This is a genomic window from Sphingobium sp. B2D3A (genome assembly GCF_025961795.1).
Taxonomy (GTDB): Bacteria; Pseudomonadota; Alphaproteobacteria; order Sphingomonadales; family Sphingomonadaceae; genus Sphingobium.
Map to the genome: position 1 here is coordinate 2332284 of NZ_JAOQOI010000001.1, position 112954 is coordinate 2445237.

Consider the following 112954-nt stretch of genomic DNA (forward strand, 5'->3'; position numbering starts at 1 on the left):
GAGCCGGACGGCACGCAGATCACGATCTCGGGAAAACGGGGGAAGCGGCGATGGCCATGGACCTTGCTGATGAACCATTTGATCATCTGCTCGGCAATGTCGATGTCGGCGATCACGCCGTCGCGCAGCGGGCGGATGGCCTCGATGGATTCCGGTGTCTTGCCCATCATCAGCTTGGCGTCTTCACCGACAGCCTTGACGCGCTTCACGCCGTTGATCGTCTCCACCGCAACCACGGATGGTTCATTAAGGACAATGCCGTGACCGCGCACATAGACCACCGTGTTGGCCGTGCCGAGGTCGATCGCCATGTCCCTGGAAGTGAACTTGAACCAATTGGAGAAGAACGCCATTGACTGTCCTGTTCATGCCGGTCGCGCCGGTGAGGACGCGGCTTTCAGATGCTCCGGGGAATGCCCGCCCTGCCGACTCCAGCCACCGGAAAAACGGGTGGCTTTCGCTCGCGTAGGAGGCTCGCTTGGTCTAGTCGCAATCCAATGTCAATACGCCGCCTCCCCGAGTCCCTCGTTAATCGAATTGCCGCCGGAGAGGTGGTCGAGCGCCCTGCGAGCGCGCTCAAGGAGTTGTTGGAAAACGCGCTGGATGCGCAGGCCCGCTCCGTTGCGATCTCGCTGCAGCAGGGCGGCCTCGGTGGCCTGAGCGTCACCGATGATGGCCATGGCATGAGCCGCGACGATCTGCCCCTCGCGCTGGAGCGCCACGCCACATCCAAGCTGCCGGACGAGGCCATTGAGGCGGTCAGGACGCTCGGTTTTCGGGGTGAGGCGCTGCCCTCCATCGGCAGCGTCGCGCGCCTCAGCATCGCCAGCCGCCAGCGCGATGCGGATGGCTGGCGCCTGGTGTGCGACAATGGCGTGCTGGCCACCGCCGCCCCCTGCGCCATGGCGCCCGGCACGCGGGTGGAGATGGATGGGCTGTTCGAGCGCGTTCCGGCGCGCCGCAAGTTCCTGCGCTCGGCCCGGTCAGAATATGCCGCCTGCCTCGACATCGTCCGCCGCCTCGCCATGGCGCGCAACGATGTCGCCTTCGTGCTGGAGCATGACGGGCGCCGGGTGTTCTCGCTGCCGGGCGGCCAGACCCGCGAGGATCGCGTGGCCCAGCTCATCGATCGCGAGCTGGCCGACAATCACGTCATCGTGTCGCTGGAACGGGAGGCGGTGACGATCAGCGGCGTCGCCTCGCTGCCAACCTATCATCGCGGCTCGGCCGATCATCAATATCTCTTCGTCAACGGTCGCCCGGTGCGGGACCGCCTGCTGGTGGGCGCGGTGCGCGGCGCCTATGCCGATTTCATTGCGCGGGACCGGCATCCGGTGCTGGCCTTGTTCCTCAATGTGCCGATGCCGGACGTGGACGTGAACGTGCACCCCGCCAAGACCGAGGTGCGCTTTCGCGATCCCGCCTTCATGCGCGGGATGATCGTCAGCGGCCTGCGCCGGGCGCTCGATGATGCCGGGATGCGTGTCGCCAACCGGCCCGAGGCCAGCGCCGCCGATCTGTGGCAGCGCGAAGAGGCGCCCGCACAATCACCCGGGGCCGCGCCCCCCTGGCCAGCGCCCGCATCCGGGGGCGCTTATGGCGGCGTACCCCTGTTCGGAGACCGGCAAGCCCGCTTCACTGGTTTCGCACCGTCTGGCCGGGCGGAAGCGCCGGTCGCGCAGCCGCAGGCCGAGCATCGCGAGTTTCCGTTGGGCGTGGCGCGCGGGCAGGTGGCGCGGACTTACATCGTCGCGGAAGCGGAGGATGGGCTGGTGCTGGTCGATCAGCATGCCGCGCACGAACGCCTCGTGCTGGAGCGGATGCGGCGGGCTCTCGCAGACGGCGCCGTCGCGCGGCAGGCACTGCTACTGCCAGAAGTGGTCGAGCTGGATGAGCCGGCCTGCGACCGGATCGAAGCGCGCGCCGCCGAGCTGGCCGAACTCGGTCTGGAGGTCGAGCGATTCGGCCCGGCGGCGATCCTCGTCCGCGCTGCACCGGCGCTGCTCGGCACCAGCGACGTGCCCGGCCTCGTCCGCGATCTCGCCGACGATCTGGCCGCGCTGGGCGATGCCGCCTCGCTCAAGGCCCGGCTCGATCTTGTTGCGGCGACCATGGCCTGCCACGGCTCGGTGCGGGCAGGGCGGGTGCTCTCCGTGGCGGAAATGAACGCGCTGCTTCGCGAGATGGAGGTCACGCCGCATAGCGGGCAATGCAACCATGGCCGGCCGACATGGATCAAGCTGGCGCATGGCGACATCGAGAAGCTGTTCGGCCGGCATTGAGCCGGCGCGGCTTGTTCGCTCTGCTTATTCGCTCTTGCCGGCCGGGATGAACTCCCGCCGGAACACCGCCGAGCGGATGTTGGTGAAGACGTCGCCCACATATTCATACAGCGCGAAGCTGTTGATGTGGATGCGGTCGCCTTTCTTGAGCGGGCCGGAGGTGAAATCGGGCGCATCGACCGTGGCCAGAAACTCCGATTCCAGCTCGGCGACCAGCCGCTTGCCATCGGTGAAGACATTGCGAACCTGAATGATGCGCCGCGTCTGCTGGTTCACCTTCTTGTAGAAGGCGACGATGGCATCGTGCCCGATCAGCTCGGTGCCATTGCCGATGACGAGATGCACATCAGGCGCGTAATTCTTCACCAGTGCGGGCCAGTCCTGCGCATTGAACGAGGCGATATAGGCCCGGAAGCGATCTTCCTGTGTCATGCGCTGCGCCCCTTCTGCGGACTGAACCGGGCCGAGCGGACCCGCGTGAACCGGCCATCCTTGATGTCGTACATGACGAAGTTGACGCTCGAGCGCGTGTCGCCCGCCTTGAGCGCGCCGGTCGGCATGTCCGGCCAGTCGGTGTGCGCCACCAGCGTCGTGCGGAGCACCGCGAGGATATGCGCGCCGGACGGATCGCCCACATAGGTCAGCAGATCCACCTTCTCATGCAGATGCTTGCGCACGCCGCGATAGAAATCGATCACCGCCTGCCGGCCGGTCACCTGCGCGGCCTGGCCGAAGAACTGCACGTCATCGGCATAATAAGCGCTGAACACCGCTTCGTCGGCGCGGTTGAACGCGGCCAGATACGCCTCGAACCAGGGCTGCGACGGCACGGTGCCCTCCTGCGTTGCGGCTCTTGCAAGCGCGCTGGTGCTGCCGATGCCGAGTGCTGCCGCCCCGGCGATGAACGTGCGCCGCGATGGTGCGAGCGCTACCGGCACAGCCTTGTCATCCTTCATGATCCTCTCCTTGCCGCCCCCATGGCCGACGCGCGCAGGGTGCAGCAAGGATGTTGAGAGATCAATACATCTTGTGCAGCATTTGTCGCATCAGGCCTGCGGGCGGCGACGATGGAGCACGACGGAGACGAGGCTGAGCACTTCTTGATCGTCCTGATTGAGCAGGCGGGTGCGCCATTTGAGGATGCCCGTCTCCGGCCGGCTGCGCGATTCCAGCTTCTCGACCAGTTCGCTCGATCCGCGCAGCACGTCGCCGGGGAAGACCGGCCGGCGCCAGCGCAGTTCGTCCAGACCCATCGCGCCCAGGGCATTGGCCTGCCAACCGCCGCTTTTCTGTCGCGCCCGCACCATCGCGCCCATCATCATTGCGCAGGTCTGCCAGCCGCTCGCCGCGAGCCGGCCGAAATGGGTCTTTGCGGCCGCTTCCTCATCGAGGTGGAAGGGCTGCGGATCATAGCGCTCGGCAAAGGCGATCACTTCATCGCGATCCACTTCGAACGGGCCGAAATGCTCGGTGAGGCCGAGTTCCAGGTCTTCCCAATAATAGTCCATACGTGTGCCTTCGGTTCAGGGATCGGATGGCTGTTTGCCTAAGCGGGGCGGGCAAGAAGGGCAAGCGGCGCTCATCCGGCTTGAACAGGGTGCGAATATGTAACATAAGATGTTGCATGAGTCGCAACAGCAGCAAATTGTCCGGAGTCCTCCACGTCCTCCTCCACATGGCCGAGCAGCAGCGCCCGGTTACATCCGAGATGCTGGCCAGGATCATGCAGACCAATCCGGTGGTGATCCGCCGGGTCATGGCTGGCTTGCGGGACGCCGGTTATGTCCGCTCGGAAAAGGGCCATGGCGGGGGCTGGTCCATCGCCTGCGATCCGGCTGCCGTCACGCTGCTCGATATCTATCGGGCCATCGGCGCGCCGCCGCTCTTCGCCATCGGCAATCGCAGCGACAACCCCGGCTGCGCGGTCGAGCGGGCCGTCAACGCGGCGCTCGATGCACCGCTGCGGCAGGCCGAGACGTTGCTGCTCGACTCCTACGCCACCGTCACGCTCGCCAGTCTCAGCGCCGGCTTCCACCGTCTCTTGCCGCCCGATTATCCGGGCCAACATAGGATCGAAAATCCATGACCACGCACGACACCGCACCGGACGAGACAGTGGACCCGGACATGTTCATCAAGGCCTTCGACGATCCGGCGGCCACGGCGCGCTACTGGGACGGCCCGCGCCGCTTCGTGCCGGGGCTGGATGCGCTGCACCGGATGACCGGACTGCTGCTTGCCGAGCGCGCCCCATCGGAGGCTAGGGTGCTCGTGCTCGGCGCGGGCGGCGGCATGGAATTGAAGGCGCTTGCGGAGGCACAACCAGATTGGCGCTTCGTGGGCGTGGACCCGGCCGGCGAAATGCTGAAACTGGCTGAACGGCAGCTTGGGCCGCTGATGGAGCGCGTCAAGCTGGTGCACGGGCTGATCGATGACGCACCGGACGGGCCATTCGACGCGGCGGTCTGCCTCCTGACCCTGCATTTTCTCGATCCCACAGAGCGGACGCGCACCGTGCAGCAAATCCACCGCCGCCTGCGCGCAGGCGCGCCCTTCGTCGCTGCCCATAGCAGCTTCCCGCAGGATGCCGAGACCCGCGATGTCTGGCTGGACCGCTATGCCGCTTACCCCAAGGCGATGGGCGCGGACCCGGCCGACACCGCCAAAGCCCGCGCCGCCGTCGCCGCCAGCCTTCACTGCCTCTCGCCTGACGAAGACGAAGCCATTTTGAGAGCCGGCGGCTTTGTGGACGCAACGCTGTTCTACGCCGCGTTCACCTGGCGCGGTTGGGTCGGGCACGCGTAAAGGGTCACTTTGAGCCCCTCCTCTTTAGAGGAGGGGTTGGGGTGGTGCAGCTGCGCCATAGCCACGCAATCGCCTTGCGATGCTGGCGCATCGCCACCACCCCCGGCCCCTCCTCTAAAGAGGAGGGGAGTATGGTCTGAACGTATCAGCGCCCCAAGGAAAGGCGCGCGAACAGCGTGTAGCCCCAGGGATTATCCCCATAGACCGCATCCAGCGCCGCCGGCTTGGCGTAGAGATTGACGCTACCGCCAAGCGCAAGGTGGACCGGGCCGTCACCGATCGGGGTGTTCCACGCATAGCCAGCCTGCATCTTGGTGATGCGGAACGGCACGTCGTGGAGCGGATCGTCATGATCGGGGATCAGCTCATCATTGGCGACATTCTCGACCCGGCCGAACAGGCTGTGTCGCGGCGTCAGATCGTAATTGAGCTCGCCGAGCCAGGCGGTCAGCGTATCGCCGGGGTCGCGGTTCTTGGCGGAGAAGGCCGCGGTCGCCGAGAGGGCGCCGTCCGCATAATGGACGCTCGCCGTGCTACGATGCTCGTTCTGGTCGCCATGAAGCGTCTCGGGATTTTTGAGGAAGCCATGGCTGACCTGCGCGGCCCAGTTGGGCGTCGGCGTCCAGCTCAGTCGCACCGACCAGCTATCGAGCTTGGGCGTCTCGATCCCCCAGCGCTCCTCATCCGGCTCACGCCCCCGGAAGGCCGAGCCCTCGAGCTGCCATTGCGGCAAGGCGACGCCCGCAGTCACCACGCCATAAGTGATATGGGTGGAATCGAACCAGTGGTGCGTGATCGGCGGCTCGGGATTATAATGCGCGCTCGCCCGGTGCATGAAGGCCGATGGCCCGAGCGCCGGCTCGCCGACCGGTCCGCCATAGAGGAAGACGCTTGCGCCGGGCGCGATGTCCACGTCCAGCCGGGCGGCCAGCTCCATGAACAGATCGTGAGGATGCTGGCGGTCGACCAGCGCTGTGCCGCCCGCCGTCTCGCCCGTGGCAAAGAGATTGGGGTAGCCGCGCGCCGACATGGTCGGTTCAAGGCTGAGCATCGAGCGGAGCGCAAGCCGCGCACCGCCCAAATCCCGCTCCGCCGCCAGCATCAGCATGGAGGTGGCGTAGACCAGATCGTCGCCGCGCGGCCCCTTGTGATCGGTGTAATTGAGCTGGACATTGCCGTGCGCCATCAACATCCAGTCGCCGCTCATCGCATGAAGGCCGCTCATCGGGCCTTGCGCCGCCGGGAGCCGCGCCGTGCCGGAGCCATCGACATAAGGTTGGGCGGTGTCGGTGGGGTGGATGTGGTTCGGCGCCGAGGCGGGTGTTTCGCCATTGTGCTGGGCGTGATCCATCCCAGAATCCATGCCGGCATGATCCATCGCGCCATGATCCATGGTCGAATGGTCCATCGTCTCGCCGGCATTTTCGGCGGGCGGTGTCACCGGGTTGGCGCTCTGGTGTCCGGCATGGTCATGCCCGGCCATCGGCGCCTGCGCGAAGAGGGCAACGGGCGAGGCTGCCGCGAGCAGGCTCGCAGCCACGTTCAATCGAAAACTCATGATAGAAAAGTCCTGTCTGAAGCTGTTTGGAAAAAGCGTTCAGAGGACCTGTCGGGGCGGGGGCGTGTCGGGCGATCCCAGCCAGTCCGTCAGCCGGGCAGGGTTGGGGGACCAGTTCGCCTTGCCCGGCAGCAAGGACAGTCGATCGACCGGGCGGTAGCTCCGGCTGTCGATCGGGGCGACGCAGCCGATGCAATCATGATGCGCCACCGCCGGTTTGGAGCCATCCGGCAGAGACGGCGCATGGCCGCTATGGGCAGCGTGGTCGCCATGCGGCGTGGCAGTCTCAGCGCCCGCATGGTGCGCGACGCCCGTCCCCTCGCTCCCCGGCGCACATGCGCTGGCCTGCATCGCCGGCAAGGCCAGCAGCAGCGTCAGCAGCGCGCAGAGGAGTCGGCGGGGGAACGACATGATGGCGAGGTTATCGCACCGATCTAGCTGTGAAGGAAGTGCATCACGTCGCCGTCCTGCACCACATAGGCCTTGCCCTCGGCGCGCAGCTTGCCGGCCTCGCGCGCCTTCGCCTCGCCGCCAAGCGCGATGAAATCATCAAAGGCGACGGTTTCGGCACGGATGAAGCCCTTCTGGAAATCGCTGTGGATTTCGCCCGCTGCTTCCGGTGCGCTGGCGCCGCGATGGACCGTCCAGGCACGCGCTTCCTTGGGGCCGACGGTGAAGAAGGTGATGAGGTGCAGCAGATCGTAGCCGGCACGGATCACGCGCGCGAGGCCGGCTTCCTCCAGGCCCATGGCCTCCAGAAATTCGGCACGATCCTCGAGCGGCATCGTGACGAGATCGGCCTCGATCGCGGCTGATACGACCACCGCCTGCGCGCCCTCGGCCTTGGCCTTCTCGAACACGCGGGCGCTGAAGGCATTGCCCTCGGCCGCGCTCTCTTCCTCGACATTGCACACATAGAGCACGGGCTTGGAGGTCAGCAGTTGCGCCTGCTGGAAGATGCGCGCTTCCTCCTCGTCATTGATCTCGACGAGCCGCGCGGGCTTGCCCTCGCGCAGCAGATCGAGCGCACGACCGAGCACGGCGGCGGCAATCTTGGCTTCCTTGTCGCCGCCGGTCGCCTTCTTGGCGAAGGCCGGCACGCGCTTTTCGAGGCTTTCAAGGTCTGAGAGCATCAGCTCGGTCTCGACGGTCTCGGCATCGGCGATGGGATCGACGCGATTGTCGACATGCTGGATGTCGTCATTCTCGAAGCAGCGCAGCACATGCACGATGGCGTCCACTTCGCGGATGTTGCCGAGGAACTGGTTGCCCAAGCCCTCGCCCTTGGAGGCGCCGCGCACCAGGCCCGCGATATCCACAAAGGCCAGCTGGGTCGGGATGATCTTCTGGCTGCCGGCAATCGCCGCGAGCTTGTCGAGCCGCGCATCCGGCACCGAGACCTGGCCGACATTCGGCTCGATGGTGCAGAAGGGATAGTTGGCAGCCTGCGCGGCCTGCGTCTCGGTCAGCGCATTGAAGAGAGTCGACTTGCCGACATTGGGCAGGCCGACGATCCCGCATTTGAAACCCATGGAAATCTGTCCGTTCGATCTGGAAGCACGTGATGTGGCCCCTTAGCGCCCTGTCGCTGCCATGGCCAGCCGTCTCAACCGTAGCGCCCAACAAGAAACCGCCGCGCCGGGGTGGGCGCGGCGGCGATGCATGGTCGGATCGTGAACCGGTCAGGCGCCGACGGGCTTGCCGTCCGTCCGGGTGATGACCACGGTCGAGGAGCGGGGCTGCTCGCCGGCGATCGGCCAGTTGCCGGTCGGGTGCTGGATGTTCACGAAGAAGGTCTTGAGATCCGGCGTATAGGCAAGGCCGGTGATCTCGCAGCCCGTCGGGCCGACGAGGAAGCGTTTGCTCTTCTTGCTGGTCTGGTCGATATAGAACATCGCATTGTGGCCCACGACCTGCTCGATGGTGACGCCGCTCGCGCCCGAGGTGCCCGGCACGCTGTGGTCTGTCTGCACCCACAGGCGCCCCTGCGGATCGATGCGGATGCCATCGGGGCTGGAGAAGGTGTCGCCATTGATATTGCCGACCAGATTGGTGCCGCCGGCTGCATAACCGGGGTCGCCGGCCAGCAGGAACAGTTCCCAGGTGAAGCCGGTCGCCAGCGGAGAATCGCCACTCTCGCGGAACTTGAGGATATGGCCGTGGCGGTTGGTGACGCGCGGGTTCGCCGCATCCGTCACCTTGCGGCCGCTGTTGTTGGTCAGCGTCACGAAGATCGCCTTGCCATCGGGCGAGACCGTGATCCACTCCGGCCGATCCATCACGGTGCCACCAGCAACGCGCGCGGCCGAGGCGCAGTTGATCAGCACGTCGGCCTGGCTGTTGAAGCTCACCGGTGTCGGCGCAGGGGCCGTCGTGAACTGACTGACATCGCCGGGATCGGACGCATTGGCGACGAGGCCGTTCTGGCCCTGCACCAGCGCTTTCCACCCGCCCGAGCCGTCCGCATTGAACTTGGCGACATAGAGTGTGCCATAGTCGAGCAGGTTGCTGTTCGCCGCCCGGTTGGTCGTGCTGTAGGCCTGATCCGGCACAAACTTGTAGATGCAGCCCGGCGTCGAATCATCGCCCATGTAGAAGGCCACGCGGCGATCGCTGTTGGTGAGGTGAGCGACATTCTCGTGACTGAACCGGCCCATGGCGGTCCGCTTGGTCGCCGGAGCCAGCTCCTGCAGCGGGTCGATCTCGACCACCCAGCCATAATCCCGCTCGGGGCGCGTGGGGTCGAGATAATTGTCCGTCGTTTCCTCGCAGGTGAGGTAGGTGCCCCACGGCGTGCGGCCGCTCGAACAATTGTTGAGCATGCCCTTGATCGTGCCGGAGAGCAGCCCGGCGGCTGGGCCACCCGCGCGATAATTGGAGTTGCCGGTATAGCGCTTGTTATATTGCGAGCCGGCCTTCACCGCCCAGCTGCCATCACTGCCCTTGGCGACTTCCACCACGCCAATGCCTACGGCCGAGAGCGCAAGCGCCTTCTGGTCCGTGGTGGCGGTGGCGGCATCGTAATTGCCGTTCATCAGAATGTTGAAATCGGGATATTCGAAATTGATCGCCAGCAGGCCGCCCTTGTTGGGATCGACGCCCGACAGCTCGAAATATTCCATGCCGTCATGGTTGCCGCCGGCCCATTTCTCGGCCGTGGCAGGCGTCGGGAAGCTGCCGGCATAGCCGGTCACGCCGGCCTCGATCGCGTCGCCCGCCTTCAGCAGAACTTTCACGTCATAGCCCGCCGGCACGGTGACCTTGTCATCCTGATTGGCGGCCACCGACGTGAACTCGATGGCGTAGCTGACCGCAGGCGTGGGCGTGGGGGTCGGCGTCGGGCTGGGTGTCGGCGTGGGATTGGGAATGGTCACCATCTCGTCCTTGTCCTCCCCGCAGGCCGAGAGCATCGCCGCGACCGGGAAGATCGACAGGCCGAACAGCCCGTTCTTGATGATCGTGCGGCGCGAGGGATTGGCCTCGACAATGGCTTCCAGACTGTTGGGGTTGCCCTCGTCGGATATCGCGGTCCGGTAGGGCGCGCGGGCTTCGTCAGTAAGATGTGACATGATTTCCCCTGATTTGGTTCCGCCACGGCTCGCGGAAGGTGCATTCGCCGCTCAGGCGGGGCCTGATCGCAGAGGCGCATGACATGATGATTGCGAGGCGATGGCGAGGGGATGAAGATTGCAAGTCAGTTCTGTGACTTAGGTGAGGTGAGGGATGGGGCTGACCGGGAAGTCGATAGCTCAGAGGCACAAAACGCCGTCATTCCCGCGCACGCGGAAATCTAGGCCCACGCTTAGTGCTGCGTAGTCGAACCTGAGATAGAGACGATCCGCCCCTCTCATCTAACTAGGCCCAGCTGGTGCGGCGGGACTCAATTGTATTCTCGAATGGACTGCCTGATAACTATCTCATGAAAGCTATTTTCATCGTGCCTATGGTGTCGATTCTATTAGGCTGCCAGCAGCCTGATCCGGCGATGTCGGAGGCTGAGTTTGTTGCGTTCCGAAAGTCCTATCCGGGGATGGTTCAAAGGTGCCTAGATGAAGTTCGCTCTCTAGGCTTCCATGAATGGCGTCCTGAAGATCCAGAGTGCTATGAAATGCTTCCAGCTCAACGTTGGAAAGGCTTGTGGCAGCATGGCTGGGAATGGACCAATTTCTGTCCAGAGCCAGCGGGCACTTGCGACTGGATGGCTAAACGAGGGATATGGCTGACGTTCGCCAAGAACGTTGTACTGGAGGAAGATATACCGGAGGGCATTCACCGGATTGAATTTGTCGGCAGGCGGACGAAGTTGCCTGGAAACTTCGGCCATACCGACGCCTACGAGCATCTCATGGTTGTTGATCGGATTATCGCTCTCGAACCTTTGGACGCCAGTAGGTAGAAGCTCAGTTGAGCAACGGGCTATAAATGTCTGCGGCGTCGTCATGTCCGGAATATCTGCTTCGTGACGACAGTGCCCGATAGCCGACGTTGCGCGAAAGCAGCCAGCTTGTGCTCGCACCCTAGCTGACGACTCATCTCTTCACCGTGGCGGCGCAGTGGGTTAGGGGGAGAGGGATGCTTGCGATCCGCTCTTCCATGCCGCGCGCCTTGCCGGGGCGTTCTCTCTGGCTCGCTTTGCTTGTCGTGCCGGCCCTCGCCGGGTGCGCGGGCAGCACCAAGTTTCGACCGGTCAGCGATACACCAGTGCGCATTGGCCCGCCTTATGTGGTGCGCGGCGTCACCTATACGCCCGCCGATGATCGCACGCTGGACATGCTGGGCGATGCGAGCTGGTACGGCAGCGAATCCGGCAACCAGACCGCCAATGGCGAGCGCTTTGTAAAGCACGGCATTTCCGCCGCGCACACCACCTTGCCGCTGCCCAGCTATGTCGAGGTAACCGCGCTGGACACGGGCCGGACGATCCTCGTGCGCGTCAATGATCGCGGGCCCTTTGCCAGGAACCGGATCATCGATCTGTCGCAAGGGGCGGCAGAACTGCTCGGGATCAGGCAGCAGGGCACGGTGCAGGTGCGGGTGCGCCGGGTCGAGCCGCCCGAGGCCGATCGGGCGCGGCTGCGGGCGGGAAAACCGGCCATGGCCCGGCCGGATGTGCCGCAACAGACGCTGGCGCCCTGGCGTGCCCGTCTCGCGGCCTATCGCGCCGCGCAGGCGCAGGAAGGCGGCAGCCGCTAACGGGGGCGTGCCTGCCTTCAGTCCTGCAGGCGGCGCGCGACCTCGTTCATGAAGCGCACATCGTCGCCCGCAGCCAGCCATTCCGCTTCGCGCGACATGGCGCCGAGCAGGTCGGCCAGCGGATCGATCTCGATCTTGGCATAATTGCCGAGCACATGGCCGGTCACGCGGTCCTTGTCGCCGGGATGGCCGATGCCGATGCGCACGCGGCGAAAGTCCTTGCCCAGATGCGCGTCGGTGGAGCGCAGGCCATTATGACCGGCGGTGCCGCCGCCGCGCTTCACCTTCATCTTCATCGGCGCAAGATCGAGCTCGTCGTGGAAGACGGTGACGTCCTCGACACCGAGCTTGTAGAAATCACAGGCGGCGCGAATGGCGCGCCCGCTCTGGTTCATGAATGTCTGGGGTTTGAGCAGCAGCACCTTGTGCGGGCCGATGCGGCCTTCGGAAACGAGGCCCTGAAACTGCTTCTTCCACGGCGAAAAGCCGTAGTCTGCGGCGATGACGTCCAGCGCCATGAAGCCGACATTGTGGCGGTGGAGCGCATATTGCGATCCGGGATTGCCGAGGCCAACCCAGAGTTGCACAGATGCGCTCCCCCCGCGCGGAGAGGCTTACGCCTCGCCGGCCTCTTCGCCGTCCTTCGTCGTGTCGCCTTCGCTCGACTTGAGCGCGGACGGAGCAACGATGGTGGCAATGGTGAAATCGCGATCGGTGATCGCCGGCTCGGCGCCCTTGGGCAGCTTCACCGCGCTGATGTGGATCGAATCGCCCACATCGAAGCCGGTGAGGTCAACCGTGATGCTGTCCGGAATCTCGGCGGCATCCACGATCATTTCCAGCTCGTGACGGACGACGTTGAGCACGCCACCGCGCTTGAGACCGGGAGCGGCCTCTTCGTTCTCGAACACCACGGGCACATTCACATGCACCTGGGCGTGTTCGGAAACACGCAGGAAGTCGGCATGGAGCGGACGATCCGTCACCGGATGGAACGCCACGTCCTTGGGGAGCGTGCGGACCTTCTTGCCGCCCACTTCGACCATGACGACCGAATTGAAGAAATGGCCCGTGCCGAGCAGCTTGTTGAGAAGCTTTTCCTCAACGTGAATCGACTGCGGCTCTTCATTATTGCCATAAATGACGGCGGGAACGCGGCCCTCACGGCGGAGAGCGCGGGAGGCTCCCTTGCCTGCCCGATCGCGTGCCTCGGCCGACAGCGTAAGCGTATCGCTCATGTGCGTGTCTCCAGAAGCTTAGTGCTAGAATCTCCGTCACGCCTCCAGGGATGACCATGACGGAAGCCGGGGCGCTTAGCGGCAAATTGCGGGGAAAGCAAGCGAAGCGACCGAACGCGCGTTCATTGCACGCGGCCGATCCGCCATCCGCGCGCGGCAAGGCGGGCCTGCAGGCTGGCATCGCCGACCAGATGCCCGGCGCCGACCGCGACGAAAGCGGTGCCGGGTTGGGCCGTCATGGCCGCATCGAGATGCCGCGCCCAGCGCTCATTGCGCCCGTCGATCAGCCTTGCGCGCAGAGCCGGCGCGCGCGCGAACGGGGCGATGAACTCGCGCTCCAGCCGGGCCACGTCGCCGCTCGCCCAGGCGGTGAACAGGCTGCGGTAGAGGGCAGGGGCCTGCGCCGCATCCGTGAGGGACTGGCTGATCAGTAGCCGTTGCTCGCTCTCCGGCATCCTGTCGAACAGGCCCAACTGCTGGTCGATGGTCTCCAGCCCGAGAACCGGCCGCGAGGCCTTGTTGAAGCGTTGCTCCAGCACCGCTTCGCCCGCCTCTGCGGCGGTGAGCGAGAGTCCGGAGGCAGCCGCAGCGTTGAGGAGCAGGGCGGCGGCCCAGCTCTCATAGCCGTCCAGCTGATCGAGCGCGGCGCCATGGTTCGCCTGCAGCGCCCGATAGCGCTCGGCATCCTCCGGAGAGAGGCGCGCGGCGATAGGCGGCAGGCCAGAGCGCCGCCCCAGCCGCTCGAACACCGCCCGGCTTTTGCGCTCGCCTTCAAGCCCGGTGACCTCCAGATACAAGCGGTCGCTTTCGTCGGCCGCCGTGGCGATGGCCGGCGAGAGCCAGGCCTCGCCGCGCGGCACGGCATGGATGGTGCCGAACAGCCAGAGCCGCGCCTCGCCCTTGCTGGCCTGCCACAGCGCCGGGCGCGCCGTGACGGTGGCGGGATCGGGCTGCGTCGGCGCGCCGATCCGCCAGCCCAGCCACAGCAGGGCCGCCAGTGAGGCCAGCGCGAGCAGCAGCAGCGGCGCTAGGCGGCGCTTGTTCAAGGCTGGGTGCGGCGCACTCATCGATCAGCCCTTATGCTGCCCCGTCCATCACCGGGGCCATTTCACCCGCTTGGCGAACAGACCGTGCTTTTCCAGCATCGCCTGCACGCTCTTGTCTCCCGACAGATGACCCGCGCCCACCGCCATGAAGACCGTGCCGGGCTGCTTCATCCGCGCGGCGATCCACTCGGCCCAGCGGGCATTGCGGTCGGTGAGCAGGATGCGCTCGATCTCTTCGCTGCTCTCGGTCGTCTCGTTCATCAGCGCCGCGAGCCGCTCTTCGTCGCCAGCGCTCCACGCGGCGACCATGCCGTCGATGGTTTCGGCGAGCGTCGGCAGCTCCGCCAGCGTCTCCTTGAGCAGGGTCAGTTGCACACCCTCGGGCATCTGGTCGAAAAAGCCGATCTGCTCGCTGGAGGTCTCCAGCCCGACCAGCGACTTGCCCGCGTTGACCGCCGCAGTCTTTACCGCCTTGTCGACGCCGCTTTCCGGCGAATAGCCGAGTGCATCGAGCGGCAGCACGGTCAGGGTCGTGGCCGCGAACCAGGGCTTCACATGATCAAATAGCAGGGTGGAGACGCCATATTTCTCCAGCGCGGCGAAATAGGCGGTGCGCGTCGCTTCATCGAGCTTGTTGGAGAGCGGCAGGCCCGGCGCCACCGCGCGCTGCATGATTGCCTCCCGCGTGGCGCCCTGATCCTGATCGATGACCTCCAGCACGACGGTATCCGCCTTGTCGAACGCCTTGCGCACCGGTCCCTCGAACCAGCTGACGCCGGGCTTGAGCAGATGAATGGTGCCGAACAGGTAGATCGTCGTGTCCCTGTCCCGCACCACCCACAGGGCCGGCCGCGCGTGAACGGTGGGCGCCTCCGCAGTGGCAGCCGGTGTCGCCGGCGCCTTGGGCTGCTGGGCGAGCGCGGGGCCGGTGAGGGCCGGGGGCAGCAGCAGCGCCCAACCGAGGATCAATGTTTTCCAGTTCATGCACGCGCTCCTCAAATCACCGCCTGCATTGGGCAAGTTGGCGCGCGGACGCAACCCCGCCCGGCCCGGCGCCACCGCGCGGCTTGACCGCGTTAGCCCCATGGGCCAAAGCGCGCGCGTTCAGACGGGCGGCGCACAGCCGCTCAAGCTTAGACGTGAAACGGTTGAACCATGCAGGATAACGCCTCCAAACCGCTGAGCTTTCAGCAACTCATCCTGACGCTGCATGACTATTGGGCAGCGCAGGGGTGCGTGATCCTCCAGCCCTTCGACATGCGGGTCGGGGCGGGCACCTTCCACCCCGCGACCACGCTGCGCAGCCTTGGGCCGAACCCGTGGAACTGCGCCTATGTGCAGCCCTCGCGCCGGCCCACGGACGGCCGCTATGGCGAGAACCCCAACCGGCTGCAGCATTATTACCAGTATCAGGTCATCATGAAGCCCAGCCCGGCGGATCTGCAGGATCTGTATCTCGGCTCGCTCAAGGCCATCGGCATCGATCCGCTGCTGCACGATATCCGCTTCGTCGAGGACGATTGGGAAAGCCCGACGCTCGGTGCCTGGGGTCTGGGCTGGGAAGTGTGGTGCGACGGCATGGAGGTGACGCAGTTCACCTATTTCCAGCAGATGGGCGGGTTCGACTGCAAGCCGGTGGCGGGCGAGCTCACCTACGGGCTTGAGCGCCTCGCCATGTATATCCAGGGCGTCGACAGCGTGTACGACCTTGTGTTCAACGAGGCCGTGGGGGACCGGCCCGCCGTCACCTATGGCGACGTGTTCCTCGAAAATGAACGCCAGCTCTCCAAGTGGAACTTCGAGGTAGCCGATACGGACAAGCTGTTCCGCTGGTTCAAGGATTGCGAGGAAGAGTGCAAGGCGAGCATCGCGGCCGGCGTTCCGCTCGCGGCCTATGAGCAGGCCATCGAGGCGAGCCATGTCTTCAACCTGCTGCAGGCGCGCGGCGTGATCAGCGTGCAGGAGCGCGCCAGCTACATGGGCCGCGTGCGCGATCTCGCCAAGGGAAGCTGCGAGGCGTGGATGACGCATAACGGGTGGGCGGAATGATGGTCATGGAAGCGCCGATGACGAGCCTTACCTTCCCGTTCGTGTCGAGCCCTTCGACTGCCCGCAGGGCGGGCGCTCAGGATAAACTTCAGCCGAAGGCTGAAGTCGAGACACGTTCGGCAGCGCGGCAGAGATTCTCGACTTCGCCCGTCACGAACGGAGAGCATCAATGAGCGCTGACTTCCTTCTCGAGCTGCGGTGCGAGGAAATCCCGGCGCGCATGCAGGCCAAGGCCAGCGAGGATTTCGCCCGGCTGTTCAGCGACGCGATGGCGCAGGCCGGCCTCAAGCCCGAGGGCCTGACCGTCCATGTGACCCCGCGCCGTCTCGCCCTGATCGCGCGCGCTCTGCCGCTCTCCACACAGGCCGTCAGCGATGAATTCAAAGGCCCGCGCACCTCGGCCCCGCCGCAGGCGCTGGAGGGCTTCCTGCGTAAGACCGGCCTCACGCAGGAGCAGCTTGAGGATCGCGACGGTGTGTGGTTCGCCACGGTCGAGAAGCCTGGCCGCGCCACGGCCGATGTGCTGGCCGAGGCGATCCCGCAGGTGGTGCGCGCCTTCCCCTGGCCCAAGTCGATGCGCTGGGGCGATGCCAGCCTCTCCACTGAGAGCCTGCGCTGGGTGCGTCCGCTGCAGGGCATCATCGCGCTGCTCGGCAATGATGTGGTGCCCTTCGCCATCGAGGGGATTGAGACCGGGCGGACGACGCGCGGCCACCGCTTCCATTCCAGCGGCGCGATCACCATCGAGAGCGCCGCGACCTATGCCGAGCAATTGCGTGCGGCCTACGTCATCGTCGATCAGGATGAGCGCAAGGCGATCATCGACCGGCGCGCCAACGAGCTGGCGACGCAAGCCGGTCTGGAGCTGATCCCCGATGCCGGCCTCGTCGCCGAGAATGCCGGGCTGACCGAATGGCCGGTGCCGCTGCTCGGCCGCTTCGATGCCGCGTTTCTGGAGGTGCCGCCCGAGGTCATCCAGCTCACGCTGCGCATCAACCAGAAATATTTCGTGCTGCGGGACAGTGCTGGCAAGCTCGCCAACGCCTTCATCTGCACGGCGAACATCGAGGCCAGCGATGGTGGCACCGCGATTGTCGAGGGCAATGGCAAGGTGCTCGCCGCACGTCTCTCCGATGCCCGCTTCTTCTGGGAGCAGGACAAGAAGACGAAGCTTGAGGATCACGCGAAGAAGCTCTCGCGCATCACCTTCCACGAGAAGCTGGGCACCGTCGCGGACAAGGTGGACCGCGTAGCGAAGCTCGCCCGCTGGCTGGTGGAAGAAGGCATTGTCGGCGGCGATAACCAACCCCGTGTTCCTGCGAAGGCAGGAACCCAGAGCGATGTCGCCCAAGCTGGCCCTGGGCTCCTGCCTTCGCAGGAGCACAGCCAAGCGCAACTGGCCGACCTCGCCGAACAGGCCGCCCGCCTGTGCAAGGCCGATCTCGTCACCGAAATGGTCGGCGAGTTCCCCGAACTGCAGGGCCTGATGGGCGGCTATTACGCCCGCGCCGAAGGTCTGCCGGATGCGGTGGCCGATGCGATCCGCGATCATTACAAGCCGGTCGGGCAGGGGGATGAGGTTCCGACTGCGCCGGTGACGGTGGCGGTGTCGCTCGCGGATAAGCTGGATACGCTTGCTGGCTTCTTCGGGATTGAAGAGCGGCCGACAGGTTCTAAAGATCCGTTCGCCCTTCGCCGGGCAAGCCTCGCTATAGGGTCTCTTGCTTTCAGAGGCGAACTACGCTTCTCGTTGCTGGAGGTGATCAAGAACCAACCCATTCTGTCGCCATCGACAGACTCATTCCCGATCTTTGAGCGCATTTATGGACAAGGGTTTGGTGACGGCGTTGAAAGCCGCTCGGCCAGCATGGCTAGTGAGGCAAAGCTTGAAGAGCTTGCCAGCGAGATAATTGGCTTCATAGTCGACCGCCTCAAGGTCCAACAGCGCGAAGCCGGCGTCCGCCACGACCTCATCGACGCCGTGTTCGCGCTCGGTGGCGAGGATGATCTCGTTCGCCTGCTCGCCCGCGTCCATGCGCTGCAATCCTTTGTCAGCACCGAGGACGGCAAGAACCTCCTCGCCGGCTACAAGCGCGCGGCCAATATCCTCAAGAAGGAGCAGCCCGAGGGTGGTAAGCCCCAGAGTCAGCTTGGCGAGGAAGACCCCGGCGAAGCGCTGACCGATCCGGAAATGGCCGACGCCATGCGCGCGCATGATGCGCAGTTCGTGGCTGAGCCCGGATATGCGCTGGAGCCCGCCGAGGCGGCACTAGTGAGCGCGCTCGACGAGGCCGAGCCCCGCGCGCAGGCCGCGATCGAGGCGGAGGATTTCGAGAGCGCCATGGCCGCGCTGGCCACGCTTCGCGCGCCGATCGATGCGTTCTTCGAGACGGTGACGGTGAACGATGCCGATCCGGTCAAGCGCCAATCCCGGTTAAGTCTGTTGACCCGTATTCGCGCTGCGGTGCACAAAGTTGCCGACTTCTCGAAAATCGAAGGTTAGGTTCGCGAGCAATAATCGCGCGTCGGCGGCGAGATCATAACGGCTGCTTGCGCGCGCATTCCAATGCAGGTGGAGTGTCTGAATGACAAAATATGTGTACCGTTTCGGTGGTGGCGTCGATGATGGCGGCAAGGGCGACAAGAACCTGCTTGGCGGCAAGGGCGCCAATCTGGATGGCATGGCCGCCATCGGCCTGCCGGTGCCGCCGGGCTTCACCATCACCACCGAGATGTGCACGCGCTATTATCAGGATGGCGAGACCTATCCCGAGAGCCTGAATGCGGAAGTCGCGGGCGGCATCGCGCATATCGAGGGCGTGACCGGCAAGCGCTTTGGCGACAAGGCCGATCCGCTGCTCGTCTCCGTCCGCTCCGGCGCCCGCGTCTCCATGCCGGGCATGATGGATACGGTGCTCAACCTCGGCCTCAACGATGAGACCGTCGCAGGCCTCGCCACCGTCTCCGGCGATGCGCGCTTCGCGTGGGACAGCTATCGTCGCTTCATCCAGATGTATTCGGACGTCGTGCTCGGCCTCGATCACGGAAAGTTCGAGGAAGCGCTGGAGATCGCCAAGGAAGACAAGGGTGCCTTCCTGGATACGGAACTGAGCGCCGAGGACTGGCAGGCGCTGGTCGCCGAATATAAGGCGCTGGTGCAGCAGCTTTGGGGCAAGCCTTTCCCGCAGGATGTGCATGAGCAGCTCTGGGGTGCCGTGGGCGCCGTGTTCGGCAGCTGGCAGGCGGATCGCGCCAAGGTCTATCGCCGCCTCAACAATATTCCGGGCGATTGGGGCACGGCGGTCAACGTGCAGGCCATGGTGTTCGGCAATATGGGCGAGACGTCTGCCACCGGCGTCGCCTTCACGCGCGATCCCGCGACCGGCGAGAACGCTTATTATGGCGAATATCTCATCAATGCGCAGGGTGAGGATGTCGTCGCCGGCATCCGCACGCCGCAATATCTGACCCAGGCCGCGCGCGAGCGGGCCGGAGCCAAGCCGCTCAGCATGGAGGAATCCATGCCGGAGACCTATGCAGAACTGGCCAAGGTCTTCCAGATTCTCGAGACGCATTATCGCGACATGCAGGACATCGAGTTCACCGTGCAGCAGGGCAAGCTGTGGATGTTGCAGACCCGATCGGGCAAGCGCACCGCCAAGGCCGCGCTCAAGATCGCGGTGGACATGGCCCATGAAGGCCTGATCAGCAACGAGGAAGCCGTGGCGCGCGTCGATGCCGCCGCGCTCGACCAGCTGCTGCACCCGACGCTCGATCCGCAGGCGCCGCGCGATGTGTTGACCAAGGGCCTGCCGGCCTCGCCCGGGGCGGCCTCCGGTCAGGTGGTGTTCGATGCCGAGACCGCCGAGCGGCTGAATGAGCTGGGCGAGGCGGTCATCCTCGTGCGCATCGAGACCAGCCCCGAGGACATTCACGGCATGCACGCCGCCAAGGGCATCCTCACCGCCCGCGGTGGCATGACCAGCCACGCCGCCGTGGTGGCGCGCGGCATGGGGCGCCCCTGCGTCTCCGGCGCGGGCAGCATCTCCATCGATACCGCCGGCAAGCTGATGCGGATCGGCGACCGTCTGCTCAAGGAGCGGGAGATCATCACCATCGACGGCGCGACAGGCGAAGTGATGGCCGGCGAAGTGCCAACCGTGCAGCCCGAGCTGGCTGGCGATTTCGGCACGCTGATGGAATGGGCCGATCAGGTCCGCCGCCTCAAGGTGCGCGCCAATGCCGAGACGCCGCTGGATTGCCGCACCGCACGCGAGTTCGGCGCCGAAGGCGTGGGCCTGTGCCGCACCGAGCATATGTTCTTCGATGCCGCGCGGATCACCGCCGTGCGTCAGATGATCCTCGCCGAGACCGAGGCGGGCCGTCGCGAGGCGCTGGCCAAGCTGCTCCCCGAGCAGCGCGCCGACTTCACCGAGATCTTCACCGAGATGGCCGGCCTGCCGGTCACGATTCGCCTGCTCGATCCGCCGCTGCACGAGTTCCTGCCGCATGAGGATGTCGATTTCGCCGACGTGGCCGAGGCTGCCGGGGTGAGTGTCGATCTGCTCAAGCGTCGCGCGGCCGAACTGCACGAGTTCAACCCGATGCTCGGCCATCGCGGCTGTCGTCTGGGCGTCACCTATCCCGAGATCTACGAGATGCAGGCTCGCGCCATCTTCGAGGCGGCGCTGGATGTCGCCAAGGCCAGCGGTGACGCGCCGATCCCCGAGGTCATGATTCCCCTCGTCGCCACCAAGCGCGAGCTGGAGCTGATGAAGGACATCGTCGACAAGACCGCCAAGGCCGTGTTCGCCGAGCGCGGTGCCTCGGTCGAGTATCTGGTCGGCACCATGATTGAACTGCCGCGCGCCGCGCTCAAGGCCGGCGAGATCGCGGAGGCGGGCGAGTTCTTCTCCTTCGGCACCAACGATCTGACGCAGACGACCATCGGCATCAGCCGGGACGACGCCGGGCGCTTCCTCACCCAATATGTCGACAAGGGCATCTTCGCGCGCGATCCGTTCGTGAGCCTCGATGTCGAGGGCGTGGGTGAGCTGATCGAGATCGCCGTGGAGCGGGGCAGGGCGACGCGCCCGGCCATCAAGCTTGGCATTTGCGGCGAACATGGCGGCGATCCGGCCTCCATCGCCTTCTGCGAGAAGGCCGGTCTCGATTATGTCAGCGCCTCGCCCTACCGGGTGCCGATTGCCCGTCTGGCGGCCGCACAGGCGGCGCTCGCCGCGCGCGGTTGAAAGGACAAAAAGAATGCAAAAAAGGGGGTTGCCACGGACGGCGCCCCCGACTATCTGCGCCTCTCCCACGGCGGCCAACCGGCACCGTGAGATTGGCAAGCGCCCGTAGCTCAGCTGGATAGAGCATCAGACTACGAATCTGAGGGTCGGACGTTCGAATCGTTCCGGGCGCGCCATTTCTCCCCATCGCAAGCGTGATGACCCGCACGGCCCGGCCCCGACGGATGGGGTTAGAAGGCGGTCCAGACCACATAGCCGCCTACGCCGATCACCAACATCGCAAAGCCGCGTTCGAGCAGCTTCTTGTGCGCAGCAAGCGCCGTCCCCGCGCGCATCCCCAGCACCGAGCCCGCAGCACCGCCGGCGATCAGCAGCGCCGTCAGCGGCCAGTCGACATAGCCGGACAGCGCATAGGATGTCGCAGTGGTTAGTCCCAATGCCGTCACCACCACCAGCGAGGTACCGACGGCCGTGGCGAAGGGCATGGCCGTCGCCGTGATGAGCGCCGGGACGATCAGAAACCCGCCACCAATCCCGAAGAACCCCGCCGCCAGACCCACGCCGGCGCCCATGGGGATGAGCCGCGGCAGCAGCCGCCCGGCGGATTGGCGGGTAAGGCGCACGTCGGGATCGTCGGCGCCCTTGCGCCTGCGCAGCATCGCGATACCGACCCCGATCATCAGCAGGCCGAACAGCGCGAGCAGCCGCCGGCCGTCCACCGCCTTGCCGATCTCCGCCCCCAGCGCTGCCGCCACGACGCCCGACGCCGCGAACACCAGCGCGCAAGGCCATTTGACCCGCCCCGCCCGCGCATGGCCCGCAAGCCCCGTTGCCGCATTGGCCGCGACCGCCACGGCTGCCGTCGCAATCGCGGCATGCGTCGATCCTACCCCGACAACATAGACGAGCAGCGGCACGGCGAGGATCGACCCGCCGCCGCCCACCAGCCCGAGCACGATGCCGATGAGGCCGCCCGAGAGGAGCGCGAGGAGGATCTGCGCGGTCGTCATGGCGTCAGGCCGCCTTGCGACGGTTCCAGGGCATGCGCTGGAGCAGCGTCGCCATGCCGCACCAGCCGGTCGCCCCCGCGACCATCAGGCCCGCGCCGACAAAGGCGGAAAGGCCGAAGAATCCCGGCGCGACGAGGAAGCCGAGCAATACGCCGATGAGCACCAGCCCGCCGGCGGTCAGTTGCACCTGCCGCATGATCTCGAGCGGCTGCCCGCTGTCGATGTGCACATCCAGCCCGGCCTTGCGCCAGGCGTCGATGCCGCCCTCCAGAATGAAGCAGGGGGCATCGCTGGCTGCGGCCAGACGGTCGGCATTGGCCTGTGTCCGCATGCCCGAGCGGCAGTGAAACACGATGGCATTATTGCCGGCGTCGACCGTGTCGATGCGCTCCAGCGGCACGTTGACGGCACCCGGAATGCGCTCGCGGGCATGTTCGTCCGCCGCGCGGATATCGATGAGCTTGGCGCCGCCCTCAATGAGGCGCTTGGCGGCGGCGGGTGAGAGTGTCTGGATCGTCATGGGGTCAGTCCCCTGTGCAATAGAGTTGATAGAGCGTGGCGAGCAGGGTCTCGATCCGCGGATCGGCGATCCTGTACCAGATGGTCTGGCTCTCGCGGCGGGAGGTCACGAGGCCTTCCTCGCGGAGCCGGGCGAGATGTTGCGAGAGGGCCGATTGAGAGAGGCCGACATCATCCGCCAGATCGCCCACCATGCGCTCGCCATGTTCGACGAGCTTGCACAGCAGCATCAGGCGACGCCCGTTGCCCAACTCCTTCAGCACCTGCGCAACCTCTCCGGCGCGCGCCTCGAACGTGTCGAGATCCATGGCAGCTTTTAACATCAGTATCCTCTAAATTAGATATTGCTAATGTAGAAGGTGCTTCTATATTGTCAAGCATCGAATGGAGGCACTTATGACCCAACCCATCATTGAGGCATTTTTTGACGAGCCCACCAACACGGTGAGCTATCTGGTGGTCGATCCGCAGACGCACATCGCGGCGGTGATCGATCCGGTGCTGGATTTCGATCCGGCCAGTGGCGAGGTCGACACCGGCTCAGCCGAGCGCATTCTTGCCCGCGCCCAGGCGCAGAACTGGACGATTGCCATGGTGCTGGAAACCCACGCCCATGCCGATCATCTTTCCGCCGCGCCCTTCTTCAAAGCGAAGACGGGCGCGAAGATCGGCATTGGCGAGCACATCCGGGACGTTCAAAAGATCTTCCGCCCGGTCTTCGCGCTGGACGATTTGCAGACCAACGGCTCGGATTTCGATTGCCTGTTCGCCGATGGCGAGCGGTTCTCGATCGGGTCGCTGGAGGTCGAGGTGCTTCATCTTCCCGGTCACACCCCGGCGGACATCGCCTACCGGATCGGCGATGCAGTTTTCGTGGGTGATACGCTGTTCATGCCGGATTATGGCACCGCGCGGGCCGACTTCCCCGGCGGCGATGCGCGCACCCTCTACCGCTCGATCCGCCGCTTGCTGAGCCTGCCTGACGAGACCCGCCTGTTCATGTGCCATGATTACAAGGCGCCGGGGCGGGATGATTATCGCTGGGAGAGCACCGTCGGCCAGCAGCGGAAAAACAGCGTGCATGTGCGCGACGATGTCAGCGAGGAGGACTTTGTGAAGATGCGCACCAAGCGGGACGCCGGATTGTCCGCGCCGCGCCTGTTGCTGCCCTCGATCCAGGTCAACATCCGCGCTGGGCGCTTCCCAAAGGCGGAGGCCAATGGCGTGCGCTATCTGCGCCTTCCGGTGACGGTGAAGGGCGACGCTGCGATAGGTTGACGCCCGGGAGGGGAAGGGCCGTGCCCCCGCTCAGCCCAACGCTTCCAGCGCGGCGAGCAGCGCCTTCTCCTCGATCGTCAGGCGTTTCTGGAACTTGCGATTGCTCGCCTTCACCCGCTTCATCGCCTCGCGCTGCAGGGCTTCTCCCTGTGGGGTGAGCGTCAGACTCAGGGATCGCCCGTCAATGGGTGCATCGCTGATGAGGTCGCGCGCCTTCAGCCGGCCGATGAGCGGCGTCAGGTTGGCGCGCTTGATCGCCAGCGCCCGCCCGACATCGCTCTGCCGGCACCCGGGATTGTGTCCGACGAGAATCAGCAAGGATGCCTCGCCTACGCTCAGGTCAATGGCGCGCAGCGCGGCGATGACATCGCCCATCATCGCCATGGAAGCGCGGCGCAGCCGATAGCCGAGCGTCCCGTCGAGCGGGCTGGCGAGCGTATGGGCAACCGGGAGTTCAGCCGGTGAATCCAGCGCCTTGTCGCGTCCCTGCCTCTGGTCCCTTGCCATCATGCCCCCGGATGAAAACCAGTCTCCAGCCCCTTGTGAGCCATGGTCGATAATGCTATGGCGCATAGCATAAATTGCCTTGAAGGGAAATCAAATGGCTGAGGAAAATACGTCCGTCGAGCGGGAAGAGGATACCGTTCGGGTCGAGATCGAGAACAATATCGCATGGGTCTATTATAATCGCCCCGCCAAGCGGAACGCGCAGAGCCCCAAGCTGAACCGCCAGATGCTCAAGGTTCTGACGGATCTCGAGTTCCGGGACGATGTCGGCGTTGTGGTTCTGGGTGGCGAAGGTCCCGCCTGGTGCGCCGGCATGGACCTCAAGGAATATTTCCGCGAGACCGAGGCGCAGGGCCTGGCCGGCACGCGCAAGGCACAGCGTGAAGCCTATACCTGGTGGGAGCGTCTGCGCTGGTTCCAGAAGCCGACCATCGCCATGGTGCATGGCTGGTGCTTCGGCGGCGCCTACGGCCCGCTGTTCGCCTGCGATCTCGCCTTTGCGGCTGATGAAGCACAGTTCGGCCTGTCGGAAGTCAATTGGGGCATCCTCCCCGGCGGTGGCGCCACCAAGGTGGCCGTGGACCTGATGCCGATGCGCGTTGCCATGTATCACGCCATGATGGGCGAGAACCTCTCCGGTCAGGAAGCGGCCCGTTACAATCTCGTCAACGAGTCGATGCCGGTCGACCAGCTCAAGGCCCGCGTGAAGCAGGTCGCCGAGACGCTGATCGCCAAGAACTGGGCGACGGTGAAGTACACCAAGGACGCCGTGCGCCGGGTCAAGGAAATGACCTACGACAATGCGGAGGATTATCTGATCCGCCTGCAGGAAGGCCTCAACTGGTTCGACAAGTCGGATGGCCGCCATGTCGCGATGAAGCAGTTCCTCGACGACAAGACCTTCAAGCCGGGCCTGGGTCACTACGACAAGACCAAGACCGACGTCTGAGTTGCCGGAAGGGTGGCCCAAGCAGGGCCGCCCTTTCCTATGTGTTATCCTTCGCCCCGGCTGCATCCGCCTCCGGGGCGAAAGGCCTGATTGCCACGAGCTGGTTTCGCGAAGGAGAGTTGAGTTATGACGGTTGAGGCCGGAGAGCGCCCGCAGGCGGGAACGCGTGACATCAATCGGTTGCTGCGTCCGCGGTCCATCGCGATCGTCGGGGCGTCCGAAACGCCGGGTTCGCTCGGTGCCAGCGTTCTGGCCAATCTCGTTCGGAACGACTTTTCCGGTGACATCCATCTCGTCAATCCCAAGCGCGAAACGATCAGCGGTCGCCCTGCGGTGCCCAGCGTCGAGGCGCTGCCCGAGGGCGTGGACTGCGCGATCCTCGCCATTCCCCGCGTCGCCGTGCTGGATACGATGCGTCAGCTTGCTGCGCGCAAGGCCGGCGCCGCCATCATCTTTGCTGCAGGCTTTGCCGAGGGCGGCGAGCAGGGCATGGCCGACCAGCAGGAAATCGGGCGCATTGCGCGCGAGGCCGGCATCGTGGTCGAGGGGCCGAATTGCCTGGGTTCGGTGAACTATCTGGACCGCATTCCGCTCACCTTCATCGATACCGACATCAAGGCCCCGAGCCCCAGTGGCGTCGGCATCGTCTCGCAGAGCGGCGCCATGGCGGCCGTGCTCGCGGTGATGCTGGAGAGCCGCACGCTCGACCTCACTTACTCGGTCTCCACCGGCAATGAAGCTGGCAGCGGTGTCGAGGATTATGTCGAGTTCATGATCGCCGACGAGAAGACGCGCATCATTGCGATGATCGTCGAGCAGTTCCGCGATCCCGCCCGCTTCCTGGCGCTGATGGACAAGGCCCGCGCCGCCGGCAAGCTCGTTGCCTTGCTGCACCCCGGCAAGAGCAGCGCGGCGCGCGAATCCGCCGCCACGCACACCGGTGCCATGGCTGGCGACTACAAGCTGATGCGCGCCAAGGTGGAGCGGGCAGGGGTCGTCGTCGCCGAGACACTAGAAGAGCTGGGCGACATCACCGAGATCGCGGCGCGTTGCCCGGCGCTGCCGAGCGGCGGCACCGCCGTGCTCGGCGAATCCGGTGCGCTCAAGGCACTGACGCTGGATCTGGCTGAAGAGCTGGACCTGGCGCTCCCGACCCTCGATGACAGCAATGCACCTGCCTTGCGCGCGGCGCTCCCCGAGTTCGTCCCGGTCAGCAATCCGCTCGATCTGACCGCACAGGGCCTTGTCGATCCGGACATGTATTACCGCACACTCGCGGCGCTGTTCGAGGATGATCGCGTCGGCACCATCTTCGCCGGGATCATCCAGACCAACCCGGCGACGATCGGCATCAAGCTGCCGCCGTTCCTCAAGGCCGTTCGTGAGCTCAAGGCGACCAAGCCGGTGATCTTCGGTGGCGTGGATGAGGGCGCGCACGTGCCGGCCGACTGGATCGAGCAGCTTCGCGCCGAGGGTATTCCCTATTTCCCGACCACCGAGCGGGCGTTGCGCGCCATCAAGCGGCTCTCGGCCGCCGGTCAGCGCGATGCGACCAAGACGGACGCAGCGCCGGCAAGCGTGCCTGCGCTCGCCAGCGAGAAGGGCGTCGTGCCGGAATATAAGGCCAAGGCCTTGCTCGCGCCGCTCGGCATTCCCTTCCCCAAGGGTCAGTTTGCCGCGACCGTCGAAGAGGCGATTGCCGCGGCCGACGCTATTGGTGGCCCAGTGGTGATGAAGGCGCAGGCTGCCGCGCTTAGTCACAAGAGCGATGCCGGCGGCGTGGCGCTCAATCTGGTCGGCGCCGACGCGATCCGCGCGGCGTGGGACAAGATGTTCGCGGACGTTAAGCGCTATGACGCATCCATCATTCTCGACGGCGTGCTGATCGAGGCGATGGGCGCGCGCGGCATGGAGCTGATCGTCGGCGCCAAGAACGATCCGCAATGGGGTCCGGTCATTCTCGCCGGTTTCGGCGGCGTGACGGCGGAAATCTTGCAGGACGTGCGCCTGCTCTCGCCGGACATGACCAAGGCGGCCATCGTGGCGGAGCTGGGCAAGCTCAAGCAGGCTGCGCTGCTCAACGGCTATCGCGGCGCGCCCGCGCTGGACATCGGGGCGGTGGCCGATCTGATCGGCGGTATTGGTCGCCTGCTGCGCGGCGAGCCGCGCATCCAGGAGCTCGATCTCAATCCGGTGGTCGTCTATCCCAAGGGGCAGGGCGTGGTCGCACTCGACGCGCTGATGCTCGTCGACTGACACCAGCAGGTCCATTCGTCCCGCAAGGACACCGCCTTATAGTAGACCCTCCCGCGCCCGGCGTGGGAGGGTTGCTCGCATTGGGTGCCTGTGCATTCCTGACGTGCAGCAAAATTGCAGTCTCAACTCCGAATTGGTCTGGCCTTGCGCCACGTTTTCGGGTAGATGAAGTTTTCGTATATACGAACGATTGGAAGCGATGAACGACTCGCCCTCTCTGGCAGTGCCGGTCTTATTGTTGCCGGGCCTCATTTGCGATGCGCGCATCTGGGCGCCGCAGGTCGCCGCCTTGGGGCAGATCATGCCGATCACAGCCGTGGATGGATATGGCGAGGCGGACAGCCTCACCGCCATGGCCGATCAGGTGATCAAGTCAGCCCCCTCGCGCTTTGCTGTTGTCGGCCATTCAATGGGCGGCCGGGTCGCGCTCGAAATCTTCCGCAAGGTGCCCGAGCGGCTTGCCGGCATCGGCCTCATCAGTACCGGCGTTCATTTGCCCAAGCCTAACGAGGCGGACGGTCGCTTCGCGCTGCTTAACCGCGGCGTGGAAGAGGGCATGGACGCCCTGATCGATTCTTGGCTCCCGCCGATGGTATGGGAGCGCAACCGGCTCAAGCCGCAGTTGATGGACATGCTCTGGCAGATGTGCAGCGATGCCGGGATCGACATGTTCGAGCGGCAGATCCGCGCTTTGCTGGCGCGCCCCGAAGTCGAGAGCCTGTTGCCGCAAATTCATTGCCCTGCCTTGGTCGCAACCGGCGCGCACGACGCCTGGGCACCGCCTGTGCAGCATGAGCGGATTGCTGCAGCGATCCAGGGCGCGACCTATGCTGTCATCCCCGATTCAGGGCATATGCTGCCGGTCGAACAGCCCGATGCGATGTCCGCCCTGTTGCGCACCTGGCTTGACCGCGTCGCGCAGCAAGAGGCTGCGGCAACCGCGAACCCCTGACCAATTATAATTTCGTTTCCAACTTCAGTCCGAAGGAGAGTATCATGGCGAAGAATCTTCAAGACGTGCTGGATGGCGCCGGCAATGCCGTCGACTTCCTGCGCAACCAGCAGACCGGTCCGAACGTCTATCCGGGCGTGCCGGCGGAATATTCGAACTGGCGCAACGAGCAGCGCGCATGGGCCAAGACTGCCGTGCTGTTCAACCAGAGCTACCACATGGTCGAGCTGATGGTCGAAGGCCCCGACGCTTTCGAGTTCCTCAACTATCTCGGCATCAACAGCTTCAAGAACTTCAAGCCCGGCAAGGCCAAGCAGTGGGTCCCGGTGACGCCTGAGGGTTATGTCATTGGCGACGTGATCCTGTTCTATCTCGCCGAGAACCAGTTCAATCTCGTCGGCCGCGCGCCGGCCATCGAGTGGGCCGAGTTCCACGCCTCCACCGGCAAGTGGAACGTCACGCTGACTCGCGACGAGCGCACCGCGCTGCGCACGGACGGCAAGCGTCGCCACTATCGCTTCCAGCTGCAGGGCCCCAACGCCATGGCGATCCTGACGGACGCGATGGGCCAGGCTGCGCCGGACCTCAAGTTCTTCAACATGGCGGACGTCCAGATCGCCGGCAAGACTGTTGGCGCCCTGCGTCACGGCATGGCCGGTCAGCCGGGCTATGAGCTTTATGGTCCCTGGGCCGATTACGAAGCGGTGCACAGCGCGCTCGTCGCCGCCGGCAAGAAGCACGACCTCGCCCTTGTCGGCGGTCGCGCTTACTCGTCGAACACGCTGGAGTCGGGCTGGATCCCATCCCCGTTCCCGGGCTATCTGTTCGGCGAAGGCTCTGCGGACTTCCGCAAGTGGGCCGGCGAGAACAGCTATGGCGCCAAGTGCTCCGCGGGCGGTTCGTTCGTGCCCGAGACGCTCGAAGGCTACGGCCTGACGCCGTGGGATGTCGGCTATGGCATCATCGTCAAGTTCGACCATGACTTCATCGGCAAGGAAGCCCTTGAGAAGATGGCGAACGAGCCGCACCTGGAAAAGGTGACGCTGGCGCTCGACGACGAGGACATGCTGCGCGTGATGAGCAGCTACTTCGCCGAGTCCGGCCGCGCGAAGTATTTCGAGTTCCCGAGCGCAGTCTACTCGATGCACCCCTATGACTCGGTGATGGTCGACGGCAAGCACATCGGCGTCTCCACCTGGGTGGGTTACTCGTCGAACGAGGGCAAGATGCTCACCCTCGCCATGATCGACCCGAAGTACGCCAAGCCCGGCACGGAAGTCTCCCTGCTGTGGGGCGAGCCCAATGGCGGCACCTCCAAGCCGACCGTTGAGCCGCACGAGCAGACCGAGATCAAGGCGATCGTCGCGCCGGTGCCTTACTCGGCCGTGGCCCGCACCGGCTATGCCGACAGCTGGCGCACCAAGAAGGCCTGATGGGTCTCAAGAGTTCAAGAGCGGGGCTGCCGAAAGGCGGCCCCGTTTTTTATGGGCTGGACGACAGCTCAGTGAATAGCGATGAGTTTTGCGCGAGCGCCGGCCGTGGAATGACGCGGCCGGCAGGGCAGGCAGTGCGCGCAAGGGGCAAAGATGGTCGAAGACGAGAAACTCCCGCCATTCGAGCAATCGCTGGCTGCGATCCTGTTGAGCGCCAAGGAAGCGGTGATCGCCCCGATGCGCACCAAGTTGCGCGACTTCGACATCACCGAGCCGCAGTGGCGCGTGCTGCGGGTGATCAACGACCGGGGCACCACCGACGCAACCGACCTCGCTGAAGTTGCACTGCTCCACGCACCGAGCGTCACCCGCATCTTGCGCGAATTGGAAGGGCGCGCGTTGATCGTTCGCACGGCGGATCCCGATGATCGCAGGCGCTCCACTATTGCCCTCTCTCCGGCCGGCGCGCAGATCGTCACAGCGGTCTCCGCCCATGTCGCGGCCATGATGCGGGTCTATTCAGCCCGTTTCGGGGCGACACGCCTCGATGACCTCGCCGCTGAGTTGCGCGCATTGTGCGCAGCAATCGATGAGGAGTGAGCCCACGCGTCCCTCTTGCGGCAGTTGCGACGATATGCTTATCATGTTAAGTGATTTCGCATGATGCGCGCGATGGTCCTCCAGGGATCTTGTCGCGCGACCAGCATGATCCTTGGGAGATGAGTGTACGATGACCGGCTTTGCGCTTCGCGACCTGATCGACGACCGCCCGGAAGACGGCGTGTTCCGCGTCAACCGTGCCCTGTTCCGCGACCCCGATCTGTTCGATCTGGAGATGAAGCACATCTTCGAAGGCGGATGGGTGTTCATCGGGCTCGCCACGCAAGCCGAGAATCCCCACGATTATTTCACCGGCTTCATCGGGCGAGTACCGATCATTGTCAGTCGTGATGGCGAAGGGGTGCTGCATTGTTTCGTCAATGCCTGTCCGCACAAGGGCGTGCGCCTCATCCAGAAGCTGTGCGGCAATGCGCGCCGGCACGTTTGCCCCTATCATAGCTGGACGTTCGACAGCGCCGGCGCGAACAAGAACATCAAGTGGCAGAAGAGCGGCTGCTATGGCGCCGGGTTCGACGATGAGAACCACGATCTGGCACCCGTTGCAAAGTTCGGGGAGTATCGCGGCTTCCTGTTTGCCAGCCTGAATGCCGACGTGCCTAGCCTCGATGACCATCTGGGTGAGGCCCGCAAATTGCTGGATCTGGTGGTAGACAAGAGCCCGGAAGGCGTGGAGCTGGTTCCCGGCCGCGTCACCTTCACTTATGCTGCGAACTGGAAGATGCAGCTCGAAAACTGCTCGGACCAGTATCACTTCACCTCCACCCATCCGAGCTACATCCGCATTCTCGATCAGCGCGCCAAGGAGCAGGCGGAGGATGTCGTGCAGTCCTCGCTGGGCGCTTCCGACTTCTGGCAGGAGGAGGCCAGCGGCACCAGCGGCGGCACGATGAGCTTCGATCATGGCCATGTGCTCAATTGGGGCATCATGCCCGTCTCCTCGGCCATTCCGGAGTTTGAGCGGGCCGAACAGCTCGCCCGCGATCATGGCGAGGCCAAGCGCAACTGGATGTTCAACATGCGCAACCTCACGATCTTCCCCAATCTGCAGATCGCGGAGAATGCGTCGAGCCAGATGCGGGTCATCCGCCCGTTGGCCGCCGGCCTCACCGAGATGCAGACCTGGTGCATCGCTCCGCGCGGCGAAAGCGCGCAGGCGCGGACGTTCCGCATCCGGCAATATGAGGATTTCTTCAATCCCACCGGTATGGCGACACCGGACGACACCGTCTGCTATGAGGAGGCCCAGCTGGGCATGGCCGAGCAGGACCGTCCCTGGCTGCAAGGCCACGCCCGCGGCCTGACCGCCTCGAAAGAGGGCGGGAACATGTATGCCGACATGATCGACCTCAAGCCCGCGCGCAACGTCGTCGCCGATGCGCAGCTGTGCGACGAGAGCCTGTTTGCGAGCTATTATCGCGCCTGGGCGCAGCGCATGGCGGAGGTGATCGCATGAGCCAGCTGAGCCACGCCGACGCCGCGCAACTGCTTTATCGCGAGGCGCTGCTGCTCGACAGTCTCGATCTCGAGGCCTGGCTTGAGCTGTTCACCAAGGATTGCGTGTTCTGGATGCCCGCCTGGCGCGACGACGGCACGCAGACCGAAGACCCTGAGGCTGAACTCTCGCTGATCTACTATCGCGGTCGCCGCAACCTGGCGGACCGGATCCAGCGCATCCGCTCGGGCTTTTCGGTGGCGTCTGCGGTCATGCCGCGCGTGTCGCACATGATCGGCAATGTCATCGCCGAGGCAGCGGGCGAGGGGCTGTCGCGCGTGAATTCGACCTTCATCGTGAATGTGCACGATGTGCGCAGCAATCGCTCGCACGCCTATTTCGGGCGTTACGAGCATGAGCTGCGACACGAGGACGGCGCGTGGAAAATCTCCCGCAAGATCATCCGCCTGCTGAACGACCGGGTGCCGACGATGCTGGACGTCTACGGCATCTGATCGTCCTGCAGACGCCCGCTTACATCGCCCGGTAGAAGCGGATGCGGACGGCGCTCACCTTGCCGTCCGCCATCACCGGCTCCAGCGTGCCGAGAAACGCGCTCTGCCCCAGCCACTCATATTTGCCGAGCGGTGCCTCGAACACCGGGTGGGTGCGCCCGGGCCGGGGCTTGCCGTCCTTGTCGGGCCCGCACAACGTGCCCTTGTTGACGACGTTGATGATCACGCCATCATCGGTGCGGATCATATAATCGGCCTTGATGTCCGTGCAGCCATCGCTGCGCCGCAACTGCCAGTCCCATCCGCCGGGAATGATTGTGCCCTTGATGCCCGGCCCTTCAAACGTCCCGCCGGTGATCGGAATGATCAGGCGCTCGCCATAGGGCGTCTTCCCGGCCGGCATGGCCGGCGAGAGCGTGACCACCTCTTCAAAGGCGAACTCCAGGCTGGGCTTGCTGGGGTCAGCGTCGGCGGCATGAGCCGGGAGCGCCAACGCGGATATCAGCGCGACTGCGCCGAGGCTGCGGCTCATGGCTTTTCCTCCACGTCAGGTTGGGTGCAGGTGAAGCTGCTGGCCTTCGTGGCATCGCCGCCGGAATAGCGCGCATATCCCGGGAACGGGCAGAGCGGACGACTGGCCGATCCATCGCGCCGGCTCGCGGTCACGCCGTCCGGCACCTTGCCTTGCTCAACCCAGTCCACCACGGCGCCGAGCAGATCGAACTGGTCGAAGGCATTGCCGCCGCTGCAATGGGCCATGCCCGGGACCATGTAGAAGCGGCTTGCCTTGTCCCACGCCTCGCCATTGGTTTCGGACGCGCGCAGCCAGTAATCCCACGTATCCCAGGCCGAGAACCAGGGATCGCTCACGCCGTGGAAGAAGAGGATCTTGCTGCCCTTGTCGAGGAAGGTGTTGAGGTTGGTCCAGTAGGACGTATCGGTGAGCCGCTGCTGGGCGTTGTTGCGCACCTCGTTGATGCGGGCATCGAGATCGATCGTGAGGTCGCGCAGTGGTGGGCCGAAAATGCCCGGCGCGCCGGTGGTGATGTAGCCGGATACCGGCCCGGAGGTATCGACGATGCCGGTATCAAAGGGCACAGGCGCATAGAGCGGGTAACCGGACTGGTCGCGCGGCCCGGCGAAGGCGCGCTCAAGGGCCTCGACCTGCGCCTTGCTCAGGCACGAATCCGCCTTCGCGCCCGTGCATTGCAGCCGGGCAGGCTGGAAGCGGCATTGACCGACATTCTCGATCATCCCGTCCTTCAGGCCATCGAGTCCGTCGCACTGGCTGAGCAGTCCCTTGAGGATGAGCTGGCGGTCCGCCGGCGAGAAGGCCCTGTCGATCAAGGGCGAGCCCTTGTCATCCTTGGGCGCGGCCTGGTTGAACATCACCTGCGCATAGCTCATGCCAAGATTTGAGTTGCCGGTCCGCATGGCCGGCGCGCCGACCACGATTCCATCGAACAACTCGGGATAACGCTGTGCGGCGAGCATGCCCTCCCGGCCGCCGGTCGAGCATCCGGTCATGTAGCTGCGCGTGGCCGATTTGCCGTAGAAGCCCTGTGCGATCGCCTTGCCGGCGAGCGTGACCGTGCGCACCGAACTCTCCGCAAAGTCGAGCGTCGCGCGTTGATCGACCATGAAGGCGTTGTCGAACACCGCGCCTTTGTGGCCGCTGTCATGGCTGAGCACGGCAAAGCCGCGCGCGAGGGCAGGACGATTGCCGGCAGCGACAGGGCCGATCGGCTCGCGAATGCTGCCATTCAGACCACCACCACCCATCAGCAGGAAGCGGCCGCTCCAGTCCTGCGGCAGCGCGAGGGCAAAACCGATGCCATAGGTGTTGCCGCCAGCACCTGTGCGCTGATTGATGACGCCTTCAACGCGGCAATGCTGGGGCAGCACCAAGGTGGCAGGCGGCTCACCTGGTGGCGGCGGCGCCTTGGATGGCCCGGCCGGGACCAGCACGGCGCTGGTGATTTTCACCTCGGCGCCGAAATTCTGGCTGGTGAGCTCCGCACAGCGCTGGGCCGCGTCCTGTGCGGCTGCAGGCGTCGGCGCAAGGGCGGCGCCGGCCAGCAAGGCGGCCAGAGAGGCGATGGATTTGCCGTTCATATATTCTCCCCTGTCTTTGCGTCTTATTGGATCGTCGCCGTCGCGCACGCAAGGCGCTCCGCCTTAGTTAGGTGAGGTCGCTCAAGCCGATCTTTGCGCCTTCCAGCGCGGCCTTGTTAGCGGCCCGGCGCATCCGCTCGACCTCAAGGCGCTCCGGCGGCGCGACTTCATCCGGCAGGGCGGCGAGGCTGGTTTCGTAGATGTCCTTGAAGTCTTCCGCAAATTCGGGGTGGGTGAAGATCAGGCCCCGGTTCTCGACCATGCCGGCAAAAATCTTCTCACCGGCCTCCAGAGGGTCCATGCCATTCTCGAAAGCGGTCGCGAACTGGCGGATTTCCGCCTCGTCCACCGGTGCGAAACCGCTGCCCGAAAATTCGGCCGGGCGCTTGAGCGCGGAGAGCGCCGCATCCGTCGCGACCAGCGCCGGGCAGACCAGCGAGACGCCAATGCCATAGGGCACCAGATTATAGCGCAGGCACTCCGTCAGGCCGCGCACGGCGAATTTGCTGGCGGTATAGATCCCGGCCTGCGGTCCGGAGAGATAGGCCGCCATGCTCGCGACGTTGACAACATGGCCGGCTTCGCCGCTCGCCTTGATCTTGGGCAGGAAGGACACGATGCCGTTCACCACTCCGCCAAAGTTGACGCCCATGATCCAGTCATAGTCGGCAAAGCTGGCTTCATCGGTGGGGCCGAAGACGGAGACACCGGCATTGTTCACCAGCACATGGCAGGCGCCGAAATGGTCGACGACCTGCTCTGCCGCCTGTTGGAACGCCGCCCGGTCGGTCACGTCGAGCTTGATCCAGAGCGGCACTTCCCGCCCGCGCTCCTCGAACCATTTGGTACAGCGCGCGCGCTGCTCTTCATTGCGGTAGGAGAGGGCGAGGCGCATGCCGGCGTTGCTGAAAGCCCGCGCGATCCCGAAGCCGATTCCAGTGCCCGCGCCGGTGATGAACGCGACTTTTCCGGACCAATCCGTGCTGCTCATGATGACTCTTTCCTCTCGCCGGCTATTTGTGCTTTGTTAGCAAAACATACAGTCAAAGAGAGAGGAGTCGATAATGTCTGAGGTGGAATCGCGCCTGGCCAAGCTGGAAAAGAAGGTCCAGGAACTCGAAGATATCAACGCGATCCGTCGGCTCCAATGGGCCTATGGCTACTATATCGACTATAACCGCCCCGAGGAGGTTGCCGGTCTCTTTGCCAAGGAGGGTGTGGTTGTGTTCCTCTCCGGCGAATATGTCGGATATGAGGGCGTGATGCGGCTCTATGGAACATGGTTCCAGAACCTGTTCACCGGCGGACGGCGCGGACCGGTTCATGGCCTGTTGCTCGACCATTTCCAGCTGCAGGATGTGATCACGATTGGCGAGGACGGCCAGACTGCCAAGGGGCGCTTCCGCGGCATTCTTGCGGGTGGCTGGCATGACGACGCGCTGCACGAAAAGCCTGAAGGGGTGCCGCAGCAGTTCTGGGAGTCCGGCATCTACGAGAATGACTATGTCAAGGAAGACGGCGTCTGGAAGATCAAGCGCCTCGACTATATGATGCAGTGGCAGGGCGACTATGAGAAGGGCTGGGCGCACACCACCGCGCACCTGCAGCCGGCGCAGAAACCTTATCCGGAAGATCCCAACGGCCCCGACCGCATCCTGCCCGAGAAGGAAGTCCGCCAGACTTGGCCGCACCGCTACGAAGTGCCGATGAGTTTTGCGCACCCGGTGCTCGGACGCGCCTTCATTGTCGAGAATTTCACGCCGATGATGACCAAGCAGCCGCGGGGTAACTAACGGCCCGACACGTCGCCCGGCGGTTCACTCTGCTGGGCGATCCTGCGGGAAATGCACAGCCAGCCAGACGGTCGGCGGTGCCGCCTGCGTCCAGACGACCCGATGACGGACATGAGCGGGAATGAGCAGCGCATCGCCGGGTGACAGCGGGCATTCGCCACGGTCCTCCAGCCAGAGCCGGGCCGCGCCGGCCAGCAGCAGCACCCACTCGTCATGGGGCTGATCGTATGGCGCGACCTCGGGCGTCGTCTGTCCCTGCGACACGATCCGCTCGATCCGGGTGCCGGCCTTTTCGAGGATCAGATCGAAGACTTCCTCCACGCTGGCATCGGGAAGCGGTGCGAGGAGGTTGAGAACCCCCGGCGCCTCGCCCTCATTCGCCGCCAAGAGCCTGCGCCGCCTGCGTGAGTAGAACGGCGGCGCGCTGCTCAAGGTCCGGGGTTGCTCGCGCGACGGGGATGGCGGCGCTGATCGCGCCGACCAGACTCCCGCCCACATGCACGGCATGGCCGATACCGATGATGCCGGGGGTGAACTCTTCAGCAGTGCGCGCAATACCGGCTTGCGCGATCTGTGCCAGTTCTCGGCGCAGCTCTGCTTCGGCAGTGCGCGTCTGTGGCGTGAATGCCGCGCGACTGGCCGCCGCGAAATAGGCGTCCAGCTCCTGCGGATCGAGCGCGGCCAGAATGGCCTTGCCGGCGGCAAAGGCATGGAGCGGGACGAGACGGCCAACCTCGATGGTATAGCGCAGCGCTTGGGGGGCCACTTCGCCCGCAATCGCCTCCATATTCTCGCCATGGCGGACGAAGAAGGAGACGGTCTCGTTGAGTTGCCGCGAGACCGATCGCAGCACCGGATAGACCCGGTCCTTGAGCGGGATAGCTTCCGGGGCTGGGTTGAGACGGGCGAGCGCTGGCCCGGGCGAATGGAGCCGGCCGCTGCGTAACAGATAGCCGCGCTCGACCAGCGTCCCGAGCAGATAGGAGAGGCTGCTGACGGGAATCGCCAAGGAGAGCGCAATCTCGGCAGCACTGACCGGCCGGCCACTGCTGACGACATATTCCAGAATGTCGAGCGTCCGCGTGGCCGATTTGACCGACGAGGACTCCGCCTTCGCTTCCATGCCGCGATCCCCCAATAGCCGTCGGCGGGCCTGCCCTATTGTGCCCGCCTCACTGCTTAAGCCCGAGCATCTGCCGGGTCTCACCCGGCGTGGCAAGCTCACCGCCGATCTTCTCGAGAATCTCGACGCCCTGCCGCACCAGATCGGCATTGCTCTGCGCCAGCACGCCCTTGCGCAGGTAGATCGTATCCTCGAAGCCAACGCGCATGTGCCCGCCGAGCAGCACAGACTGCGCCGCCATGGGGAAGCTGTGGCGGGAAATGCCAAAGCCGGTGAAGGGCGCGCCGCGCGGGATCTGGTTCTTGGAATACATCATCGCCTCCGGCGTCGCGGGCAGACCATATTTGGTGCCGAGTACGAAGGTGAAGGGTGCATTTTTGGGAATTAGGCCCTTGGCCATCAGATCGTCCGCGAAGACGAAATCGCCGGCCTCGAAGCATTCGATCTCGGTCAGCACGCCGGCATCCTGCAACATGGTACCCATCTTGCCGACGATCATCTCCAGATTCATGGCAATGCCGCCCCACAGGTTCATGGTGCAGATATCGAGCGTGCACATGTCGGGCTTGAGGTCGAGGATGTGCTCGATGCGCCGCTCCGCGGTGAACATCAGGGTCTTTTCGAGGTCCGGCATCGCCGGCTCGTCGGCGCTCTTGGGGAACCACATGCAGCCCGGGCCGGTCGTGACGTTGAGGATCACGTCCGTGTTCTTTTCCCGGATGAGGCTCACCACCTTGCGATAATCGTCCATCTCCTGGCTCGGCGTGCCATCCTTGCCATTGCGGACGTGAACATGGATGATCGACGCGCCGGCCTCTGCCGCGTCCAGCGCTTCCTGCGCCACATGCTCGGGACGGAAGGGAAAGTTGGGATGTTTGGGCATCGGCGATGCGCCGGTGATCGCGCAGGTAATGAATGTCTTGCTCATCTTTTTCTCCTATCGGACACCGGCGCTCGCTGCTCATGCTGCGCGCAGCATAAGCCTCAGCGCGCCCGTTCCACCATGACTTCCAGCAAGCGGGGGCCGCTGCCGGCAAACAGATCCCGGATCGCATCGTCCAGCGCTGCAGGGTCGGAAACGCGCGCGCCGGGCACGCCCATGCTCTCACCGAGCTTCACGAAATCGATGCCCGGGAGCTTGCTGCCCACCACCTCGATGTCGAACAGCGCACCGAACTGATCGAGCGCGGCATAACCGCCATTGTTGACGATGAGGAAGCGCACGTCGAGCTTGAGGTCGCCCGCCGTCCAGAGACCCTGGATCGAATACATGGACGACCCGTCGCCCAGCAGGCACAGCACCGTGCGGTTCGGCTGCGCAAGGGCCGCGCCGACTGCCGCAGGTAGCGCAAAGCCCAGCCCGCCGCTGGCGGTGGCCATGAACTCATCCTCGAGCCGGATCGGGAAATGATCGTGCAGCGGTCCGCGCGTGCTCGGCGCTTCCTCGCTGATGATGATGCCCTTGGGACGCAGGGCATCAAGGCGCTGCATCAGATAGGGCTCGAAAATGGCGGCGCCATCGGGGCTTTCGGCGGCATGGCTCGCGGGAGGTGCGGGCGCCTTCCGGGGTGCAGCGTTGGATGCAGCATACAGGCGCGCAATCGCATCCGCGACATTGCCGACGATAGCGGTGCCGACCGGCGTGCGGGCTGCCGTGGCTGGATCATCGACAATCTGTATGATCTGCGCGCCCTTGGGCACATAGGGGCCGAAGCCCTCGACATGATAAGTAAAGACCGGCGCCCCCAGCACCAACACGAGATCATGGCCATCCAGTGCGTCCACAATGGCTTCACGCGAAGCTGGGAGGAAGCCTGCGAACAGGACATCGTCTTCCGGGAACACGGCGCGGGCAGCCATTGGCGCGACCCACACCGGCGCCTGATGCGCTGTCGCCAGGGCATGGAGCGCGGCGCGCGCATTCTCGCGGCCGACGCCAGCGCCGGCGACGATCACCGGCGATTTCGCGGCGTTCAGTGCGTCCGCGGCGGCACCGATGAGGGCAGGGGACGCCATCGATTCCTGAGAGACAGTCGAGGTGCTGATCGGCTGGCAGGCGCGATCCCAATCGTCGATGGGCACCGAGACGAACACCGGACCGCGCGGCGCCTGCATCGCCATATGATAAGCGCGCAGGATGGCCAGCGGGACATCCTCGGCGCGCGCCGGCTCGCAGGTCCATTTGACGAAGGGTTGCGGAAACTCCGTGGCGCGCTCGGCATAGAGGAACGGGTCGTAGGGGAAGATGCTGCGGGCCTGCTGCCCTGCGGTGATCACCAGCGGCGTCTGGTTGCGGAACGCGGTGAAGATGTTGCCAAGCGCATGGCCCGTGCCGGCAGAGGAATGCAGGTTCACAAACGCAGCATTGCCGCTCATTTGCGCGAAGCCGTCCGCCATACCGACGACGACGCTTTCCTGCAGCCCCAGGACATATTGGAAGTCCTGCGGCATGTCGCGGAACAACGGCAGCTCAGTCGAGCCGGGATTGCCGAATAATGTCGTCATGCCGAGATCGCGCAGCAGACTCATCACGGCATCGCGCACCGTCGGTCCTTCGACCGCCTTGGGCTTCTCGACTGCCAGACCCCGCGCCGTCATGCCGCCGCTCCCATCATGTTTGTTGCTGCCGTCATTGTCATTCTCTCTATATATGAAATTATCACATACGCGAACGCATAATCGCGCCTGCGGCCGGGCCGTCAGCCCACGCAAAGTAATTAACATGTTCAGCAAAAGATGGAAGCGGCAACGCTAGCTCGTCGCCGCGCAGGGCCGATCCAAGCCGCACCCGAAGGAGAACGGGCGCGGCTTGTCGAGGATCAGGCTACCGGTCAGGCGTCCATCACAAGGACGGGCTTCACCACCGCGCCGCTTTCACCGGCATGGAAGGCTTCATCGATCTGCGCGAACGGGAAGGTCTTGATCAGCCGATCGTGCGGGAAACGACCCGCAAGATGATGGTCGATCAATTCGGGCAGGAAGCCGAACAGATCGGAATCGCCACCCAGGATGCCCATCAGCCGCTTGCCGCCGCCCATGAAGGCTGACTCGTTGAGTGTCAGATTGGCGGCGGGGTCGGATGCACCGACGATGCCGACGATACCCAGCGGCGCAATCAGTCCGGCGGCGCTCTCGATGATCGCCTTCAGACCCGTCGTATCGAACGCATAGCCCAGCCCCTGCGGGCAGAGTTTGCGGATTTCCTCCTCCGCATTGTTGGTCTTGCCGTTGATCGTGTGCGTTGCGCCCAGTTCGCGGGCCAGCGCCAGGCGGTTGTCGTGGATGTCGACGGCAATGATCGGGTTCGCGCCCGCGATCTTGGCTGCCATGATCGCGCCGAGGCCGACAGCGCCCGTGCCGAAGACGGCGATGGGCATGCCGGCGCGCACCTTCATGCTGCGCAGCACGGCACCGGCGCCGGTCATGAAACCGCAGCCGAGCGGCGCGAGGGTCGAGAGGGGTACATGGGCGGCGCTTTCGGGCACCTTCACGACGTTGCGGGCATGGCCGATGGCGTGGGTGGCGAAGGAAGACTGGCCAAAGAAATTCGCATTCACGCCCTCGCCATCGCGATGCAGCGTGTGGCTGCCGTCCGGCCTCGTGCCGATCCAGTTCTCGGGCACGAAATTGTAGCAATAAGTGGGCTTGTCGACCTCGCAGCTCGGGCAGGTGCCGCAGCTGTTGAAGCTCATCAGCACTCGGTCGCCCGGTTTCACATGCGTCACGTCGGACCCGACCTTCTCGACCACGCCGGCGCCTTCATGGCCCAGCACCATGGGGAGCGGGGTCGGGAGCTGCCCATCGCGTGCGGCCATATCGGTGTGGCAGATGCCGCAGGCGTGGATGCGCACCAACACCTCGTCAGCGCGGGGCTCGTCCAGCGTCACGGCTTCGATTGCGAAAGGCGCTTCGCCGCCCTTGCAGATGGCGGCCTGTGCGGATGTGGTCATGCGTGTCACTCCTGTTCTGGTCTTGGCTTGAGGCGGCGCGATGTTGCTCAGCCGAGCCGGCCGAGCGACATGCCGCCATCGATCATCATCTGCGCCCCGGTTACATAGCTCGATGCGTCGGAGGCAAGGAACAACGCCAGCGGCTTGATCTGATATGTCTCGGCAATCCGCCCCATCAAGGTCGCATCGTCCCAGGCCTTGCGAACCACGGGGTCCTTAAGCGATCCGTCCGCGATGTTGGTGACGAACGGCCCGGGCAAGATGGCGTTGACGCGGATCTGATAGGCCCCCAGCTCCAGCGCGAGGTGGCGCACCATATGGCTGACCCCGGCCTTGGACGGCATATAGGGCATGGGCACAATCGGCTCGCAGATCACGGCGGCGTTGGATGACGTAGCGATGATCGAGCCGCCTTTGCCGCCCTTCTTCATCAGCCGCGCAGCATCGCGCATCGTATTGTAGGCGCCGGTCAGGTTGATCGCGATGATCCTGTCCCAAATCGCGGGATCGTAGGTATCGATCTGGCCCTGCGGGTCGCGGCCGCCTTCTGGCTTCCAGAAGCCGGGGCCGATCCCAAGGCCGGCATTGGCAAAGGCGATGTCCAGTCCGCCATAAGCAGCCTCGTGCGCATCGAACACCTGCGTGGTGCGGGCGCGGTCGGAAACATCGAGCTGGTCGGCGCGCACCTCATAGCCTTGCGCCCGCAGGCGTGCTGCTTCCCGCTCGGCGGCGGCACCATCGACATCCGTCAGCGTGACCCGTGCTCCGGCTTCCGCCATCGCCTCGGCATAAGCGAGGCCGATGCCGGAGGCGGCGCCTGTCACGAGCGCGCTGCGCCCCGCGATGTCGAACTGCTCAAGTGCCTTGGGCGGCTGTCCCGTGCCGGCGTCGGTCATTCTGTGCGGTCCTCTCCGGTTAGGCGCGTTCAGGCCGGGTCTTCGTCGAACACATTCAGCTCGATCTGCACACCTGTTGGGTCGTGCAGGAAGACCTGCGTCATCTTGATTACCTCGACCCGATTCTCCCGCCAGGGCACGCCATGCGCCTCGAGCCGCTCGATCAGCGGACCGAGGCCGACGCACTGGAAGGCGACATGATCGAGGCCGCCCGTCGTCCCGGTGATATTGTCATAAACCCCATGTTCGGACAGCGCGCCGGGCGTGCTGATGTGGACGATCGGATCGTCCTTGTGATCGTACATCCACCGCACCATCGTCCGGTCCAGATTGGACGGCGGATCGCGCTCCTCCAACAGCAGAATGTCGCGGTAAAACGCCACCACCGGCGGCAGGTCACGGGTGCGGATGTTGACGTGGTCGAGCCGTTTGATGAGCATGTACGAGTCCTGTTCGTGGGAAGGCAGGCGGTCGGCTTATTGATAGTGTCCAAAGTATCTGCGGCGCAACCGCTTCCGACCTTTTTGTGCGGCGATTGTGCGCACAATAAGATCGGGAGAGGCGACGGTGCGCCCCTCCCGATCCGCTCGCTTGACGAAGCGGTCAGAAACTGCGGCGCACGGAGACCGCCCAGGTCCGCAATGGCGCAGGTACGCCCGTCACGACGCCAAGCGACGCGCTGACATCGCTCTTGGTCAGGAAGTAATATTTGTTGAACATGTTCTGCACTTCCAGCGAGACACGCCAGTCCTTATCCGTCGTGGTGAAGGAGAGGCGCCCATTGGCGAGGAAGTTGCCCTCCACCCGGCTCCATTCGGAATTGGATGTCTCGGTGAAGACATCGGACTGATAGGAGCCATCGAACCGCACGCTGACCGTGCCGGGCGTGATCTCATGATCATATTGCAGGCCGAAGCTGTAGGTCCATTCCGGCGTGTAAGGCGTCACCGCATCGAGCGAGATGCCGGACGTGCCGACTTCCTTATACTGGAAGTTGATGTAGCTGAGGCTCCCATCGACGGTGAAGCCCGCGAACGGATGAATGGTCGTTTCCAGCTCGAAGCCCTTGACGTCCGCCTTGCCGACATTTGTCGGCTTGAGGCAGGGCACGGATGGGCAGGCCGAGAGCGTGAGGATCATGTCATTATATTTGTTCAGGAACACCGCGCCGTTCAGCCGCACGCGCCGATCGAACAGGTCGGACTTGAACCCCAGCTCATAGGTGGTGAGCGTTTCCGGGTTGAAGCTGCCGAGCTGGTTGCAAGGCGCCGGAGCGACATAGCCCGGTGCCGTGCATGAACCCGCCGACGGCCCGAAGAACGGCCGAGGGTTGACGCCGCCACCTTTGAAGCCGGTAGCGACTGAGCCATAGACCAGCAGTTCCGGCGAGAATCGGAAGTCGGTGGAGATCCGCCAGTCCCAACGATCGCCCTTGAAGCTGTCGCTGACATTGTAGAGGCCGGAGAGCAGGCAGTTGGGCGTGTTGCCGATGCCGGTTGGTCCTGCGGTCGGTGCGCCCTGGAAGAACTCGCAGATCGGGAGGGACGGCAATTGCGCCGGCGTCCAGTTGCCGAACGGAACCGTGCCGTCCGGGTTGCGGCGGAAGTAGGTGTAGGTCTTTTCATCCCGCGTGTAGCGCAGACCGCCCGAGATGCTCCATCCTTCCAACGGCCGGATCACGCCATTGGCGAACAGCGCTTTTGAGGTGGACGGCGTGGTGTCAGGACCATGCAGGAAGTCAATGCCGGCATAGTTGAGGTCGACACGGGCGGAGTAGGTGCCCTTCTGATCGAAGTAGAAGCCGCCGAGGGTGAAGTCGGCGAACGTGCCGACCTTACCGTTCAGGCGCAGCTCCTGGCTCCAGGCGTGATGGTTGAGCTGGTTATCCAGTTGCGCGACGGGCACTGGGGTCGCGTCCTGATCCTGCCCGAAGTTCGACTGATATTCGCGATAGGAGGAAATCCATACGACATTGAGGCTGTCGCTCAACGTCCACGTCACATTGCCGTGAATGCCCCAGCCCTTGAAGTTCTGGTTCTGTAAGGCCGTGTAGGGCTTGTAGGGGGACTGTGACGTGGGCAGCATTCCATCCACGAAATTGGCGTAGCTGATGAAGCGGCGATCGCCGCCATAGGCCGAGCTGGCCAGGGAGTCGCAGCCATAGGCCCCATAAGGCACGAAGGCGCAGCCTACCGGCACGGGACTGCCATTCTTGCCCGGCAGCCAGGCACCGCCATTGGCATTCGTACCGGGGTTGGGGATGGCCGGGTTGAACGGATTGGAGTTGGTCGAGGTCGGCCCCGGCAGACCGGCCGCGACCAGGACGGTTGGCGCCGGCTCCGACTTATCCGACGTATAGTCCCCGGACAGGTTCACTTCGAGCGCATCGGACGGCAGCCAGCGCAGCGCGATCCGACCGGCAACGTAGGATTGGCCGCCCTGCGTCCCGACGACGGGATCCGCGCCCCGGTTGTTGCTGGCCGGCACGTTGGAGCCGGGGTGGGTCGCGCCATAATCCAGAAGTTTGAGGTAGCCATCACGGCTCTTCGCGGCGCCAGACAGGCGGACGAACAGATTGTCGGTCACCGCGAAGTCGGCCATGCCGCGCAGATCGAGACGGTTGTAGGAGCCATAGGTGGCCTCGAGCGTCCCGCCGCCAGAACCATCGGGCTTGGCACTGAACAGCTTGATGGCGCCGCCGATCGAGTTCTTGCCCGCCAGCGTCCCCTGCGGGCCGCGAAGGATCTCGACCCGGTCCAGATCCATGAGGTCCAGCAGCGAGCTGGAGAGGGTCGGAATGTAGACATCATCAATATAGACGCCCACGCCGGGGTCGAGGGCATAGTTGAAGTCGGTCTGCCCCACGCCGCGGATGAAGGCGATGAGGCCGGCGCCGCCATTTTGCGGTTGTGGCCGCAAGGTCACGTTGGGCGACTGATTGGCGATGTCGGCAATGCTGGTCTGCCCGCGCTGTTCCAGCAGGGCGGCGTTGACCGCGGTGATGGCGATCGGCGTATCCTGAAGCCGTGTCTCACGGAACTGGGCAGTGACGATGATATCGCCGGTAACATCCGTATTCTGGGCACTTTGGGGCTGTTCGCCGCTCTGGGCATAAACCGGGGCGGCTAGCGCACAGGCCAGGGCATAGGACGCAACGGATCGCGCGCAAAATCTGCGCATGGGCAATCTCCTCTCCATGTTGCCGTTGCTGATTTTCATGTCTCGTAGCGGACATGCAACGGCGTGGCGGCGGCATAACATGAGGGTTTGGGAGCAGCAATATGTGCAATAGTGTGAACAGCGGCGGGCCGGGCGGTTGCCCGGGTGATGCTGAGACATCATTGGATATTGTCAACAATGGCCGTCTCCGCAAATGGCGGTAAGCCTTGCGTTTCTGGCCCGACCTCTCTCGGGCTTGCCTGATTGCATTGGTCGTGCGAGGGGCGGCGGCATAGCGTTGAATTGAAGAAAGGGTTGAGTACTGTGATCGCAACGACACATGTCGGAAGTCTGCCGCGCGGGCCTGAGCTTGTTCCCTTGCTGCTCGCGAAGGATCATGGCGAGCCCTATGATGCCGCGCAGTTCGAGACGGTTGTGCAGCAAGCCATCGACGATGCCGTTGCCAAGCAGGTCGAGGCCGGAGTCAGCATCGTGTCCGATGGCGAACTGGGCAAGGTCGGTTACTCGACCTATATCATCGAGCGTCTGGAGGGCTTTGGCGGCCACACCGATCGCAAGCCGGCGCTCGACCTCGCGCCATTGCCGGAGCTGCGCAAGAAGCTGGCCGCGATCATGGGCGATCAGGAGTTCACCCGCGCCTCGTGCATCGCACCGGTGAAGCTCAAGAACCTGCAGCCCTGCCATGACGACATTCGCCGGTTCGATCAGGCGCTCAAGGCACAGGGCAAGGGCGCACGCGGCTTCATGAATGCCGCGTCACCGGGTCTGATCACGGCCTTCCAGCCCAACGCCTATTATCCCAGCCACGAGGCCTATCTCGCGGATTTGGTGACGGCCATGCGCCCGGAATATCAGGCGATCATCGAGGCCGGGTTCGACCTACAGCTCGATTGCCCCGACCTCGCCATGTCCCGCCACACCGGCTATCAGGACGTGAGCGACGCAGAGTTCGTGAAGATTGCCGAGGCCAATGTCGAGGCACTGAACGCGGCCACCGAAGGCCTCCCCCGCGACCGGCTGCGGATGCACATCTGCTGGGGCAATTATGAAGGCCCGCATGATTGCGACATCGATCTTGCTAAGGTGCTGCCAACGATCCTGCGGGCCCGCCCCGGCGTGGTGCTGTTTGAATCGGCCAATCCGCGCCACGAGCATGAGTGGACCGTGTGGCGGGATGCGAAGTTGCCCGACGATCTCGTCTTGGCGCCCGGCCTCATCGACAGCTGCTCGAACTATGTCGAGCATCCGGAACTGGTCGCCCAGCGGATCGAGCGCTTTGCGGGCATCGTCGGCGCTGAGCGCGTGATCGGCAGCACGGATTGCGGCTTCGGCACCTTTGCCGGCTATGGCAAGATCGATCCCGCCGTCACGTGGAAGAAGCTGCAGGCCCTGCGGGAAGGCGCCGATATTGCAGCCAAGCGCCTCGCGAGCGTGCCGGCCTGATTTAAAAGCTCCATGCCGGGCCGCGCTTTCCAGATGCGTGGCCCGGCATCGGATCCTGTCAAGGCGCGGCCGCCATCCTGGCGCGTTGCGAGGGGGCGGTTTCGGTGAGGAACATCGCCACGATCCCGCCGAGGATCGCCAGCACCACCATGATCCACAAGGGCGCGGCAAGGCTGGTCGCGTCCGCCGCTACACCGGCCAGCGAAGGCGCGAAGACCCCTCCCAGGATTTCCGCCGATCCCATGGTGAGCCCGAGCGCGGTCGCGGCTTGGCGCGGATCGACGCTTTCGGATGGGACGGTGGCCATGAACAACGGGAAGATCCCGTTCAGGCCCCAACCAAAGAAGAAGATCGGGACCAGCCCCCAGATCGACCCGCTCCAGTAGAGAGCGCCCAGCGGCAGGATGATGCCGAGCAGAGGCATGGCGATCATGACGGGCCTCCGCCCGATCCAGTCCGACAGGCCCGAGATCGCGAAGCTGCCGATAGTCGCGGAAATCCCCAAGGTTGCGATCAGCCAGCTCATTTCCGTCGGCGTGTAGCTTCTGACGCTGGTGAGGTAGATCGGCAGGAAGGTCAGGCAGATGACGAAATAGCTGACCATCAGCACGCCCAGCAGCACGCAGACCAGCACATTGCGGGTGCGCAACACACTGAGGACACCTTGGGCTTGGCCATCCTGGACCTGTGGCCGTGCCGGCGCTGCGGGCTCCTCCAGCGTGAACCAGATCAGCAGGGCACAGATGATGCCGGGAATGGACGCGAGGAAAAAGGCGTTGCGCCATCCGAATTCCAGGCCGAACCACACCAGCAAGACCGGCGCGAGAAAAGACCCAAGCAGGTTGGACCCGAAATTCTGGGCGATGCCCTGCGCAAGGCCGCGACGGCGCGGATCGACTTCACTGGCGACCATGGCATGGCTGATCGGCATCACGCCGCCCTCCGCCGCGCCCATCAGCATCCGTGCGCACAGCATGAAGAGGAAGCTTGTCGCCATGCCGCTCAGAAAGCAACAGAGAGAGAAGCCGAGCGTCGCGCCGACGAGCAGCAGCTTGCGATTGCCGACCGTGTCCGACAGGCGCCCGATGGCGAAGGCGGCAATGGCCCAGGTGAAGGAGAGGCCGCCCGCGAGCAGGCCGATCTGAGCGTTGGACAATCCCAGCTCGGGCTGGACGAACGGCATCAGCACGTTGAGCGCCTGCCGATCGAAAAAGACGATGCCGAAATTCAGGCTGAGCAGTCCGACCAGCCACGCCTGATAGCCGCCGCTGCGCAGACGCGGCGTGCCCGCATCCCCCATCACCATAAGCCCCTCCATGAGTCCTCTTGTTATGAGGGTGTCATGGCGCAGGCTTTGGCAAATGAATAGCCCTCTATCGAATGGCGGTGCGCCCGCGATAGTTGGGCAGCCTTACGCTCCGGGCAGAGCGAACCGGGCTCGAATGTCATCGGGCACGCGCTCCGCGCGCATCCCGCCCGGGCGCTCGCTGTCCCGCACGGTCCACACCCGCTTTTCCGTACCGCTCACGCAGACATGCCCGTCCTTGAGCAGGCGATGGCGAATGGTGAAGCTGGAATTGCCGAAATGGGGCGCTTCCACCTCCAGCACCACATCGTCGCCATAGGCAGCCGGGCGCTGGAACTTGGCCGACACATCAACCATCGGAAAGCCGACTACGCCCTGGGTTTTCAGCATGTCCCGCTTGCGCACGCCAAGCGCCTTCTCGAACAGCATGATCGTGCTCTCGCCGAACATCTCGAGGAAGCGCGGCGCATAGACGATGCCTGCGGGGTCGCAATGTCCCCATTCGATGCGGTAGGGCCGGGAGAGGAACGCCTGGAAGTCATCCGGCTGTGATGCAGGGGCGCCGGTCATGCCGCGAAATCCAGACCGCCGCGCCGTTCTGCAAAGCGCCATCCCTCAGGCGTCTTGCGCAAGCGATCGGTATAGGTGCCGATCAGCGGCCCTTTTGGATCGCGCGCGGGCAGCCCACCAGTATCGCTCGCGACGCCCTGATACAGCACGATGACCGACAGCGCCGTCGCTTCGGTCTCGCTTACGACGTCCACGACCACGTTGGAAACCACATGGCGCGCCGCACGGACCGGCCGGCTCTTGAAGGTCGCGAGAATAGCCTCACGTCCCTTTATCGGCTGATCCGGTGCGCTTGGCCGGGCCATCTGGCCATCCTCGGTGTAGAGGGCCGCGACGGCGTCCCAGTCAGCCGCATCGTTGAGCAGCGTGTAGCGATTGATGAGCGTGGTGCAGTCCCACTCGATCGCCCGCCGCATCGCGTCGTCCAATGTCACGCTCATGCCGCGTCCGCCTCTTCGGGCAGCAATTCGGTATCGATCTGCTTTTGCGCAGGCGCGGGATAACGCGCGCCGGCGACCGCGCCAGGCGCGAAGATCTCGTCCACGGCTGCGATGGATTCCGGTGCGAGGTTGATGGAGGCCGCTTTCACATTCTCCTCAAGATGCGCGATGGAGCGCGTCCCGGGAATGGCGATGATCTCCGGTGCGCGCGCCAGCACCCAGGCCAGGCTGAGCTGGGCAGGCGTGATGCCGAGATCGGCTGCGACCGCATTGAATCGTTGGGCAAGCTTGAGATTGTGGCTGAAATTGGGTTCCTGAAAGCGCGGCATCGGGATACGGATGTCGCCGGCCTTGAAATCGATGCTGCTGATGGCGCCGGCGAGCATGCCGCGCGCGACCGGCGAGAAGGCGACGAAGGCGATGCCGAGTTCCCGGCAGGCGTCCAGCACAGCGACTTCCGGATTGCGCACCCAGGGAGAATATTCGGACTGGATGGCGGCGACCGGATGCACGGCGTGCGCGCGGCGGATGCTCGCCGCCGACATTTCGGACAGGCCGATAGCGCCGATTTTGCCGGCTTCCTTCGCGCGTAGCAGAGCGCCCATCGAGTCTTCGATCGGCACGTTCCGATCGAGCCGGTGCATATAATAGAGATCGATAAAATCGGTATCGAGCCGCTTGAGCGAGCGTTCCAGCGATCCGGTGATCGTCTCCGGCCGCCCGTCCAGCACACGCTCGCCATCGATCAGATCGAGCACGCACTTGCTCGACAGTACGAAGTCCTTGCGGCGATGGCCGACAGCGCGGGCAATCAGGCCCTCATTCTTGCCACCGCCATACAGCGCTGCGCTGTCGAGATGCGTCACGCCGATGTCGAGCGCATGATTGAGCAGGCGCGCGCCTTCCTCCTCGCTCGGAGGGGCGTCATAAGCGTGAGAGAGGTTCATGCAGCCCAGACTGATGGCGGAGACGGCCATGTCCGCGATGCGGCGGGTGGGGAGGGGTGTCGATGGCGAAGTCATGGCCCGGCTTGTGTCGCCCCGGGCATCAAAAAGCAATCCTCGCGGCGCTTTTGGCGAGGATTGCGTGCTTTATCGCCGAAAGCCGACGGCGGTTTCGATCCAGTCCCAGAAGTCCCGGGACGCATCCTTCACATGCTGGGACGCCTCGCGATAGGCGATGGGATCGTCCCGGACACGGATGACCGGCCAGTCCGCCTGATTGATGGCATTGCGTGAGCGGAAAGCCGCCAGCAGGCGCATGGCTTGCGTCATCAGTGCTGGCGAGGCGAGCAGGATGGGTTCGCGCTGGAGCGCGGCGCTTACCAGCCCGAATTGCTCGACGAACTGCCGACGGAGCTGGAGCAATTCATGCATCCGCGCCGCTTGCGCGATCGTGCCTAACTGCACGATTTCAGTTTCGGTGGCAGAAAACGCGCGCAGCAGCTCCGCGAGATCTGAACTTAACCCGGTCACCGCTGACATGCATCTCCCCCGCCGCCTATGGTCTGACGGTAGAGCGGCGCCTTAAACGGCAAAGCTTGAGAAATGACTACGGGCATGACGCCGATGATTGAGCGTCGCCGGAAATGAAGCGGTGTGCAGCCGCGAAACAGGCCGCACACCGCCAGTCTTTATCAGCCGGCCTTGTTGAGCTGAACTTCCAGATCGCCGAGCACGCGATAGCAATCGAGCACCTGTGCGACCGAGCTGTTTGGCTCGCGGCCCTCGCGGATCGCGGCGATGAACTCGCGGTCCTGCAGTTCAATGCCGTTGCTGGAGACGGCGACGCCGCTCAGGTCCACAGGCTCTTCCTTGCCGGTCACCAGATCGTCATAGCGCGCGATCCAGGTGCCATTGTCGCAAATGTAGCGGAAGAAGGTGCCCAGCGGCCCATCATTGTTGAATGAGAGGGAGAGGGTGCAGATCGCGCCGCTCTCGCTCTTGAGCTGGATGGACATATCCATCGCGATGCCCAGCTCCGGGTGCATCGGGCCTTGCACGGCATTTGCCTGCACGATCTTGCCGGCCTGATAGGCGAACAGGTCGACCGTGTGCGCGGCGTGGTGCCACAGCAGATGGTCCGTCCAGGAGCGCGCTTCGCCCTTGGCATTCATGTTCTTGCGGCGGAAGAAATAGGTCTGCACGTCCATCTGCTGGATCGCGAGTTCGCCGGCCGTAATCTTGTTATGGATACACTGGTGGCTCGGGTTGAAGCGGCGGGTGTGGCCGACCATGCAGACGAGGCCGGTTTCCTTCTGCGTGTCGATGACCGCTTGGGCGTCGGCCCAGCTGTCCGACAGGGGGATTTCCACCTGCACATGCTTGCCGGCCTTCATGCAGGCAATCGCCTGCTGGGCGTGCATCTGCGTGGGCGTGCAGAGGATCACCGCGTCGACGTCATCGCGCGCGAGTGCCTCGTCCAGTTCGGTGCCGCTGTGCTTCGCGCCATATTTGGCGGCGACTTCGGCGGCCTGCTCGGCACGACGGCTGATGATCGAGACGATCTCCACACCATCGATGTTCTTGAGGCCGTCGAGATGCTTTTCGCCGAATGCGCCGGCGCCTGCGAGTGCGATTCTCATGAGGGGGAGTCCTTTCTCCAGCTAACCCCTCCCTTTCAAGGGAGGGGCAAGGGGTGGGTGAGAGGTATCTAAACGAACGGCGGGGGCTCAATGCCCCCGAAGTCACTTCAAATGGGGTGATGGCCAGCACCACCCCAACCCCTCCTCTGAAGAGGAGGGGCCTTTGCGCGTGTCAGGCCTTCGCCATGCTGTGGCCGCTCATCACCTTGCGCGGTTCCAGCGGCGCTCCGGCCGTTTCTTCCGGTTGCAGGATCATCGCGCCGAGCGCAGTGTTGGAGGCCGGGATGTGGTAGAAGGTGTAGAGGTCACGCACCTTCTCCGGCAGCGCGCCGCGCATGATGAGCCACATGACCAGCTCGATGCCTTCCGACCCGCTTTCGCGCAGATACTGGATGTGCGGCATCTTGCTGAGCTCTGCGGGATCGCTGATCAGCTTGTCGATGAAGTTCAGGTCGAACTCCTTGTTGATCAGGCCAGCGCGCGGCCCCTGAAGCTGGTGGCTCATGCCGCCTGTGCCCCAGACGTGGACATTGAGGTCTTCCGGGAAGCTCTCGACCGCGGCGCGGATGCTGTCGCCCAAGCTGAAGCAGCGCTTGCCCGATGGCGGCGGATAGGTGACCACGTTGACCGGGAAGGGAATGACCTTGCACGGCCACTCTTCCGGCTCGCCGAAGATCATCGAGAGCGGCACGGTGCAGCCATGGTCGACGTCCATCTGGTTCATGATGGTCATGTCGAATTCATCGAGGATCAAGCTCTGGGCGATGTGCCAGGCGAGGTCCGGATGGCCCTTCACGTCGGGCACGGGGCGCGGGCCCCAGCCTTCATCCGCTGGCTTGAAGCTTTCGGCGCACCCAATCGCGAAGGTCGGGATGATGTTCATGTCGAACGCCGAGGCGTGGTCGTTATAGACCAGGATCACAACGTCGGGGGTGTTGCCCGGCTGCTTGATCCACTCCCGGATCGGCTCATAGCCCTTGAAGACCGGACCCCAATAATCGTTGTCGCTGGTCTTGGTCTGCATCGCCGCGCCGAGCGCGGGAATGTGGCTGGACGTAATGCCTGTGGTAACGCGTGCCATGATCAAAATCCTCCCTTGATCGAGCGCACGCCCTCAGGCGAACGACCACCGTCGATCATCATCTGTGCATATTCTTCCTGCGTCATGCCGGTCATCGATCCGGCAGCGAACTGGAAGCTCTTGCCATCGGTCGAGAAGAGCTTGGAGAGGAAGTAAACATTCCCGCCCTCGTCGATCATGGCATTGTAGTCGCGGGCCAGCACGGCCGCCTTGGCGGCGGGTGTCAGGTTCCACTCGTCGAGATAGGCGCTCTCGTCCGCCTTGAACCGCTCGCGATTCTCGGCCTTCATCAGGCTCATCGCGAACTGATTGAGATTGTAGCCCCGGCGCGCGCGCTGGGCCGTGAACACGCGGGTGCCGGGAATGTCGTCAAACTCGGCAAGATAAGCGTGAACGTCGATTCTTTCTTTCTTCTCGGTCATGATATCCTCTCTTAGAGCCCGCGGGCGTTCAGCTTGGCGTCGAGACGCGGGAAGACGCGGCGGGTATTGCCCTCAAAAATCGCGTGACGCTCCTCGTCAGAAATGTCGAGCGCATCGATATAGCGCTTCGTATCGTCGAAATAATGACCGGTCGTCGGGTCGATCCCACGCACGGCACCGACCATCTCGCTGCCGAACAGGATGTTCTTGTTATCGATCACGTCGGCCAGCAGGTTGATGCCGGGCTGGTGATAGACGCAGGTGTCGAAGAACACGTTGTTCATGAGCAGCGTATCAAGGCTGGGCTGCTTGAGCATGTCCGCGAGGCCGCGGAACCGGCCCCAGTGATAGGGCACCGCGCCGCCGCCATGCGGGATGATGAAGCGCAGCGTCGGGAAGTCGGCGAACAGATTGCCCTGCAGCAGCTGCATGAAGGCGATCGTATCGGCCGCCAGATAATAAGCACCCGTCGCGTGCATCGCGGGATTGCAGCTGCCCGATACGTGGATCATCGCCGGGACGTCCAGTTCGACCATCTTCTCGTAGAAGGGATACCAGAATTTGTCGGTCAACGGCGGCTGCTTGAAGTGGCCACCGCTCGCATCCGGGTTCAGGTTGCAGCCGATGAAGCCCAGCTCGTTAACGCAGCGATCCAGCTCGGCGATCGAGCTGGTCATGTCCGCCTCTGGCGACTGCGGCAACATGCACACGCCAGCGAAGGTCTCGGGATAGAGGTCAACCACGCGGGCAATCAGGTTGTTGCAAGCCTGCGCCCACGGGACCGCCACCGACTGATCGCCGACATGCGGCGCCATGGCCGAGGCGCGGGGCGAGAAGATCGTCATGTCCGCGCCGCGCTCCTTGATGAGGCGCAACTGGTTCTGCTCGATGGTCTCGCGAATGTCGTCGTCAGAAATCTCGGGATAGGGCGGGCAGGGCGTGCCATTCTTGAACGCCGCCTTCTGCTGCTCGCGCCACTCATCATGCGCCTTGGGCAGCACGGTATAGTGGCCATGGCAGTCGATGATCATCGTCATTCCGTCACCTTCCAGACTTTTCTGTTTCTGTAATTTTGGGCTGCGCAGCGGACACGGGCTTCGCGATCATTTCGGGATGCATGGCATCCAGAAAGGTCAGCTTTGCCTCAAGCCCCTGCGGCATCTCGATCGAACCGAGCAAGGCGCCCATCGCCCGCTGGCGTGCCACTGTCCCGCGTGTCATGGCCGGTTCGATGCCCAGCTCGGTAAGCGTCACGACCACCTCGTCCATCTCGGCAGCGCGGCGCGTGCCATGGGCGAGCATGCGGTCGAGATTATAATCGATCTTTTCGGGCCAGTCTCCGCCGAGTGAGGCCAGCACGTTCTCGGTCACGCCCGCACGACGGGCCGCGAGGATCATCTCCGCCGTCAGCGCCTCGATGCCCTTGATCATGACAGAACGGACCATCTTCGTCGCGCTGGCGGCGCCGACCTGATCGCCCGCAATCGTAACCTTGCTGAAGCCGATCGCGCGCAGCGCCGCTTCGCCCTGCGCAGCGTGCGGGCCGCCGATCAGCAGCGGCACAGTCATCGCGGCGGGCTGCACGGGCGACATGACCGCTACATCGACGTAACGACCGCCAGCCTGCTCGATCGCTGCGGCATTGCGCATCTTGGCGCCCGGCGACACGGAATTCATGTCGAAGAACAGCGCGCCGGGGGACAGGTGCCGCGCGGCTGCGGACGCTGCCGCCTCGGTCTGATCGGCGGTGACGAGGCTCAGGATCATTTCCGCGCCGGCTAGCGCGTCCGCCAGAGACTCGCAGCCCGTGACGCCCGTTTCGGTGTAAGCGGCGCGGATTGGGGCGGCCGTCTGCGGTTCGATTGCCTTGAGGTCGAATGCGCGCGCGTCGCTGCGCCATCCGGCGGCACCGGCGAAGGTTCGGCCCGCTTCCCCGAAGCCGATAAGGGCAATTCTCCCGCTCATGATCGACGCTGTGCCGCCTATCGAGCAGAATCGCAAATTTGTTCCCGCTCCGTGCCATAAGCAGAAGCGAATGGTTCCGTCGCGGCCCGGTCCAGCTCGGCGATGAAGGCGGCTTGTGCCGGGGCCGGTCGCCACTGCGCCCGGGTGGTGAGCGCGACCGCGCGGGAAAAGCCCCCGGGCGGGGCGCCAAGCGAGACGAGCCAGCCCGCCTCCTGCTCGACCGAGACCTGATCGGGCGAGAGCAGGGTCAGAAAGTCGGTTTGCATCAGGATCTCGCGGATCATCATCACCGAACCGCATTCGATCGGAACGGGCGGCGGGGCAAGTCCGGCCGTGCGGAACATCTCGTCGAAGCGCGTCCGCAGGGGCGCGCCGGGCGACGGCAAGATCCAGGCATAGCCCGCGAGATCGCTCAACGGGCGATCCCGTGCTGGCCCTGCCTCGGGATGGCCCGCCCGCGCGATGATAATCACCTCATCCTCGAACAGGGGGCGCTGCATGAGGTCCGGGCCGGGCGGCGGATCGCGCATGGCGCCGACCATCATGTCGATGCTGCCGTCGCGCAGGGATTCCGCCAGTTCGCCATGCGATCCTTCCACGATCACGATTTCGATGGCCGGAAATGAGGTGTTGAACCTTGCCAGCGCGCGCGGCAGCACCCGAGCGCGGGACAGCGGCATCGCCCCGATGGTGATCCGCGCGGGCACGCCGCCGGATTGGCCCAAGGCTTCGTCGAGGCCTGCTTCAAGCTCTGTCCGGGCAAGACGAAAGTTACGGGCGGTGCGCCGGCCCGCGTCGGTCAGCGCAATCCCCCGTCCGCGCCGTTCGACGAGCGACCGCCGGAGGATCAGCGACAGATCGCCAATGGCGCGATGCAGGGTCGGCTGCGAGAGGCCGCTCTGTGCTGCTGCCGCCGCATAGCTTCCGTTATCCGCGACGGCGAGGAAAGCCCGCAATTGCGCCATGGTCACCCGTCGCGAGCCGATCAGTTCGGCGGCTTGCTCGACGCGCTCCGCCAGCGCCATCGCGGGAGGGAGGGGCGTCATGCCGTCCGTGCGCCGCTCGAACAGTTGCACGTCCATGATGCTTTCCACGCGGGCAATGGCTTGGGTCACAGCAGGCTGCGTCAGGTGGAGCGTGCTCGCGGCGGCGGACACACTTCCCTTGTGCGTCACCGCCGCCACGGCGGCGAGGTGGCGCAGATTGAACGAAAAGGGTGAGAGGCCCGATGCCATGAGGGCCAGACTTAGCAGATGCTTATGATCTGCGCAAAGTTCGGGGTGGATTGACCGGACGCCGTTCCCCTATTCTATACGGGAGCAAGGCTGTTGCCAGTTAATGTTGATCGAGAGGAGCAATCATGGGTGTGGTCGTACAGAATATCGAGCGTGCTGATCCTGAGGTGATTGACGGTTTGGCGGCGTGCGGTGTTGCGACGGTTCATGAGGCGCAGGGACGCACGGGTTTGCTGGCGAGCTATATGCGGCCGATCTATGCCGGTGCGCGGATCGCGGGCAGTGCGGTGACGATCAGCGCGCCTCCGGGCGACAACTGGATGGTGCATGTCGCCATCGAGCAGTTGAAGGCCGGCGACATCCTGCTGCTGGCGCCGACCAGCCCCTGCGAGGACGGCTATTTCGGCGATCTGCTGGCGACCTCGGCACAGGCGCGGGGCTGTCGCGGCCTGATCATCGATGCCGGCGTGCGCGATGTGCGCGATCTCACCGAGATGAACTTCCCGGTCTGGTCCAAGGCCGTCTATGCGCAGGGCACGGTCAAGAACACCCTGGGCAGCGTCAATATTCCGGTTGTCTGCGCCAACGCGCTGGTCAATCCGGGCGATGTCATCGTGGCCGATGATGATGGCGTGTGCGTCGTCCCCCGCGCCAACGCCGCCAAGGTGCTGGAAGCGGCCCGTGCGCGGGAAGCCAATGAAGGCGAGAAGCGCGAGAAGCTGGCCTCCGGCGTGCTGGGCCTCGACATGTACAAGATGCGCGAGCGCCTGGAGAAGGAAGGCCTGAAATATGTGTGAGGCACGTCGGCCTCGGAATGCATCTCAGTTCGCTTCGAACGGGAGGCTGTGATGGACGGCATTACCTGCATGTGGATGCGTGGCGGCACCTCCAAGGGCGGCTATTTCCTGGCAGACGATCTGCCCACGGATACCGCCGCCCGCGATGCCTTCCTCCTGCGCGTCATGGGCTCGCCAGACCCGCGCCAGATCGACGGCATGGGTGGCGCCGATCCGCTGACCAGCAAGGTTGGCGTGGTCAGGAAATCGAGCCGCGAAGGGGTCGATGTCGATTATCTCTTCCTGCAAGTGTTCGTCGATCAGGCGATTGTCACCGACGCGCAGAATTGCGGCAATATCCTCGCGGGCATCGGTCCGTTCGCCATTGAGCGCGGTCTCGTGCAGCCAACCGGCGATGAAACCCGCGTCGCCATCTTCATGGAGAATACCGGCCAGGTCGCCGTCGCCACGGTGCAGACGCCCGGCGGCCAGGTTCGCTATGATGGTGACGCCTCGATCAGTGGCGTGCCGGGTACATCGGCGCCCATTCCGCTGTTGTTCCGCGATACCGCTGGCTCATCCTGCGGCGCCCTGCTGCCGACGGGCAATGGCGTCGACGAGATCAATGGCATCAAGGTCACGATGATCGACAATGGAATGCCCTGCGTCGTCATGCTTGCCAGCGACGTCGGCGTGACCGGCTATGAGGATCGTGACACCCTTGACGCCAATAGCGAGATGAAGGCGAAGGTCGAGGCTATCCGCCTCAAGGTTGGCGAGATGATGAACCTCGGCGACGTGACCGAAAAGTCCGTCCCCAAGATGATGCTGGTGGCGCCGCCGCGCGAGGGTGGGGCCGTTACCGTGCGTTCGCTCATCCCGCATCGTGTCCATGCCTCCATCGGGGTGTTGGGTGCGGTGAGCGTGGCGACGGCATGCCTTATCGAAGGCTCTCCCGCCGCCTCCGTCGCCAAGGTGCCCGAGGGTGCGACGAAGACGCTGGGGGTCGAGCATCCGACCGGCGTCACCGAATGCGTCGTGACCGTGGACGCTGACGGACAGCCGGTGGAAGCCGGCATGTTGCGTACCGCCCGCAAGCTGATGGACGGGGTGGTGTTCGGCTGAACATCCCCTGCGTCTATGGCAGGCTCCCTGCACCTCAGAACAAGTCCGTTCGCCCTGAACTTGTCAAAGGGCTGTTTCATCTGGAACAATCGAACGGAAAGTGAGAACCGGGCTTCGACAGGCCCAGCCCGAACGGAACCAATGAGATGACCGACCGCATCCTTTCCTGGCATAGCAACCCGAGCAAGCCCGCCTACACGCCGCCGCCGGGCGCCGTGGATGCGCATTGCCACGTGTTCGGGCCGATGGCGCAGTTCCCGTTCAGCGCGAAGGCCAAATATCTGCCGCAGGATGCAGGCCCGGACATGCTCTTTGCCCTGCGCGATCATCTGGGCTTTTCCCGCAACGTGATCGTCCAGGCGAGTTGCCATGGCACCGACAATGCCGCGACCCTGAACGGCATTGCCGTTTCTGACGGGAAGGCGCGCGGTGTCGCCGTGGTCGATCCCGCGATCAGCGAGGCCGAGCTTGAGGCGCTGCACGCCGGCGGCATGCGCGGCATCCGCTTCAACTTCCTCAAGCGCCTGGTAGACGATGCTCCCAAGGACAAGTTCCTCGAGGTCGCGAGCCGACTGCCGGAGGGCTGGCATGTGGTCATCTATTTCGAGGCGGACATTCTCGAAGAACTGCGCCCGTTCATGGATGCGATCCCGGTGCCGCTGGTGATCGACCATATGGGCCGGCCCGATGTACGCCAGGGACCGGACGGTGCTGACATGAAGGCCTTCCGCAACCTGCTCGATAGTCGCGATGACATCTGGTTCAAGGCGACCTGCCCGGACCGGCTCGATCCCGCCGGTGCGCCTTGGAATGATTTTGCCAATGCCGTCGCGCCGCTTGTCGCCGATTATCAGGATCGGGTCATCTGGGGCACCGACTGGCCGCACCCCAACATGCAGGATGCCATCCCGGACGATGGCTTGCTTGTGGACATGATCCCACGCATCGCGCCGACGGAAGCGTTGCAGCGCAAGATGCTGGTGACCAACCCGATGCGTCTATACTGGCCTGAAGAACTTCGCGCTGGGTCATAGCCAGTTCGATAACGAGAGACCAAACAGGCCCGAAACCGCAAGCTGACTGGAGAGAAGAATGCCGTTTCCCGCAACGCCGGACTATATGGGCCTCAACACGCCAGTCCGTCAGGAAGTTTCGTTCAAGGGCCTCACGGCATCCGAGGGCACCATTCCGGCGGATGTGCGCGGCGCTTTCTTCCGGGCAGTGCCCGATCCGCAGTTCGAGCCGTTCTTCCAGCCCGATACCGCGCTCTCCGACGACGGCATGATCAGCCGCATCCTCTTCAATGAGGACGGCACGGTCGATTATGACATCAAATATGTCCAGACCCCGCGCTGGAAGGCCGAGAACGCCGCCGGCAAGCGTCTGTTCGGCCGCTATCGCAACCCCTTCACCAATGACGCGTCGGCCGAGGGCGTGGAGGGGACCGTCTCCAACACCACGCCGGTCTGGCATGCGGGCAAGCTCATCATGACCAAGGAGGATGGGCCGGGTCATCAGGTCGATCCGCACACGCTGGAGACCATCGGCGCCTATGATTTCGGTGGCGCGCTCAAGTCGCAGACGATGACGGCCCATGTCCGCATCGATCCCGAGACCAAGGAGATGTTCGTCTATGGCTATGAGGCGGATGGCCTCTGCTCAAAGACCATCGCTTATTGGTGGACCGACAAGGACGGCAAGCTCGTCAAGGAACAGTCGTTCGAGGCGCCGTTCTGCAGCCTTGTCCATGACTTCGTGATCACCGAAAACTACGCGATCTTCCCGCTGCAGCCCACCACCGCAGACTTGGAGCGCGTGAAAGCCAAAGGCGCGCACTGGGTTCACCAGCAGGATCTGGAATATCACATCGGCGTGATGCCGCGTTATGGCGATGTGTCCGAGATCCGCTGGTTCAAGGGACCGAAGGGCGCCTCCAGCTTCCATATGATGAACGCGTTCGAGACGCCGGACGGCAAGGTCCATATCGATCATCACATCACCGATACCATCGCCTTCCCGCATATCCGCGCAGACAGCGGCATCGATGTGCAGCCTTGGGAACTGGGCGGCGGTTTTCAGCGCTGGACAGTCGATATGAAGGGTGAGAGCGACGGTGTGGAGGTCACGCCGCTCGGGCCTCCGGGAGACATGCCGCGTATTGCCGATGCCGATCAGGGTCGCCCGTACAAGCGGGGCTGGTATTGCAGCATGAACCCGCAGCCGATGGGGCCGCCGCTGATGGGCGGCGTCGTCGGTGCCATGTTCACCGCGCTCCTGCGGAAGGATTTCGAGACCGACGCAATCATCGGCTATAATCTGCCGCCGGCGCATGGGATGAGCGAGACCGTGCATGTGCCGTCGAGCGAGCCCGGTCATGAAGGCTGGCTGGTCGGCGTCGTCGATCATGAGACCGCGCCGGACCAGTTCGAACATGCGGTGTGGATCTGGAACGCGGGTGACCTGCCGGCCGGGCCAGTCGCCAAGGTGCCCGTGCCCACCCGCATGCGGCCGCAGGTCCATGGCTGGTGGGTGCCGATGGCGGCCTATCAGGCGGCTAAAGCAGCCTGATCATCGCGCACGTCCAAGGGCGCAGGTGTTAGAGCCTGCCCCCTTGGACGGCGATGATGTTTCGTCATACCACCTTGGCGATCAAAGCGTGCTGATCATCCGCACAGTCTCGTCAAACCGTCCCTCGCGCTCAGCCGAGCGAAGGAAGCGGACATTCTCGACGAGAATTTCCTCGGGCGTGGGCACTTGCTGAAAGAGTGCCATCACTTCCGCAGCATAATCATCGAGCGGCATATAGTTTTCCTGCGTGGATTGTCCCGGGGTTAGCTCGGTGCGCACGGCTGGTGGGGCCAGCTCGATCACCTCGACCTTGCCGCGCAGCTGTTCCCGCAGGGAGACCGTCCAGCTGTGCAAGGCCGCCTTGCTCGCGCTGTAGCTCGGGGTGCCGATCAGCGGCACGAAGGCGAGGCCGGAGGTCGTGTTGACGATCGCGGCGTCTTCCTGCGCCGTCAGATGCTCGATCAAGGCATTGGTGAGACGGATCGGCCCCAGCACATTAGTGATGAAGGTCTGCTCCGCCACAGTCGTGTCGCCACGTCGCGTCAGATCCTCGCGCTGCATGATGCCGGCATTGTTGAACAGGATGTTGATCGCCGGAAAGCGGGCGATCGCTTCGGCCGCGAATGCTTCGATGCTTCCCGGATCGCTCGCATCGACGGTGAGCATGTGCATGCCCGCGCGACCCTGGATGGTTTCAGCCAATGTCGCTGCGGTCCGCCCCGCGACGATCACCGTGTTGCCGAGCTCGTGGAAATGGCGCGCCAATGCGCGGCCAATACCGGAGCCGCCGCCGGTGATGAGAATGGTGTTGCCCGTGGTCTTCATGCCGTCTGCTCCAAATTCTGCTGGTGGACGACTGCTCATTTAAGTCCTAGCTTTCAGAACGAAAGAAGGCACCGGAAAGATTGATACTCACCGGAAAGAGAGTGTGAATGACAACTCAAGCGAAGCGCCCAAGCGTGCCAGCCAGCCCGGATCGCTACGATCAGATCGATCCCCGCGTGGAAGCGCTGGTCAATGACCTTATCGGCCAAGTCGCGGACAAATGGACCATGCTGCTGATCGAGGTGTTGCATGACCATGGCGAGCAGCGCTTCACACGGATCTTCGAGAAGATGCCCGGCATCAGCCAAAAGATGCTGACGCAGACCCTGCGACAGATGGAGCGCAACGGTCTGGTCCACCGCACGGTGCATCCGGTCGTGCCTCCTCATGTGGATTATCGGCTGACGGAGCTGGGGGCCAGTCTGGGCGAAGCATTTTGTGGCGTGTGGACTTGGGCGGAGGATCATCTGCAAGACATCGACGCCGCTCGCCTGAGATTTGATGAGGCACGCGCTCGCTAAGTGAGCCGGGCAGGGCGACCGCTAACTCGCCGCATTCTGTTTTCACGAACGCAGCGGCAACGATTCGCGCATTCAAGTTGGGACCTTAGCCGGCCTCCGCCTCCATCGCGGCGGCTGTCCGCCTTTGCCGTGCTTCAAAGATGCACAACCAGACATGTTTCTGCGCTCTTGAACAAGCGCCCTGATGCATAAGTCCCACGCCGGGACCAAAAGTTTGGCCGTCAGGCTGCCGCCGTCTCCTTTAAGTTGATCCTGTCCGGAATTCCTGCCTATATCAACGAGCCTAAAAAAACGGCTCCTGTATGCTCTGCGAGAGGTCGCAAAGACCCGCGCAATGTGAGGCTGCACTGAGCCGCACAGGTGAGGAGAAGATGTGATGAACAGGAAGTCCAGAATCCGCCCATTGCTGTGCGCCGGTTCGGTTATGGTGATGGCCATCGCGGCGACGACACCCGCTTTCGCCCAGCAAGATGCCGCCCCGCAGGCCGACAGCACCCCCGATATCATTGTTACTGCACAATTTCGGTCCCAGCGCCTGCAGGATACGCCCCTGGCGATCACGGCGGTGGATGCGGCGCTGCTCGAGGCGCGCAATCAGGACGACATCGCTGCGGTCGCCCGGCAGGCGCCCAGCGTGACCCTCACCCCCATGGGTGGCGCGTTCGGCGATTCCATGGGCGCCTCCATCCGCGGCATCGGGCAGTTCGATTTCAATCCGGCTTATGAGCCGGGCGTCGGGCTTTATGTTGATGATGTCTATTATCCGACCCTCACCGGCGCCAATTTCGACCTGCTCGACCTGGAGCGCGTGGAAGTGCTGCGGGGCCCGCAGGGAACGCTTACGGGTCGCAACTCGATTGGCGGCGCGATCAAACTATTCTCGAAGAAACCGGAACCCGATCCGAGCGGTTTTGCCGAAGTGAGCTATGGCTCGCGCAACCGCGTGGAAGTGCGGGCGGGGGCGAATTTCCCGATTACGGATATGCTCTTCGCTCGCGTGTCCGGCGTCCACAAGAGCCAGCGCGGTTATGTCCAGCAGATCGACTATGGCTGCGCCAACCCCGGCAATCCCGAGGGCATCCTGCCGGCCGTGCCGACCAACACCGACTGCGTGGTCGAGGATCTGGGCGGCATCAATTATTCAGGCGTACGCGGCGCGCTGCGTTATGCCGGCGAGAAGCTCGATATCCAGATCATCGGCGACTATCAGTATTCCGACCGCCCGAGCGCTGCGGAAGTGCCGATCGTCGCGCAGGGCGATGCCTCGAACTTCCTGTGCGGACCGTGGTGCACCTATGCAAGCTGGGGGCTGCCGGCGGGCGGTCAGGCCGGCAACTGGAATACGGGCAATCGTAACAAGTTCCGTGGCTGGGGCGTGTCTGGCCATATCGATTGGGATGTGACCGACAATCTTCAGGTCCAGTCGATCACGGCCTATCGCTCCTACAACAACCGCTGGGGCACGGACGACGATTTCACGCCGACGCTGACGCGGGCCGCTGGCGGCTTCAACGATCTTGATTTCTGGTTCGTGAGCCAGGAGCTGCGGGTCAACGCCAAGCTTGGCGACATGGCCGATTTGACCGTGGGCGGCTATTATTCCGACCAGCGCAGCACCTACTTCACCATTCAGGATATCCGCTACATCATCCCCGGCGTGCCGCTCCAGTTCCTCGGCAACGATCCGATCAATGCGGACAGCAAGGCCGTGTTCGGCACCGCGATCGTCCGTCCGGTTGATGGCATGACGATCACGGGCGGTATCCGCTACACTGAGGAGCATAAGGACTACACGTTCATCCGGCGGAACCTCGACAATACCGCGCCGCTCTTCCCCGATCCGTTCGGCCTCTCGGCTCTCAATAACCTGAAGGCCGTGTATGACGGGAGCCGCGTCGACTGGCGCCTGTCCGTGGATTACCGCTTCTCGCCGGAAGTGTTGCTCTATGGAACCGTGGGCACGGGCTTCAAGGGTGGCGGCGTCACCGCGCGCCCGTTCCTGCCGACGCACGCGACCCAAGGCACGTTCGGGCCGGAGACCGTCACAGCCTACGAAATCGGCCTGAAGACGGACTTGCTCGACCGTCGTCTGCGCGTGAACCTCGCGGGCTTCTACAACGACTATAAGGCGATCCAGCTGCCGCTTTCCGACTGTTCGGCTTATGGCGGCGGGCCCTGCGCAGTCATCGCCAATGCCGGCGACGGCAAGATGTGGGGCTTTGAAGCCGAGGTTTCGGCAACCCCGGTCGACAATCTGATGATCGACGCGTCGCTGAGCCTGATCGGCTCGGAGTACAAGTCGATCTCGCCCGCCGTCGGCAGCACGATCACCGCCGGCAGCCCCATCGTTTCGCCCGAAACGCAGTGGAGCGCAGGCATTCAGTATGAGATCGACATGGGCGGGGCAGGCTCGATTACGCCGCGGCTGGACGTTGCCTATCGCGGCCGGCAGTTGGCCAGCAGAACGCTGAATGCGGTCAATCCGGACTTCGAATATTTTCCCTCCTACGTCCTTGGCAGCACCCGGCTGACCTGGCGTAATCAGGATCGCGACCTCGCCGTGTCGTTCGAAGTCACCAATCTCTTCGACGAATATTACTACACGTCGCGGTTTGACGCAGTCTACGGCTTCGCGGGCACGGCCTATGCCAATGTCGGCGCGCCGCGCGAATGGCGCGTGTCGATCAAGAAGGATTTCTGAGGCCCTAGGGCGAGATAAACTTGAGGAGGGCGGCCGCGTGGTCGCCCTCATTTCCTTTGACCGCCCCATGATCCCACAATAGCAATAGTCGAAAGAGCGAGAGGCCGCACAGGCCCGCAAGGAGAGGTGAGCGCATGAAGCTAGTTTTGCCGCCCGGAATGTCACCGCAACGCTTCGATGCCGCCGTCAAGGCGTTGCAGGCTGCGGTCGGTGCGGGCTGGGTGATGACCAGCGATGAAGATCGCGACGCCTATGCGGATATTTACGCGCCGGGGCCCGAGACGCTCTGGACCGCATCGGGCGCGGTAGCCCCGAGCACGGTCGAGGAAGTGCAGGCGGTCGTGCGCATTGCCAATGAGCACAAGCTCCCCTTGTGGACAGTCGCGCGCGGCAAGAACCTTGGTTATGGTACGGCGGCACCGCGGATGCCGGGCTGTATGGTGCTGGATCTCGGGCGGATGAACCGCATTCTCGAGGTGGATCCAGAGCTGGGCTACTGCGTGATCGAGCCGGGCGTCGGCTTCATCGATCTCTATGAGCATATCCAGCGCGAGAAGCTGCCGCTGATGATGTCCGTTCCCGGCAATGGCTGGGGCTCAGTGCTTGGCAACGCGCTCGATCATGGCATCGGCTACACGCCCTACGGGGTCCACGCGAGCAACCTGTGCGGCATGGAAGTCGTGCTCGGCAATGGCGATGTGGTGCGCACGGGCCTTGGCGCCATGGAGAACAACAAGGCCGCGCATCTTTTCCCGTTCAGCTACGGCCCGAGCTGGGACCAGATGTTCACCCAGTCCAATCTGGGCGTCGTGACCAAGGCCGGCATGTGGCTGATGCCGGAGCCGGAAACCTCGGTGGAGCTGAACCTTGAAATCCCACAGGCGGAAGACATCGCCTGGGTGATCGACACGCTCACGCCCCTGCGGCTCAATCGGATCATCGATCAGTCGATCTTCATCCCGAGTTGGCTCGGCAAGATGACGATCCTGGGGCAACGCAAGGACTTCTGGGACAAGCCCGGCGCCATTCCTGACTGGCGCGTGCAGGAGCTGCTCAAGGAGCACAAGCTCAGCTACTGGAACATGCAGTTGCGCCTCTATGGCGAGGAATCGGTGACCAAGGCCAAGGCGGCTGTCGTGAAGGCGGCGTTCGCGCCGCACCTCAAGACGCCGATCGGCGAGCGCTGGTGGCGCAAGGGCGATCCGACCAATGTGATGGACCTGACGCTCGGCGTACCATCGGCCGTTCCGCTGCAGATGGGCGACTGGGTTGGCGGGCGCAGCGCGCATATGGGCTTCTCGCCGGTCGTCCCGGCCACCGGCAAGCATGTGCTCGACCAGATGCGCCGCAGCCGCAAGATCATCAACGATCATGATGTGGATTTCTACGCCAGCTTCACCATTGGCGGGCGGTTCTGCAACAATGTGAACATGCTCATGTACGACCGCGACAACGACAAGCAGGTCGAGACGATCAAGACGCTGTTCAACGCCCTGATCGCCGACGCTGCCGCCCATGGCTGTGCCGAATATCGCACCCATCTCGGCTGGATGGACGCGATCTCCGATACCTTCGGGTTCAACAACCACGCCATGCGGCGGATGACCGAGCAGGTGAAAAACACGCTCGACCCGAACGGCATTCTCTCCCCCGGCAAGAACGGCATCTGGCCCAGCGCCTATGCCGACCAGCGTGGAAAGGCACTGGCATGAGGATAGGGCAGGTAACGAGCCTCATGACGCTGATGGCAGTCGGCGTGCTGATGACGACCTATGATCTGGGGACAAGGGATGCGCGGGCTGCCCAGCCCGGCGGTGCTCCGGCAGGCGGCCCGCCGCCACCCTCCGCTTACGGCATGAGGGCGCAAATGGCGCCAGGGGACCGGCAGCATAATGCCAATAGCGGTGAAGCCCTGTTCTCCAATCGGTGCGGCGCCTGCCATTTCGATTGGGGGATGGGCACCAATCTGATCACCAAACAGCAGGTGATGATGGGCAACCCGCCCGCCATGGGCCTGATCGCTAACCGGGACGATTTGACCGCTGACTATGTCAAAGCGGTCGTGCGCATGGGCAAGGGCGCGATGCCGCGCCAGACGCGCGTGGACATCACCGATTCCGAACTGGAAGCCGTGGCGGCCTATCTGGGGAAGGGTAAATGAGCAGCGTCTCGCGGCGGCAATTGCTGGGCGGCGTGGCGGTGGCAGGGGCTGTCGGCTTACTCGGCGCCCGGGCCGTCGCTGGGCCGGAGAAGGCAGCCCGCATCGTCGTCTATGACAGCCGCAGAGCCGCAAGCCGGTCTTTCGCGGGGCAGTTCTTCGGCGTGCAGCAGATCGATCTTGCCGGAGAGCATAGCCGCAACTGGGCCGGCGTCCGCGCGATCCGTCGCAGCGGCGCGATGTCTGGTCCGGTGGCGGGTCTGACCGGGTGGAATGACTATGTCGCCGCCCGGACCTGGCTTGAGGATCGCGGGCTGCGTCTGCGCTCTGAACGGCGCGACGCGACGCATGACCTCATCGCCTGGACGATGGCCTGAAATTGATCGAGAGGAGAGGGCAGCGGCCCGCGTTACGATGAGCAGCAGCAACGACGTCACTTTGTACCATTGGGAGCCCAACGCCAATTCGGGCAAGCCCATGCTTACTCTCATCGAGAAAGGCGTGGCCTTCAACAGCCATTATCTCGACCTGCTCTCGTTCGATCAGCACAAGCCGGACTATCTTGCGATCAACCCGATGGGGACGATCCCGGCGATGACCCATAGCGGCCGGCTGCTCAATGAATCGACCGCCATGATGGAATATGTGGAGGAGGCCTTTCCCGGCCCCTCGATGATGCCTGAAGACCCGGTCGATCGCTGGCGCGTGCGCTGGTGGATGAAATATCTCGACCAGTGGCTCTGCCCGTCGTTCAGCATGATCGGCTGGAGCATCTTCATCGGCCCGCAGGTCCGGGCGCGCGACCCTGAAGAACTCAAAGCGGCGATCGACCGCATTCCGTTGCCGGAGCGCCGCACTGCCTGGCGCAAGGCGATCTACGGCTTGTTCAGCGAAGCCGAGCTGGCAGAGTCGACGCGGCGGGTGAAGCTGGGCATCACCAAGCTGGAGGAGGCGCTGGGGCAGCGCGAATATCTCGGCTCGGATCAATACTCGCTGGCGGATATCAATTGCTTCAATTCTGCTTACGGGCTCCCCTCCATGCAGCCCGATGACGTGAACGACGCAAAAACCCCCAACATCATGCGGTGGCTGCGCGCCATTGCGCGGCGCCCTGCGGTGCGGGAGACCTGGGCCCATAGCCGCGTACCCCGCTTTGCCGAGCGCATCATTCCCTTGATCGAGGAGACAACGTGATGGCGATGACCCTGTATCATGGCGAGCCGACCGGCCCCTCGCTCGCCGTGCTCGCCGCGCTGTTCGAGAGCGGTCTGAACGCGGAGCTTCGCCCTATCGACCTCGGCATGGCCGAGCGCCATGGCGGGACTGTGCCGCGCGCTTTCGAGGTCGATTACAGCGTCGAAGGGGAGGGCCCGGTGCTCGTCGTCGACGGTCAGGCGCTGTGCGACAGCGTGTTCATCGCCTGCTATCTGGATGATGCCTCGCCCGGTTGTGGCCTGCGCCCGACCGATCCCTATGCGCGGTGGGAAATGATGGCCTGGTGTCGCTGGATGATCGAGCGCCTCGCGCCCGGCGCGGCCGCCCTGGCCAACCTGGCGTGGACGATGCCGCGCTTGGCTGCGCTCGATGAGGCGCGCTTCGATGCGCTGATTGCCCCCATTGCCTCGCAGGATCTGGCCGAGCGCTGGCGCGAGACGCGTAGCGGCCAGCTCTCGGCCGAGCATCGTGCTGCCAGCGAGGCACGTATCCGGGAGGCCACGCAGAAGATCGAGGCCCGTCTAGACGCGCGCGACTGGCTCATGGGCAGCTTCTCCTTCGCTGATCTGGAAAGCTACGCCTGGGTGGCGCCGATGCGCGACCTGCTTTCCGATGCCTTCGCCGGCAAGCCGCGCCTGGGGGCGTGGCTGGCGCGGGTTGAGGCGCGGCCGAGCGTGCAGCGGGCGCTCGCGCAGGCGCGCGGCGCGCAGCCGGCTCACGCCTTTGCGCCCGGCCCGGAAATCAATCGCTGGGGCTAGGGCGGAACGTCCACCGCGCTCTATCGTTGGATGATCGGCGGCGCCTCTCGCGCCGCTGCATCATCGGAGAGGAGCAGCATGAGCACACAAGCCCGCGACCTGACCAGCTTGCTGACCGTCTGTCTGGAAGACCTCTATGCAGGACGGGTTCTTGCCGCCGAGGCTTTGCCCTCAATCGCTGCTGCCGTCGGCCTGCCGGTCTCCCAGATTGTCGATGCCCTGGCGCGCAGCTGGGGGGATCAGGCCCGTGCGATCAACGCGCTCGAGCCGATCGACGATCCCGCTGAGAACCTCTGGATGGGCGGCATCGTCAAGGATGCCCACCGCGATACCGAGACGATCCCGCAGGGGTCGTTACGCGACATCGCCATCATTGGCGCCGTGCGAAAAGCCGTGGCGGCCGATGCCGTCTCCCTGGAGACCGCCATCGCTCTTGCGAACAGGCTATCCAATGATCGTGCGCAGGACGCTCTGACCGCGATGCGCACGCATGCCCACGCCACCGACGAGCAGTTCCGCACGCTGCTGCTCGATGTGACGCAAGCCGCCGGTTGAAGGCTCCCTTCTGCGGGCTAGAAGAGTCTGGAAGGCGGCGATGGCGCGAGCCTAGGCGGGAGGCGTTTTGCCGGTCTTACCATCGATGAGCACCGCCTGCTGCCATCGCCCGGGGGCCTTGTCCGTCCGGTGAATGCACCCGGCCCAACAGCAGGGCCGCTTCTTGCCTTCGCGCAGTTCTTCGCAAGTTCGCTGGATCCGCCTTTCGCGGGTCTTCGCCTGTTTGGCGTCCTCCACCCAGCAGATGAACTCGTTCCGGCCGAGTGGGGTCAGCTTTTCCCAGAGAGCGGGCAAATCGGCATCTGCGGTTAGCGCGTGCCGAAGATCGTCTGCGGCCCGATGGACGGTGCCATGCGGAAATGCGTCTGCCGTCTTGCCTACCAAATTACCCATGGCCGCATGGTGCCCGCGATGACCGGCCAATTCAATGGGAAGGAAGCGCTGACTGCGTAGGGCGGACCCGCATTTGCGCTGCCCCGGCGCGACCTCGCAATGCGTAGTTTGACGTATTCCCTCCGAGCCCCTGGCAGCGCTCAATCATGGCACTTTCCGGCCGGTTTCGGAGTGCCTTATGACCCAGACTTCCCCCTCACGCCGCCAGTTTCTCGCTGCCGTCGGCAATCTGGCCAGCGCGGCCTGGGTGACCTTGAACTGGCCACAGATCGCGTCCGCCGCAGAGCATGTCGGGCATGGTCATGGCGGCGCAGGAGCGGGCGAGGGGCATACGAGCTTTACGACGCTGAACCCTGCGGAAGCGGCCAATGTCGATGCGATCGCCAACCAGATCGTGCCGGGCGGCGCCATGCCGGGCGCGCGGGATGCGCATATCGTCTACTTCATCGACAATGCGATGGGCAGTTTCTTTGCTGAGCAATGGCCGTCCTTCAAGGCCGGCCTGACCGAGTTCAACGCTGGCTATGCCGCGAAATATGGAACGCAGGCGCCATTCTCCGCCGCGCCGGACGCCCAGCAGATCGCCTGGCTCAAGGAGGTCGACAAGACGCCCTTCTTCCTGGCGGTGCGTCGGCTCACGGTCCTCGGCCTCATCGCCATGCCCAAATATGGCGGCAATTTTGAGGGGGTTGGTACCAAGCTGATCGGCGTGGTCGACAGCCATTATTGGGAGCCGCCCTTCGGCTATTACGACAAGGATTATCCGGGGTTCGAGCCCTATCCCGGCACCAAGCCCTACATGGCCTGACGGAGGCGCCCCATGGATCGCAAGACATACAAGACCAGCGAAACAGTCGATTTCATTGTCGTCGGCTCGGGCGCTTCGGGCGGCATCATGGCGCGGGAACTGGCGCGCGCCGGCAACAGCGTCGTGGTGATGGAGCAGGGGCCTCGGCTGGAGGCCTACGAGTTCGAGCATGACGAACTGAAGTACCGGCACCTGTCCGGCATCACCAACAGCCCGACGGCCAATCCGCAAACCTTCCGTAGCGACCCGAGCAAGGCGGCGCAGCGCATGGAGCGGAATGCGCTGACCTATGCCCGCGTGGTCGGCGGCAGCAGCGCGCATTTCAACGCCAATTTCTGGCGACTGCACGAGATCGATTTTATCGAAGGCAGCCGGTGGGGCTCCATTCCCGGCGCCGATCTGGTCGACTGGCCGATCACCTATGCCGAACTCGAACCCTATTACACGATGGTGGAATGGGAAGTCGGGGTGTCCGGTCTCGCCGGTGCCAGCCCGTTCGACCCGCCGCGCAGCAAGCCTTATCCCATGCCGCCGCTGCCGGTGAAATCTTCCGGCGTGCTGTTCGAGCGCGGGGCGCGCAAGCTCGGCCTGCATCCGTTCCCGGCGCCGCTGGCGATCAATTCCGTGATCTACAAGGATAGGCCGCCTTGCGCGCAATGCGGTCTGTGCGGCGGCTTTGGCTGCGAGGTGATGGCCAAGTCCTCCTCGGTCTGGACGGTGATCCCCGAGGCCGAGGCAACCGGCAATTGCGAGATCCGCTCGGAGAGCTACGTGTTCCGCATCGGCATGAACGATGCCGGGCGCGCCACCGGCGTCCATTATTTCGACAAGGATCGTAAGGAGCAGTTCCAGAATGCCCGCGCCGTGGTGGTGTGCGCCAATGGTGCGGAGACGCCGCGGCTGCTGCTCAACTCCGCGACCAATGCCTTCCCGGATGGGCTGGCCAACTCCAGCGGCAAGGTCGGACGCTATCTAATGTGCAACAAGGGCGGCGGGGCGATGGCCCGGTTCGATCAGCCGCTCAACGAATATAAGGGCGCGAACGTCACCCGCATCTTGCACGATTTCTATGACGCCGACGAGAAGCGCGGTTTCTACGGTGGCGGCGGGTTCGACGCGCGCTCGGGCGGCCCGCTCACCTGGGGGCAGAGCGTTCCCAAGGGCACGCCGACATGGGGGCCGGGATTCAAGGAATATCTGGAATCCTATACCTATTGGATGAACTGCTCGGGCCACGGCACGTCGCTGGCGCAGGAGACCAACCGCGTCGATATCGACCCCGAACTCAAGGACGAGTGGGGCATTCCGGCGATCCGGGTGACGTACAAGGATCACCCTGACGACACCAAGCATGCGAACTGGCAGGCCGATCGGGCAGTGGAGATCATGGATGCCGCCGGCGCGACGCAGGTCGTCCGCAGTGAAGTGGGCGAAGGGCGCGGCGGCGTCCACCTGCTCGGCACCTGCCGCATGGGGAATAACCCGGAGACGTCGGTCATCGACAAATATCACCGGACCCATGACGTGCGGAACCTGTTCCTGTGCGATGGATCGAGCATGGTGACGTCCGGGCGCGGTCAGCCCACGCAGACGATCGAGGCCCTCGCCTTCCGCGCGGCCGAACATATCGCCCGGTTCGCGCGGACCAATCAGATCTGATCGCAGCCACAGGTGCCGTCTGAACAAATCGGACGGCCCCTGGGCAGGCCTATTGGACCCGTCCGCACTGCATGAATGGCGGCGATGACGGTTATCGCTACGCTCCCGCAATCACCCCATCGACTCTCATCATGACTTTGTCCTAAACCTGTCGTCGAGATCGATGATTTGGGTCATGCGCGCTCGTTCGCCGCCAAGAAGCGTCGGAGCGCGCTGGGCAGATGATATGCCCGGCACGCTGAGCCGGGTTCACAGAGGAGCTGGATGAATGAACCAGATGAGCAACGTGAAGCTCGAGCAATTCCCCTATTCGGAAGCGGCCAAGAAGGCGCTCGCCCGCAAGCCGCAGCTGTTTATTGACGGGCAGTGGGTGGATTCCACCGGCGGCGAGACGCTGGGCGTGATCGATCCCAGCTCCGGCAAGGAAATCAGCCGGTTTGTCGATGCGAGTGATGCCGACGTCGATCGCGCCGTGGCAGCCGCGCGCCGCGCTTTCGACGATGGCCGCTGGTCCGACCTGCCGCCCATCGTTCGCGAGACGATGATGCGTAAGCTCGCCGATATCCTGGGCGCCCATGCCGATGAACTGGCCGAGCTGGAAGCCATCGACAATGGCAAGCCAAAGGGCATGGCCGGTGCCATCGACGTGCCCGGTGCCATCGGCATGATGCATTATATGGCGGGCTGGGCAACCAAGCTGGGCGGCGAGATGATCGAGCCCATGTCCGCGCCGCGCGGTGCTTTCCACAGCTATGTCCGCCGCGAGCCGATTGGCGTCGCCGCGCAGATCGTGCCGTGGAACTTCCCTCTGCTGATGGCGGTGCTGAAGATCAGCCCGGCGCTGGCCGCCGGTTGCACGGTGGTGCTCAAGCCGGCCGAGCAAACCTCGCTCACCGCGCTGCGCCTGGCCGACTTCATCGCCGAGGCCGGCATTCCAGCCGGCGTCGTGAACATCATCACCGGCAACGGTCATACCGCCGGCGATCGGCTCGTGCGGCACCCCGATGTCGACAAGGTGGCCTTCACCGGCTCGACGGAAGTGGGCAAGATCATCAACCGCACCGCGACGGACAGCCTCAAGCGCGTCACGCTGGAGCTGGGCGGCAAGTCGCCGGTGATCGTGCTGCCGGACGTCGACCCCAAGGTTGTCGGCCCCGGCACGGCGCAGGCGATCTTTTTCAATTCCGGCCAGGTCTGCGTGGCCGGCTCGCGGCTTTATGCGCACAAGAGCGTGTTCGACAGCGTGCTGGAGAACTTCGTGGAAGCCTCCGCATTCTGGCAGCCGCGCGCCAGCCTCGATCCCGATGCGCATATGGGGCCGCTGGTCAGCGACGAGCAGATGCAACGGGTGATGGGCTATATCGAGGACGGCAAGAAGGCGGGCGCCTCTGTCGCCGTCGGCGGCGATGCGCCGGCGAGCGAGGGCGGCTATTATGTCAACCCGACCGTGCTGGTGGACGTGAAGCCGGACATGCGCGTGGTGCGCGAGGAGATCTTCGGCCCCGTCGTCGTGGCCCAGCGCTTCGATGATCTGGATGAAGTCGCGCGACAGGCGAACGATACGAGCTTCGGCCTTGCGGCCGGCATCTGGACCAAGGATCTCTCGGCCATGCACAAGCTGGCCGCGAAGCTGAAGGCCGGCACGATCTGGGGCAATTGCCACTCGATGATCGACCCCGCGCTGCCGTTCGGTGGTTATAAGGAAAGCGGCCTTGGCCGCGAGCAGGGCCGTCAGGGCGTCGAGGCCTATACCGAGCTTAAGTCGGTCATCATCGCCCTCTAACTCACAAATGAGCGCCCCCTCCTCAGCCGGGGAGGGGGGCGAGATCGGTCGAGGGACATGGCGGACCCGGACGACATCCGGAACTTTCTGCGCGTCGATGCGCGGATCACGACGTCCGGGCGACTTCAGTCGGGCGATCCTGCGCGCCTTGCCGAGATTGGCGTGCGCCAGGTCATCAATCTCGCGCTGGACAGTCACCCGGAGGCCCTGCCGAATGAAGCCGCGGAGATGGCCGGGGCAGGGCTGCGTTATACGCATATCCCCATCCCGTTCGATGCGCCGACCGAGCAGCATTATCAGGCGTTCGTCGCGGCGCTGGAGGCCGATGACGCGCCGGTGCATATCCACTGCATCATGAACTGGCGCGTTTCGGCCTTCGTCTATCGCTACCGCCGTGATGTGCTCGGCGTCGCCGACGAACAAGCACGGGCGCTGATGACGCAGATATGGGATCCTGCCGACATGGCGAAGACCGGGAGCAGCCCGGACCTTGGGCCATGGATCGAGATCATCGCGCCGCGCTAGACGGTGCGCAGGGAGAGGAGAGAGGCCATGACAGACTTTGCGGGGCGGCATGTGATCGTCACCGGCGCATCCAGTGGCATAGGACTGGCGACGGCGCGGATGCTCGCCACCCGTGGCGCGAGGGTTTCCATGCTCGCGCGACGCAAAGAGGCGCTGGCCGATCAGGCCCGGGCCATTGGCGATCATGCCGCTGCCTTCGCCGCCGATGTCGGTGACAAAGCCGCGCTTGAAGCCGCGCTGGCAGAGGCCGTGGGGCATTTCGGGCCGGCTTATGGGTTGTTCGCCAATGCCGGGCTCGCGGGCAACTTCGCGCCGGCGCTGGCCTATTCGCCCGAGCTGTTCGACGAGGTGATCCGTGTCAATCTGACCAGCGTCTTCTGGGCGATCCAGGCGCTCGCGCCGGGAATGGTGGAAGCGGGCGAGGGCAGCATCCTCGTCACCGGATCGATGGCCAGCAAGCGCGGCATGGCGATGAACCCGGCTTATGTCGCGTCCAAACATGGCGTACTTGGGCTCTCGCGCGCCATCGCCGTCGAACTGGCGCCACAGGGCGTGCGGTGCAACTGCATCGTTCCCGGCTTCATCGAGACCCCGGCCTTCGACCTGATCCCGCCCGAGCAAGCCGCGCGCATCAACCAGCGCGTGCCCCAGCGCCGGATGGGCAGCGCCGATGAACTGGCGGAGGTCGCCTGTTTCCTCCTCTCACCGGCTGCCAGTCATGTGACGGCGCAGAACTGGGCAGTCGATGGCGGCGTGCTCGATACGCTCGAAGTTTAAGGAACCCTCAGGATGACGCTCAAATATTACCACGCCGAGCCGCTGGCCAATTCGCTCAAGTCGATGATCCCCTTGAAGGAGAAGGGGTTGGCTTATGAATCGATCTATGTCGATCTCCACAAGTTCGAGCAGCATTCGGACTGGTTCAAGGCGATCAACCCGGAGGGGCAGGTGCCGGTGCTGGTCCATAATGGCGCCGTGATCACCCACACGACCGTCATCAACGAGTATCTGGAAGACGTCTTTCCCGAAGTCCCGCTGATGCCCTACGATCCGCTCGGCAAGACCAAGGTGCGCTACTGGAACAAGTTTGTGGACGAGCATGTCATGAACTATGTCTCCATGCATGGCTGGCACCGGCTCGTCGGCGTGATTGCCCGCAACATCGAGAATGGCGAGTTCGAGAAGTTGCTCGAGCATATTCCGCTCCCCGATCAGCGCAAGAAATGGGCGACCGCGCGCTCTGGCTTTTCCGAGACGGACCTCGCCAACGCGACCGATAAGATCATCTATGCGCTGCGCAAGATCGAGGCCCAGCTTGGTGAGACGCCCTGGCTGGCCGGCGAGATGTACACGACGGCGGACATCAATTTCTTCAGCCATTGCGGCGCGATGGTAGAGCGGATGTTCCCGGAGCTGGATGTTACGACCAACTATCCGCGGATCGTCGATTGGCGCGAGCGGGCGAAGGCGCGCCCGGCCGTCGCCGAGGCGCTGGCCAGCGAAGATCGCACCGCGCCGGGCCTGCGGACCTGGTCTGGCGACCGCTAGGCGCTGTAGCCGGCAACACAGTGAATTGAGATGAGTGAAGGAGTTTGACGATGCGTGCATGGCAACTGGCGGCGGGGGCCACCTCGATCGACGATCTTCATCTGGTCGAGCGCGATCAGCCCGCGCCCGGCCCCGGTCAGGTGGCGATCCGGGTTCATGCCTGTTCGCTCAACTATCGCGATCAGGCGGTGGTGCTCGGGCGCTATCTCGGCGGTCCCGTGCCCAGCCCGACGATCCCGCTTTCCGACGGGGCTGGCGAAGTCATTGCCGTGGGTGCGGGTGTGACGCAGTTCAAGCCGGGCGACCGGGTGGCCGGCACCTTCTTCCAGAGCTGGGACGATGGCCCGCCCAATCCGGCTGCGGGCCTTGCGCTCGGTGCGGCAGGCGCTGACGGGATGCTCGCCGAAGTGGTCGTTCTGCCTGAGCAGGGCGTGGTCCCCATCGCCAAGTCGCTCAGCTATGCCGAGGCGGCTTGCCTGCCCTGCGCCGGTGTGACGGCCTGGAACGCGCTGTTTGAAGGCCCACGGCCGGTCAAACCCGGCGAACGCGTGCTGCTGCTTGGCACCGGCGGGGTGTCGATCCTCGCGCTGCAACTCGCCAAGGCGGCGGGCTGCGAGGTCATCATTACCTCCTCCAGCGACGCCAAGCTGGAGCGCGCCAAGGCGCTGGGGGCCGATCATCTCATCAACTATCGCGAGATCGAGGACTGGGGTCAGCATGTCTCCACCACGATGGGCGGCGTCGACAAGGTTGTCGAGGTCGGCGGTGCCGGCACGGTGCAGCAAAGCATGGCCGCACTGCGCCACAATGGTGAGGTTGCACTGATCGGCGTGCTCAATCCCGTTGGCGGGCCTAACCCATCAGGCCTGATGTTCGTCGGCGGCACGCTGCGGGGTATTTTCGTCGGCTCGCGCGGCATGGCGCGGCGACTGGCTGCGGCAATCGACGTCAACGGCATCAAGCCGGTCATCGGCGCCCGTTATGCATTCGAGGATGCCAAGGCGGCCTTCGCGCATGGCAGCGGTTCGGAACATTTCAGCAAGGTGGTGATCGACGTTCGCTGAGATCGCGTGGCCCGCTTCATGTTCATACCCGGGGCCTGGCATAGCGGGTCGTGCTCCGAGCGTCTGCGCGCGCCGCTGGGGCGGGCCGGGCACAGCATGATCGCGCTCGACCTGCCGGGTGCCGGTGGCGCTGCGCGCGCCATGGCGCAGGTCTCGCTGGAGGGCTGGGCGCAGTTTATCGTTGGGGAGGCCCGGCGTCAGCCTGCGCCGGTGATCCTGTGCGCCCATAGTCGCGGCGGTATCGTCGCCAGTCAGGCGGCCGAACTGGCGCCGGAGGCGTTCGCAGCGTTGGTCTATATCAGCGGCGCGCTCATCCCCGACGGCAAAAGCCTGTATGACGTGATCGGGCGCTCGATGGAGACGGGCCGTTTCGGCGCCGCGCTCAGCCCGGTCCATGCAGGCCTTGGCTTGCGGTTCGACCCAGCGGAGGCGGCGGAATTCTTCTATCAGCTTTGCAGTCCTGAGGACCAGCGGCAATCGGTCGCGCGCCTCATCGACGAGCCGGTCAGGCCATTCGGGACAGCGCTGCGCCTCACTGCCGCTCGCTTTGGCCGCGTACCGCGCCATTACATCGAATGCGCTCAGGACCGGACCTTTCCATTGGACGTGCAACGCGCGATGCAGGCGGTGCTGCCTTGCCGCAGTGTGACCACGCTCCAGAGCGACCATAGCCCGTTCATTTCCATGCCGGAAACCCTCGCGGGTGCTTTGGCGACCATCGCAGAACAAGAATGAAGAGGAGAGACGGATGACCAGGAAATTTGGCTTCGGCGGCGACATCGGCACCATCTGCCAGATGGCCTATGTGGTCCGCGACATCCATCAGGCGATCGACTGGTGGATCGAGCGCACCGGCGTCGGTCCCTGGTTCGTCCTCCCGAGCTTCGGGGGGCCGGATCATGTCTATCGCGGCGAGACCTGCAAGAGCAGCAGCGCCATCGCGATGAGCTTTGCCGGCTCGACCAATATCGAGCTGATCCAGCCTTTGGACGACCATCCGTCGGTCTACAAGGAGACGATCGATCGCGTCGGCTATGGCTTCCATCACTTTGGCGTCGCGCGCGAGGACATCGAGGACGAGGTGGCGCGCCGGATCGCGCGTGGGGAAACATTGGTCCAGCGGGCGCCGGTTCCGACTGGTGGCTCTGTCGCGTTCTTCGAGGGCGGGCCGGGCGCGCCGGGCTTCGTCGAGCTGATTCCGGCAACGGGGGGCATGGATGCCGGCTTCACCACCTTTTGGGAGCAGACGCAGGATTGGGATGGCCGCGACCCCATCCGGCCCTTCCTGTGAGCCGGTTTAGGCCCCGCGCGACCTCAATCATATTGCGCAGCAACATGGCTAGACATGATACCCCGCGCCGTGGAAATGGCATGAACCGGCGATCCGTGGGAACCGGCTCCGATGGGGCCGGAAACTGGTTCGCTGGTGCAGCATGAACGTGCATTTTTTTGACGCCATTGCGAGGTGATAAATCCCTATCAATTCGCTAATTTCTGCGCCGGAGGGTCTGGGCGGCCTTCCAATTTTTCGTTTGTGTAACATACAAAATTTCGTATGTTCCGCCCGTCCATCGATTCGACGTTCTCGTCGAACGCAGACCCTTGTTTCTCGCGATCCAAATGGAGAGGCTCTCTGATGTCCAACCCTACCAATCTTGAGCAAGTGCTCAACGCCGCCGGCAACCCGGTGGAAATGCTGCGCAACAGCCAGATCGGCGCCTATGTGTATCCGGTCGTTGCTCCGGAATTCTCCAACTGGCGCTCCGAGCAGTGGGCTTGGCGCAACGCTGCCGTGCTGTTCGATCAGTCGCACCACATGGTCAACCTGTTCATCAAGGGCAAGGACGCGCTCAAGCTCCTGACCGATACGATGATCAACTCGCCCAAGGGCTGGGAAGTCAACAAGGCCAAGCAGTATGTGCCCGTGACGCCTTATGGCCACGTCATTGGCGACGGCATCATCTTCTGGGAAGAGCCCGAAGTGTTCTGCTATGTCGGCCGTGCGCCGGCTGCCAACTGGCTGCAGTACCATGCCGAGACCGGCGGCTACGACGTCGAGATCGTCTATGACGACCGTTCGCCTTCGCGTCCGATGGGCAAGCCCGTCAACCGTAGCTACTGGCGCTTCCAGATCCAGGGCCCGAACGCCTGGGACGTGATCGAGAAGCTGCATGGCGGCAAGCTCGAGCAGCTCCGCTTCTTCAACATGTCCACCATGAACATCGCTGGCCGCTCGGTGCGCACGCTCCGTCACGGCATGGCCGGTGCGCCGGGCCTCGAAATCTGGGGTCCGTACGAAGAGATGGAAGACATCCGCGGCGCCATCGTCGAGGCTGGCAAGGATCTTGGCCTGGTGCAGGTCGGTTCGCGCGCTTATCCCTCGAACACGCTGGAATCCGGCTGGATCCCGAGCCCGCTGCCGGCCATCTACACCGGCGAGAAGCTGAAGGCCTATCGTGAGTGGCTGCCGGCCAAGAGCTACGAAGCCACCGGCGCGATCGGCGGTTCGTTCGTCTCGAACAACATCGAGGACTACTACACCAATCCTTATGAGATCGGTTACGGTCCGTTCGTGAAGTTCGACCACGACTTCATCGGCCGCGAAGCGCTTGAAGCCCTCGATGCTTCGACGCAGCGCAAGAAGGTCACGCTGGCCTGGAACGGCGACGACATGGCGAAGATTTACGGTTCGCTGTTCGATGCCGACGCCGACTCGCACTACAAGTTCTTCGACCTGCCGCTGGCCAACTATGCCAACACCAATGCCGACGCCGTCCTCGACGCCGCTGGCAACACGGTCGGCATCTCGATGTTCACCGGCTACTCGTACAACGAGAAGCGCGCGCTTTCGCTCGCGACGATCGACCATGAGATCCCGGTTGGCACCGAGCTGACGGTTCTGTGGGGCGAGGAAAATGGTGGCACGCGCAAGTCCACCGTCGAGCCGCACAAGCAGATCGCTGTTCGTGCCGTCGTGAGCCCGGTTCCCTACTCGGTGACCGCGCGCGAGACGTACGAAGGCGGCTGGCGCAGCGCTCGCGTCGACGCCTGATCCTGATCCGTTGCGGGCGGCCATCCTACGGGGTGGCCGCCCCGACGACCTTCCGAAGACACTATAAGCCCCAATCGAGGCGAGGACTTTTCATGGCTACGGCAACCCTGGACAAGACCGCACTGGCGCGGCTGTTTGAAGACTACTCGCTCGAAATCACGCCCAAGGACGTGGAAGCGCTGCAGAATGCCGCGCACATGATCCCGCAGGGTACGCTCATTTCCTGCACCTTCTTGCCGGGTGCCGAGTTCGAGGATCGCGTCCGCGCGGCTCGGGCCATTCAGGACCTCGGTTTCAAGCCGGTTCCGCACATTTCCGCACGGCGCCTGCTGGTAAAGGAAGACCTCAACCGCTTCCTCGACATGCTCGCCGCACAGATCGACCTCAAGCATGTGTTCGTGATCGCCGGCGATCCTTCCGAACCGCTCGGGCCCTATGACGACGCGCTGGCCGTGATCTCCTCGGGCACGCTCAAGGAATATGGCATCCAGCATGTCGGCATCTCCGGCTATCCCGAAGGTCACCCGGACATCACCAACGAAAAGCTCGTCAAGGCGATGCATGACAAGGTTGCCTCGCTCAAGGAGCAGGGGATCGACTATTCGATCATGACCCAGTTCGGTTTCGATGCCGATCCGGTGCTCGACTGGCTCAAGCAGATCCGCGCCGAGGGCATTGACGGCCCCGTGCGCATCGGCCTTGCCGGTCCGGCCTCGATCAAGACGCTGCTCCGCTTTGCCGCCCGCTGCGGCGTCGGCACTTCCGCCAAGGTCGTGAAGAAGTACGGCCTCTCGATCACCAGCCTGATCGGCAGCGCCGGTCCCGATCCGGTGATCGCCGATCTCGTCCCCGCGCTGGGCGAGGAACATGGCAAGGTTCACCTTCATTTCTATCCGTTCGGCGGTCTGGTGAAGACCAACGAGTGGATCGTGAACTTCAAGGGCAAGCAGGGTATCTGACGCGCTCGCGTCCGCTGCCGCTCAATTAATTTCGGACAAAGACGGTCGGCCCGTTCCGGGCCGTATCATGGAAAGGCTAGGAGAATCATGGCTCAAGGCTCCGACATCGAAATCGCACGCGAAGCGAAGATGCAGAACATCGCCGAGGTCGGCGCAAAGGTCGGCATCCCGCAGGACGCGCTGCTGAACTACGGCCCGTACAAGGCCAAGCTGTCCTGGGACTTCATCAACAGCGTCCAGGGCAATCAGGATGGCAAGCTCATCCTCGTCACCGCGATCAATCCGACGCCGGCAGGCGAGGGCAAGACCACCACGACAGTCGGCCTTGCTGACGGCCTGAACGCCATCGGCAAGAAGACGGTCGCTGCGCTGCGTGAGCCGTCGCTCGGCCCGTGCTTCGGCGTCAAGGGCGGTGCTGCCGGCGGCGGTTATGCGCAGGTCGTGCCGATGGAGGACATCAACCTCCACTTCACCGGCGACTTCCATGCCATCACCTCGGCGAACAACCTGCTCGCTGCGCTGATCGACAATCACATCTACTGGGGCAACAAGCTCGGCCTCGATCCGCGCCGTATCGCGTGGCGTCGCGTGCTGGACATGAACGACCGCGCGCTGCGTTCGATCGTCAACTCGCTCGGTGGCGTGTCCAACGGCTACCCCCGCGAGGACGGCTTTGACATCACCGTGGCGTCGGAAGTCATGGCAATCCTTTGCCTCGCTTCGGACCTCAAGGATCTGGAGCGTCGCCTCGGTAACATCCACGCCGGCTACACCCGCGACCGCAAGGCCGTGCTGGCGCGCGAGCTAAACGCCTCGGGCGCGATGACAGTCCTGCTCAAGGACGCGCTGCAGCCCAACATCGTGCAGACGCTCGAGAACAACCCCGTGCTGATCCACGGCGGCCCGTTTGCGAACATCGCGCATGGCTGCAACTCGGTGCTCGCCACCAAGACGGCGCTCAAGATCGCCGACTATGTGGTGACCGAAGCCGGGTTCGGCGCTGACCTTGGCGCCGAGAAGTTTTTCGACATCAAATGCCGTAAGGCCGGCCTGAAGCCCTCCGCGGCCGTCATCGTGGCCACCATCCGCGCGCTCAAGATGCATGGCGGCGTCGACAAGGCCGATCTTGGCACGGCAAACCCGGACGCGGTGCGCAAGGGCGGCGTCAACCTCGCCCGTCACATCGAGAACGTCCGTCAGTTCGGCGTGCCCGTGGTCGTCGCGATCAACCAGTTCGTCACCGACACGGCCGAGGAAATGGCTGTCGTTCAGGAGATCGCGGAAGCCGCTGGCGCCGAGGCGGTCGAGTGCAGCCACTGGGCCAATGGCTCGAAGGGCACCGAAGAGCTGGCCCGCAAGGTTGTCGCCCTCGCTGAGGGCGGTTCGTCCAACTTCGCACCGATCTACGAGGACGGCCTCTCGCTGTTCGACAAGATCGACACGATCGCCAAGCGCATCTACCGCGCTAGCGAAGTGACCGCCGACAGCAGCGTACGCAACAAGCTCAAGGGCTGGGAAGCCGATGGCTATGGCCATCTGCCGGTCTGCATGGCCAAGACGCAGTACAGCTTCTCGACCGACCCGAGCCTGCGCGGTGCGCCGACCAACCATGTCGTGCCGGTGCGCGACGTGATCCTGTCGGCAGGCGCCGAGTTCATCGTCGCGGTGTGCGGCGATATCATGCGCATGCCCGGCCTGCCCAAGACGCCGTCGGCGGACTTCATCCGTCTGGACGACAAGGGGCAGATCGAAGGTCTGTTCTGATCAATTAAGATTGAAGGAGGCTAGCGGCCTCCTGCTTTGAGAGATTGGCCTGTCGGCGTTGCTGGCGGGCCATTTTCTTTTCCGGTTAACAAATGTTTACCATGCATTAACCATCGGTTAGACAGGCCTTGTCTGTGGGGGGCAAGCGAACGATGGTGCGCTATAAAGTGATGCTGGTTTTCGGCACGAGGCCCGAAGCCATCAAGATGTTTCCTGTCTATGATGCGCTGAAATCTCTGCCGCAGATCGAGACGAAAGTCTGCGTTTCCGCACAGCATCGGGCGTTGCTCGACCAGGTTCTCGACCTTGCTGGGATTTTGCCGGACTTCGATCTCGACATCATGGCGCCGGACCAGACGCTCGACACGTTGACGGCGCGGCTCATCCTCGCCTTGGGCGCCGTGTTTGACGCCGAACGGCCCGACAGGGTGTTGGTCCACGGCGATACCAAGACGGCGATGATGGCCGCCCTTGCGGCTTATTACCGTCGCATTCCGGTCGGGCATGTCGAGGCCGGCTTGCGCAGCGGCGATATCTACAACCCATGGCCCGAAGAGGTGAATCGCCGCATCATCGCATGCGCGGCCAATCTGCATTTCGCCCCGACACGGGGGGCCGCGGCAGCGCTGGAAGCCGAGCATACGCAAGGGCGGATCATCGTGACGGGCAACACGGTGGTGGATGCCTTGCTCGCGACTCAGGGCAGGCTGCGGGAGCAGCCTTTTTTGGCGGGCTCGATCGCCCCCGTGCTGCGGCGCTTTTCAGGGCGCCGGATCGTCATCGTCACCAGCCACAGGCGGGAGAATCTGGGGCAGGGGCTCTCGAACATTGCCGCCGCCATCCGCACCGTCGCCCAGCGCGACGATGTGGCCATCATCTGGCCGGTCCATCCCAATCCACAGGTCCGCGCCACGCTGGAGCCCGCGCTTTCCGGCCTGGAGAATGTCGCGCTGATTGAGCCGCTGGATTATCCAGGATTTGTGGGCCTGCTCGATGCAGCTTCCCTCGTGCTGACCGATAGTGGCGGTATCCAGGAAGAAGCGCCCAGCTTCGGCAAACCGGTGCTGGTTATGCGGGAGACGACCGAACGGCCAGAGGGCATCGAGGCCGGCACCGCGCGTCTGATCGGCACCGCGCCCGATCGAATTGTCGCCGAAGTAACCCGGTTGCTGGACGACCCCCAAGCCTATGCCGCCATGGCCCATGCCCATAGTCCTTTCGGGGATGGCCAAGCCGCCGCGCGCATCGCTGCAGTGCTGGCCGAGGAAGCCGCAGCGCGATGGGTGGTGGTGCCCAGTCTGGGAAATCTGCAATCGGTTTCCCAGGTGCCGAGCGCGCCCTGAGCGCGGCTTGCATCATGATCTCGTCTGCGATCGAGGCGAATAACCTGGCCGGGTCCATGGCGTGCGAGTCATTGTGGAAGTCGGGCGAACGGCCTGCACCTCGCTTACCGGCGGTTTATATGGGATTCGCAATGCAGGGCTGATTGGAATCCCCGATATGTCCCTTCCACGCAGTTCGATTCGTCTCCTTCACCAAGTCAACGGAAAGGAGCAGGTCATCCACCAATCAAGCAGCAGAATCCGACACAATCTAAAGTAGTTGCATTTGTCGGAGCAATCGATTGCAAAAATGCTTAGACAAAGTGTATTCATTTTCGTAAGTCGATATTGACGATCGACAGTAGGGCCGATCGCGCTGTCATATTGGGGAGGATCATGGCCAAAAATGGCTTCCGGCGCGCATCTGCGCTTGGCTTCGTGTCGTTTGCTGCGCTTGTTGCGTCGCAGGGTGTCAGCGCTCAGACGGGCACCGCACAGACCAATCAGTCCGAGGATGATGCCGCGAACACCGCTGACATTGTGGTGACCGGCACCCAGTTGCGCGGGGTTGCGCCGGTGGGTTCCTCGGTGATTGCAGTCGGTCAGCAGGAAATCCGCGACACGGGGCTGGCCACGACATCGGATATCCTCAAGACCATTCCGCAGGTGTCCGCCTTGGGGCCGGGCGAAGCCACGCTGGGCACCAACGTCAACAGCGCGACGCTCAACAGCACCCGCGCCAATGGCGTTAACCTGCGCGGCCTCGGCACGCAGGCGACGCTCACCTTGCTCGATGGCCGCCGCGCCCCTCCGGGCGGTGTTGCCGGCCAGCTCTTCGATGCCTCGGTGATCCCGGCCATTGCGCTCGAACGGATCGACATTGTGGCAGACGGCGCCTCGGCCACTTACGGCTCGGATGCTGTCGCGGGCGTTGCCAACCTCATCCTGCGCCGCAACTTCGACGGGCTGGAGGCCAGCGCGCGTTACGGCTTCGCTGATGGCTATGACGAATGGCAGGGCAATGCCATCCTCGGCAAGAAGTGGGACACCGGCTCGGTGATGATTGCCGGCGACTATTATTACCACAGCCGCCTGCGCCAAGAAGATCGCGCCGAGCTGTTCCAGTGCGATCAGCGTGCTTTTGGGGGCTTGAACAACTGCGCCTTCACCAGCTCGCCGGGCAATGTGATCGATCCCGCGACCTTCACCCGTTATGGGCTTCCGGGGGGCAGCGGCGAGAATTTGACACCGGCGAATCTGTCTACGGCGCCCAACTTCCAGCAAAGCTATGTGAACAATGATCTTCTGCCGCAGCTCAAGCGCTGGAGCGTCATTGGCCGCCTCGATCAGGAACTGACGCCTGCGCTCAAGATGTGGGCCAGCGGCTTTTACTCCAAGCGGACCCTGAACCAGCGCGCGGGGTCTCTGACGCTGGGCGCCGCGACGCCCGTACCGAGCAGCAATCCCTATTTCATCGAGTTCGCGCCGGGGCAGACCTCGCAGATCGTCGAATATGCCTTTAACGAATATGGGCCGATCCAGGGCAACATCTACGAAAGCTCCTACCAGCTGGCGACCGGGTTCGATTATTCGCTGGATGGCAATTGGCAGCTTTCCATCTACGGCTCCCATGGCGCCACGGAAGGCGGCGCCAAGACGGACGGTTTCCTGAACACGGCTTTGCTCTCCGCCGCGCTGGCCGATTCCAACCCCGCGACGGCCCTGAACGTCTACGGGACGGGTCAAAACAGTCGTGATCAGATCGACCGCCTTGTCGCCTTCTTCGACGTGACCGGCCTCTACACGGTCGACCTCGTCAACGTGAAGACGGACGGTGCGCTCTTCAACATCGGCGGCGGCGCGGTGCGCATGGCGGTGGGCGGCGAGTTCCACCATGATTATTACCGCAACACCGCCGCCGAGAATATCAACGGGCCGTCGCTCTCGCAGATCAACCTCTTTGGCGATACCGCCAGCTCTCGCGACGTCTGGTCGGCCTTTGCGGAGGTGAACGTGCCGCTGGTCGGTGCGGCCAATGCCATGCCGGGCATCGATCGGCTCGAGTTGAACATTGCCGGCCGCTATGATCACTATAGCGACGTCGGCGGAACGACCAATCCGAAGTTTGGCATTCGCTACGATCCCGTGCCGGGCGTCTCGGCTCATGCCAGCTACGGCACCTCATTCCGGGCGCCGACGCTGTCCGATACCAACCCCGCCAGTACGGCGACGGTGTTTTCGATCCCCAATTTCGGGCCGTTCGGCAATGTGATCGAATATGTCGGCGGCAATGCCGATCTCAAGCCTGAGAAGGCCACGACCTGGTCGGTTGGCGTCAAGTTCACCCCGCCGAGCAGCGGCTTCACTGCGTCGCTGGATTACTTCAACATCGATTATAAGGACGTGATCGAGACAGCGCCGGTGTTCAGCGTGCAGGTCTTCACCGACCCGGCCTACGCGCCGTTCGTGACCTTCAACCCGACCGTCGCGCAGGTGAACGCGATTTACGATCTGCCCTGGGCGCCGCCGGCGATCATTGCAGCTTCCGATGTCGATGCCATTGTCGATGCCCGCCGCAACAATGTCGGGCGCATCAAGATGGACGGGCTGGATTTCCTCGCCAACTATGCGTTCGATCTGGGCGGTGGATCGGCCAATATCGGCGTCTCGGGCACCTATCTGCTCAGCTATGGGCGAGCGACCGGCCCGACCTCGCCAACGGTGGACCGACTGAACCTGGCTAACTTCCCGCTGCGGTTCCGTGGCCGCGCCAATCTCGGGTGGCGTGGCGACAATTTCGGCGCCACGATGTTCGTCAACTATACCAATGCCTACACCAACACGGTGGGCACCATCGCGCCATCGCAGTCGGTCGACTCCTACACGACGGTCGATCTGACGCTGACCTACGACGTGCCCAAGGCGGACGGCGTGCTGAGCGGCCTGTCCTTCTCGCTGAGTGCGCTGAACCTGTTCGACGCCGCACCGCCCTTTGCGGCGATCGCCAACAACCAGGTCTATGACTCGACTGTGGCGAACCCGCTCGGCCGGTTTGTCTCGCTGACAGTCCGCAAGGCGTTCTAACTCTGTGTCACCCGTGCCCTCCAGCAGGGCGCGGGTGGCCGGATTGCTCTCGACGGGCAGGGGCGAGCGCGCTACCCCGCCGACATGATCGACTGTCCCTCATCGCCGCTGGCCCTGCATCTGGATCGTGACGCGCTGATCGCAAACTGGCGGTGGCTGGCAGGGCAGAGTGGGGCGGCAGCCTGCGGGGCAGCCCTCAAGGCCGATGGTTACGGGCTCGGCGCGACCGAGGTTCTTCAGCATCTGCTGGCCGCCGGGTGTCGGGATTTTTTCGTCGCGACATGGCAGGAAGCGGCGGCTCTGCTGCCATTGCTGGAAGGCGCATCGCTCAGTGTGTTGCACGGGGCGCGTTCTGAAGACCTCCCCTTTGCGCTGGCGGTACCGGCAAGACCGGTGCTGAACAGTGCCGCGCAAGTCGCCCGATGGAAAGCTGCAGGCGGCGGCCCGTGCGATGTCATGATCGATACCGGCATGAACAGGCTTGGCCTGCGCCCCGATGAGCTTGGCGCTGGCGTGCTGGATGGGCTGGAGATCCAGACACTCTGCAGCCACCTCGCCTGCGCCGATGAAACGTCCGGTCTGAACGCGGTGCAGCGCGCGCGCTTTGAGGCCGTGCGGCAGCAGGTGCCGGCGCGGCGGTACAGCCTGGCCAACAGCGCCGGCATTTTGCTTGGGAGCGATTACGCTTTCGATCTGACCAGGCCCGGGCTCGCGCTCTATGGCGGCCTGCCGACCCTGGCTGCGACCGGCCATATCCGCCCGGTCGTGCGTCCCCATGCGCAGATCCTCCAGCGGCGCCGGGTCGAAGCTGGCGAAACAGTGGGCTATGGCGCGACCTTCACCGCGAAGGCGCCCGTCGAGACGGCGATCGTCAATCTTGGCTACGCAGACGGCTATCTGCGCGCTTTTGCCGGGGGAGGGGCGATGCTCCATGGCGGAGAGCGGCTGCCGCTGCTGGGGCGCGTCTCCATGGATCTGATCGCCGTCGATGTCAGCGCGGCACCGGATCTGGAGGAAGGGGACTGGCTGGAGGTGGACTATGATCTGCCCACCGCCTCAGCGCACACCGGTCTGTCTCAATATGAGTTGTTGACCGGACTGGGCCAGCGGTTCGAGCGGCGCTGGGTTTAGTTATGAACCGCCCGCCAACGCGCTCAAGGCAACGCTGACGGGCCTGTTCTTCATTCCGCGGTGTCGGAGGCCTCGCCCTCGGCCGCCGGCATGTCCGCCTCGACCTCGTCCGTGCTTTCCTCAATCCGCGCGGCACTCACGACATGCTCGTTCTGCGCCACGTCGAACAGGCGCACGCCCGCAGAACCACGGCCGATCACGCGCAAACTGCTGAGCCCCATGCGGATGAGCTTGGCCTGATCGGTCACCAGCATGAGCTGATGCTCGCGGGTCGCCGGGAAGCTCGCCACGACCGGGCCGTTACGCTCGATATTGTCGATGTTGGTGATGCCCTGGCCACCACGCCCGGTGCGGCGATACTCGAAGGCCGAGGAGAGCTTGCCATAGCCATTGGCGCAGACGGTCAGGATGAACTGCTCGCGGGCGCGCAGGGCCTCGAAACGGTCGGCAGCCATCTTCGGCTCGCCCTCCTTCTCGCCCTTCCATGGAGCGAAGCGCAGATATTCTTCGCGCTCTTCCATGTCCTGAATGCCGGCGCGCTGGAGCACGGAGAGCGAGATGACCTCGTCGCCTTCCTTCAGCGTCATGCCACGCACACCGGTGGAGTTGCGGCTCTGGAACTCGCGCACATCATCGCCGCGGAACCGGATCGCCTTGCCCTGGCGGGAGGCCAGCAGCACGTCATCTTCTTCGCTGAGGAGCGCGACGCCGATCAGGCGGTCATCGGCGTCCTCACCCTCAAACTTCATCGCGATCTTGCCGTTCGAGGGGATATTCGCGAACGCATCCATGCTGTTGCGGCGCACGCTGCCCTTGGCCGTGGCGAACATGACATGGAGCTGCGCCCATTCATTCTCGTCTTCCGGCAGTGGCAGCACCGTCTGGATGGTCTCGCCCTCGGCCAGCGGCAGCAGGTTGACCATCGGACGTCCGCGTGTGGCCGGCCCGCCTTCCGGCAAGCGCCAGACCTTGAGGCGATAGACCTTGCCCAGCGTCGAGAAGAACAGCACCGGCGTGTGCGTGGAGGTCACGAACAGCTCGGTGACGACATCCTCTTCCTTCGTCGCCATGCCGGCGCGGCCCTTGCCGCCGCGGTTCTGGGCGCGGAAGGTATCGAGCGGCGTGCGCTTGATGTAACCGGACATGGTCACGGTCACGACCATGTCTTCGCGCTCGATCAAATCCTCATCCTCAATGCCGTCGGCAGCGGGGGCGAGGGTGGAGCGACGCGGCGTGGCGAATTCAGCTTCGATCGCGTCGAACTCTGCGCGCATCACCTCGAACAGGCGAACGCGGCTGGCGAGGATCTCGAGATAGCTGGCAATCGCATCGGCCAGCCCCTTGAGCTCGTTGCCGATCTCGTCGCGGCCAAGCGCCGTCAGCCGGTGCAGGCGCAGATCGAGAATGGCGCGAACCTGCGCGTCCGACAGATGATAGACGCTGCCCGAGGGCTCATCATCCGCCGCTTCGACCAGCTTGAGATAGGGCGCGATGTCCCCGATCGGCCAAGCGCGCGCCAGCAGCGCCTCGCGGGCCGCCGCCGGGCTGCTCGCCCCGCGGATCATGCGCACGACTTCATCGAGATTGCTGACTGCAATGACGAGGCCGAGCAAGATGTGCGCGCGGTCCCGTGCCTTGGCCAGCTCGAACTTGGTCCGACGCGTGATGACTTCCTCACGGAAGCGCACGAACGCCTCGATGATGTCGCGTAGCGTCAGCAACTCGGGCCGCCCGCCACGGATGGCGAGCATATTGGCCGGGAAGCTCGACTGCGCCGGCGTGTGCCGCCAGAGCTGATTGAGCACCACATCCGCCGTGGCATCGCGCTTCAGCTCGATGACGACGCGAACGCCCTCGCGGTTGGATTCATCGCGAATGTCCGAGATGCCCTCAATCCGCTTGTCCTTGGCCGCCTCGGCGATCTTTTCGACGAGACCGGCCTTGCCGACCTGGAAGGGAATTTCGGTGAGGACGATCTGTTGGCGGTCCCCGCGCAGCGTCTCGATCACATGGCGCGAGCGCATGATGATCGATCCGCGCCCGGTCGTATAGGCCGAGCGGGCGCCAGACTGGCCGAGGATGAGCGCGCCGGTCGGGAAGTCCGGCCCCGGCACGATTTCCATCAGCTCCTCGGCGGAGATCGCGCCGTTATCCATGTACGCCTTGCAGGCGCGCAGGACTTCGCCGAGATTGTGCGGCGGAATATTGGTGGCCATGCCGACCGCGATGCCGCCGGCGCCGTTGACCAGCAGGTTCGGGAAGCGGGCAGGAAGCACCTGCGGCTCGCTCTCGCTACCATCGTAGTTCGGCAGGAAATCGACCGTGTTCTTGTCGAGATCGTCGAGCAGCGCATTGGCGACCTTGGCGAGGCGCGCCTCGGTGTAGCGCATGGCCGCCGGCGAATCCGGGTCCATCGAGCCGAAATTGCCCTGACCGTCGATGAGCGGCACGCGCATCGACCAATCCTGCGTCATACGCGCCAATGCGTCGTAGATCGAACTGTCACCGTGCGGGTGGTATTTACCCATCACGTCGCCGACGATGCGGGCCGATTTGCGGTAGGGCTTGTTATAAGTGAAGCCCATTTCGTGGGCGCCGAACAGGATGCGGCGATGCACGGGCTTCAGCCCGTCGCGCACATCCGGCAGCGCGCGGGACACGATCACCGACATGGCGTAGTCGAGATAGCTCGACTTCATCTCATCGACGATGTTGATCGGGCTGATATCCGAGGGTTCGGCGAGGATTGTCTCGTCGCTCAAGCGTTTTCTCTTATGATTACGTGGTGGGAACTCGAAGCGGTGTGACTAGCCCGCGACTGCAGAAAAGGCCAGAGAAAAGGGCAAAATTGCACGCTGTCTCGAACCGGTCGAAGCCGAATGGGGGCGGGAGCACGACGGCTTGCCGATTTCCCGTACCAACCGGCATCGCGCCCTCATGACAAGCCCCGGAACGGTGGTTATAGCAACATTCAATTCCCGTTCACGCGTGATCCTGCAGTGCAGGGTCATGAAGTCAGCGGGATCCGCGACTTGGGGGCCGAGATCTTAGTTCTGGAGGAATATTTGATGCGTCTGTTCAATACCACTGCTCTTACGATCACCCTGGCCGCGTTTGCGGCGGGCGCCTTCGCAACGGCTCCCGCATCGGCGCAGAGCCGGGATGGCAAGCAGGCCGAACAGAGTTCGGCACCCAAAATTTCGCTGAGCCGCGGCTTCCAGAAGGGAGCGGTCGAAGCCCAGGAGCTGGTGAAGAAGCAGGATTTTGCGGGCGCCAAGGCGAAACTGGACGAGATCCAGTCCACGGCGACGAAGCCCGACGATCGCTACTTCTTCGGCAGCCTGCTGCTGCAGGTCGGCATCAACCAGAAGGATGAGGCCATCCAGCGCCAGGCTCTGGAAGCGATGATCGACTCCGGCATGACGCCAGCGACCGAAGTGGCGAAGTTCCACTATTTCGTTGGCCAGTTCGCCTTCAACGCCAAGCAATATGATCAGGCCCGTACGCACTTCCAGTCGGCCATCGACGGCGGGTACGGAGGCCCCACGCCCGACGTGCTGATCGCCAACACCTATTTCAACGAGGCGCAGGACCAGATCGTCAACAACCAGTTCACCGATGCCGGCATGGCGAAGGTGGAGCAGGGCCTGCCGCACCTCAAGCGCGCGATCGAACTGCAGAAGGCATCTGGCCAGCCTGTCGATGCAAGCTGGTACAACAAGGGCCTGAGCATGGCGGTGTTCGCCAAGTCGCCCACGCTCTCCGACTGGACCAAGCTGGCACTGCCGGTCAGCGGCACGCCGGACAACTGGGCGCTGGTGCTGCGGATGTTGCAGGACGAATATCCCAATGCCACCCGCGACGAGAGCATCGACATCATGCGCCTGATGGCGGCCACCAAGTCGCTCAAGAGCGCCTATAACTACAATGAATATGCGGAGGCGGCCAATCGCCTCGGCCTGCCCGGCGAGGTCAAGGCAGTGATCGATCAGGGGCGCTCCAGCGGTGTGCTGAGCGGCACCACGCTGTCCGACCTCTATCAGGTCGCGACCAGCGGGATCACGCAGGATCGCGCATCGCTGGCAACCTCGGAGAAGAGCGCCGCGTCTGCCGCCACCGGCAAGCCCGCCGCCAACACTGCCAGCGCCTTCATGAGCTATGGCGACAATGCCAAGGCCGTCACCTTGTATCGCCTGGCGCTGCAGAAGGGCGGCGTGGATGCGGATGAGGTGAACACGCGCCTCGGGATTGCGCTGGCACGGTCGGGCGACAAGGCCGGCGCTCTCGAGGCATTCGGCAAGGTCAGCGGCACCGGCGTGCGCAAGCGGACCGCCGACCTCTGGACGGTTTGGCTTAACAGCTCCAACGCCTGAACCCCTGCGGTTCGATTGAAAAAAGTTAGAATGCCGGCGGCTCTGTCGCCGGCATTTTTATTGGGCGTTGGACGGACTGCCTCAGCCCTCAGCCACGCCCGGGCTCAGCGGCCGACCGGCACCCCTGGCAGGTTCTTGGACGTGCGGATCGTCAACGACGTCTTCACGCTGGCCACATTGGGCGCTTGCGTCAGCTGCGAGGTGAGGAACTGCTGAAAGCTGCGCAGGTCCTGCGCCACCACCTTGAGGATGAAATCGATCTCGCCGTTCAGCATGTGGCATTCGCGGACCTCCGGCAGCGCCGCGACATGGGCCTCGAATGCCTGCAAATCCTCTTCCGCCTGACTTTTCAGGCTGACCATGGCGAACACTGTCGTCGTGTAGCCCAAGGCGACCGGATCGAGATGGGCGTGGTAGGAGGCGATGAAGCCGCGATCCTCCAGGCTTTTCACCCGGCGCAGACAGGGCGGGGCGGTCAGACCGACGCGCCGTGCCAGCTCGACATTGGTCAGGCGGCCATCCTCCTGAAGCAGGTCGAGCAATTTGACGTCGGTCTCATCCAGCGAACTACCGGGCATAGAGGACATTTCCTTTCACGGTAGATGTTCTTGCAGACATATAATGTCGCTGCAACGTAATTGTCCCACAATGCAACGTCCCATTTTTTAACGCTAGGCGGGTCGGTTTACCATCAGTACACGCGGTTCCGTTACAGGGGCCAACTGAATGCGTTTCAACGATCTTCTGCGGACGGTGCTGGCCAATGGCGGCGAGGGCACAGGTGCCGCCGTGACGCGCTGGCGCCAGTGCATGGATCTGCTTGCCCAATATGATGTCTCTGGCGTGGAAACCCAGAAGCTTTCGCCGGACGAGGCGCATACCATCCTGACGATCCTGCAGGAGGCCCGCCCGAAGGTGAGCCTGGAAGGCCGCATCGCGTCCGTCGTGGAGCTTGGGTCCAGACTTCGCTCGCCCACGCTGGTGCAATGGCTGGCGGGCGACCATCCTTCGGTTGTCGTGGCGATGATGAAGTCTGTCCGTCTGACGGGCGAAGACTGGGCCGCGATCATACCCCATCTGGGTCCGCTGGCGCGCAGTGTTCTGCGTCGCCGTCCGGATCTGCCGGATGCCGCAATGGCTGCGTTACGACGCTTCGGCGAAGTCGATCTGTCGCTGCCGGCGGCCGAGGTTCGGCAGGCGGAAGCAGAGACGTCGAGTGCGGACCGGGTCGTTGCGACCGAGGAGCTTGATCGCTCGGGCAGCACAGACGAGGCAAGCCAGATCGGCCGTCTCGTTGCGCAAATCGAGCGGTTCAAGAAGGCGAACCCGTTCAAGGCGGCCGGCGCCGCTGACCCTCTGCCGGATGCAGTCCAGCCAGAGTCTCGGGTCCAGAGCACGCCGGACGCCGATATCGACAGCTTTCAGTTCGAGACCGATGCTTCGGGCCTCGTCCGCCTGACCGACGGCGCATTTCCCGAAGCGATCATTGGCCTGAGCATTGCGACGCCGGGCGTGGATGTCAGCCATGGAGTGGATGGCGCCACGCTTGGGGCATTTCGGCACCGCGCCGCATTCGAGAATAGCCGCCTGACCTTGCAGGACGGTGCGCTGGCGGGCGAATGGCGCATCTCCGGCGAACCGCATTTTGACCGGCAGAGCGGTCGCTTCCGAGGCTATACCGGCATTGCCAGACGCGAGCGGCGGTTTGAGGCGCCGGTGCGCCCCATCGAGACGCAGTCGAGCGACGAGGGCACCACGCTCTCCGCCACCAGCACGCGGCAACTGATCCATGAGTTGCGCACGCCGTTGAACGCCGTGCAGGGCTATGGCGAAATGATCGAGGCGCAGATCCTGGGCCCGGTCCCCGAGGTCTATCGCGACATCGCTCGTGCCATCCTGGCGGATGCACGGGCATTGCTGACGACCTTCGACGATCTCGACGCGGCAAGCAGACTGGAGCGGGGAGACCTCTCCGCCCAGCAGGATGATGTCGATCTGACCGCTGCCCTGCACCGAGTGGTGGACGCGGCCGGCTTCGGCCAGGCCGTCAATCTCTCGGTCGAGAGCGGCTCCAGCCTTGTGCATGGCGACCGCAACCAGATCGAACGCATGTTGAATCACCTGATCCGCATCGGCCATGCCGGCTTGGCTGCGGGGGAACAGCTTGTCCTGTGCGTCTGTCCGGCGCCGGAGCGCGCCTCTGTGAGCCTAACGATGAGTCGCCCGACGGCCTTGCGCGGCATCGAGGCGCGCGCCTTTCTCGAACAGGGTTATGTGGTCGAGCAGCGCCTCTATGGCGACACGCCGCCGCTCGGCCTTGCGTTCACCCTCAAACTGGTGCGGGGAATCGTCCGCCATCTCGGCGGGGAGTTCGCCATCACGGCACAGGCCTTTGGCATCGTGCTTCCGACCGCGCCCGAGGCCTATCGCGAGCAGGGCCATAACGGCTGATCCGACGCCTGTTCGCTCCGCTCGCCACCATGCATCAAGACTTGCCAAGCAGGATCGCCGCAAGCTAACGCGCCGAGAGCCGGCGCTTTGCGCGCTGCGGTGGAGAATGGGGCCTGTAGCTCAATGGTTAGAGCTGGCCGCTCATAACGGCTAGGTTGCGGGTTCGAGTCCTGCCGGGCCCACCATCCATCGAAGAGCGGACGTTGCTGCGCCTTGCGCTTGCCGCAAAGGCAGAGCGAACGCCCGGCTCGGCCGTGGCAATGCCGATCACACCATTCAGAAAATAAGGGAAAAGTGGTCGGGGAGACAGGATTCGAACCTGCGACCCTCTGCTCCCAAAGCAGATGCGCTACCAGGCTGCGCTACTCCCCGATCCAGGGCGGGCCTTAGCTTTCGCTTTGCCCTTGATGCAAGCACAAAGGCCGCGCCGATCCCGGATGTACCCGGTGGAGGCGCAGGGATGATCGCAAGACGATCACCGGTGCCTGTAATTGGCTGGCACGATCTAAACGGCAGAGCCGGCGACCGTACCACCAAATGTAAAGGCGGCGCCGATGATCGACGCCGCCCTTGAACAATGCGCAGAAGCGCAGTCGCAGATTACTCTGCTGCGTTCGCCGCGTTGTTCGAGACGTTGGCGAGGTTGTCCATCGCGTTCGCAGCATTGTCAGCAGCGTTGGCAGCGGCGTCCAGCTCGTTCACAACCAGCTCGTTGGAGACGTTGTTGGTCTCAGCAGCCGGCTTCTCGCCGCACGCTGCAAGGCTCATGAGCGCGATCGCGGCGCCGGCCACAGCAAACTTCTTCATATTATTAGGCTCCCATAGCAAAGGTCGTGCACAGCAAAGGGCACGAGCGGCCCAATTAACGCATGCCGCAGGGAAATCAATAGCCTTATCAACCAAAGTGCTTGGCAATAAGGGACGGTTTTTCGTGTGGGTCAGCGCTTTTACGGCGGGGAAGCGGAGAGTGCCGGAGCGGCACAAGCCGGGATTTGCCAATGGACCCGCCGTAAGCTAACCGGGCGCCAATTCAAAGATACTCCATTCCGCTCAAGAGGACCGTTTCCCGATGGCCGTCCAGTACAGCTTTGTCATGAAGGGTCTCACCAAGACCTTCCCCGGCGCAAACAAGCCGCTTTTCAATAACATCCACCTTCAGTTCCTGCCGGGAACGAAGATCGCGATCATCGGCGTCAACGGCGCCGGTAAATCGACGCTGATGAAGGTGATGGCCGGCATCGACAATGATTACACCGGCGAGGCGTGGGCCGCCGAGGGGATTCGCGTCGGCTATCTGCCGCAGGAGCCGCAGCTCGATCCCGAGAAGACGGTGATCGAGAATGTGAAGGACGGCGTGCGGCCTGTCGCCGATCTGGTCGACCGGTTCAACGAGATCAGCGCGATCATGGGCGATCCGCCGGAAGATTGCGATTTCGACGCGCTGATGACGGAGATGGGCGAGCTTCAGGAGAAGATCGACGCGGTCGACGGCTGGACGCTCGACAATCAGCTTGAGATCGCCATGGAGGCGCTGCGCTGCCCGCCGGGCGACTGGAGCGTCGACAATCTCTCGGGCGGTGAGAAGCGCCGTATCGCTCTGTGCCGCCTGCTGCTGGAAAAGCCGGACATTCTGCTGCTCGACGAACCGACCAACCACCTCGATGCCGAGAGCGTCCAGTGGCTGGAGCAACACCTGATCAATTACACCGGCAACGTGATTCTCGTTACCCACGACCGCTACTTCCTGGACAACGTCGTCGGCTGGGTGCTGGAGCTGGACCGCGGTCGGGGCATCCCGTTCGAGGGCAATTATTCGAGCTGGCTGGACGCCAAGGCAAAGCGCATGGCGCAGGAAGAGCGCGAGGATGCCGGTCGGCAGAAGGCGATCAAGGAGGAGCTGGAGTGGATCCGGCAGTCGCCCAAGGCGCGCCAGACCAAGAGCAAGGCGCGTATCCGGGCGTTCGACGAACTGGTGGAGAAGCAGGAGAATCGCGCGCCCGGCAAGGCGCAGATCGTCATCCAGACGCCCGAGCGCCTTGGCGGCAAGGTGATCGAGGCCAAGAACCTCACCAAATCCTATGGCGACAAGCTGTTGTTCGATGATCTCTCCTTCACGCTGCCGCCGGGCGGCATCGTCGGTGTAATCGGCCCGAACGGCGCGGGTAAATCTACGCTGTTCCGGCTCATCACCGGGCAGGAACAGCCCGATTCTGGCAGCATCGAGGTCGGGCCGACCGTGCGCCTGGGCTATGTCGACCAGAGCCGCGATGCGCTCGATCCGAATCATAACGTCTGGGAAGAAATCTCCGGCGGGCATGATCTGATGACCATCGGCAAGCATGAATTGCAGACGCGCGCCTATGTCGGCGCCTTCAACTTCAAGGGGCCGGACCAGCAGAAGAAGGTCGGCCAGCTCTCAGGCGGTGAGCGCAACCGCGTCCACATGGCCAAGATGCTCAAGGAGGGTGGCAACGTCCTCCTGCTCGACGAACCGACCAACGATCTCGACGTCGAGACGCTGCGCGCGCTGGAAGACGCGCTCGAGAACTTCGCCGGCTGCGCTGTGGTCATCAGCCACGACCGCTTCTTCCTCGACCGCCTGGCGACTCACATCCTCGCCTTCGAGGGGAACAGCCATGTCGAATGGTTCGAAGGCAACTTCGAGGCCTATGAGGAAGACAAGCGCCGCCGCATGGGCGACGCGGCGGATCGCCCGACGCGACTCGCTTACAAGAAGCTGACCCGCTAACGGAGGCTTGCAGGAAGGGGCAGGGGCTCGGTGGGTCAAAAGACTCATCGCCGCTCCCGTCAGGCCGCTCGGCTGCCCCTCACTGCAGAATCGGACCCGGTCTGGTGTTGCGGCGGATGGCTTTGACGGACAAGGGGTCGTCACCGTGCTGGTGATTTGGACCCGCTGCTTCACGAGCGTTCGCCGACTCTGCGCGGATCGACCCAATGTGGCGAGAGCGCTGGATGTCGGCGTGACGCCAGACTACGCGTTGCGCCACTGGCCGGTGGCGATCACCGGCAAACCCTCGACGCTGCGATTATACTCATAGGTCCAGACCCGGCGCCCGCTATCCAGCAGGTCGACCTCGATGCGGCGATACTCGGACGCACCGGGCTTCTCGGGATCGTACAACTCGTAGACATCCATTTTCTCGAGCAGCAGCGGATCGCGGATGCCGATCAATTCGCCATGCACTACGCCGGACTCGCCCGTTACCAACCCGGGATACTCCCCCAGATGATAGAGCCGGCCGACCACCCGGTCCGGCCCGATGCGGCGAACGCCGCCCTCCATGCCGAGCGCCGCGAAGCCCGGTCCGCCTGTCATCAATAGTCCGTAGACGAAGAAGGCGACTTCTGTGTCCATCGCCTATTCGAACGGAGCGAAGTCGCCGCTCTGCTCATCGAGCACGTGCAGGACGCCATCCGATATGGCGAAGAATGCGCCTCGGAGCGCCAGCGCGCCGCTGGCTTCCTTTTCCGCGATCCACGGGAAGGTGCGCAGATTGGCGAGGCTGACCTTGACGGCGGCCAGTTCCATCGCCCGGCCTGCCGCGCCGCCATGGTCGCTGCCATGCGTCGCGACGACCTCCGCCCGCGCGTCGTCCAGCAGGGATATCCAGTTCGCGATGAATCCGCCTTCGCCGGGCGCCGCATCGTGCATGGCGCGGGTGAGCGCGGCGTTGCAGCCGCCGCACATGCCATGGCCCATCACAAGAATTTCGCCCACGCCAAGGAACTGCACCGCGAACTCGACGGCAGCGGAGACGCCGTGCCGCCCGGGATTGGTCTCGAACGGAGGGACCAGCGCCGCCACGTTGCGGACGACGAAGATTTCGCCCGGGCTGGTGTCGAAAATCTGGGTCGGATCGACGCGGCTATCCGAGCAGGCGATCACCATCACGCGCGGGCTCTGGCCCTCGCTCAGTTCCGCCCAGCGCGTGCGCTGTTCGGACCAGTCCTGACCGCGAAACCGGCGATATCCTTCGAGCATGTCTGAAAACTGTACCATGGCAATTTCTTTGCCGATGATCGTGGGGGCTGGCAAGCGGGCTTTGCGGTCGCTATCTGGGCGGCATGAACGATCTCTCGTCCGATCCCGCAGGCTTCCGCCCGCGCAAGCCCGACTGGATCCGCGTCAAGGCGCCGGTCAGCGCCGGTTACGAAGCCACACGCAAGCTGATGCGGGACAAGGGGCTGGCGACGGTCTGCGAAGAGGCGGCCTGCCCGAACATCGGCGAGTGCTGGACCAAGAAGCACGCCACCGTGATGATCCTCGGCGACACCTGCACCCGGGCCTGCGCTTTCTGCAATGTGAAGACAGGGATGCCCCGGCCCGTCGATCCGCGCGAGCCGCAGAATCTGGCCGATGCCTGCGCCGAAATGGGCCTTGAGCACATCGTCGTGACGTCGGTGGACCGCGATGATCTGGCCGATGGCGGGGCAGGGCAGTTCGTGAAGGTGATCGAGGCGCTGCGCCGCACGACGCCGGAAACGACGATCGAAATTCTGACACCCGACTTCCGCAACAAGCATGAGGCCGCCGTCGAGGCTATCGTCGCGGCGCGGCCGGATGTCTATAATCACAATCTTGAGACCGTGCCCCGGCTGTATCCCACGATCCGCCCGGGCGCGCGCTACTATGCTTCGCTGCGGCTGCTGGAGACGGTGAAGCGGCTCGATCCCTCGATCTTCACCAAGTCCGGCATCATGCTGGGTCTGGGCGAACAGCGCCTCGAGGTCCATCAGGTAATGGACGACATGCGCTCGGCGGATATCGATTTCCTGACCATGGGCCAGTATCTGCGCCCGACGCCCAAGCACGCCGCCGTCGCGGAGTTCGTGACCCCGCAGGCGTTCAAGGCTTATGCGGCTATCGCGCGGGCCAAGGGCTTCCTGCAGGTCGCTTCCAGCCCGCTCACCCGCTCAAGCTATCATGCCGGCGATGACTTCGCCCAGATGCGCGCCGCGCGCGAAACTGCGCTCGCCAAAGCCGCGATGAAAAGCGGCCTCTGAACGCCCATGCCCAAGCATAACGAAACCCGCCATCTGCCTTACTCGCCCGAACAGATGTTCGATCTGGTGGCTGACGTCGCGTCCTATCCGGAGTTCCTGCCGTGGGTCAGCGCCATGCGGGTCCGGTCGAACAGCGACACGGAGATGCTGGCGGACATGGTGGTCGGCTTCAAGGGGCTGCGGGAGACCTTCACCTCGCGCGTCGTGAAGGAGCGGCCGCACCATGTGCATGTCGATTATGTCGACGGGCCGTTGCGCCATCTCTCCAACGACTGGCGCTTCCGGCCGGACGGGGAGGGCGGGGTGCTGATCGACTTCGAAGTCGATTTCGCGTTCAAGAGCCGCATGTTCGAGATGCTGGCCGGCCAGGTGTTCGACCGGGCGCTGCGCAAGATGATCGGCGCTTTTGAAGAGCGGGCGGCGGCCCTTTACGGCGCCGATGCCTCGGGCAGCAGCAGTTCGAGCGCACATAGCGCCGCCTGAAGCCGCACCTTCGCGCGGCCTTCATCCTCGAATTTCCGCAAGTCGGCGACGGCATCGGCATCCTGCATGCCCTTTTCAGCGCGGGCGAACACGACCGTGCCTACAGGCTTCAGCTCCGTTCCGCCATCTGGGCCGGCCACGCCGGTGATCGAGACGGCGACATCGGCGCCCGTCCGGTTGAGGGCGCCATGGGCCATCGCCCAGGCGGTGGCGATGGAGACCGCCCCGAAGGCATCGATCACATCTTCGCTCACACCGAGCAGCTTGACCTTCTGCGCGTTGGAATAGGTCACGAAGCCTGCCTCGAACACGGCGGACGAGCCCGGAATTTCGGTCAACGCAGCCGCGACGAGTCCCCCGGTGCAGCTCTCCGCCACCGCCACAGTGCGGCCAATGGCGCGGTTCTCTGCGATAACGCGGCGGGCCAGGGCAACGAGTTCGGGCGGTAGAACGCCATCGGCTTTGTTCAGGGTCGACTCACTCATAATCGTCCACGCATGATCGCATCGGGGTGAAAAGCCAACGCCAATAATGACGGCCTCGATGAGCGGGAACGGTGGCGGGCGGGATTTGGTTGCCTTGGCACCGCGTCACGATGCCGCTTCAACATCGTCATCCGGCAGACGCAGGGTGACCAACGCCTGCGCCGCGATGCCCTCGCCGCGGCCGGTCAGCCCCAGTCGCTCGGTCGTGGTGGCCTTCACGCTGATCCGGGTTTCCGGCAACATCATGATCTCCGCCAAGCGGGCGCGCATGGCTGCGCGATGCGGCCCGATCTTGGGTGCCTCGCAGATGATCGTCACGTCGGCATGATCGATCTGCCCACCGCGCGCCGAGACGCGATCGCAGGCGAAGGCCAGGAACCGATCCGAAGCCGCGCCCTTCCATTGCGGGTCGCTGGGTGGAAAATGGCTCCCGATATCCCCCTCCGCCAGCGCGCCAAGTATCGCATCGACCAGCGCATGGATCGCCACGTCGGCATCGCTATGGCCGGAGAGGCCATGACTGTGGGGGATCTGCACGCCGCACAGCCAGAGATCTTCGCCTTCCACAAGGCGATGCACATCGAAACCCATGCCTACGCGCGTGCTCGTGCCGGCCGTCAATATTCGCTCCATCCGTTCGTGATCGCCCGGTCCCGTGATCTTCTCAAGCGCGCTGTCGCCTGGCACCAATGCCACGTCGATGCCCGCGCGCCGCAACATCTGCGCGTCGTCGGTCGGTTCTTCGGGGCCCGTCCACTGCTGATGGGCGGCAGTGAGCGCGGCAAAATCGAAGCCCTGCGGGGTCTGCACGCGCGCGAGGATCGACCGGTCGACCACCTGGCCGGCCTCGTCGCCACCGGAGCGCACCAGTGTGTCGACCACCGGGAGTACCGGAACCACGCATCGGGCGCCATCGACGAGGGCGCCGAGCACGCGGTCGATGACGTCGACCGGAAGCAGCGGCCGGGCGCTGTCATGAACGAGCACATGGGCCGCACCGGGCTCGCTGCCTGCCAACGCCTCAAGACCGGCGAGAACGGAGAGGCGCCGGCTGCTGCCACCTGCAACGATCATCAGACCTTCCGCGCGGGGGCCGAGCAGGCTGCGCATCGCATCCTCGCTGCCTGGCGGCACGACGAGCGCCACAGGGCCAACGCCGGGATGGGCGCGCAACGCATCCAGCGCATGGGCCACAACCGGCTTGCCGGCGAGCGTTCGCACCTGCTTGGGTGTCTCGTGACCGGTGCGCAAGCCGGCACCGGCAGCGAGCAAAATCGCGGCTGACAGGCCTGCGCGAGGGGCTTGATCGGGCATGGAGGCGCGCTTAGCGCACGGCTTGCTTGCCCGCCAGCGTCATTCGCGGTAAGGGCTGCCTGTTTTTTAGGCAACATTCCGGTCATGACGCTGCTCAAACCCATCCAGATCGGTCCCGTGCGGATCGAGACACCGGTCGTTCTTGCGCCCATGACGGGCGTGACCGACATGCCATTCCGCACGCTCGTGCGGCGCTATGGATCGGGCCTCAACGTCACAGAAATGATCGCCTCACCGGCGATGATCCGCGAGACGCGGCAATCGCTGCAGAAGGCCGCCTGGCACCCGGTCGAGGAACCGGTGTCACTTCAGCTCGCCGGCTGCCAGCCCGCTGAAATGGCTGAGGCAGCGAAGCTCAATGCCGACCGCGGCGCGGCCATTATCGACATCAACATGGGTTGCCCGGTCAAGAAAGTGGTGAATGGCGATGCCGGCTCAGCGCTGATGCGCGACCTGCCGCTCGCTGCCCGACTGATCGAGGCGACCGTGAAGGCGGTCGATGTGCCGGTGACCGTCAAGATGCGGATGGGCTGGTGCCATGACAGCCTGAACGCGCCGGAGCTTGCGCACATCGCCGAGGATCTCGGGGCCAAGCTGATCACGGTTCACGGGCGGACCCGCAACCAGATGTACAAGGGCAGCGCGGACTGGGCGTTCGTGCGCCGCGTCAAGGATGCGGTGAAGTTGCCCGTCATCGTGAATGGTGACATCTGCTCGCCCGACGACGCGCGCACCGCGCTGGCGCAGAGCGGCGCCGATGGCGTGATGATCGGACGCGGTGCCTATGGCAGGCCGTGGCTGCTCGGGCAGGTTATGCAGGGTCTGGTGAGCGGCCGGACCGTCGAGAACCCCGGCATTGCCGAGCAATATGCCGTGATCGTCGAGCATTATCGCGCGATGCTCGACCATTATGGCGAGACGACCGGCGTCAACATGGCCCGCAAGCATCTCGGCTGGTACACCAAGGGCCTGCCCGGCTCGGCCGAGTTCCGCAACATGGTCAATCAGGTGCCGGATGCGGCGACCGTGCTCGATATGCTGGAGCGCTTCTACGCCCCGTTCGTGACGCACCCTGAACGGCTCGATCAGGAACCGGAACAGGCCAGGAATGCAGCCTGAGGCCGATTTCAGGGCTGGGGCGGATGCGAATGCACCGACCCGATCCCTGCCTGCCGCTGCCGAAATCGTCTCCGCGCATCCCGTCGCGACATTGATGATCGATCCGGACGGCCGGATCGTCATGGCCAATGCGCGCGCGGAAACGCTGCTCAACATGGCCCGCTCGGCACTGGTCGGCAGCGCCATCGGGCGTGTGCTGCGCATTGCCGATCCACGCGTCGATGCGGCGATCTGGATGACGGACAAGCCGCTGTCTGCCTATGATATTCAGGTCCATGCCGGGCGGAATGAAGCGCTGGAAATGGATATTCTCATTCATCCGCTGCTGGAGGACGATCGCTGGCGGATCGTCGCCCTGCATGTCCATGGCCAGTCGCAGGCACTCGGCACGCGGCGCACATCCATGGGCGTGCGCTCGGCGACCGGCGCGGCAGCGATGCTCGCCCATGAGATCAAGAATCCCCTTTCGGGCATTCGCGGCGCCGCGCAATTGCTGGAGGGCGATGCCGGGGAGGCAACCCGTCCGCTCACCAAGTTGATCTGCGACGAGGTAGACCGGATCGCCGCCCTGATCGACCGGATGCAGCACTTCACCAGCAATCAGCCGCTCGAATGCCGACCGGAGAATATCTATCCGCTGCTCGACCGGGCGGTGGAGTTGGCGTGCGCCGGGTTCGCCCGCAATTGCACGATTACCCGCACCTACGACCCGTCTCTCCCGTTCGCACAGGTGAATGGCGACGCGCTGGTCCAGATCATGCTCAATCTGGTCAAGAATGCGGTGGAGGCCGTGGACGGCATGGCGGATGGCGCGGTTCAGGTTGCGACGGCCTATCGCCATGGCCTGTCGGTGATGGGCGCTCGCGGCAAGGGGGCCGCGCCGCTGCAGATCGAGATTCAGGTGATCGACAACGGCCCCGGCGTGCCGGACAATATCCGCGATGTGCTGTTCAATCCCTTCATTTCCAACAAGCGCAGCGGGCAAGGCCTGGGCCTCGCGCTTGTCGACAAGCTGGTGCGCGATATGAACGGCCTTGTGCAATATGAGCGCGACAAGGTGGCCGGGCGGTCGATCTTCCGGGTTCTCCTGCCCATGGGAGGGAGCCTATGACGCGCCTGACCGGCAAGGTTCTGGTGGTCGATGACGATCCGGCGATCTGCATGGTCGTCAGCGAGGCGCTCAAGCGGCAAGGCCACATCATCCGCACCGCCGGCTCGATAGCCGAGCGCCATGAGGCGCTGGCGAGCTTCACGCCCGATGTGCTGATTACCGACGTGATCCTGCCGGACGGCGATGGTCTCGATGATGTCGGCAATATTCTGGCTTCCGAGCCTGACCTCAAGGTCATCATCCTCTCCGCCCAGAACACGCTCAACACGGCCGTACGCGCCACGGGGCAGGGGGCATTTGAATATCTGCCCAAGCCGTTCGATCTGAATGAGCTTAGCCGCGCGGTAGCCGAAGCCCTCAGTGTTCGGGCCAAGGGCAAGCTGGCGGAACCGGCGGCTGGTGAGGGCACGGACGACGGCCTGCCCCTCATCGGGCGCTCGCCGCAGATGCAGGAGGTCTATCGCACGATCGCGCGGGTGGTGGGCAATGATCTCAACATTCTGGTTCTGGGCGAATCCGGCACCGGCAAGGAACTGGTGGCCGAGGCGATCCACAGCCTGGGGCCGCGCCGCAATGAACCCTTTGTGGCGATCAACATGGCCGCCATTCCCCGCGAACTAATCGAGGCCGAACTGTTCGGGTACGAAAAGGGCGCTTTTACGGGTGCCTTCGCCCGAACGGCGGGCCGGTTCGAGCAGGCCGAGCGCGGCACGCTGTTTCTCGACGAGATCGGCGACATGCCGATGGATGCGCAGACGCGGCTGCTGCGGGTGCTCCAGTCCGGCGAAATCACGACGGTGGGCGGGACAAGGCCGGTGCGGGTCAACGTGCGCATCATCGCCGCCACCAATCAGGATCTGCCGACGCTGATCAGCGAAGGCCGGTTCCGCGAAGACCTGTTCTACCGGCTCAATGTCGTGCCGATTCGCCTGCCGGCGCTGCGCGAGCGAACGGGTGACGTCGCGATCCTCGCGCGGCATTTCCTCGATCAGGCGGTCTTTGAGGGCTTGCCGAGCAAGCTGCTCTCCGAGCAGGCCGCAGCGCTGCTCGAGCGCTATGACTGGCCGGGCAATGTGCGCGAACTCCAGAACCTGATGAAGCGCCTGACCGTGCTCACGCGCGATCAGGAAATTCAGGTCCAGCATGTCCGGCAGGTGCTGCGCGTGGAGGATAGCGTGGGCGACCCAGCCGACAGCAGCGCCGCCGATCTGGCGGACGCGGCGCGGCGCTGGGCGCGGGATCACCTCGCGGTCGGCGGCAATGGCAGCCCCTGCGAGCTTTACGACCGGCTGCTCGACGTCATCGAACCTGTGCTCCTGAGCGAAGTTCTCGCCGCAATGGATGGCAATCAAATCCGGGCAGCGGCCACACTGGGGCTCAATCGCAACACCTTGCGCAAGAAGCTCAACCACTATGATATCGACCCCACCATGCCGCTTCGCCATCGCTGATTGCGGTGCGATAGACCGGGGCCGGCCAGCGCCGTAACTTCCACCGTGGCGCGTTAAGCGTGTTTGCTCCGCCACGCTGATGTTGTATCGGTGCCACGATGGATCAAAGATCGACCGTGCTGGACAATGTGAGCGATCCGTCGCGGCCGTTGCGCATCTGGCAGCGGCTCAGCCGGCTGGCTGTTCCGCTCACAGCGGGGGTCTTTGTCGCCACGGCGGGCTTCACCTGGTGGTTGCTCACGCGTCCGCAGGATGATGATACATTGCTCAGCGCCGCCGTGGTGGCGCTGCTGCTGGTCCTCAATCTTCTCCCCGCTATTCTGCTGCTCGTTCTGCTTGGGCAAAGGATCGCCCGTCGGCGCGCCAATCGCAGTCTCGTGGGCGGCAACGGGCGTCTGCACGTCCGCCTCGTCGCCCTGTTCTCGGTGATCGCGAGCCTTCCGCTCCTGCTGGTGGTGATCTTTGCCTCGCTGCTCTTCCAATATGGCGTGCAGTTCTGGTTCTCGGCCGACGCGCGCGGCATGCTCCAGAACGCCTCCGATCTCGCGCGCGGCTATTATCAGTCCAACCTCAAGGAGTTGAGCGACGAGACCGTGACGATGGCGGGAGACCTGCGCAATTATCTCTCCCAATCAAGCATTTCCAGCCCGTCCTTCGCGGAGGGTTATATCTATCAGGTGGTCACGCGGAAACTGAACCGCTCAGCGATCATCGAGATCGGCAAGGATGGCGTCGCGCGGACGGCAGCGACGGTCGATCCGGAACGACAGACGGCCACGGATATGCTGACGCCGGAGATCATCCGCGATCTGCGCAATGGCCAGCCCGTCGTGGTGCAGGCCAAGCCCAACCAGATCGAAGCCTTTGTGCTGCTCTATCCCGAGTCCAACACCTTCCTCTACGCCACCCGCGATTCGGCCGTCTCCGCTTTCAGCGAGATGGAGCGCGCCCAGGCTGTGCTCGCCGATTATGACGAGTTTGCCGCCCGGTCGCGGCAGCTACAGCTGCGCTTCAACATCGCGTTGTTCATCGGCACCTTGATGCTGGTCGGCACGGCGGTGTGGATTGCGCTGGCCGTGGCGGATCGACTCGTCCGACCGGTGGGAGAGTTGGTGGATGCCGCGCGGCGTGTGACGGCAGGCGATCTGTCGGCGCGGGTCACTGACTCTCATTCTCGCGACGAACTGGGCACACTGGCAAGCGCGTTCAACCGAATGACCCAGCGGTTGGAGGCGCAGACCGGCGCGCTCGTCTCGGCCAATAATCAGCTCGCAGATCGGCGGGCGCTCATCGAGGCCGTGCTATCCGGTGTCAGCGCGGGCGTGGTGTCTGTCGACCGCGACGGGACCATCCAGATCCTGAACAGCTCGGCAGCGGGTCTGCTCGTGCGCCCCGGCGAACAGGCAGTCGGCCAACGGCTTGCCGATGTGTCCGAGGAGCTGGCAGCGCTGATGGAGGCCGGCACCGGCGCCGACATCATCCAGATCCGCGCCCGGGGCGAAGTGCGTACGCTCGCCGTCCGCGTGGTCGTCGAGGATGGCAATCAGGTGCTGACCTTCGATGACATTACCGAGCAACTGCTCGACCAGCGCCGCGCCGCCTGGTCGGATGTCGCCCGCCGGATCGCCCATGAAATCAAGAATCCGCTGACCCCGATTCAGCTCGCCGCCGAGCGGCTGCAGCGGCGCTATGGCAAGGAGATCGAGTCCGATCCCAGCACCTTCCGCCGGCTGACCGAGACGATCGTGCGGCAGGTCGGCGATCTGCGCCGTATCGTCGATGAGTTTACCTCCTTCGCGCGCATGCCCAAGCCGGTCTTCCGGGAGGAAGCGGTGACCGACATCGCCCGCCACGCGATGTTCTTGCATGAGGTCGCGCACCCCGAGATCACCTTCACCTTCGCCAGCGAGGAAGCCGATCCGGCCTTGGTCTGCGATCGCCGGCAGATCGGCCAGGCGCTGACCAATATCGTCAAGAACGCGGTCGAGGCGATCGAGCAGCGGCATCTTGCCGACACGCCGAAGGGGGAAGGCGATCAACCGCCCGCCGATGCCCCGCATGGCCATGTGACGATGCTCGTGCTGCGGGAGGAAGGGCAGCTCGCCATTTCCGTGACCGACGACGGCATCGGCCTGCCCGAGCAGCGCGAGCGGATCATCGAACCCTATATGACGACGCGCGCCAAGGGCACCGGCCTTGGGCTCGCGATCGTGAAGAAGATCGTCGAGGAGCATTTCGGCTCCATCACCTTCGGCGATGCCGAAAGCGGAGGCACGGTCGTGACTCTCCGCTTCGACGTGGAACGGCTGTCGCGCCTCGCAGAGGGCGACGAGAGGGCCGAGACAATATGAAAGAGACGTTGAATGGCGCTTGATGTTCTGATCGTCGATGACGAAGCCGATATCCGGGAACTGGTCGCGGGTGTCCTCGAGGATGAAGGGTTCGAGACGCGCCTGGCGGCCAATAGTGACGAGACGTTGGAAGCGCTTGCCGCGCGGCGCCCGTCACTGGTGTTGCTGGACGTGTGGCTGCAAGGATCGAAGCTGGACGGGCTCGAACTGCTCGACATCATCAAGGAGCAAGACCCCAGCATTCCGGTGCTGATGATCTCGGGCCATGGCAATATCGATACGGCCGTCGCGGCGATCCGGCGCGGGGCGGTCGACTTCATTGAGAAGCCGTTTGAATCCGACCAGCTTCTTCACATCGTCAACCGGGCGACGGAAACCGAGCGCCTGCGCCGGGAAAATCAGGTGCTGCGCGCACGTTTCGGCCAGGAAGAGGAACTGACCGGCACCAGCAATGCGATCAACACGGTGCGTGCCACGATCAAGAAGGTCGCCGGCACCGGCAGCCGGGTGCTGATTACCGGCCCGGCCGGCGTCGGCAAGGAAGTGGCGGCGCGGATGCTCCATAATTGGTCGACCCGGGCGAGCGGTCCGTTCGTGATCGTCACGGCAGCGCGGATCGAGCCGGAGCGCGCCGAAGAAGCGCTGTTCGGCGTGGAGGGATCCGACGGGGTGATCCGGCCGGGCCTGCTGGAGCAGGCCCATGGCGGTACGCTGTTCCTCGACGAAATCGCCGACATGCCCCTCACCACGCAGGGCAAAATCCTGCGCGTGCTGACCGACCAGAGCTTTACGCGCATCGGCGGCCAGCGGCAGGTGAAGGTCGACATCCGGGTCATCTCATCCACTGCGCGCGACCTCAAGGAAGAGATTGCCGAGCGGCGGTTCCGTGAAGACCTCTATTACCGGCTCAATGTCGTGCCGCTTACCCTGCCACCTCTGGCAGAACGGCGGGATGACATTCCCGGGCTGGTCGAGCATTATCTGGCACGCTTTGCGGCTGAGCGCGGCATGGCCTCCCCGAACATGGCGCCCAATGCGATGGCCGCCCTGCAATCGGCTGATTGGCCGGGCAATGTCCGCCAGCTCCGCAATGTCGTGGAGCGCACCGTCATTCTGGCGCCGATGAATTCGGGCGGCGTCATCGAGCTGGAGATGCTGCCGGCGGAGGCCACTGGCGGCGGCGACGACAGCGGCATGTCCACCGCGATCATGGGCGCGCCGCTGCGGGAAGCGCGCGAGAATTTCGAGCGGGAGTATCTGCGCATCCAGATCAAGCGCTTTTCCGGCAACATTTCGCGGACCGCTGCGTTCATTGGCATGGAGCGCTCGGCCCTGCACCGCAAGCTGAAGTCGCTCGGGCTGGGAGATGAACGCGATAGTTGAACAGTGAAAACCTTTGTGCAGCGCAACAAGCCGGGGCTGGATTTCTCCCCGGGAATCACATAGCGTGCACCAGTCACCCCGCTCATGGGGCATATCGACGCTTTGACAGAGCGCGACGCGGACAGCGAGCCGCCAATAATGGAGTAGAAAATGGCCGAAAAACTCAATAACTTACAGGACATATTTCTCAACAGCCTTCGCAAGAGCAAGACCCCGGTGACCATGTTTCTGGTCAAGGGCGTCAAGCTTCAGGGCATCGTCACCTGGTTTGATAATTTCTCGGTCCTGCTTCGGCGCGACGGTCAAACCCAACTGGTATACAAGCACGCCATTTCCACGGTCATGCCTGCGCATCCGATGGATCTCGCCAAGATTGAATCCGCCTTCTCATCAAATGAGCGCAAGCCGAAGCTTTTGCAGGAAATTTTCCTATCGGCGGTCCATAAGTCCGGCGACCCGGTGACTATGTTTCTGGTCAACGGCGTGATGCTTCAGGGCGAGATCGCGGCTTATGACCTGTTCTGCATGTTGCTCCAGCGCGATGGTCTCGTGCAGCTCGTCTACAAGCATGCCATCTCGACCGTTCAGCCCACCCATCCGCTCGATCTCTCGGGCGAAAATGATGAAGATGAGGACTGAACAGATGGGGATGACCCATTAGTTTTCATCTCGATCAGGAAGAAGTGACGCGTGGGACGCGGGCCATCGTGGTCCACGCCGATCTCGGGCGACGCCAGCGGCGGGACGTCTCGGCCCGGCTGGAGGAAGCCAAAGGACTCGCGCTCGCCATCGGACTGGACGTGTGCGGGACCTCCGCGTTCCGCGTGCGGCAGTCCCGCCCGGCCACGCTGTTCGGCTCCGGACAGGTGGAAGAGATCGCCGCGCTTGCCGCGCGTGAGCAGGCCGAGCTTATCGTCGTCGACAATAACCTGACGCCTGTCCAGCAGAGCAATCTTGAGAAGAATTGCGCCGCCAAGGTCATCGACCGCACCGGCCTTATCCTGGAGATTTTCGGCGAGCGCGCCGCCACGGCCGAGGGACGGTTGCAGGTCGAGCTGGCGCATCTCGATTATCAGGCCGGCCGGCTCGTGCGCAGCTGGACCCATTTGGAGCGGCAGCGGGGCGGCTTTGGCTTTCTTGGCGGCCCCGGCGAAACACAGATCGAAGCCGACCGGCGGATGATCCGCGATCGCATGGCCCGCATCCGGCGCGAGCTTGAACAGGTCACGCGAACCCGCGGGCTTCATCGCGCCCGCCGCCAGCGCGCGCCCTGGCCGGTGATCGCGCTCGCCGGCTATACCAATGCTGGCAAATCGACCCTGTTCAACCGCCTGACCGGATCGGCTGTGGTCGCGCAGGACATGCTGTTCGCTACGCTCGATCCCACGATGCGGCAGATCAGCCTGCCGGGCATCGACAAGGCTATTCTCTCGGATACGGTGGGCTTCGTGTCGGACCTGCCGCACCAGCTCGTCGCAGCGTTCCGCGCCACCCTGGAAGAGGTGCTCTCCGCCGATCTCATCCTCCATGTGCGTGATATCGCGCATCCCGACAGCGACGCGCAGAAAGCCGATGTGCTGGACGTGCTGGCCGATCTGGGGGCCGTCGCCGGTGAGGATGACGAGGCGCCTGCGGACAGCGCCGTGCCGGTGCTGGAAGTCTGGAACAAGGTCGATCTTATCGACGATCCCGACCATCAGGCCGCGATCCGCAACCGGGCCGAGCATGAGCCCGATGTCGCCCTTGTTTCCGCGCTGACGGGCGAGGGGATCGAGGCGCTACGTCGGCGCCTTTCCGATATCCTCGGCAAGAGCCACCGGCGCTACGAGTTCGATCTGAGCGGACGTGAAGGCGCGGCGCTTGCCTGGCTTCATGCCCATGGCGAAGTGCTGTCCGAAACGGCAGAGGCCGATGGGGGCGAAGTCACCATCCACGTCTCTGTGCGGATGGAGCCGGCCGATTATGATCGCTTCGTGCGCCTGCACGGCGACCAGGCCGGACTGATCGCCTGAGGCTCGGCCTCAACGCTCGGCGCGCTTGACCTTCTGCCAGAGTGCTTCCTTAGCATCCAGAGACAAACCGGGAAATGCCTCGCCCGCATCGGCTTCCATGGCGC

105 protein-coding genes, 3 tRNA genes and 1 pseudogene (2 of these 109 only partly in view) are annotated in these 112954 nt (G+C 64.1%); 59 read left to right on the plus strand and 50 right to left on the minus strand.

Going from position 1 to position 112954, the window contains the following annotated elements; translation table 11 throughout:
• Nucleotides 1-353 carry the 5' portion of a rod shape-determining protein gene (locus tag M2337_RS10850; RefSeq protein ID WP_181559593.1) on the minus strand. Its footprint begins 691 nt before the window's first position, so 353 of the gene's 1044 nt are visible here — the first part of the coding sequence; it begins with the start codon at nucleotides 351-353; its stop codon lies off the left edge, out of view.
• A 144-nt stretch (nucleotides 354-497) separates the two neighbouring features.
• Between M2337_RS10850 and mutL the strand changes: the two genes are divergently transcribed.
• The gene (gene mutL / locus M2337_RS10855; protein ID WP_264570235.1) at nucleotides 498-2282 is read left to right on the plus strand and encodes a DNA mismatch repair endonuclease MutL; all 1785 of its coding nucleotides are present in this window, start codon (nucleotides 498-500) and stop codon (nucleotides 2280-2282) included.
• Nucleotides 2283-2306: 24 nt separating this feature from the next.
• Here the strand turns inward: mutL and M2337_RS10860 are convergent, their stop codons facing one another.
• The 3 genes from M2337_RS10860 to M2337_RS10870 form a co-directional block, all read right to left on the minus strand.
• Entirely contained in the window at nucleotides 2307-2714 is a 408-nt protein-coding gene (locus tag M2337_RS10860; protein ID WP_264570236.1) for a nuclear transport factor 2 family protein, read from the minus strand.
• Entirely contained in the window at nucleotides 2711-3238 is a 528-nt protein-coding gene (locus tag M2337_RS10865) for a nuclear transport factor 2 family protein (protein ID WP_181559596.1), read from the minus strand. The genes M2337_RS10860 and M2337_RS10865 overlap by 4 nt, the downstream gene beginning before the upstream one ends.
• 90 nt (nucleotides 3239-3328) lie before the next feature.
• A complete protein-coding gene (locus M2337_RS10870; RefSeq protein ID WP_264570237.1) occupies nucleotides 3329-3790 on the minus strand; it encodes a MaoC family dehydratase in 462 nt (153 codons plus the stop codon).
• 116 nt (nucleotides 3791-3906) lie between these two features.
• Here M2337_RS10870 and M2337_RS10875 point away from each other — a divergent pair, with 116 nt between their 5' ends.
• Nucleotides 3907-4368: an Rrf2 family transcriptional regulator gene (locus M2337_RS10875; protein WP_264570238.1), complete on the plus strand. Its 462-nt coding sequence runs from the start codon at nucleotides 3907-3909 to the stop codon at nucleotides 4366-4368.
• Nucleotides 4365-5087 carry a class I SAM-dependent methyltransferase gene (locus M2337_RS10880; protein ID WP_264570239.1) on the plus strand — a complete coding sequence of 241 codons (723 nt, stop codon included), beginning with the start codon at nucleotides 4365-4367 and terminating at the stop codon, nucleotides 5085-5087. Before M2337_RS10875 ends, M2337_RS10880 begins: the two co-directional genes overlap by 4 nt.
• Nucleotides 5088-5232: 145 nt before the next feature.
• On the opposite strand, the gene M2337_RS10885 is transcribed toward M2337_RS10880, so the two are convergent.
• The 4 genes from M2337_RS10885 to M2337_RS10900 form a co-directional block, all read right to left on the minus strand.
• Nucleotides 5233-6645, minus strand: coding sequence for a hypothetical protein (locus M2337_RS10885; RefSeq protein WP_264570240.1), 1413 nt, complete (start codon nucleotides 6643-6645; stop codon nucleotides 5233-5235).
• A gap of 39 nt (nucleotides 6646-6684) precedes the next feature.
• Nucleotides 6685-7056, minus strand: a complete 372-nt coding sequence (locus tag M2337_RS10890; RefSeq protein ID WP_264570241.1) for a hypothetical protein — start codon at nucleotides 7054-7056, stop codon at nucleotides 6685-6687.
• A gap of 23 nt (nucleotides 7057-7079) precedes the next feature.
• Nucleotides 7080-8177 carry a redox-regulated ATPase YchF gene (gene ychF / locus M2337_RS10895; RefSeq protein WP_264570242.1) on the minus strand — a complete coding sequence of 366 codons (1098 nt, stop codon included), beginning with the start codon at nucleotides 8175-8177 and terminating at the stop codon, nucleotides 7080-7082.
• Between the two features lie 150 nt (nucleotides 8178-8327).
• Nucleotides 8328-10214 carry a PhoX family protein gene (locus M2337_RS10900; RefSeq protein ID WP_264570243.1) on the minus strand — a complete coding sequence of 629 codons (1887 nt, stop codon included), beginning with the start codon at nucleotides 10212-10214 and terminating at the stop codon, nucleotides 8328-8330.
• Nucleotides 10215-10564: 350 nt separating this feature from the next.
• Between M2337_RS10900 and M2337_RS10905 the strand changes: the two genes are divergently transcribed.
• Complete coding sequence (locus tag M2337_RS10905) at nucleotides 10565-11041, plus strand: hypothetical protein (protein WP_264570244.1); 477 nt, start codon at nucleotides 10565-10567, stop codon at nucleotides 11039-11041.
• Nucleotides 11042-11217: 176 nt separating this feature from the next.
• Nucleotides 11218-11838, plus strand: a complete 621-nt coding sequence (locus M2337_RS10910; RefSeq protein ID WP_413716197.1) for a septal ring lytic transglycosylase RlpA family protein — start codon at nucleotides 11218-11220, stop codon at nucleotides 11836-11838.
• Between the two features lie 17 nt (nucleotides 11839-11855).
• Here the strand turns inward: M2337_RS10910 and pth are convergent, their stop codons facing one another.
• The 4 genes from pth to M2337_RS10930 all read right to left on the minus strand — a co-directional run bounded on the left by pth (nucleotide 11856) and on the right by M2337_RS10930 (nucleotide 15106).
• Complete coding sequence (pth, locus tag M2337_RS10915; RefSeq protein ID WP_264570245.1) at nucleotides 11856-12425, minus strand: aminoacyl-tRNA hydrolase; 570 nt, start codon at nucleotides 12423-12425, stop codon at nucleotides 11856-11858.
• A 27-nt stretch (nucleotides 12426-12452) separates the two neighbouring features.
• Nucleotides 12453-13076, minus strand: coding sequence for a 50S ribosomal protein L25/general stress protein Ctc (locus tag M2337_RS10920; RefSeq protein ID WP_264570246.1), 624 nt, complete (start codon nucleotides 13074-13076; stop codon nucleotides 12453-12455).
• 122 nt (nucleotides 13077-13198) lie between these two features.
• Nucleotides 13199-14143, minus strand: a complete 945-nt coding sequence (locus M2337_RS10925) for a TraB/GumN family protein (RefSeq protein WP_264570247.1) — start codon at nucleotides 14141-14143, stop codon at nucleotides 13199-13201.
• Nucleotides 14144-14170: 27 nt separating this feature from the next.
• Entirely contained in the window at nucleotides 14171-15106 is a 936-nt protein-coding gene (locus tag M2337_RS10930; RefSeq protein ID WP_264570248.1) for a TraB/GumN family protein, read from the minus strand.
• 171 nt (nucleotides 15107-15277) lie between these two features.
• On the opposite strand from M2337_RS10930, the gene M2337_RS10935 reads away from it, so the two are divergent.
• The 4 genes from M2337_RS10935 (at nucleotide 15278) to M2337_RS10950 (ending at nucleotide 21599) form a co-directional block, all read left to right on the plus strand.
• Nucleotides 15278-16171, plus strand: coding sequence for a glycine--tRNA ligase subunit alpha (locus M2337_RS10935; protein ID WP_264570249.1), 894 nt, complete (start codon nucleotides 15278-15280; stop codon nucleotides 16169-16171).
• Between the two features lie 169 nt (nucleotides 16172-16340).
• On the plus strand, nucleotides 16341-18674 hold the full coding sequence (glyS, locus tag M2337_RS10940; protein ID WP_264570250.1) for a glycine--tRNA ligase subunit beta: 2334 nt from the start codon (nucleotides 16341-16343) through the stop codon (nucleotides 18672-18674).
• Nucleotides 18675-18756: 82 nt separating this feature from the next.
• Nucleotides 18757-21423 (plus strand): pyruvate, phosphate dikinase, encoded by a 2667-nt coding sequence (gene ppdK, locus M2337_RS10945; RefSeq protein ID WP_264570251.1) that lies wholly within the window; start codon nucleotides 18757-18759, stop codon nucleotides 21421-21423.
• A gap of 99 nt (nucleotides 21424-21522) precedes the next feature.
• Nucleotides 21523-21599: transfer RNA gene (locus M2337_RS10950), tRNA-Arg, on the plus strand.
• Nucleotides 21600-21653: 54 nt separating this feature from the next.
• On the opposite strand, the gene M2337_RS10955 is transcribed toward M2337_RS10950, so the two are convergent.
• From M2337_RS10955 to M2337_RS10965, 3 genes are read right to left on the minus strand one after another with little or no spacing between them, the layout of a single operon-like run.
• On the minus strand, nucleotides 21654-22433 hold the full coding sequence (locus tag M2337_RS10955) for a sulfite exporter TauE/SafE family protein (protein WP_264570252.1): 780 nt from the start codon (nucleotides 22431-22433) through the stop codon (nucleotides 21654-21656).
• A gap of 4 nt (nucleotides 22434-22437) precedes the next feature.
• Nucleotides 22438-22953, minus strand: coding sequence for a rhodanese family protein (locus M2337_RS10960; RefSeq protein WP_264570253.1), 516 nt, complete (start codon nucleotides 22951-22953; stop codon nucleotides 22438-22440).
• A gap of 4 nt (nucleotides 22954-22957) precedes the next feature.
• The gene (locus M2337_RS10965) at nucleotides 22958-23275 is read right to left on the minus strand and encodes an ArsR/SmtB family transcription factor (protein WP_264570254.1); all 318 of its coding nucleotides are present in this window, start codon (nucleotides 23273-23275) and stop codon (nucleotides 22958-22960) included.
• Between the two features lie 73 nt (nucleotides 23276-23348).
• Between M2337_RS10965 and M2337_RS10970 the strand changes: the two genes are divergently transcribed.
• Nucleotides 23349-24230: an MBL fold metallo-hydrolase gene (locus M2337_RS10970; protein WP_264570255.1), complete on the plus strand. Its 882-nt coding sequence runs from the start codon at nucleotides 23349-23351 to the stop codon at nucleotides 24228-24230.
• Between the two features lie 30 nt (nucleotides 24231-24260).
• On the opposite strand, the gene M2337_RS10975 is transcribed toward M2337_RS10970, so the two are convergent.
• Nucleotides 24261-24740, minus strand: a complete 480-nt coding sequence (locus M2337_RS10975) for a MarR family winged helix-turn-helix transcriptional regulator (RefSeq protein ID WP_264588598.1) — start codon at nucleotides 24738-24740, stop codon at nucleotides 24261-24263.
• Nucleotides 24741-24831: 91 nt separating this feature from the next.
• Here M2337_RS10975 and M2337_RS10980 point away from each other — a divergent pair, with 91 nt between their 5' ends.
• The 7 genes from M2337_RS10980 to M2337_RS11010 all read left to right on the plus strand — a co-directional run bounded on the left by M2337_RS10980 (nucleotide 24832) and on the right by M2337_RS11010 (nucleotide 32895).
• Nucleotides 24832-25686, plus strand: a complete 855-nt coding sequence (locus M2337_RS10980) for a p-hydroxycinnamoyl CoA hydratase/lyase (RefSeq protein WP_264570257.1) — start codon at nucleotides 24832-24834, stop codon at nucleotides 25684-25686.
• 126 nt (nucleotides 25687-25812) lie between these two features.
• Nucleotides 25813-27942: an acetate--CoA ligase family protein gene (locus M2337_RS10985; RefSeq protein ID WP_264570258.1), complete on the plus strand. Its 2130-nt coding sequence runs from the start codon at nucleotides 25813-25815 to the stop codon at nucleotides 27940-27942.
• A gap of 199 nt (nucleotides 27943-28141) precedes the next feature.
• Nucleotides 28142-28894 (plus strand): alpha/beta fold hydrolase, encoded by a 753-nt coding sequence (locus tag M2337_RS10990; RefSeq protein ID WP_264570259.1) that lies wholly within the window; start codon nucleotides 28142-28144, stop codon nucleotides 28892-28894.
• Between the two features lie 44 nt (nucleotides 28895-28938).
• Nucleotides 28939-30327, plus strand: coding sequence for a syringate O-demethylase (gene desA / locus M2337_RS10995; protein ID WP_264570260.1), 1389 nt, complete (start codon nucleotides 28939-28941; stop codon nucleotides 30325-30327).
• A 153-nt stretch (nucleotides 30328-30480) separates the two neighbouring features.
• Nucleotides 30481-30927 carry a MarR family winged helix-turn-helix transcriptional regulator gene (locus M2337_RS11000; protein WP_264570261.1) on the plus strand — a complete coding sequence of 149 codons (447 nt, stop codon included), beginning with the start codon at nucleotides 30481-30483 and terminating at the stop codon, nucleotides 30925-30927.
• A 130-nt stretch (nucleotides 30928-31057) separates the two neighbouring features.
• Complete coding sequence (locus tag M2337_RS11005; RefSeq protein WP_264570262.1) at nucleotides 31058-32401, plus strand: aromatic ring-hydroxylating oxygenase subunit alpha; 1344 nt, start codon at nucleotides 31058-31060, stop codon at nucleotides 32399-32401.
• Nucleotides 32398-32895 carry an aromatic-ring-hydroxylating dioxygenase subunit beta gene (locus M2337_RS11010; RefSeq protein ID WP_264570263.1) on the plus strand — a complete coding sequence of 166 codons (498 nt, stop codon included), beginning with the start codon at nucleotides 32398-32400 and terminating at the stop codon, nucleotides 32893-32895. The genes M2337_RS11005 and M2337_RS11010 overlap by 4 nt, the downstream gene beginning before the upstream one ends.
• Nucleotides 32896-32914: 19 nt before the next feature.
• Here M2337_RS11010 and M2337_RS11015 read toward each other — a convergent pair whose 3' ends face one another.
• The 4 genes and pseudogenes from M2337_RS11015 to M2337_RS11025 form a co-directional block, all read right to left on the minus strand.
• On the minus strand, nucleotides 32915-33427 hold the full coding sequence (locus M2337_RS11015) for a DUF3237 domain-containing protein (protein WP_264570264.1): 513 nt from the start codon (nucleotides 33425-33427) through the stop codon (nucleotides 32915-32917).
• A complete protein-coding gene (locus M2337_RS17305; protein WP_413716234.1) occupies nucleotides 33424-33864 on the minus strand; it encodes a tannase/feruloyl esterase family alpha/beta hydrolase in 441 nt (146 codons plus the stop codon). Before M2337_RS17305 ends, M2337_RS11015 begins: the two co-directional genes overlap by 4 nt.
• Nucleotides 33865-33957: 93 nt before the next feature.
• Nucleotides 33958-35010: pseudogene (locus M2337_RS11020) on the minus strand (tannase/feruloyl esterase family alpha/beta hydrolase); the annotation flags it as partial.
• Between the two features lie 67 nt (nucleotides 35011-35077).
• Nucleotides 35078-36001, minus strand: a complete 924-nt coding sequence (locus tag M2337_RS11025) for an SDR family oxidoreductase (RefSeq protein WP_181559623.1) — start codon at nucleotides 35999-36001, stop codon at nucleotides 35078-35080.
• 73 nt (nucleotides 36002-36074) lie between these two features.
• Here M2337_RS11025 and M2337_RS11030 point away from each other — a divergent pair, with 73 nt between their 5' ends.
• On the plus strand, nucleotides 36075-36803 hold the full coding sequence (locus M2337_RS11030) for a nuclear transport factor 2 family protein (protein ID WP_264570266.1): 729 nt from the start codon (nucleotides 36075-36077) through the stop codon (nucleotides 36801-36803).
• A 24-nt stretch (nucleotides 36804-36827) separates the two neighbouring features.
• On the opposite strand, the gene M2337_RS11035 is transcribed toward M2337_RS11030, so the two are convergent.
• The 8 genes from M2337_RS11035 to M2337_RS11070 form a co-directional block, all read right to left on the minus strand.
• Entirely contained in the window at nucleotides 36828-37190 is a 363-nt protein-coding gene (locus tag M2337_RS11035; protein WP_181559625.1) for a cupin domain-containing protein, read from the minus strand.
• On the minus strand, nucleotides 37177-37926 hold the full coding sequence (locus M2337_RS11040) for an IclR family transcriptional regulator (RefSeq protein WP_264570267.1): 750 nt from the start codon (nucleotides 37924-37926) through the stop codon (nucleotides 37177-37179). The genes M2337_RS11035 and M2337_RS11040 overlap by 14 nt, the downstream gene beginning before the upstream one ends.
• Before the next feature lie 49 nt (nucleotides 37927-37975).
• On the minus strand, nucleotides 37976-38854 hold the full coding sequence (locus M2337_RS11045) for a 3-keto-5-aminohexanoate cleavage protein (RefSeq protein WP_264570268.1): 879 nt from the start codon (nucleotides 38852-38854) through the stop codon (nucleotides 37976-37978).
• 56 nt (nucleotides 38855-38910) lie between these two features.
• Nucleotides 38911-40524 (minus strand): benzoylformate decarboxylase, encoded by a 1614-nt coding sequence (gene mdlC / locus M2337_RS11050; RefSeq protein WP_264570269.1) that lies wholly within the window; start codon nucleotides 40522-40524, stop codon nucleotides 38911-38913.
• 233 nt (nucleotides 40525-40757) lie between these two features.
• Nucleotides 40758-41876: an NAD(P)-dependent alcohol dehydrogenase gene (locus tag M2337_RS11055; RefSeq protein WP_264570270.1), complete on the minus strand. Its 1119-nt coding sequence runs from the start codon at nucleotides 41874-41876 to the stop codon at nucleotides 40758-40760.
• Nucleotides 41877-41923: 47 nt separating this feature from the next.
• Nucleotides 41924-42772, minus strand: coding sequence for an SDR family NAD(P)-dependent oxidoreductase (locus M2337_RS11060; protein ID WP_264570271.1), 849 nt, complete (start codon nucleotides 42770-42772; stop codon nucleotides 41924-41926).
• Between the two features lie 29 nt (nucleotides 42773-42801).
• Nucleotides 42802-43212 (minus strand): VOC family protein, encoded by a 411-nt coding sequence (locus tag M2337_RS11065; protein ID WP_264570272.1) that lies wholly within the window; start codon nucleotides 43210-43212, stop codon nucleotides 42802-42804.
• Between the two features lie 163 nt (nucleotides 43213-43375).
• Nucleotides 43376-45952 carry a TonB-dependent receptor gene (locus M2337_RS11070; protein WP_264570273.1) on the minus strand — a complete coding sequence of 859 codons (2577 nt, stop codon included), beginning with the start codon at nucleotides 45950-45952 and terminating at the stop codon, nucleotides 43376-43378.
• Nucleotides 45953-46255: 303 nt separating this feature from the next.
• Here M2337_RS11070 and M2337_RS11075 point away from each other — a divergent pair, with 303 nt between their 5' ends.
• Complete coding sequence (locus tag M2337_RS11075) at nucleotides 46256-47395, plus strand: cobalamin-independent methionine synthase II family protein (protein ID WP_264570274.1); 1140 nt, start codon at nucleotides 46256-46258, stop codon at nucleotides 47393-47395.
• Between the two features lie 58 nt (nucleotides 47396-47453).
• On the opposite strand, the gene M2337_RS11080 is transcribed toward M2337_RS11075, so the two are convergent.
• The 11 genes from M2337_RS11080 to M2337_RS11130 form a co-directional block, all read right to left on the minus strand.
• The gene (locus M2337_RS11080) at nucleotides 47454-48713 is read right to left on the minus strand and encodes an MFS transporter (protein WP_264588599.1); all 1260 of its coding nucleotides are present in this window, start codon (nucleotides 48711-48713) and stop codon (nucleotides 47454-47456) included.
• A 93-nt stretch (nucleotides 48714-48806) separates the two neighbouring features.
• On the minus strand, nucleotides 48807-49271 hold the full coding sequence (locus tag M2337_RS11085; RefSeq protein WP_264570276.1) for an acyl-CoA thioesterase: 465 nt from the start codon (nucleotides 49269-49271) through the stop codon (nucleotides 48807-48809).
• On the minus strand, nucleotides 49268-49711 hold the full coding sequence (locus M2337_RS11090; RefSeq protein ID WP_264570277.1) for a nuclear transport factor 2 family protein: 444 nt from the start codon (nucleotides 49709-49711) through the stop codon (nucleotides 49268-49270). The genes M2337_RS11085 and M2337_RS11090 overlap by 4 nt, the downstream gene beginning before the upstream one ends.
• Nucleotides 49708-50733 (minus strand): aldo/keto reductase, encoded by a 1026-nt coding sequence (locus M2337_RS11095; RefSeq protein WP_264570278.1) that lies wholly within the window; start codon nucleotides 50731-50733, stop codon nucleotides 49708-49710. The genes M2337_RS11090 and M2337_RS11095 overlap by 4 nt, the downstream gene beginning before the upstream one ends.
• A 69-nt stretch (nucleotides 50734-50802) precedes the next feature.
• Nucleotides 50803-51195, minus strand: a complete 393-nt coding sequence (locus tag M2337_RS11100) for a hypothetical protein (protein ID WP_264570279.1) — start codon at nucleotides 51193-51195, stop codon at nucleotides 50803-50805.
• A 152-nt stretch (nucleotides 51196-51347) separates the two neighbouring features.
• Nucleotides 51348-52295, minus strand: coding sequence for a Gfo/Idh/MocA family oxidoreductase (locus M2337_RS11105; RefSeq protein WP_264570280.1), 948 nt, complete (start codon nucleotides 52293-52295; stop codon nucleotides 51348-51350).
• Between the two features lie 172 nt (nucleotides 52296-52467).
• Nucleotides 52468-53376 (minus strand): class III extradiol dioxygenase subunit beta, encoded by a 909-nt coding sequence (locus M2337_RS11110; protein WP_181559639.1) that lies wholly within the window; start codon nucleotides 53374-53376, stop codon nucleotides 52468-52470.
• Between the two features lie 2 nt (nucleotides 53377-53378).
• Nucleotides 53379-53798, minus strand: coding sequence for a protocatechuate 4,5-dioxygenase subunit alpha (ligA, locus tag M2337_RS11115; protein ID WP_181559640.1), 420 nt, complete (start codon nucleotides 53796-53798; stop codon nucleotides 53379-53381).
• Nucleotides 53799-53809: 11 nt separating this feature from the next.
• A complete protein-coding gene (locus tag M2337_RS11120) occupies nucleotides 53810-54835 on the minus strand; it encodes an amidohydrolase family protein (protein ID WP_181559641.1) in 1026 nt (341 codons plus the stop codon).
• A 4-nt stretch (nucleotides 54836-54839) separates the two neighbouring features.
• Nucleotides 54840-55763, minus strand: a complete 924-nt coding sequence (locus M2337_RS11125; protein ID WP_264570281.1) for an NAD(P)-dependent oxidoreductase — start codon at nucleotides 55761-55763, stop codon at nucleotides 54840-54842.
• Between the two features lie 17 nt (nucleotides 55764-55780).
• Nucleotides 55781-56998: a LysR family transcriptional regulator gene (locus tag M2337_RS11130; RefSeq protein WP_264570282.1), complete on the minus strand. Its 1218-nt coding sequence runs from the start codon at nucleotides 56996-56998 to the stop codon at nucleotides 55781-55783.
• 122 nt (nucleotides 56999-57120) lie between these two features.
• Here M2337_RS11130 and ligK point away from each other — a divergent pair, with 122 nt between their 5' ends.
• The 4 genes from ligK (at nucleotide 57121) to M2337_RS11150 (ending at nucleotide 61467) form a co-directional block, all read left to right on the plus strand.
• Nucleotides 57121-57795, plus strand: a complete 675-nt coding sequence (ligK, locus tag M2337_RS11135; RefSeq protein WP_319799422.1) for a 4-carboxy-4-hydroxy-2-oxoadipate aldolase/oxaloacetate decarboxylase — start codon at nucleotides 57121-57123, stop codon at nucleotides 57793-57795.
• A 51-nt stretch (nucleotides 57796-57846) separates the two neighbouring features.
• Nucleotides 57847-58899 carry a 4-oxalomesaconate tautomerase gene (locus M2337_RS11140; protein ID WP_264570284.1) on the plus strand — a complete coding sequence of 351 codons (1053 nt, stop codon included), beginning with the start codon at nucleotides 57847-57849 and terminating at the stop codon, nucleotides 58897-58899.
• A gap of 146 nt (nucleotides 58900-59045) precedes the next feature.
• Nucleotides 59046-59933, plus strand: coding sequence for an amidohydrolase family protein (locus tag M2337_RS11145; protein ID WP_264570285.1), 888 nt, complete (start codon nucleotides 59046-59048; stop codon nucleotides 59931-59933).
• A 58-nt stretch (nucleotides 59934-59991) separates the two neighbouring features.
• Nucleotides 59992-61467: a carotenoid oxygenase family protein gene (locus M2337_RS11150; protein ID WP_264570286.1), complete on the plus strand. Its 1476-nt coding sequence runs from the start codon at nucleotides 59992-59994 to the stop codon at nucleotides 61465-61467.
• 81 nt (nucleotides 61468-61548) lie between these two features.
• On the opposite strand, the gene M2337_RS11155 is transcribed toward M2337_RS11150, so the two are convergent.
• Nucleotides 61549-62292, minus strand: a complete 744-nt coding sequence (locus M2337_RS11155; RefSeq protein WP_264570287.1) for an SDR family oxidoreductase — start codon at nucleotides 62290-62292, stop codon at nucleotides 61549-61551.
• A gap of 107 nt (nucleotides 62293-62399) precedes the next feature.
• Here M2337_RS11155 and M2337_RS11160 point away from each other — a divergent pair, with 107 nt between their 5' ends.
• The 8 genes from M2337_RS11160 (at nucleotide 62400) to M2337_RS11195 (ending at nucleotide 70200) form a co-directional block, all read left to right on the plus strand.
• Nucleotides 62400-62813 (plus strand): winged helix-turn-helix transcriptional regulator, encoded by a 414-nt coding sequence (locus M2337_RS11160; protein WP_264570288.1) that lies wholly within the window; start codon nucleotides 62400-62402, stop codon nucleotides 62811-62813.
• A 376-nt stretch (nucleotides 62814-63189) separates the two neighbouring features.
• A complete protein-coding gene (locus M2337_RS11165) occupies nucleotides 63190-65514 on the plus strand; it encodes a TonB-dependent receptor (protein WP_264570289.1) in 2325 nt (774 codons plus the stop codon).
• Nucleotides 65515-65648: 134 nt separating this feature from the next.
• Nucleotides 65649-67226, plus strand: coding sequence for an FAD-binding oxidoreductase (locus M2337_RS11170; RefSeq protein WP_264570290.1), 1578 nt, complete (start codon nucleotides 65649-65651; stop codon nucleotides 67224-67226).
• Nucleotides 67227-67249: 23 nt separating this feature from the next.
• Nucleotides 67250-67675 (plus strand): c-type cytochrome, encoded by a 426-nt coding sequence (locus M2337_RS11175; RefSeq protein WP_264588600.1) that lies wholly within the window; start codon nucleotides 67250-67252, stop codon nucleotides 67673-67675.
• Nucleotides 67672-68049 (plus strand): twin-arginine translocation signal domain-containing protein, encoded by a 378-nt coding sequence (locus M2337_RS11180; protein ID WP_264570292.1) that lies wholly within the window; start codon nucleotides 67672-67674, stop codon nucleotides 68047-68049. Before M2337_RS11175 ends, M2337_RS11180 begins: the two co-directional genes overlap by 4 nt.
• 37 nt (nucleotides 68050-68086) lie before the next feature.
• Entirely contained in the window at nucleotides 68087-68866 is a 780-nt protein-coding gene (locus tag M2337_RS11185; RefSeq protein WP_264570293.1) for a glutathione S-transferase family protein, read from the plus strand.
• A complete protein-coding gene (locus tag M2337_RS11190) occupies nucleotides 68866-69645 on the plus strand; it encodes a glutathione S-transferase family protein (RefSeq protein ID WP_264570294.1) in 780 nt (259 codons plus the stop codon). Before M2337_RS11185 ends, M2337_RS11190 begins: the two co-directional genes overlap by 1 nt.
• Before the next feature lie 78 nt (nucleotides 69646-69723).
• Nucleotides 69724-70200 carry a DUF892 family protein gene (locus M2337_RS11195; RefSeq protein ID WP_264570295.1) on the plus strand — a complete coding sequence of 159 codons (477 nt, stop codon included), beginning with the start codon at nucleotides 69724-69726 and terminating at the stop codon, nucleotides 70198-70200.
• 51 nt (nucleotides 70201-70251) lie between these two features.
• Here the strand turns inward: M2337_RS11195 and M2337_RS11200 are convergent, their stop codons facing one another.
• Nucleotides 70252-70593, minus strand: coding sequence for a YdeI/OmpD-associated family protein (locus tag M2337_RS11200; RefSeq protein WP_264570296.1), 342 nt, complete (start codon nucleotides 70591-70593; stop codon nucleotides 70252-70254).
• Nucleotides 70594-70771: 178 nt separating this feature from the next.
• Between M2337_RS11200 and M2337_RS11205 the strand changes: the two genes are divergently transcribed.
• The 15 genes from M2337_RS11205 to alr all read left to right on the plus strand — a co-directional run bounded on the left by M2337_RS11205 (nucleotide 70772) and on the right by alr (nucleotide 89292).
• On the plus strand, nucleotides 70772-71401 hold the full coding sequence (locus M2337_RS11205; RefSeq protein ID WP_264570297.1) for a gluconate 2-dehydrogenase subunit 3 family protein: 630 nt from the start codon (nucleotides 70772-70774) through the stop codon (nucleotides 71399-71401).
• A 12-nt stretch (nucleotides 71402-71413) separates the two neighbouring features.
• Entirely contained in the window at nucleotides 71414-73060 is a 1647-nt protein-coding gene (locus tag M2337_RS11210) for a GMC family oxidoreductase (RefSeq protein WP_264570298.1), read from the plus strand.
• 268 nt (nucleotides 73061-73328) lie between these two features.
• Entirely contained in the window at nucleotides 73329-74843 is a 1515-nt protein-coding gene (locus M2337_RS11215; protein ID WP_181559658.1) for an aldehyde dehydrogenase family protein, read from the plus strand.
• A 57-nt stretch (nucleotides 74844-74900) separates the two neighbouring features.
• Nucleotides 74901-75368: a protein tyrosine phosphatase family protein gene (locus M2337_RS11220; protein WP_264570299.1), complete on the plus strand. Its 468-nt coding sequence runs from the start codon at nucleotides 74901-74903 to the stop codon at nucleotides 75366-75368.
• A 27-nt stretch (nucleotides 75369-75395) separates the two neighbouring features.
• Entirely contained in the window at nucleotides 75396-76145 is a 750-nt protein-coding gene (locus M2337_RS11225) for an SDR family NAD(P)-dependent oxidoreductase (protein ID WP_264570300.1), read from the plus strand.
• A 12-nt stretch (nucleotides 76146-76157) separates the two neighbouring features.
• Nucleotides 76158-76916 carry a glutathione S-transferase family protein gene (locus M2337_RS11230; protein ID WP_264570301.1) on the plus strand — a complete coding sequence of 253 codons (759 nt, stop codon included), beginning with the start codon at nucleotides 76158-76160 and terminating at the stop codon, nucleotides 76914-76916.
• Between the two features lie 50 nt (nucleotides 76917-76966).
• Nucleotides 76967-77980: a zinc-dependent alcohol dehydrogenase family protein gene (locus M2337_RS11235; protein ID WP_264570302.1), complete on the plus strand. Its 1014-nt coding sequence runs from the start codon at nucleotides 76967-76969 to the stop codon at nucleotides 77978-77980.
• 18 nt (nucleotides 77981-77998) lie between these two features.
• A complete protein-coding gene (locus M2337_RS11240) occupies nucleotides 77999-78715 on the plus strand; it encodes an alpha/beta fold hydrolase (protein WP_264570303.1) in 717 nt (238 codons plus the stop codon).
• A 13-nt stretch (nucleotides 78716-78728) separates the two neighbouring features.
• Complete coding sequence (locus tag M2337_RS11245; protein ID WP_264570304.1) at nucleotides 78729-79271, plus strand: VOC family protein; 543 nt, start codon at nucleotides 78729-78731, stop codon at nucleotides 79269-79271.
• A 345-nt stretch (nucleotides 79272-79616) separates the two neighbouring features.
• Entirely contained in the window at nucleotides 79617-81032 is a 1416-nt protein-coding gene (ligM, locus tag M2337_RS11250) for a vanillate/3-O-methylgallate O-demethylase (RefSeq protein WP_181559665.1), read from the plus strand.
• A 92-nt stretch (nucleotides 81033-81124) separates the two neighbouring features.
• Nucleotides 81125-81991: a methylenetetrahydrofolate reductase gene (locus M2337_RS11255; RefSeq protein ID WP_264570305.1), complete on the plus strand. Its 867-nt coding sequence runs from the start codon at nucleotides 81125-81127 to the stop codon at nucleotides 81989-81991.
• An 87-nt stretch (nucleotides 81992-82078) separates the two neighbouring features.
• Nucleotides 82079-83755 carry a formate--tetrahydrofolate ligase gene (locus M2337_RS11260; protein ID WP_181559667.1) on the plus strand — a complete coding sequence of 559 codons (1677 nt, stop codon included), beginning with the start codon at nucleotides 82079-82081 and terminating at the stop codon, nucleotides 83753-83755.
• Nucleotides 83756-83907: 152 nt separating this feature from the next.
• Nucleotides 83908-85098: a non-hydrolyzing UDP-N-acetylglucosamine 2-epimerase gene (gene wecB / locus M2337_RS11265; protein ID WP_264570306.1), complete on the plus strand. Its 1191-nt coding sequence runs from the start codon at nucleotides 83908-83910 to the stop codon at nucleotides 85096-85098.
• 375 nt (nucleotides 85099-85473) lie between these two features.
• Nucleotides 85474-88161, plus strand: a complete 2688-nt coding sequence (locus M2337_RS11270) for a TonB-dependent receptor plug domain-containing protein (protein WP_264570307.1) — start codon at nucleotides 85474-85476, stop codon at nucleotides 88159-88161.
• Between the two features lie 84 nt (nucleotides 88162-88245).
• Complete coding sequence (gene alr, locus M2337_RS11275; RefSeq protein ID WP_264570308.1) at nucleotides 88246-89292, plus strand: alanine racemase; 1047 nt, start codon at nucleotides 88246-88248, stop codon at nucleotides 89290-89292.
• 50 nt (nucleotides 89293-89342) lie between these two features.
• On the opposite strand, the gene gyrA is transcribed toward alr, so the two are convergent.
• The gene (gyrA, locus tag M2337_RS11280; protein ID WP_264570309.1) at nucleotides 89343-92054 is read right to left on the minus strand and encodes a DNA gyrase subunit A; all 2712 of its coding nucleotides are present in this window, start codon (nucleotides 92052-92054) and stop codon (nucleotides 89343-89345) included.
• 306 nt (nucleotides 92055-92360) lie between these two features.
• On the opposite strand from gyrA, the gene M2337_RS11285 reads away from it, so the two are divergent.
• Nucleotides 92361-93665 (plus strand): hypothetical protein, encoded by a 1305-nt coding sequence (locus M2337_RS11285; protein ID WP_264570310.1) that lies wholly within the window; start codon nucleotides 92361-92363, stop codon nucleotides 93663-93665.
• A gap of 104 nt (nucleotides 93666-93769) precedes the next feature.
• Here M2337_RS11285 and M2337_RS11290 read toward each other — a convergent pair whose 3' ends face one another.
• Nucleotides 93770-94243, minus strand: coding sequence for an Lrp/AsnC family transcriptional regulator (locus M2337_RS11290; protein ID WP_181559673.1), 474 nt, complete (start codon nucleotides 94241-94243; stop codon nucleotides 93770-93772).
• 148 nt (nucleotides 94244-94391) lie between these two features.
• Between M2337_RS11290 and M2337_RS11295 the strand changes: the two genes are divergently transcribed.
• Nucleotides 94392-96116, plus strand: coding sequence for a histidine kinase dimerization/phospho-acceptor domain-containing protein (locus M2337_RS11295; protein WP_264570311.1), 1725 nt, complete (start codon nucleotides 94392-94394; stop codon nucleotides 96114-96116).
• 109 nt (nucleotides 96117-96225) lie between these two features.
• Nucleotides 96226-96301 (plus strand) — tRNA-Ile (locus M2337_RS11300).
• Nucleotides 96302-96411: 110 nt separating this feature from the next.
• Here M2337_RS11300 and M2337_RS11305 read toward each other — a convergent pair.
• Both M2337_RS11305 and M2337_RS11310 read right to left on the minus strand, forming a co-directional pair.
• Nucleotides 96412-96488 (minus strand) — tRNA-Pro (locus M2337_RS11305).
• A gap of 228 nt (nucleotides 96489-96716) precedes the next feature.
• Nucleotides 96717-96923: a hypothetical protein gene (locus M2337_RS11310; protein WP_181559675.1), complete on the minus strand. Its 207-nt coding sequence runs from the start codon at nucleotides 96921-96923 to the stop codon at nucleotides 96717-96719.
• A gap of 262 nt (nucleotides 96924-97185) precedes the next feature.
• Between M2337_RS11310 and ettA the strand changes: the two genes are divergently transcribed.
• A complete protein-coding gene (gene ettA, locus M2337_RS11315) occupies nucleotides 97186-98865 on the plus strand; it encodes an energy-dependent translational throttle protein EttA (RefSeq protein ID WP_264570312.1) in 1680 nt (559 codons plus the stop codon).
• Nucleotides 98866-99108: 243 nt separating this feature from the next.
• Here ettA and M2337_RS11320 read toward each other — a convergent pair whose 3' ends face one another.
• Both M2337_RS11320 and M2337_RS11325 read right to left on the minus strand, forming a co-directional pair.
• A complete protein-coding gene (locus M2337_RS11320; protein ID WP_264570313.1) occupies nucleotides 99109-99492 on the minus strand; it encodes a gamma-glutamylcyclotransferase in 384 nt (127 codons plus the stop codon).
• 3 nt (nucleotides 99493-99495) lie between these two features.
• Nucleotides 99496-100137, minus strand: coding sequence for a carbonic anhydrase (locus M2337_RS11325; RefSeq protein ID WP_181559678.1), 642 nt, complete (start codon nucleotides 100135-100137; stop codon nucleotides 99496-99498).
• Nucleotides 100138-100202: 65 nt separating this feature from the next.
• Between M2337_RS11325 and lipA the strand changes: the two genes are divergently transcribed.
• Nucleotides 100203-101141, plus strand: a complete 939-nt coding sequence (gene lipA, locus M2337_RS11330) for a lipoyl synthase (protein WP_264570314.1) — start codon at nucleotides 100203-100205, stop codon at nucleotides 101139-101141.
• Nucleotides 101142-101147: 6 nt separating this feature from the next.
• Nucleotides 101148-101624 (plus strand): type II toxin-antitoxin system RatA family toxin, encoded by a 477-nt coding sequence (locus M2337_RS11335; protein ID WP_181559680.1) that lies wholly within the window; start codon nucleotides 101148-101150, stop codon nucleotides 101622-101624.
• Here M2337_RS11335 and M2337_RS11340 read toward each other — a convergent pair.
• Both M2337_RS11340 and M2337_RS11345 read right to left on the minus strand, forming a co-directional pair.
• Complete coding sequence (locus M2337_RS11340; protein WP_181559681.1) at nucleotides 101570-102109, minus strand: CinA family protein; 540 nt, start codon at nucleotides 102107-102109, stop codon at nucleotides 101570-101572. The genes M2337_RS11335 and M2337_RS11340 overlap by 55 nt on opposite strands.
• Before the next feature lie 105 nt (nucleotides 102110-102214).
• Nucleotides 102215-103423, minus strand: a complete 1209-nt coding sequence (locus M2337_RS11345) for a bifunctional 2-C-methyl-D-erythritol 4-phosphate cytidylyltransferase/2-C-methyl-D-erythritol 2,4-cyclodiphosphate synthase (RefSeq protein ID WP_264570315.1) — start codon at nucleotides 103421-103423, stop codon at nucleotides 102215-102217.
• A gap of 84 nt (nucleotides 103424-103507) precedes the next feature.
• On the opposite strand from M2337_RS11345, the gene dusB reads away from it, so the two are divergent.
• The 7 genes from dusB to hflX all read left to right on the plus strand — a co-directional run bounded on the left by dusB (nucleotide 103508) and on the right by hflX (nucleotide 112850).
• A complete protein-coding gene (dusB, locus tag M2337_RS11350) occupies nucleotides 103508-104542 on the plus strand; it encodes a tRNA dihydrouridine synthase DusB (protein WP_264570316.1) in 1035 nt (344 codons plus the stop codon).
• Nucleotides 104532-105653 (plus strand): two-component system sensor histidine kinase NtrB, encoded by a 1122-nt coding sequence (locus M2337_RS11355; protein WP_264570317.1) that lies wholly within the window; start codon nucleotides 104532-104534, stop codon nucleotides 105651-105653. The genes dusB and M2337_RS11355 overlap by 11 nt, the downstream gene beginning before the upstream one ends.
• On the plus strand, nucleotides 105650-107104 hold the full coding sequence (ntrC, locus tag M2337_RS11360; RefSeq protein ID WP_181559685.1) for a nitrogen regulation protein NR(I): 1455 nt from the start codon (nucleotides 105650-105652) through the stop codon (nucleotides 107102-107104). The genes M2337_RS11355 and ntrC overlap by 4 nt, the downstream gene beginning before the upstream one ends.
• 98 nt (nucleotides 107105-107202) lie before the next feature.
• Complete coding sequence (locus M2337_RS11365) at nucleotides 107203-109455, plus strand: ATP-binding protein (protein WP_264570318.1); 2253 nt, start codon at nucleotides 107203-107205, stop codon at nucleotides 109453-109455.
• 12 nt (nucleotides 109456-109467) lie between these two features.
• Nucleotides 109468-110838: a sigma-54-dependent transcriptional regulator gene (locus M2337_RS11370; RefSeq protein WP_264570319.1), complete on the plus strand. Its 1371-nt coding sequence runs from the start codon at nucleotides 109468-109470 to the stop codon at nucleotides 110836-110838.
• Nucleotides 110839-110988: 150 nt separating this feature from the next.
• Nucleotides 110989-111477, plus strand: a complete 489-nt coding sequence (gene hfq / locus M2337_RS11375; RefSeq protein WP_264570320.1) for an RNA chaperone Hfq — start codon at nucleotides 110989-110991, stop codon at nucleotides 111475-111477.
• A gap of 44 nt (nucleotides 111478-111521) precedes the next feature.
• Nucleotides 111522-112850 carry a GTPase HflX gene (hflX, locus tag M2337_RS11380; protein ID WP_264570321.1) on the plus strand — a complete coding sequence of 443 codons (1329 nt, stop codon included), beginning with the start codon at nucleotides 111522-111524 and terminating at the stop codon, nucleotides 112848-112850.
• Between the two features lie 9 nt (nucleotides 112851-112859).
• On the opposite strand, the gene mazG is transcribed toward hflX, so the two are convergent.
• Nucleotides 112860-112954: the 3' end of a nucleoside triphosphate pyrophosphohydrolase gene (gene mazG, locus M2337_RS11385; protein ID WP_264570322.1), read on the minus strand. 670 nt of this gene lie beyond the right edge of the window; only the last 95 of its 765 coding nucleotides appear in the window; its start codon lies beyond the right edge, outside the window — the gene reads right to left on this strand; its stop codon occupies nucleotides 112860-112862.

Excerpts from the sequence above, each read along its gene's own strand:
- M2337_RS11215 (WP_181559658.1), top strand. The coding sequence starts at position 73,329 with ATGAACCAGATGAGCAACGTGAAGCTCGAGCAATTCCCCTATTCGGAA.
- M2337_RS11325 (WP_181559678.1), bottom strand. The coding sequence starts at position 100,137 with ATGGTACAGTTTTCAGACATGCTCGAAGGATATCGCCGGTTTCGCGGT.
- M2337_RS10885 (WP_264570240.1), bottom strand. The coding sequence starts at position 6,645 with ATGAGTTTTCGATTGAACGTGGCTGCGAGCCTGCTCGCGGCAGCCTCG.
- M2337_RS11245 (WP_264570304.1), top strand. The coding sequence starts at position 78,729 with ATGACCAGGAAATTTGGCTTCGGCGGCGACATCGGCACCATCTGCCAG.
- M2337_RS10910 (WP_413716197.1), top strand. The coding sequence starts at position 11,218 with ATGCTTGCGATCCGCTCTTCCATGCCGCGCGCCTTGCCGGGGCGTTCT.
- M2337_RS10875 (WP_264570238.1), top strand. The coding sequence starts at position 3,907 with ATGAGTCGCAACAGCAGCAAATTGTCCGGAGTCCTCCACGTCCTCCTC.
- M2337_RS11260 (WP_181559667.1), top strand. The coding sequence starts at position 82,079 with ATGGCTCAAGGCTCCGACATCGAAATCGCACGCGAAGCGAAGATGCAG.
- M2337_RS11310 (WP_181559675.1), bottom strand. The coding sequence starts at position 96,923 with ATGAAGAAGTTTGCTGTGGCCGGCGCCGCGATCGCGCTCATGAGCCTT.
- M2337_RS10990 (WP_264570259.1), top strand. The coding sequence starts at position 28,142 with ATGAACGACTCGCCCTCTCTGGCAGTGCCGGTCTTATTGTTGCCGGGC.
- M2337_RS11195 (WP_264570295.1), top strand. The coding sequence starts at position 69,724 with ATGAGCACACAAGCCCGCGACCTGACCAGCTTGCTGACCGTCTGTCTG.
- ligA (WP_181559640.1), bottom strand. The coding sequence starts at position 53,798 with ATGACCGAGAAGAAAGAAAGAATCGACGTTCACGCTTATCTTGCCGAG.
- M2337_RS11355 (WP_264570317.1), top strand. The coding sequence starts at position 104,532 with ATGCAGCCTGAGGCCGATTTCAGGGCTGGGGCGGATGCGAATGCACCG.
- dusB (WP_264570316.1), top strand. The coding sequence starts at position 103,508 with ATGACGCTGCTCAAACCCATCCAGATCGGTCCCGTGCGGATCGAGACA.
- M2337_RS11025 (WP_181559623.1), bottom strand. The coding sequence starts at position 36,001 with ATGAGCAGCACGGATTGGTCCGGAAAAGTCGCGTTCATCACCGGCGCG.
- M2337_RS11185 (WP_264570293.1), top strand. The coding sequence starts at position 68,087 with ATGAGCAGCAGCAACGACGTCACTTTGTACCATTGGGAGCCCAACGCC.
- M2337_RS11045 (WP_264570268.1), bottom strand. The coding sequence starts at position 38,854 with ATGAGCAAGACATTCATTACCTGCGCGATCACCGGCGCATCGCCGATG.
- M2337_RS11160 (WP_264570288.1), top strand. The coding sequence starts at position 62,400 with ATGACAACTCAAGCGAAGCGCCCAAGCGTGCCAGCCAGCCCGGATCGC.
- M2337_RS11235 (WP_264570302.1), top strand. The coding sequence starts at position 76,967 with ATGCGTGCATGGCAACTGGCGGCGGGGGCCACCTCGATCGACGATCTT.
- M2337_RS10930 (WP_264570248.1), bottom strand. The coding sequence starts at position 15,106 with ATGAACTGGAAAACATTGATCCTCGGTTGGGCGCTGCTGCTGCCCCCG.
- M2337_RS11210 (WP_264570298.1), top strand. The coding sequence starts at position 71,414 with ATGGATCGCAAGACATACAAGACCAGCGAAACAGTCGATTTCATTGTC.
- M2337_RS11165 (WP_264570289.1), top strand. The coding sequence starts at position 63,190 with ATGAACAGGAAGTCCAGAATCCGCCCATTGCTGTGCGCCGGTTCGGTT.
- M2337_RS11110 (WP_181559639.1), bottom strand. The coding sequence starts at position 53,376 with ATGGCACGCGTTACCACAGGCATTACGTCCAGCCACATTCCCGCGCTC.
- M2337_RS10955 (WP_264570252.1), bottom strand. The coding sequence starts at position 22,433 with ATGACGACCGCGCAGATCCTCCTCGCGCTCCTCTCGGGCGGCCTCATC.
- M2337_RS10870 (WP_264570237.1), bottom strand. The coding sequence starts at position 3,790 with ATGGACTATTATTGGGAAGACCTGGAACTCGGCCTCACCGAGCATTTC.
- M2337_RS11015 (WP_264570264.1), bottom strand. The coding sequence starts at position 33,427 with ATGAGCCGCAGCCTCGGCGCAGTCGCGCTGATATCCGCGTTGGCGCTC.
- M2337_RS10865 (WP_181559596.1), bottom strand. The coding sequence starts at position 3,238 with ATGAAGGATGACAAGGCTGTGCCGGTAGCGCTCGCACCATCGCGGCGC.
- M2337_RS11100 (WP_264570279.1), bottom strand. The coding sequence starts at position 51,195 with ATGTCAGCGGTGACCGGGTTAAGTTCAGATCTCGCGGAGCTGCTGCGC.
- M2337_RS11140 (WP_264570284.1), top strand. The coding sequence starts at position 57,847 with ATGGACGGCATTACCTGCATGTGGATGCGTGGCGGCACCTCCAAGGGC.
- M2337_RS10970 (WP_264570255.1), top strand. The coding sequence starts at position 23,349 with ATGACCCAACCCATCATTGAGGCATTTTTTGACGAGCCCACCAACACG.
- wecB (WP_264570306.1), top strand. The coding sequence starts at position 83,908 with ATGGTGCGCTATAAAGTGATGCTGGTTTTCGGCACGAGGCCCGAAGCC.
- M2337_RS11080 (WP_264588599.1), bottom strand. The coding sequence starts at position 48,713 with ATGGAGGGGCTTATGGTGATGGGGGATGCGGGCACGCCGCGTCTGCGC.
- glyS (WP_264570250.1), top strand. The coding sequence starts at position 16,341 with ATGAGCGCTGACTTCCTTCTCGAGCTGCGGTGCGAGGAAATCCCGGCG.
- M2337_RS11170 (WP_264570290.1), top strand. The coding sequence starts at position 65,649 with ATGAAGCTAGTTTTGCCGCCCGGAATGTCACCGCAACGCTTCGATGCC.
- M2337_RS11065 (WP_264570272.1), bottom strand. The coding sequence starts at position 43,212 with ATGCTCATCAAACGGCTCGACCACGTCAACATCCGCACCCGTGACCTG.
- M2337_RS11270 (WP_264570307.1), top strand. The coding sequence starts at position 85,474 with ATGGCCAAAAATGGCTTCCGGCGCGCATCTGCGCTTGGCTTCGTGTCG.
- M2337_RS11180 (WP_264570292.1), top strand. The coding sequence starts at position 67,672 with ATGAGCAGCGTCTCGCGGCGGCAATTGCTGGGCGGCGTGGCGGTGGCA.
- M2337_RS11220 (WP_264570299.1), top strand. The coding sequence starts at position 74,901 with ATGGCGGACCCGGACGACATCCGGAACTTTCTGCGCGTCGATGCGCGG.
- M2337_RS11230 (WP_264570301.1), top strand. The coding sequence starts at position 76,158 with ATGACGCTCAAATATTACCACGCCGAGCCGCTGGCCAATTCGCTCAAG.
- ppdK (WP_264570251.1), top strand. The coding sequence starts at position 18,757 with ATGACAAAATATGTGTACCGTTTCGGTGGTGGCGTCGATGATGGCGGC.
- M2337_RS10965 (WP_264570254.1), bottom strand. The coding sequence starts at position 23,275 with ATGTTAAAAGCTGCCATGGATCTCGACACGTTCGAGGCGCGCGCCGGA.
- M2337_RS11010 (WP_264570263.1), top strand. The coding sequence starts at position 32,398 with ATGAGCCAGCTGAGCCACGCCGACGCCGCGCAACTGCTTTATCGCGAG.
- alr (WP_264570308.1), top strand. The coding sequence starts at position 88,246 with ATGATCGACTGTCCCTCATCGCCGCTGGCCCTGCATCTGGATCGTGAC.
- M2337_RS11150 (WP_264570286.1), top strand. The coding sequence starts at position 59,992 with ATGCCGTTTCCCGCAACGCCGGACTATATGGGCCTCAACACGCCAGTC.
- ligM (WP_181559665.1), top strand. The coding sequence starts at position 79,617 with ATGTCCAACCCTACCAATCTTGAGCAAGTGCTCAACGCCGCCGGCAAC.
- M2337_RS11340 (WP_181559681.1), bottom strand. The coding sequence starts at position 102,109 with ATGAGTGAGTCGACCCTGAACAAAGCCGATGGCGTTCTACCGCCCGAA.
- M2337_RS11145 (WP_264570285.1), top strand. The coding sequence starts at position 59,046 with ATGACCGACCGCATCCTTTCCTGGCATAGCAACCCGAGCAAGCCCGCC.
- M2337_RS11105 (WP_264570280.1), bottom strand. The coding sequence starts at position 52,295 with ATGAGAATCGCACTCGCAGGCGCCGGCGCATTCGGCGAAAAGCATCTC.
- M2337_RS10920 (WP_264570246.1), bottom strand. The coding sequence starts at position 13,076 with ATGAGCGATACGCTTACGCTGTCGGCCGAGGCACGCGATCGGGCAGGC.
- desA (WP_264570260.1), top strand. The coding sequence starts at position 28,939 with ATGGCGAAGAATCTTCAAGACGTGCTGGATGGCGCCGGCAATGCCGTC.
- M2337_RS10985 (WP_264570258.1), top strand. The coding sequence starts at position 25,813 with ATGACGGTTGAGGCCGGAGAGCGCCCGCAGGCGGGAACGCGTGACATC.
- M2337_RS10925 (WP_264570247.1), bottom strand. The coding sequence starts at position 14,143 with ATGAGTGCGCCGCACCCAGCCTTGAACAAGCGCCGCCTAGCGCCGCTG.
- M2337_RS11060 (WP_264570271.1), bottom strand. The coding sequence starts at position 42,772 with ATGACCGACGCCGGCACGGGACAGCCGCCCAAGGCACTTGAGCAGTTC.
- ettA (WP_264570312.1), top strand. The coding sequence starts at position 97,186 with ATGGCCGTCCAGTACAGCTTTGTCATGAAGGGTCTCACCAAGACCTTC.
- M2337_RS10980 (WP_264570257.1), top strand. The coding sequence starts at position 24,832 with ATGGCTGAGGAAAATACGTCCGTCGAGCGGGAAGAGGATACCGTTCGG.
- ychF (WP_264570242.1), bottom strand. The coding sequence starts at position 8,177 with ATGGGTTTCAAATGCGGGATCGTCGGCCTGCCCAATGTCGGCAAGTCG.
- M2337_RS11030 (WP_264570266.1), top strand. The coding sequence starts at position 36,075 with ATGTCTGAGGTGGAATCGCGCCTGGCCAAGCTGGAAAAGAAGGTCCAG.
- M2337_RS11085 (WP_264570276.1), bottom strand. The coding sequence starts at position 49,271 with ATGACCGGCGCCCCTGCATCACAGCCGGATGACTTCCAGGCGTTCCTC.
- M2337_RS11225 (WP_264570300.1), top strand. The coding sequence starts at position 75,396 with ATGACAGACTTTGCGGGGCGGCATGTGATCGTCACCGGCGCATCCAGT.
- M2337_RS11335 (WP_181559680.1), top strand. The coding sequence starts at position 101,148 with ATGCCCAAGCATAACGAAACCCGCCATCTGCCTTACTCGCCCGAACAG.
- hfq (WP_264570320.1), top strand. The coding sequence starts at position 110,989 with ATGGCCGAAAAACTCAATAACTTACAGGACATATTTCTCAACAGCCTT.
- M2337_RS11000 (WP_264570261.1), top strand. The coding sequence starts at position 30,481 with ATGGTCGAAGACGAGAAACTCCCGCCATTCGAGCAATCGCTGGCTGCG.
- M2337_RS11370 (WP_264570319.1), top strand. The coding sequence starts at position 109,468 with ATGGCGCTTGATGTTCTGATCGTCGATGACGAAGCCGATATCCGGGAA.
- M2337_RS11155 (WP_264570287.1), bottom strand. The coding sequence starts at position 62,292 with ATGAAGACCACGGGCAACACCATTCTCATCACCGGCGGCGGCTCCGGT.
- M2337_RS10860 (WP_264570236.1), bottom strand. The coding sequence starts at position 2,714 with ATGACACAGGAAGATCGCTTCCGGGCCTATATCGCCTCGTTCAATGCG.
- M2337_RS11285 (WP_264570310.1), top strand. The coding sequence starts at position 92,361 with ATGCGTCTGTTCAATACCACTGCTCTTACGATCACCCTGGCCGCGTTT.
- M2337_RS11125 (WP_264570281.1), bottom strand. The coding sequence starts at position 55,763 with ATGAGCGGGAGAATTGCCCTTATCGGCTTCGGGGAAGCGGGCCGAACC.
- M2337_RS11345 (WP_264570315.1), bottom strand. The coding sequence starts at position 103,423 with ATGCCCGATCAAGCCCCTCGCGCAGGCCTGTCAGCCGCGATTTTGCTC.
- M2337_RS11070 (WP_264570273.1), bottom strand. The coding sequence starts at position 45,952 with ATGCGCAGATTTTGCGCGCGATCCGTTGCGTCCTATGCCCTGGCCTGT.
- ntrC (WP_181559685.1), top strand. The coding sequence starts at position 105,650 with ATGACGCGCCTGACCGGCAAGGTTCTGGTGGTCGATGACGATCCGGCG.
- M2337_RS11005 (WP_264570262.1), top strand. The coding sequence starts at position 31,058 with ATGACCGGCTTTGCGCTTCGCGACCTGATCGACGACCGCCCGGAAGAC.
- M2337_RS11320 (WP_264570313.1), bottom strand. The coding sequence starts at position 99,492 with ATGGACACAGAAGTCGCCTTCTTCGTCTACGGACTATTGATGACAGGC.
- M2337_RS11255 (WP_264570305.1), top strand. The coding sequence starts at position 81,125 with ATGGCTACGGCAACCCTGGACAAGACCGCACTGGCGCGGCTGTTTGAA.
- M2337_RS11090 (WP_264570277.1), bottom strand. The coding sequence starts at position 49,711 with ATGAGCGTGACATTGGACGACGCGATGCGGCGGGCGATCGAGTGGGAC.
- M2337_RS10905 (WP_264570244.1), top strand. The coding sequence starts at position 10,565 with ATGAAAGCTATTTTCATCGTGCCTATGGTGTCGATTCTATTAGGCTGC.
- M2337_RS11040 (WP_264570267.1), bottom strand. The coding sequence starts at position 37,926 with ATGGAAGCGAAGGCGGAGTCCTCGTCGGTCAAATCGGCCACGCGGACG.
- lipA (WP_264570314.1), top strand. The coding sequence starts at position 100,203 with ATGAACGATCTCTCGTCCGATCCCGCAGGCTTCCGCCCGCGCAAGCCC.
- M2337_RS11190 (WP_264570294.1), top strand. The coding sequence starts at position 68,866 with ATGGCGATGACCCTGTATCATGGCGAGCCGACCGGCCCCTCGCTCGCC.
- M2337_RS10880 (WP_264570239.1), top strand. The coding sequence starts at position 4,365 with ATGACCACGCACGACACCGCACCGGACGAGACAGTGGACCCGGACATG.
- M2337_RS11175 (WP_264588600.1), top strand. The coding sequence starts at position 67,250 with ATGACGCTGATGGCAGTCGGCGTGCTGATGACGACCTATGATCTGGGG.
- M2337_RS10890 (WP_264570241.1), bottom strand. The coding sequence starts at position 7,056 with ATGTCGTTCCCCCGCCGACTCCTCTGCGCGCTGCTGACGCTGCTGCTG.
- mdlC (WP_264570269.1), bottom strand. The coding sequence starts at position 40,524 with ATGACGGCGCGGGGTCTGGCAGTCGAGAAGCCCAAGGCGGTCGAAGGA.
- mutL (WP_264570235.1), top strand. The coding sequence starts at position 498 with ATGTCAATACGCCGCCTCCCCGAGTCCCTCGTTAATCGAATTGCCGCC.
- M2337_RS11240 (WP_264570303.1), top strand. The coding sequence starts at position 77,999 with ATGTTCATACCCGGGGCCTGGCATAGCGGGTCGTGCTCCGAGCGTCTG.
- M2337_RS10935 (WP_264570249.1), top strand. The coding sequence starts at position 15,278 with ATGCAGGATAACGCCTCCAAACCGCTGAGCTTTCAGCAACTCATCCTG.
- M2337_RS10900 (WP_264570243.1), bottom strand. The coding sequence starts at position 10,214 with ATGTCACATCTTACTGACGAAGCCCGCGCGCCCTACCGGACCGCGATA.
- M2337_RS11130 (WP_264570282.1), bottom strand. The coding sequence starts at position 56,998 with ATGGCATCGGGCCTCTCACCCTTTTCGTTCAATCTGCGCCACCTCGCC.
- M2337_RS10960 (WP_264570253.1), bottom strand. The coding sequence starts at position 22,953 with ATGACGATCCAGACACTCTCACCCGCCGCCGCCAAGCGCCTCATTGAG.
- M2337_RS11290 (WP_181559673.1), bottom strand. The coding sequence starts at position 94,243 with ATGCCCGGTAGTTCGCTGGATGAGACCGACGTCAAATTGCTCGACCTG.
- M2337_RS11095 (WP_264570278.1), bottom strand. The coding sequence starts at position 50,733 with ATGACTTCGCCATCGACACCCCTCCCCACCCGCCGCATCGCGGACATG.
- M2337_RS11200 (WP_264570296.1), bottom strand. The coding sequence starts at position 70,593 with ATGGGTAATTTGGTAGGCAAGACGGCAGACGCATTTCCGCATGGCACC.
- M2337_RS11055 (WP_264570270.1), bottom strand. The coding sequence starts at position 41,876 with ATGACCACATCCGCACAGGCCGCCATCTGCAAGGGCGGCGAAGCGCCT.
- M2337_RS11295 (WP_264570311.1), top strand. The coding sequence starts at position 94,392 with ATGCGTTTCAACGATCTTCTGCGGACGGTGCTGGCCAATGGCGGCGAG.
- M2337_RS11120 (WP_181559641.1), bottom strand. The coding sequence starts at position 54,835 with ATGACGATGATCATCGACTGCCATGGCCACTATACCGTGCTGCCCAAG.
- M2337_RS11205 (WP_264570297.1), top strand. The coding sequence starts at position 70,772 with ATGACCCAGACTTCCCCCTCACGCCGCCAGTTTCTCGCTGCCGTCGGC.
- M2337_RS11365 (WP_264570318.1), top strand. The coding sequence starts at position 107,203 with ATGGATCAAAGATCGACCGTGCTGGACAATGTGAGCGATCCGTCGCGG.
- M2337_RS10975 (WP_264588598.1), bottom strand. The coding sequence starts at position 24,740 with ATGATGGCAAGGGACCAGAGGCAGGGACGCGACAAGGCGCTGGATTCA.